The sequence below is a fragment of the Streptomyces shenzhenensis genome (assembly GCF_021462265.1).
In the GTDB taxonomy this organism is placed as follows: domain Bacteria; phylum Actinomycetota; class Actinomycetes; order Streptomycetales; family Streptomycetaceae; genus Streptomyces; species Streptomyces shenzhenensis.
This window is the reverse complement of the sequence record NZ_JAJONF010000037.1, coordinates 1-93,187: the sequence shown is the minus strand read 5'-3', so window position 1 is coordinate 93,187 and position 93,187 is coordinate 1. Positions and strand designations below refer to the sequence as shown.

74 protein-coding genes, 2 pseudogenes and 2 riboswitches are annotated in these 93,187 nt (G+C 72.3%); of the genes and pseudogenes, 39 read left to right on the top strand and 37 right to left on the bottom strand.

The annotated features are described in order from the left end of the window. From LQ326_RS34775 to LQ326_RS34740, 8 genes are all read right to left on the bottom strand, one after another. Nucleotides 1–1,229, bottom strand: a 1,229-nt coding sequence (locus tag LQ326_RS34775) for an ABC transporter ATP-binding protein (protein ID WP_234543060.1), incomplete at its 3' end; no start/stop codon positions are given. Continuing rightward, on the bottom strand, nucleotides 1,226–2,317 hold the full coding sequence (locus tag LQ326_RS34770; RefSeq protein WP_234543059.1) for an ABC transporter ATP-binding protein: 1,092 nt from the start codon (nucleotides 2,315–2,317) through the stop codon (nucleotides 1,226–1,228). The genes LQ326_RS34775 and LQ326_RS34770, both read right to left, overlap by 4 nt. Then, nucleotides 2,314–3,321 (bottom strand): ABC transporter permease, encoded by a 1,008-nt coding sequence (locus LQ326_RS34765; RefSeq protein WP_234543058.1) that lies wholly within the window; start codon nucleotides 3,319–3,321, stop codon nucleotides 2,314–2,316. The genes LQ326_RS34770 and LQ326_RS34765 overlap by 4 nt, the downstream gene beginning before the upstream one ends. A gap of 72 nt (nucleotides 3,322–3,393) precedes the next feature. Further along, the gene (locus LQ326_RS34760; protein ID WP_234543057.1) at nucleotides 3,394–5,145 is read right to left on the bottom strand and encodes an ABC transporter substrate-binding protein; all 1,752 of its coding nucleotides are present in this window, start codon (nucleotides 5,143–5,145) and stop codon (nucleotides 3,394–3,396) included. 58 nt (nucleotides 5,146–5,203) lie between these two features. Continuing rightward, the gene (locus LQ326_RS34755) at nucleotides 5,204–6,202 is read right to left on the bottom strand and encodes an ABC transporter permease (protein WP_234543056.1); all 999 of its coding nucleotides are present in this window, start codon (nucleotides 6,200–6,202) and stop codon (nucleotides 5,204–5,206) included. A gap of 355 nt (nucleotides 6,203–6,557) precedes the next feature. Further along, the gene (locus LQ326_RS34750) at nucleotides 6,558–7,355 is read right to left on the bottom strand and encodes an enhanced serine sensitivity protein SseB C-terminal domain-containing protein (protein ID WP_234543055.1); all 798 of its coding nucleotides are present in this window, start codon (nucleotides 7,353–7,355) and stop codon (nucleotides 6,558–6,560) included. 182 nt (nucleotides 7,356–7,537) lie between these two features. Continuing rightward, complete coding sequence (locus LQ326_RS34745; protein ID WP_234543054.1) at nucleotides 7,538–8,329, bottom strand: enhanced serine sensitivity protein SseB; 792 nt, start codon at nucleotides 8,327–8,329, stop codon at nucleotides 7,538–7,540. A 114-nt stretch (nucleotides 8,330–8,443) separates the two neighbouring features. Further along, a complete protein-coding gene (locus tag LQ326_RS34740) occupies nucleotides 8,444–9,148 on the bottom strand; it encodes an AAA family ATPase (protein ID WP_234543053.1) in 705 nt (234 codons plus the stop codon). Nucleotides 9,149–9,344: 196 nt separating this feature from the next. After that, nucleotides 9,345–9,443: riboswitch (glycine riboswitch) on the top strand. Beyond that, nucleotides 9,444–9,553: riboswitch (glycine riboswitch) on the top strand. A gap of 48 nt (nucleotides 9,554–9,601) precedes the next feature. Here LQ326_RS34740 and gcvT point away from each other — a divergent pair. From gcvT to LQ326_RS34715, 5 genes are all read left to right on the top strand, one after another. After that, entirely contained in the window at nucleotides 9,602–10,729 is a 1,128-nt protein-coding gene (gcvT, locus tag LQ326_RS34735) for a glycine cleavage system aminomethyltransferase GcvT (RefSeq protein WP_234543052.1), read from the top strand. 123 nt (nucleotides 10,730–10,852) lie between these two features. Then, the gene (gene gcvH / locus LQ326_RS34730) at nucleotides 10,853–11,230 is read left to right on the top strand and encodes a glycine cleavage system protein GcvH (protein ID WP_234543051.1); all 378 of its coding nucleotides are present in this window, start codon (nucleotides 10,853–10,855) and stop codon (nucleotides 11,228–11,230) included. 39 nt (nucleotides 11,231–11,269) lie between these two features. Then, entirely contained in the window at nucleotides 11,270–12,532 is a 1,263-nt protein-coding gene (glyA, locus tag LQ326_RS34725; protein WP_234543050.1) for a serine hydroxymethyltransferase, read from the top strand. Nucleotides 12,533–12,588: 56 nt separating this feature from the next. Next, nucleotides 12,589–13,956, top strand: a complete 1,368-nt coding sequence (locus LQ326_RS34720; protein ID WP_234543049.1) for an L-serine ammonia-lyase — start codon at nucleotides 12,589–12,591, stop codon at nucleotides 13,954–13,956. 466 nt (nucleotides 13,957–14,422) lie between these two features. Next, a complete protein-coding gene (locus tag LQ326_RS34715; protein WP_234543048.1) occupies nucleotides 14,423–14,977 on the top strand; it encodes a Uma2 family endonuclease in 555 nt (184 codons plus the stop codon). 117 nt (nucleotides 14,978–15,094) lie between these two features. Here the strand turns inward: LQ326_RS34715 and LQ326_RS34710 are convergent, their stop codons facing one another. The 5 genes from LQ326_RS34710 to LQ326_RS34690 all read right to left on the bottom strand — a co-directional run bounded on the left by LQ326_RS34710 (nucleotide 15,095) and on the right by LQ326_RS34690 (nucleotide 24,116). Next, nucleotides 15,095–16,372, bottom strand: coding sequence for a TIGR02679 family protein (locus tag LQ326_RS34710; protein ID WP_234543047.1), 1,278 nt, complete (start codon nucleotides 16,370–16,372; stop codon nucleotides 15,095–15,097). Further along, nucleotides 16,362–20,471, bottom strand: a complete 4,110-nt coding sequence (locus LQ326_RS34705; protein ID WP_234543046.1) for a TIGR02680 family protein — start codon at nucleotides 20,469–20,471, stop codon at nucleotides 16,362–16,364. Before LQ326_RS34705 ends, LQ326_RS34710 begins: the two co-directional genes overlap by 11 nt. Then, complete coding sequence (locus LQ326_RS34700; protein ID WP_234543045.1) at nucleotides 20,468–21,910, bottom strand: TIGR02678 family protein; 1,443 nt, start codon at nucleotides 21,908–21,910, stop codon at nucleotides 20,468–20,470. Before LQ326_RS34700 ends, LQ326_RS34705 begins: the two co-directional genes overlap by 4 nt. A 42-nt stretch (nucleotides 21,911–21,952) precedes the next feature. Then, nucleotides 21,953–23,500: a TIGR02677 family protein gene (locus tag LQ326_RS34695; protein WP_234543044.1), complete on the bottom strand. Its 1,548-nt coding sequence runs from the start codon at nucleotides 23,498–23,500 to the stop codon at nucleotides 21,953–21,955. Nucleotides 23,501–23,714: 214 nt separating this feature from the next. Then, complete coding sequence (locus tag LQ326_RS34690; RefSeq protein WP_234543064.1) at nucleotides 23,715–24,116, bottom strand: hypothetical protein; 402 nt, start codon at nucleotides 24,114–24,116, stop codon at nucleotides 23,715–23,717. A gap of 66 nt (nucleotides 24,117–24,182) precedes the next feature. Here LQ326_RS34690 and LQ326_RS34685 point away from each other — a divergent pair, with 66 nt between their 5' ends. Beyond that, entirely contained in the window at nucleotides 24,183–24,773 is a 591-nt protein-coding gene (locus LQ326_RS34685) for a nucleotidyl transferase AbiEii/AbiGii toxin family protein (protein ID WP_234543063.1), read from the top strand. Between the two features lie 251 nt (nucleotides 24,774–25,024). On the opposite strand, the gene LQ326_RS34680 is transcribed toward LQ326_RS34685, so the two are convergent. The 6 genes and pseudogenes from LQ326_RS34680 to LQ326_RS48865 form a co-directional block, all read right to left on the bottom strand. After that, nucleotides 25,025–26,191 carry an alpha/beta hydrolase family protein gene (locus LQ326_RS34680; RefSeq protein ID WP_234543043.1) on the bottom strand — a complete coding sequence of 389 codons (1,167 nt, stop codon included), beginning with the start codon at nucleotides 26,189–26,191 and terminating at the stop codon, nucleotides 25,025–25,027. 131 nt (nucleotides 26,192–26,322) lie between these two features. Then, nucleotides 26,323–27,006, bottom strand: coding sequence for a LuxR C-terminal-related transcriptional regulator (locus LQ326_RS34675; protein ID WP_234543042.1), 684 nt, complete (start codon nucleotides 27,004–27,006; stop codon nucleotides 26,323–26,325). Then, nucleotides 26,997–28,481, bottom strand: a complete 1,485-nt coding sequence (locus LQ326_RS34670) for a sensor histidine kinase (protein WP_234543041.1) — start codon at nucleotides 28,479–28,481, stop codon at nucleotides 26,997–26,999. Before LQ326_RS34670 ends, LQ326_RS34675 begins: the two co-directional genes overlap by 10 nt. Nucleotides 28,482–29,164: 683 nt before the next feature. Then, nucleotides 29,165–29,431: pseudogene (locus LQ326_RS34665) on the bottom strand (transposase); the annotation flags it as partial. Further along, the gene (locus LQ326_RS48050; protein WP_268207947.1) at nucleotides 29,403–29,675 is read right to left on the bottom strand and encodes a hypothetical protein; all 273 of its coding nucleotides are present in this window, start codon (nucleotides 29,673–29,675) and stop codon (nucleotides 29,403–29,405) included. The gene LQ326_RS48050 and the pseudogene LQ326_RS34665, both read right to left, overlap by 29 nt. A gap of 391 nt (nucleotides 29,676–30,066) precedes the next feature. Then, a pseudogene (locus LQ326_RS48865) lies at nucleotides 30,067–30,282 on the bottom strand (RHS repeat-associated core domain-containing protein); the annotation flags it as partial. Between the two features lie 286 nt (nucleotides 30,283–30,568). On the opposite strand from LQ326_RS48865, the gene LQ326_RS34650 reads away from it, so the two are divergent. Beyond that, nucleotides 30,569–31,015 carry a hypothetical protein gene (locus LQ326_RS34650; protein WP_234543039.1) on the top strand — a complete coding sequence of 149 codons (447 nt, stop codon included), beginning with the start codon at nucleotides 30,569–30,571 and terminating at the stop codon, nucleotides 31,013–31,015. Nucleotides 31,016–31,020: 5 nt separating this feature from the next. Then, the gene (locus tag LQ326_RS34645; protein WP_234543038.1) at nucleotides 31,021–33,546 is read left to right on the top strand and encodes an ATP-binding protein; all 2,526 of its coding nucleotides are present in this window, start codon (nucleotides 31,021–31,023) and stop codon (nucleotides 33,544–33,546) included. A 259-nt stretch (nucleotides 33,547–33,805) separates the two neighbouring features. Here the strand turns inward: LQ326_RS34645 and LQ326_RS34640 are convergent, their stop codons facing one another. After that, nucleotides 33,806–34,471 carry a TetR/AcrR family transcriptional regulator gene (locus tag LQ326_RS34640; RefSeq protein WP_234543037.1) on the bottom strand — a complete coding sequence of 222 codons (666 nt, stop codon included), beginning with the start codon at nucleotides 34,469–34,471 and terminating at the stop codon, nucleotides 33,806–33,808. A 109-nt stretch (nucleotides 34,472–34,580) separates the two neighbouring features. Between LQ326_RS34640 and LQ326_RS34635 the strand changes: the two genes are divergently transcribed. Further along, complete coding sequence (locus tag LQ326_RS34635; protein WP_234543036.1) at nucleotides 34,581–35,528, top strand: SDR family NAD(P)-dependent oxidoreductase; 948 nt, start codon at nucleotides 34,581–34,583, stop codon at nucleotides 35,526–35,528. 179 nt (nucleotides 35,529–35,707) lie between these two features. Here LQ326_RS34635 and LQ326_RS34630 read toward each other — a convergent pair whose 3' ends face one another. The 5 genes from LQ326_RS34630 to LQ326_RS34610 all read right to left on the bottom strand — a co-directional run bounded on the left by LQ326_RS34630 (nucleotide 35,708) and on the right by LQ326_RS34610 (nucleotide 42,101). Then, nucleotides 35,708–36,421, bottom strand: coding sequence for an ArsR/SmtB family transcription factor (locus tag LQ326_RS34630; RefSeq protein WP_234543035.1), 714 nt, complete (start codon nucleotides 36,419–36,421; stop codon nucleotides 35,708–35,710). Between the two features lie 489 nt (nucleotides 36,422–36,910). Then, nucleotides 36,911–38,341, bottom strand: coding sequence for an MFS transporter (locus LQ326_RS34625; protein WP_234543034.1), 1,431 nt, complete (start codon nucleotides 38,339–38,341; stop codon nucleotides 36,911–36,913). Between the two features lie 253 nt (nucleotides 38,342–38,594). Next, complete coding sequence (locus tag LQ326_RS34620) at nucleotides 38,595–39,542, bottom strand: aspartate carbamoyltransferase (protein ID WP_234543033.1); 948 nt, start codon at nucleotides 39,540–39,542, stop codon at nucleotides 38,595–38,597. Beyond that, nucleotides 39,536–40,417: a ThiF family adenylyltransferase gene (locus LQ326_RS34615; RefSeq protein WP_234543032.1), complete on the bottom strand. Its 882-nt coding sequence runs from the start codon at nucleotides 40,415–40,417 to the stop codon at nucleotides 39,536–39,538. The genes LQ326_RS34620 and LQ326_RS34615 overlap by 7 nt, the downstream gene beginning before the upstream one ends. 736 nt (nucleotides 40,418–41,153) lie before the next feature. Continuing rightward, nucleotides 41,154–42,101, bottom strand: a complete 948-nt coding sequence (locus LQ326_RS34610; RefSeq protein WP_234543031.1) for a ScbA/BarX family gamma-butyrolactone biosynthesis protein — start codon at nucleotides 42,099–42,101, stop codon at nucleotides 41,154–41,156. 120 nt (nucleotides 42,102–42,221) lie between these two features. Here LQ326_RS34610 and LQ326_RS34605 point away from each other — a divergent pair, with 120 nt between their 5' ends. The 3 genes from LQ326_RS34605 (at nucleotide 42,222) to LQ326_RS34595 (ending at nucleotide 44,805) form a co-directional block, all read left to right on the top strand. Further along, a complete protein-coding gene (locus LQ326_RS34605; RefSeq protein ID WP_234543030.1) occupies nucleotides 42,222–42,851 on the top strand; it encodes a ScbR family autoregulator-binding transcription factor in 630 nt (209 codons plus the stop codon). 187 nt (nucleotides 42,852–43,038) lie between these two features. Then, the gene (locus LQ326_RS34600) at nucleotides 43,039–43,824 is read left to right on the top strand and encodes an SDR family oxidoreductase (protein ID WP_234543029.1); all 786 of its coding nucleotides are present in this window, start codon (nucleotides 43,039–43,041) and stop codon (nucleotides 43,822–43,824) included. A 210-nt stretch (nucleotides 43,825–44,034) separates the two neighbouring features. Beyond that, complete coding sequence (locus tag LQ326_RS34595) at nucleotides 44,035–44,805, top strand: SDR family NAD(P)-dependent oxidoreductase (RefSeq protein WP_234543028.1); 771 nt, start codon at nucleotides 44,035–44,037, stop codon at nucleotides 44,803–44,805. Between the two features lie 149 nt (nucleotides 44,806–44,954). Here the strand turns inward: LQ326_RS34595 and LQ326_RS34590 are convergent, their stop codons facing one another. The 4 genes from LQ326_RS34590 to LQ326_RS34575 all read right to left on the bottom strand — a co-directional run bounded on the left by LQ326_RS34590 (nucleotide 44,955) and on the right by LQ326_RS34575 (nucleotide 49,467). Continuing rightward, nucleotides 44,955–46,166 carry an MFS transporter gene (locus LQ326_RS34590; protein WP_234543027.1) on the bottom strand — a complete coding sequence of 404 codons (1,212 nt, stop codon included), beginning with the start codon at nucleotides 46,164–46,166 and terminating at the stop codon, nucleotides 44,955–44,957. Nucleotides 46,167–46,267: 101 nt separating this feature from the next. Beyond that, nucleotides 46,268–46,870: a sigma-70 family RNA polymerase sigma factor gene (locus LQ326_RS34585; RefSeq protein WP_308402071.1), complete on the bottom strand. Its 603-nt coding sequence runs from the start codon at nucleotides 46,868–46,870 to the stop codon at nucleotides 46,268–46,270. A 200-nt stretch (nucleotides 46,871–47,070) separates the two neighbouring features. Beyond that, nucleotides 47,071–48,015 carry a response regulator transcription factor gene (locus tag LQ326_RS34580; protein ID WP_234543026.1) on the bottom strand — a complete coding sequence of 315 codons (945 nt, stop codon included), beginning with the start codon at nucleotides 48,013–48,015 and terminating at the stop codon, nucleotides 47,071–47,073. A 267-nt stretch (nucleotides 48,016–48,282) separates the two neighbouring features. After that, on the bottom strand, nucleotides 48,283–49,467 hold the full coding sequence (locus LQ326_RS34575; protein WP_234543025.1) for an IS701 family transposase: 1,185 nt from the start codon (nucleotides 49,465–49,467) through the stop codon (nucleotides 48,283–48,285). 526 nt (nucleotides 49,468–49,993) lie between these two features. On the opposite strand from LQ326_RS34575, the gene LQ326_RS34570 reads away from it, so the two are divergent. Continuing rightward, nucleotides 49,994–50,629, top strand: coding sequence for a TetR/AcrR family transcriptional regulator (locus tag LQ326_RS34570; protein WP_234543024.1), 636 nt, complete (start codon nucleotides 49,994–49,996; stop codon nucleotides 50,627–50,629). 245 nt (nucleotides 50,630–50,874) lie between these two features. On the opposite strand, the gene LQ326_RS34565 is transcribed toward LQ326_RS34570, so the two are convergent. Both LQ326_RS34565 and LQ326_RS34560 read right to left on the bottom strand, forming a co-directional pair. After that, on the bottom strand, nucleotides 50,875–51,351 hold the full coding sequence (locus tag LQ326_RS34565) for a nuclear transport factor 2 family protein (RefSeq protein ID WP_234543023.1): 477 nt from the start codon (nucleotides 51,349–51,351) through the stop codon (nucleotides 50,875–50,877). Next, on the bottom strand, nucleotides 51,348–52,124 hold the full coding sequence (locus tag LQ326_RS34560; protein WP_234543022.1) for a maleate cis-trans isomerase family protein: 777 nt from the start codon (nucleotides 52,122–52,124) through the stop codon (nucleotides 51,348–51,350). The genes LQ326_RS34565 and LQ326_RS34560 overlap by 4 nt, the downstream gene beginning before the upstream one ends. Before the next feature lie 307 nt (nucleotides 52,125–52,431). On the opposite strand from LQ326_RS34560, the gene LQ326_RS34555 reads away from it, so the two are divergent. The 17 genes from LQ326_RS34555 (at nucleotide 52,432) to LQ326_RS34475 (ending at nucleotide 69,408) form a co-directional block, all read left to right on the top strand. After that, the gene (locus LQ326_RS34555; protein WP_234543021.1) at nucleotides 52,432–53,586 is read left to right on the top strand and encodes a hydroxymethylglutaryl-CoA lyase-like TIM-barrel protein; all 1,155 of its coding nucleotides are present in this window, start codon (nucleotides 52,432–52,434) and stop codon (nucleotides 53,584–53,586) included. 68 nt (nucleotides 53,587–53,654) lie between these two features. Further along, nucleotides 53,655–53,837 carry a lysine biosynthesis protein LysW gene (locus LQ326_RS34550; RefSeq protein WP_234543020.1) on the top strand — a complete coding sequence of 61 codons (183 nt, stop codon included), beginning with the start codon at nucleotides 53,655–53,657 and terminating at the stop codon, nucleotides 53,835–53,837. 31 nt (nucleotides 53,838–53,868) lie between these two features. Next, nucleotides 53,869–54,717 (top strand): ATP-grasp domain-containing protein, encoded by an 849-nt coding sequence (locus tag LQ326_RS34545; protein WP_234543019.1) that lies wholly within the window; start codon nucleotides 53,869–53,871, stop codon nucleotides 54,715–54,717. After that, entirely contained in the window at nucleotides 54,714–55,781 is a 1,068-nt protein-coding gene (gene argC, locus LQ326_RS34540) for an N-acetyl-gamma-glutamyl-phosphate reductase (RefSeq protein WP_234543018.1), read from the top strand. Before LQ326_RS34545 ends, argC begins: the two co-directional genes overlap by 4 nt. Continuing rightward, the gene (locus LQ326_RS34535; RefSeq protein WP_234543017.1) at nucleotides 55,778–56,578 is read left to right on the top strand and encodes an amino acid kinase family protein; all 801 of its coding nucleotides are present in this window, start codon (nucleotides 55,778–55,780) and stop codon (nucleotides 56,576–56,578) included. The genes argC and LQ326_RS34535 overlap by 4 nt, the downstream gene beginning before the upstream one ends. A 33-nt stretch (nucleotides 56,579–56,611) precedes the next feature. Next, nucleotides 56,612–57,175 (top strand): glutamine amidotransferase-related protein, encoded by a 564-nt coding sequence (locus tag LQ326_RS34530; protein ID WP_234543016.1) that lies wholly within the window; start codon nucleotides 56,612–56,614, stop codon nucleotides 57,173–57,175. A gap of 77 nt (nucleotides 57,176–57,252) precedes the next feature. After that, nucleotides 57,253–58,395, top strand: a complete 1,143-nt coding sequence (locus LQ326_RS34525) for a Glu/Leu/Phe/Val dehydrogenase dimerization domain-containing protein (RefSeq protein WP_234543015.1) — start codon at nucleotides 57,253–57,255, stop codon at nucleotides 58,393–58,395. Then, the gene (locus tag LQ326_RS34520) at nucleotides 58,392–60,071 is read left to right on the top strand and encodes an AMP-binding protein (protein ID WP_234543014.1); all 1,680 of its coding nucleotides are present in this window, start codon (nucleotides 58,392–58,394) and stop codon (nucleotides 60,069–60,071) included. The genes LQ326_RS34525 and LQ326_RS34520 overlap by 4 nt, the downstream gene beginning before the upstream one ends. A 119-nt stretch (nucleotides 60,072–60,190) precedes the next feature. Further along, complete coding sequence (locus LQ326_RS34515; RefSeq protein WP_234543013.1) at nucleotides 60,191–61,531, top strand: pyridoxal phosphate-dependent aminotransferase; 1,341 nt, start codon at nucleotides 60,191–60,193, stop codon at nucleotides 61,529–61,531. A 75-nt stretch (nucleotides 61,532–61,606) separates the two neighbouring features. After that, nucleotides 61,607–62,497 (top strand): fumarylacetoacetate (FAA) hydrolase, encoded by an 891-nt coding sequence (locus LQ326_RS34510; protein ID WP_234543012.1) that lies wholly within the window; start codon nucleotides 61,607–61,609, stop codon nucleotides 62,495–62,497. Further along, nucleotides 62,494–63,462, top strand: coding sequence for a PDR/VanB family oxidoreductase (locus LQ326_RS34505; RefSeq protein WP_234543011.1), 969 nt, complete (start codon nucleotides 62,494–62,496; stop codon nucleotides 63,460–63,462). Before LQ326_RS34510 ends, LQ326_RS34505 begins: the two co-directional genes overlap by 4 nt. A gap of 45 nt (nucleotides 63,463–63,507) precedes the next feature. Continuing rightward, on the top strand, nucleotides 63,508–64,776 hold the full coding sequence (locus tag LQ326_RS34500) for an acyltransferase family protein (protein ID WP_234543010.1): 1,269 nt from the start codon (nucleotides 63,508–63,510) through the stop codon (nucleotides 64,774–64,776). Between the two features lie 104 nt (nucleotides 64,777–64,880). Next, nucleotides 64,881–66,344 carry an MFS transporter gene (locus LQ326_RS34495; RefSeq protein ID WP_234543009.1) on the top strand — a complete coding sequence of 488 codons (1,464 nt, stop codon included), beginning with the start codon at nucleotides 64,881–64,883 and terminating at the stop codon, nucleotides 66,342–66,344. A gap of 132 nt (nucleotides 66,345–66,476) precedes the next feature. After that, nucleotides 66,477–66,848: a MarR family winged helix-turn-helix transcriptional regulator gene (locus tag LQ326_RS34490; RefSeq protein WP_234543008.1), complete on the top strand. Its 372-nt coding sequence runs from the start codon at nucleotides 66,477–66,479 to the stop codon at nucleotides 66,846–66,848. Between the two features lie 142 nt (nucleotides 66,849–66,990). Then, nucleotides 66,991–67,701: a DsbA family oxidoreductase gene (locus LQ326_RS34485; protein ID WP_234543007.1), complete on the top strand. Its 711-nt coding sequence runs from the start codon at nucleotides 66,991–66,993 to the stop codon at nucleotides 67,699–67,701. A 173-nt stretch (nucleotides 67,702–67,874) separates the two neighbouring features. Further along, nucleotides 67,875–69,092 (top strand): cytochrome P450, encoded by a 1,218-nt coding sequence (locus tag LQ326_RS34480; RefSeq protein ID WP_234543006.1) that lies wholly within the window; start codon nucleotides 67,875–67,877, stop codon nucleotides 69,090–69,092. Nucleotides 69,093–69,198: 106 nt separating this feature from the next. Then, nucleotides 69,199–69,408 carry a DUF5988 family protein gene (locus LQ326_RS34475; protein WP_234543005.1) on the top strand — a complete coding sequence of 70 codons (210 nt, stop codon included), beginning with the start codon at nucleotides 69,199–69,201 and terminating at the stop codon, nucleotides 69,406–69,408. A gap of 115 nt (nucleotides 69,409–69,523) precedes the next feature. On the opposite strand, the gene LQ326_RS34470 is transcribed toward LQ326_RS34475, so the two are convergent. Continuing rightward, nucleotides 69,524–70,474, bottom strand: coding sequence for an ROK family protein (locus tag LQ326_RS34470; protein ID WP_234543004.1), 951 nt, complete (start codon nucleotides 70,472–70,474; stop codon nucleotides 69,524–69,526). A 29-nt stretch (nucleotides 70,475–70,503) separates the two neighbouring features. Beyond that, the gene (locus LQ326_RS34465; RefSeq protein WP_234543003.1) at nucleotides 70,504–72,036 is read right to left on the bottom strand and encodes an FAD-binding oxidoreductase; all 1,533 of its coding nucleotides are present in this window, start codon (nucleotides 72,034–72,036) and stop codon (nucleotides 70,504–70,506) included. Nucleotides 72,037–72,290: 254 nt separating this feature from the next. On the opposite strand from LQ326_RS34465, the gene LQ326_RS34460 reads away from it, so the two are divergent. Continuing rightward, entirely contained in the window at nucleotides 72,291–72,989 is a 699-nt protein-coding gene (locus LQ326_RS34460) for a thioesterase II family protein (RefSeq protein ID WP_308402068.1), read from the top strand. 164 nt (nucleotides 72,990–73,153) lie between these two features. On the opposite strand, the gene LQ326_RS34455 is transcribed toward LQ326_RS34460, so the two are convergent. Together LQ326_RS34455 and LQ326_RS34450 are read right to left on the bottom strand one after the other, a co-directional pair. Further along, nucleotides 73,154–74,563: an MFS transporter gene (locus LQ326_RS34455; RefSeq protein ID WP_234543001.1), complete on the bottom strand. Its 1,410-nt coding sequence runs from the start codon at nucleotides 74,561–74,563 to the stop codon at nucleotides 73,154–73,156. Nucleotides 74,564–74,739: 176 nt separating this feature from the next. Continuing rightward, nucleotides 74,740–75,948, bottom strand: coding sequence for a 3-deoxy-7-phosphoheptulonate synthase (locus LQ326_RS34450; RefSeq protein WP_234543062.1), 1,209 nt, complete (start codon nucleotides 75,946–75,948; stop codon nucleotides 74,740–74,742). Between the two features lie 222 nt (nucleotides 75,949–76,170). On the opposite strand from LQ326_RS34450, the gene LQ326_RS34445 reads away from it, so the two are divergent. Together LQ326_RS34445 and LQ326_RS34440 are read left to right on the top strand one after the other, a co-directional pair. Beyond that, the gene (locus tag LQ326_RS34445; protein ID WP_234543000.1) at nucleotides 76,171–76,953 is read left to right on the top strand and encodes a hypothetical protein; all 783 of its coding nucleotides are present in this window, start codon (nucleotides 76,171–76,173) and stop codon (nucleotides 76,951–76,953) included. Next, the gene (locus tag LQ326_RS34440; RefSeq protein WP_234542999.1) at nucleotides 76,950–78,023 is read left to right on the top strand and encodes a 3-dehydroquinate synthase family protein; all 1,074 of its coding nucleotides are present in this window, start codon (nucleotides 76,950–76,952) and stop codon (nucleotides 78,021–78,023) included. The genes LQ326_RS34445 and LQ326_RS34440 overlap by 4 nt, the downstream gene beginning before the upstream one ends. Before the next feature lie 284 nt (nucleotides 78,024–78,307). On the opposite strand, the gene LQ326_RS34435 is transcribed toward LQ326_RS34440, so the two are convergent. Beyond that, on the bottom strand, nucleotides 78,308–78,742 hold the full coding sequence (locus LQ326_RS34435; protein WP_234542998.1) for a type II 3-dehydroquinate dehydratase: 435 nt from the start codon (nucleotides 78,740–78,742) through the stop codon (nucleotides 78,308–78,310). Between the two features lie 201 nt (nucleotides 78,743–78,943). Here LQ326_RS34435 and LQ326_RS34430 point away from each other — a divergent pair, with 201 nt between their 5' ends. The 4 genes from LQ326_RS34430 (at nucleotide 78,944) to LQ326_RS48045 (ending at nucleotide 88,376) form a co-directional block, all read left to right on the top strand. Beyond that, nucleotides 78,944–80,107 carry a DegT/DnrJ/EryC1/StrS family aminotransferase gene (locus tag LQ326_RS34430; protein WP_234542997.1) on the top strand — a complete coding sequence of 388 codons (1,164 nt, stop codon included), beginning with the start codon at nucleotides 78,944–78,946 and terminating at the stop codon, nucleotides 80,105–80,107. Continuing rightward, nucleotides 80,104–81,870, top strand: coding sequence for an HAD-IA family hydrolase (locus LQ326_RS34425; RefSeq protein ID WP_234542996.1), 1,767 nt, complete (start codon nucleotides 80,104–80,106; stop codon nucleotides 81,868–81,870). Before LQ326_RS34430 ends, LQ326_RS34425 begins: the two co-directional genes overlap by 4 nt. Nucleotides 81,871–82,146: 276 nt before the next feature. After that, a complete protein-coding gene (locus LQ326_RS34420; protein ID WP_234542995.1) occupies nucleotides 82,147–85,251 on the top strand; it encodes an ATP-binding protein in 3,105 nt (1,034 codons plus the stop codon). A gap of 269 nt (nucleotides 85,252–85,520) precedes the next feature. Beyond that, entirely contained in the window at nucleotides 85,521–88,376 is a 2,856-nt protein-coding gene (locus LQ326_RS48045) for an ATP-binding protein (RefSeq protein ID WP_268207924.1), read from the top strand. Here LQ326_RS48045 and LQ326_RS34405 read toward each other — a convergent pair. Beyond that, nucleotides 88,343–88,753, bottom strand: a complete 411-nt coding sequence (locus tag LQ326_RS34405; protein ID WP_234542994.1) for a winged helix-turn-helix transcriptional regulator — start codon at nucleotides 88,751–88,753, stop codon at nucleotides 88,343–88,345. The two genes, LQ326_RS48045 and LQ326_RS34405, sit on opposite strands and share 34 nt — an antisense overlap. A gap of 134 nt (nucleotides 88,754–88,887) precedes the next feature. Between LQ326_RS34405 and LQ326_RS34400 the strand changes: the two genes are divergently transcribed. Together LQ326_RS34400 and LQ326_RS34395 are read left to right on the top strand one after the other, a co-directional pair. Continuing rightward, a complete protein-coding gene (locus LQ326_RS34400; RefSeq protein ID WP_234542993.1) occupies nucleotides 88,888–89,688 on the top strand; it encodes a shikimate dehydrogenase family protein in 801 nt (266 codons plus the stop codon). Nucleotides 89,689–89,824: 136 nt separating this feature from the next. Continuing rightward, nucleotides 89,825–93,187: AMP-binding protein (locus tag LQ326_RS34395; protein WP_234542992.1), on the top strand; the 3,363-nt coding region annotated here is incomplete at its 3' end.

Here is a 93,187-nt window from a genome sequence, read left to right as displayed (position 1 = left end):
GCCGCCGGTTCCTCAACCGCAGGTTCGGTCTCCGCGCTCTCGGCCGCCGGTTCCTCAACCGCGGACGCATCGGCCTCGGACGGCTCCGCCGACTCCTCCAGCACCGCCTCGCCCACCAGCTCCGAGGCCTCCTTCGCCGCGGTCAGCAGAACCGTGTCCTGCGGGGCCTGGTCGGCGAAGTTCTCCGGGTGGTGGCACGCGACCCGCTGGCCCGGACGGAGTTCGAGCAGCGGCGGCTCGGTCGTCCTGCAGATCTCCGTCGCCTTCCAGCACCGGGTGTGGAAACGGCAGCCGGACGGCGGGGCGATCGGGGACGGCACGTCACCGCGGAGCAGGATGCGCTCGCTCTTCTGGCCCCGGCGCTTCGGGTCCGGGACCGGAACCGCGGACATCAGCGCCTTGGTGTACGGGTGCATCGGCGACTCGTACAGCTTGCCGCTGTCGGCGAGTTCGACGATCTTGCCGAGGTACATCACCGCGACCCGGTCCGAGACGTGCCGGACGACGGAGAGGTCGTGGGCGATGATCACGTAGGTCAGGCCCAGTTCCTCCTGAAGGTCGTCCATGAGGTTGACGACCTGCGCCTGGATCGAGACGTCCAGGGCGGAGACGGGTTCGTCGGCCACCACCAGCTTCGGCTTCAGCGCCAGTGCCCGTGCGATGCCGATGCGCTGGCGCTGGCCGCCGGAGAACTCGTGCGGGTAGCGGTTGTAGTGCTCGGGGCTCAGACCCACCAGCTCCAGGAGGCGCTGGACCTCCTTCTTCACCCCGCCCTCCGGCTCGACGCCCTGCAGCCGGAACGGCGCGGAGACGATCGAGCCGATGGTGTGCCGGGGGTTCAGGGAGCCGTACGGGTCCTGGAAGATCATCTGGATGTCGCGACGCAGCGGGCGCATCTTCGCGGTGGACAGGTGCGTGATGTCCTGGCCCTCGAAGGTGACCTTGCCGCCGGTCGGGTCCTGGAGCCGGGTGATGACCCGGCCCATGGTCGACTTGCCGCAGCCCGACTCGCCGACCACGCCCAGGGTCTCGCCCTTGCGCACCTCGAAGTCGATGCCGTCGACGGCCTTCACCGCGCCGACCTGGCGCTGCAGGATGCCCTTCTTGATCGGGAAGTGCTTCTCCAGGCCCTCGACCTTCAGCAGCACCTCCCGGTCTCCGGAGGCCTTCTCGGGAGCCGACGCCTGCTGCGGGATGACGGCGTCATCGGTCTTCTTCGTGTCGCTCACAGCTTCGGCGCAATCTCTTCGGTCCAGATCCGCGTGCGGTCCTCTGCCGACAGGTGGCAGGCGGACCAGTGGCCGCCGTCGACCTGCTGCAGCTCGGGGCGGACCGTGCGGGTGACGTTCCCCTTGGGGAGGTCCGCGTACGGGCAGCGCGGGTGGAAGGCGCAGCCCGAGGGGACGTTGATGAGGCTCGGCGGCTGGCCCTTGACCGGGATGAGCCGGTCGGAGGTATCCCGGTCGATGCGCGGCATCGAGCCCAGCAGGCCCCAGGTGTAGGGGTGCTGCGGCTTCTCGAAGATCTCGTCGACGGGGCCGCGCTCCACGCACCGGCCGCCGTACATCACCAGGACGTCGTCGGCGATCTCGGCCACCACACCCAGGTCGTGGGTGATGAGGATGACCGCGGAACCGAACTCCTTCTGCAGGTCGCGGATCAGGTCGAGGATCTGCGCCTGGACGGTGACGTCGAGGGCGGTGGTCGGCTCGTCCGCGATGAGCAGCTCGGGGTTGTTGACCAGGGCCATGGCGATCATGGCGCGCTGGCGCATACCGCCGGAGAACTCGTGCGGGTAGCCGTCGACGCGCTTGGCGGGCTCGGGGATGCCGACCCGGTCGAGCATCTCGATGGCGCGGGCGCGGGCGACCTTCTTGCTGACGTCGTGGTGGACCCGGTACGCCTCGACGATCTGGTCGCCGATCTTGTAGTACGGGTGCATCGCGGACAGCGGGTCCTGGAAGATCATCGCCATCTCGCGGCCGCGCAGCCGGCGCACCTCGTCCGGGGACGCGTTCACCAGCTCGTTGCCGCCCAGCCAGATCTCGCCGGACATCTGGACGTTCTTGCCGCGGGGGCCGAGCCGGTGCAGGCCCATGATGGCGAGCGAGGTGACGGACTTACCGGAGCCGGACTCGCCCACGATGGAGAGGGTCTTGCCCTTCTCCAGGGAGAAGCTGAGGCCGTCGACGGACTTGACGATGCCGTCGTCCGTCGGGAAGTGCACCTTGAGGTCGCGGACTTCGAGGAAGGCGTCGGACGGGCCTGCCTGCGTGGGCTCGCCCACGGCGGCGCCGGTCTTGGAGAGTTCGGTCACGAGAGCCTCACCCGCGGGTCGGCGGCCGCGTAGAGCAGGTCCACCAGGAGATTTGCGATCACGACGAAGAAGGCGGCGAGCAGGGTCACGCCGAGGATCGGGGGCAGGTCGTTGTCGTCGATGGCCTGCACCGCGTACTGGCCGATGCCGTGCAGCGAGAACACGGTCTCGGTGATCACCGCGCCGCCGAGCAGCAGACCGAGGTCCATGCCGAAGACGGTGATGATCGGGGTGAGCGCGGCACGCAGTCCGTGCCGGACGACGACCTTGCGCTCGCGCAGGCCCTTGGCGCGGGCCGTGCGGATGTAGTCCTCGTTCATCGTCTCCAGCATGCCCGAGCGGGTGAGCCGCGCGTAGATGGCCGAATACAGGAGAGCGAGCGAGCACCAGGCGGGGATGAGGGTGTTGGCCCACTGCGCCGGGTTCTCGGTCAACGGGACGTAGGTGCGGCCGAAGATCGGCCACTGGTAGGTGAAGAGCAGGATCGCCAGGTTGCCCGTGAAGAACATGGGCAGCGAGACGCCGGCGAGGGCCACACCCATGAAGGTGCGGTCGAAGAACGAGCGGGGCTTCAGCGCGGAGACGACGCCGATCGCCACGCCGGAGACCAGCCACAGCACGGCCGCGCCGAAGGCCAGCGACAGGGTCACCGGCATCCGGGAGGTCAGCTGCGGCCAGACCGCCTGGTGGGTCTTGAAGGAGTAGCCGAAACACGGTGCGTTGCAGTGCACCGTGGTGGGGCCGAGGTCGTAGGTGGCGCCGGAGACGATCCCCTTGATGAAGTGCCAGTACTGGACGTAGACGGGCTGGTCCAGACCGAGGTTGTGCTTGACCGCGGCGATGTCCGCCTTCGACGGGCTCTTGCCGATGTACTGCTGCGCCAGCTGATCAGCGGTCTGCCCGGCGAGTCGCGGCAGCACGAAGAAGATGGCGAAGGTGACCGCGGAGACGACCAGCAGCAGGATCACCGCTGCGAGCGTCCGACGGAGGATGTACGAGATCACGGGGATCGGCGCTGGTGCCCGCGGGCCTCTCGGCCCGCGAGCACCAATGCCTTCACCTGCCTTCCGGGGCTGCTACTTCGACGCTACGCCGATGTTGAGGTAGTCGTACTGACCGCTGAAGGCCGCCGTGGAAACCAGGTTGGTGAAGGTGGTCGGGCGGGCCAGCAGAACCTTGAAGTAAGTCAGCGGCACGAGGGCGGCGTCGTCCATGGTCTGCTTGTCGATCTGCGTGTAGATGGTGTTGCGCGCGGTGTCGTCCTGCGTCCCGATCGCCTTGGCCAGCAGGTCGTTGACCGTCTTGTTGTCGTACTGCGACAGGTTGGTGTTACCGGACTGGCTGATCGCCTGGCCGTTCAGGATCTGCTGCAGGAAGCCGTAGCCGGACGGCCAGTCGGCGCCCCACTGCATCATCATCAGGCCGACGTTCTGCTTGTTGGCGAAGTTCGGGACACCCGCGTAGTCGGTGAAGTACTTGCCCGACGGGTACTGCTTGAGGGTGGCGTTGATGCCGACCTGCTTGAGCGAGTTGATGATCGCCGTGGCGGCGTCGATCTCCTGCGGGCGGTCCGAACGGGCCGTGATGTTGGTGCTGATCGACGTCTTGCCGCAGGTCTTCAGCTGCTCCTTGGCCTTGGCCACGTCACCCTTGTTGCCGGTGGTGGCGTAGACGTCCGCCTTGGAGTAGCCGGTGATGTCCGGCGGCAGCACCGTGGTGGCGATGTCACCGCGGATCGGGCCGCCCTCGGCGGTCTGCACCGAGACCTTGTCGATCGCGTACTCGACGGCCTTGCGGCAGGCGACGTTGTCGAACGGCTTCAGCTTGGTGTTGATCGCCATGTAGACCAGACGGCCACCGTAGGTGTTGTCCGTGTTGGCCTTCTTGCCGGCGTCGGTGAGCACCTGGGCCTGCGTGGCGGCCTGGACACCGGTGCCGCCGAGGTCGATCGCGTCGCCGGCCTGGACGTCCTTGTCGATCGTCTCGGCGTTGACCTTCAGGTTGACGACGATCTTGTCCGGCAGCTGCTTGCGCAGCGGGTCGGTCTTCGGGTCCCAGTTCTTGTTGCGGACCAGCACCGCCTGCTTGCCGTCCTGGTAGCTCTGGAACTGGTACGAGCCCGAGGACACGATGTTCTTGACGTAGTCGACGCCGTTGTCCTTGGCCTGCGGGACCGGGGCCGTCTGCGGGGCCGAGACCAGGTAGTCGAACTCCTGGAAGGCCGTCTTCAGGTGGAAGACGATCGTGGTGTCGTCCGGCGTCTCGATGGACGTGAGGCCCTTGGCGCTCTTGTCCTTGTAGGGGCCCTTGTACTTGTCGCCGCCGACCAGGAACTGCTGGAAGTAGTTCGGGCCGAGGGAGAGCACGTCACGCGCGAAGTTGGAACGCTCGACGGCGTACTTGACGTCCTTGGACGTGATCGCCGTGCCGTCCTGGTACTTCAGGCCCGTACGCAGCTTGTACGTCCAGGTCTTGCCGCCGTCGCTCGGGACGCCCTTGCTCGCGGCGAGGTCCGGGACCAGCTTGTTGCCCTGGGAACCGGGGCCGGGCTCGAACGTCATCAGCGGGCGGGCGTACAGCCGGCTGAAGTTGTACATGTACGCGTAGTACGTGTTACCGGGGTCGAACGAGTCCGGGACGTCGGACAGCTCGTAGGTGACCGTGCCGCCCTTCTTGTCGGACGCGTTGACGACACCCTTGGTAGCCGCGTTGGCCGCGGCGGAACTGCCGCCGTTGCCGTCCTTGTTGTCATCGGCCTTGCTGCACCCTGCAACCAGCAGGGTGGCGGAGCCGATGGCCGCGATCGCGGCCAGCGCTGACCTTCGCATGATGGGTGGGTTCCCCTCCATTGTCGGAAACTTGTCGGGCTCTCGGTGCCGGCAGGCCTCAGCGGCTGCGCGGGTCGAGAGCGTCGCGGAGACCGTCACCGAGCAGGTTGAACGCCAGCACGGTCACGAAGATGGCAAGGCCGGGCACGATCATGTACTCGGGATCGACCTGGTAGTACGTCACCGCTTCACGGAGCATGCCGCCCCAGGACGCCTGCGGGGGCTGGATGCCGACGCCGAGGAAGCTGAGGGACGCCTCGAAGAGGATGTTGGTCGGGATCAGCAGCGTCGAGTAGACGATGATCGGACCGACCAGGTTGGGCATCAGCTCACGGAACAGGATGTACGGGCCCTTGGCACCCATGCCGCGGGAGGCGTCGACGAACTCGCGCTCCCGCAGGGCGAGGGTCTGGCCGCGCACGATCCGGCCCAGATAGGGCCAGTTGAAGAAGCCGATGACGAAGATGAGCACGCTCAGGTGCAGCGGGAGTCCGTTCAGGCCGAACGCTCCGCCCTGCAGGGTGGCGGAGATCGCGATGGCGAACAGCAGGAGGGGGAAGGCGAGGAAGGTGTCCATCAGCCGGCTGATGACCGAGTCCACGCGGCCGCCGTAGTAGCCGGCGACGACGCCGAGGACCGCCCCGATCACGTTGGACAGGATGGTCGAGCCGAAGGCCACCACCAGCGACACCCAGGAGCCCTCCAGGATGCGGGTGGCGATGTCACGGCCGAACTTCGGGTCCACACCCAGCGGGTGGTCGAGGCTCATGCCACCCCAGCCGCCGGTCGGCAGCGAGGTGTTGGCGTCGATCAGCTCCTGGTGGAAGGCGTTGGGGTCGAGACCGAACATGGCCTGGATGGGCCGGGCGAGGATCGCGACGACGATCAGCAGGACGACAACGACGCCGCCCGCGACGGCGACCCTGTCCCTCTTGAACCGGGACCAGGCGATCTGGCCGAGGGAACGGCCCTCGATCTGCCGGCTGTCAACACCCTCCAGCACAGCTTCCGGCTGCGCCTCGGCTGCCGATCCGGTGGTCTCGATCGGTGCGGTCACGGTGAGCGACCCCTCTCGCCGGCGGTGACCGGCCTACGCCAGCCGCGGATTGCGGCTTTGTCGACTTGCTCGATCACGAGGTTTAAACCGACCTCGCGTCTGACTGGCGAGTCTTCAGCGTCGCCGCGATCACCCGCCAGAGCTGGCGAAGAAAGTATGCGCAACCGTGATGCAGTCCGAGGGATTCCGTTATCCGAACAGTGGGTAACGCCTCTCGGACGCGGGCCACTTGGGATTTAACGTCGAATTCGGGCGGAACGGAACGTTCCATCGTCATCTACGCGCGGAGAAATGTGTTGGTCACGCAAAGCTTGTGAACCCTCTCGACCGGCCCGAGGGAGGGCGCTCCGGCGCGTCAATAGCCGCCCTGGGCCGGCGGATACCCGTACCCCGAAGCCGGCGCCGGTGGCAGTGCGGCGTGGGCCTCGCGGTCGTAGAAGGGGCGTGCCGTCGCCCGCATCCACATCACGACCGGGTCGTACTCGTCGGTCATCGCCACCGTCGACACCGGCAGTCCGTCCGGCGCCGCGCCGATCGACTGCTGCATCATCGCCCGTACCGAGTCCACCGCCGGCGGCGACGTGTCGTACACGTCCAGGCCGATCGCGAGGTACGGCGCCCCGAGCGCCGGCTGGACCCAGGCGCGGCGCAGGGAGCGGACCGGGGGGGTACGGTGGGCGTTCTGCGTCAGCAGGGCGTAGAACTGCGGGATCTCGATGGCCGGTTCGGTGAGCCGCAGCGGGCCGGCCGGCTGGCGGTCCAGGCCGGTGGCGATGCGGCGCAGGTCCAGCCAGGGGATGCCGACGCCGCCGCCCGGGGCGTGCGGGTTGAGCCAGAGGCCGAAGTGGTCGGGGTAGAGCGTGCGGGCCACGTCGATGCCGTCGACCACCTCGTACGACCGGTTCCAGCCGCTCGCGGAGAGCTCCTGGGCCGAGGTCACGCAGGGGGCGTAACCGTGGCCGTCGACCTCCATGTTCCCGTACTGGGCGTCGGGAGAGCCGGCCTGGCCGTGCCAGAGCAGCATCCAGATCTGGCCGGAGGAGGGCGTGGCGAGGGCGCGGAGGAGTGCCTCGTAGGCGTCGTAGCGCCCGGGGGTTACCTGGCGCAGCATGTGCTCGACCTGACCGGTCGCCGCGGTGCCGCTGGCGCTCACGTGTTACCGCCCCTTCATCTGGTGGCCCGCGTATGGAGGCCGCCCCGCGTTTGGAGACAGCTTAAGCGCCAGGGGAGGTGGCGCCGATTGTCCGTCGGCGGGTGCGGGTTTCGTCGTGGCCGAGCCCGCCCGGGCGGCCGAACCGCAGCTCGGCACCGCCCCGCCTCCCCGGCGGGGCGCTTTCAGTGGCCGTACTGATAGAAGGGGCGGACGTTCTCCCGCATCCAGTGGCCCACCGGGTCGTCGGCCACGTCGAGCAGGACCAGGTTCACCGGCCACTTCACCGGCACCCGGCCCAGCGCCTTGCCCAGGGCCTCCAGGGGCAGGGCGCGCAGGTCGCCCTCCCACTGGGAGAGTTCCACGCCCACGAACATCACGGGGTCCGCCGTCTCGACCGCGGCCAGGCAGCGGCGGGCCGCGGCGACCACGCCGATCTGGGCGAACTCGGCCGACGCGGCGGCCAGGAAGTCCATCGGGTCGTCCTGCCAGTCCGGTTCGAAGAGGCGGACCCGGCCGCCCGAGGCGGGGCCGTCCAGCTCGCCGAGGCCGGCCCGGCAGAGTTGGGCGACCCCTTCCGGCGGCAGCGGGACACCGACCACCCCGCCGGGGTTCACCGCGATGCCGACCTGCGGGGGCAGGCCGCGGGCGAACTCGACGGCCGGGGCGACCGTGTACGACAGGTGGGAGCCGGCCACCAGGCGGAACTGCTCCTCGGAGCTGAAGACCGGCACGTACACCTGGCCCGCTATCTCCGTCGTGGGCAGGTCCAGCGGGCCGCTGTGCGGGCCGCCGCCCTCCGGCAGCGGGATCCACAGGAAGCTCCGGCCCAGTACCTCGATGAGGCGGCCCGCCGCGGCGGGTACGCCGAGGGAGGCCGACAGGACCTCCTCCAGTTCGTTGCCGGGCCACCCGCCGTGCGGGTGGGGGTGTGCCTGTGCCGGGAAGTCCGCGGGAACGTCCGCCGGGAAGTCCATCTGTCTACCGCCTGCTGGGAACCACTGCTGAGGCTGGAAAGGCTAGCGGGTGACACCGACAAAGCCACCCCACCAGCCGGTTCGGCCGGGGAAGGGGATGCCCGCGCGGGCGGATCAGTTCGCGAAGGCGATCCGGCGCAGTACGTCCGCCGCGTCCCGGTCCAGCAGGACCGCCGAGCCGACGCCCGCGGGCAGTTCGCCCTTCTCCACCGCGCGCAGCAGCCGGCCGGCCGCCCGGCGGTGGCGCAGGAAGGCGTACCGGGAGACGCCCCGGCCGCGCTCGCGCTGCCCGTCCAGTGCCGTGCCGGCGGTGACGTCCAGGAGGAGCAGGTGCAGGGTGCCGCCGCGACGGCGGGCCGCGCGGGCCAGCCAGTCGCGGACCCAGGCCTGCGTCCCGCAGTCGTGCACGACCACTCCTTCGCCGGCGCGAAGGGCCCGGCGCAGCCCGGCGTAGTGGGCGAGGCGGACCAGCGGGCGGTAGACGGCGTACGGCAGGAGGCGGGCCAGGCGGGCGTCCCAGCGGTCACGGGTGTCCTGCGAGTCGATCCGCATCCCCTGGACGGTGCGGTGCATCAGGGTGGACTTGCCGCTGCCGGGCAGCCCGGTGACCACCACCAGGTCGCGGGGGCCGAAGAGCAGGCCGTGCGGGCTGTGCCCGGCGCGGTCGCGCAGGTCGCGGACGACCGGCGCGCCGGGGGTCCCCGCGCGCGGGCGCGGCCGGGCCTGGGGGAACTCGCCGCGCCGCTCGCGGGCCGGGGCCGTCGGCTGCCGGGGCAGGGCGGCACCCGTCGTCGTGGCGTATGCCGTGGTCCTTGTCACCGTGACCGTCCTCCGTCCTCCCTGGGGGTTCAGGAAAGGTTCTCCCCACTTAATGTAAAGGAAAGGTAATCTACGGTGTCTCGCGATTCCGTGCCCGTCCTGCCACAGCCGCGTCACAGAGCCAGCAGCCGAGTCCGGCCTGCCGTGCGTCCGGGCGGCGTGCAATGATGTCCGCGCCAACTGCATACCGGCCGCTTGAATCCGCGCGGGAGAGTCCCCAGCCGTCTTCGCTGGGGCGCCGAAGGAGCAAGTCCCTCCCTTGAATCTCTCAGGCCCCCGTTACCGCGCGGGCGAGGCACATCTGAAAAGCGGGCCGCTGTGTCAGTGGCTCCACCCAAGGTGCAAGCCGTGATCACATTCGTGGTCAGGGCGAACCTCTCAGGTTCCGATGACAGATGGGGAGGACAGACCTCGCCTGTCATGCCCTTGGGACCTCCGGGAGACGACCGACCGATGAGCAGTACCGATTCCGCCGCACTCCGCCGCACCGCGCTCGATGCCCTGCATCGCTCGCTCGGCGCCACCATGACCGACTTCGCCGGCTGGGACATGCCCCTGCGCTACGGCTCCGAGCGCGACGAGCACGTCGCGGTACGGACCAGGGCCGGGCTCTTCGACCTCTCCCACATGGGCGAGATCACCGTGACCGGCCCCCAGGCGGCCGAGCTGCTGAACCACGCCCTGGTCGGCGACATCGCCTCCGTGGGCGTCGGCCGCGCCCGCTACACCATGATCTGCCGCGAGGACGGCGGCATCCTGGACGACCTGATCGTCTACCGGCTGGCCGGGACCGAGTACCTGGTCGTCGCCAACGCCTCCAACGCCCAGGTCGTCCTCGACGCGCTCGTGGAACGGTCGGCCGGCTTCGACGCCGAGGTGCGCGACGACCGGGACGCGTACGCCCTGATCGCCGTCCAGGGGCCCGAGTCGCCCGGGATCCTGAAGTCCCTGACCGACGCCGACCTGGACGGCCTGAAGTACTACGCGGGGCTGCCCGGCACCGTCGCCGGCGTCCCGGCGCTGATCGCGCGCACCGGCTACACCGGCGAGGACGGCTTCGAGCTGTTCGTGAAGCCGGAGCACGCGGTGGAGCTGTGGCAGGCGCTGACCGAGGCGGGTTCCCCGGTGGGCCTGGTGCCGTGCGGGCTGTCCTGCCGGGACACCCTGCGCCTGGAGGCGGGCATGCCGCTCTACGGGCACGAGCTGACCACGGAGCTGACCCCCTTCGACGCCGGGCTCGGCCGGGTGGTGAAGTTCGGCAAGGAGGGCGACTTCGTGGGGCGCGCGGCGCTCGCCGAGGCCGCCGTACGTGCGGAGCAGAACCCGCCGCGGGTGCTCGTCGGCCTGGTCGCCGAGGGCCGCCGGGTGCCGCGCGCCGGATATTCGGTGGTCGCCGGCGGCGAGGTCATCGGCGAGGTCACCTCCGGTGCCCCCTCCCCGACCCTGGGCAAGCCGATCGCCATGGCGTACGTCGACGCGGCGCACTCGGCGCCGGGCACGGCGGGCGTCGGCGTGGACATCCGGGGCAGTCACGAGCCGTACGAGGTCGTGTCGCTGCCGTTCTACAAGCGCCAGAAGTGATCGCCGCCACGAGCGCCGGCAGCGGCCACCGGGCGTGATCCGGCACACATCGCCGCTGATCACGCACGTTCCCAGCAGTCCCCCATTCACCAGCACTCCCCCGCGTACAGGAGAATTCAGGCCATGAGCAACCCCCAGCAGCTGCGTTACAGCAAGGAGCACGAGTGGCTGACGGCCGCCGAGGACGGCGTGGCGACGGTCGGCATCACGGAGCACGCGGCCAACGCGCTCGGTGACGTCGTCTTCGTCCAGCTCCCGGCGGTCGGCGACACGGTGACCGCGGGCGATTCCTGCGGCGAGCTGGAGTCGACCAAGTCGGTGTCCGACCTGTACGCGCCGGTCACCGGTGAGGTCACCGCGGTCAACGAGGACGTCGTCGAGGACCCGTCCCTGGTGAACTCGGCCCCCTTCGAGGGCGGCTGGCTGTTCAAGGTGCGCGTCACGGACGAGCCGGGCGACCTGCTCTCCGCCGACGAGTACACCGCCTTCACCGCCGGCTGAGAGCCGCGGCGGACCCCGGCCAAGGAGTCGTAGAAACAGATGTCCGTTCTGAACACGCCCCTGCACGAGCTCGACCCGGAGGTAGCCGCCGCGGTCGACGCCGAGCTGGAGCGCCAGCAGTCCACCCTGGAGATGATCGCCTCGGAGAACTTCGCTCCGCTCGCGGTCATGGAGGCGCAGGGTTCGGTCCTCACCAACAAGTACGCCGAGGGCTACCCGGGCCGCCGCTACTACGGCGGGTGCGAGCACGTCGACGTCACCGAGCAGATCGCCATCGACCGGGTGAAGGAGCTGTTCGGCGCCGAGTACGCCAACGTGCAGCCGCACTCCGGTGCCTCCGCCAACCAGGCGGCGCTGTTCGCGCTGGCCCAGCCCGGCGACACCATCCTGGGTCTGGACCTCGCCCACGGCGGCCACCTGACCCACGGCATGCGCCTGAACTTCTCCGGCAAGCAGTTCGACGTGGTCGCCTACCACGTCGACGACTCCGGTCTGGTCGACATGGCCGAGGTGGAGCGGCTCGCCAAGGAGCACCGGCCGAAGGTGATCATCGCGGGCTGGTCGGCGTACCCGCGCCGGCTGGACTTCGCGGAGTTCCGGCGGATCGCCGACGAGGTCGGGGCCTACCTGTGGGTCGACATGGCGCACTTCGCCGGCCTGGTGGCGGCGGGGCTGCACCCGAACCCGGTGCCGTACGCCGACGTGGTCACCTCCACCACCCACAAGACGCTGGGCGGCCCGCGCGGCGGCATCATCCTGGCGAAGAAGGACTTCGCGAAGAAGCTGAACTCGTCCGTCTTCCCGGGCTTCCAGGGCGGCCCCCTGGAGCACGTGATCGCGGCGAAGGCGGTCTCCTTCAAGGTCGCGGCTTCGGAGGACTTCAAGGAGCGCCAGCGCCGTACCGTGGACGGGGCGCGCATCCTGGCGGAGCGGCTCACCGCCGCCGACGCCCGCGAGGCCGGGGTGAACGTCCTGTCCGGCGGCACGGACGTGCACCTGATCCTCGTCGACCTGCGCGAGTCGGAGCTGGACGGAAAGCAGGCCGAGGACCGTCTCCACGAGGTCGGCATCACGGTCAACCGGAACGCCGTCCCGAACGACCCGCGGCCGCCGATGGTCACCTCGGGCCTGCGGATCGGCACCCCGGCGCTGGCCACCCGCGGCTTCACGGCCGAGGACTTCGCCGAGGTCGCGGACGTGATCGCCGAGACGCTGAAGCCGTCCTTCGACGCCCCGGCGCTCAGGGCCCGGGTGGTGGCCCTGACCGACAAGTACCCGCTGTACCCCGGTCTCGACAAGTAGTTCCCTGGTGGGGGCACCCGATGGCGTGTGCCCCCGCTCTTTCCCGAGGAGTTCCCGTGGCCATCTCGGTCTTCGACCTGTTCTCGATCGGCATCGGCCCGTCGAGCTCCCACACCGTCGGGCCGATGCGCGCGGCCCGCATGTTCGCCCGCCGCCTGCGCAACGAGGGGCTGCTGGCGCCCGTCACCTCGATACGCGCCGAGCTGTACGGCTCCCTCGGCGCGACCGGCCACGGCCACGGCACCCCGAAGGCGGTGCTGCTCGGCCTGGAGGGCGCCTCGCCGCGCACGGTGGACGTGGAGACGGCCGACGACCGCATCGAGACGGTCAAGAGCACGGGACGCCTGTCGCTGCTCGGCGAGCACGAGATCGCGTTCTCCTTCGACGACGACCTGAAACTGCACCGCCGCAAAGCGCTCCCGTACCACGCGAACGGCATGACCCTCTGGGCGTACGACGCGCAGGGCGCCGAAATCCTCTCCAAGACGTACTACTCGGTCGGCGGCGGGTTCGTCGTCGACGAGGACGCGGTCGGCGCGGATCGCATCGTGCTGGACGACACGGTCCTGAAGTACCCCTTCCGCACCGGCGACGAGCTGCTGCGCCTGACGAAGGACACGGGGCTGTCGATCTCCGCGCTGATGCTGGAGAACGAACGGGCCTGGCGCACCGAGGAGGAGATCCGTGCGGGCCTGCTGGAGATCTGGCGGGTGATGCGGGCCTGCGTCTCGCGCGGAATGTCCCGTGAGGGCATCCTGCCGGGCGGACTCCGGGTGAAGCGCCGGGCCGCCGTGACCGCCCGCCAGCTGCGGGCCGAGGGCGACCCGTTGGCGCACGCGATGGAGTGGATCACGCTCTACGCGATGGCCGTGAACGAGGAGAACGCGGCCGGCGGCCGGGTCGTCACCGCCCCCACCAACGGCGCGGCCGGCATCATCCCGGCCGTCCTGCACTACTACATCAACTTCGTTCCCGGCGCCGACGAGGACGGAGTCGTCCGCTTCCTCCTCGCCGCCGGCGCGATCGGCATGCTCTTCAAGGAGAACGCGTCCATCTCCGGCGCCGAGGTCGGCTGCCAGGGCGAGGTCGGCTCGGCCTGCTCGATGGCGGCGGGCGCCCTCGCCGAGGTCCTCGGCGGCTCCCCCGAACAGGTCGAGAACGCCGCCGAGATCGGCATGGAGCACAACCTCGGCCTCACCTGCGACCCGGTCGGCGGCCTGGTCCAGATCCCCTGCATCGAGCGCAACGGCATGGCCGCGGTCAAGGCGGTCACCGCGGCCCGCATGGCCATGCGCGGCGACGGCTCCCACAAGGTGTCCCTGGACAAGGTCATCAAGACCATGAAGGACACGGGCGCCGACATGAGCGTCAAGTACAAGGAGACGGCCCGGGGCGGGCTCGCGGTGAACATCATCGAATGCTGAGGGGACGGGCCCTGAGCAGCGCTTTCGTGTCTTTGAGCGGTGTCGGGGGCTTCCCTGCTTACGCGGCGGAACGTCCCCGGAAAGTCCCTGGGACAGACTTGAAAGTCCCCGAAAAGTCCCCATGATGTCCCCATGAAAAAAGGCTCTTGACCTGCGGGTTCGCGGCACGCGATAAGCGCCGGATACGCCGCCCGCACCATGGATGCAGGATGTGTCTGGCGGTGAGTGAGCAGCCGTGTGGTGGTCGCGCGCCGACGACGAAGTCCTGCTGTAGCGGGCGGTGTGCTGCCTTTCGTGTTCGAGTCGACCGTGATGTTCCCGGTACGCGTCGAAGGCGCCGTTGTCGATCACGGCGGGCGGGAGAGGTCCGTACCCCGCGGCGCCGGGTCCGCCCACCTGCTGTTCCGCCCAGTTGTGCGGCGCTCACCGCCGTATCATGACGGCACACGGGAAAGGAGCACCGTTCATGAGTGTCGACGCGATCGTGCACACCGAGTTCCCCAAGGGTTACACGGTCCTGTTCGGGGCCGACGGAAAGGTGATCATGACCCCGCAGAGCGAGGAGCACTCAAGCACCATCAGGTCGATGCAGATCGACTCGGCCGCCGCCCTCGGCCGTCATGCGAAGGTCACCTCCGACGTCTACATCGACTTCCCCGCCGACGAGAACTCCGCCCCCGACCTGGCCGTCCTGCGCGAGGACGCGCGCAAGGAAGGCAAGCGGTACAGCTTCGAGGACGTCCTGCTGATCTCGGAGGTCGTCTCCACGTCCTCCGCCCGCAAGGACTACGACGACTGCACCGCGAAGTACGGCCGGTACGGCATCCCCGTCTACCTCGTCGTGGATCCCTACGCCCGGGAAGTCGTCCTGCACACCGAGCCCACCGCGAGCGGCTACAGCACCGCACACACCCGCGCGTACGGCACGGGCAAGCTCCCCATCCCCCTGGCCGACGGCCGCACCTTCACCCTCGACCTCGACGAACTCCCCGTACCGGAACCGGAAGCCGGCGCTCACTGAGAAGACGCGCCGTTCCAGTCGGCCCCCGAGGGCTCGGGAACCGCCACCGGCTCGCCGGTGAATGCCGGACGACACAACGTGGTGCACAGATCGATCCGACCACCACCGGACGCCGGGTCAGGTGCCGGCGAGGTCGGACAGGAGCGCGGGCAGGAGGCGTTCCTCCATCACCGCGCTGCCCGACGCCTCCATCGCGAGGGCCAGTCCAGGATCCCAGGGGCTGGCCGCGGGCGGTCCCGCGAGCGGGGTGGACTCGCCCTCGCCGAGTGCCGCCGTGTAGTCGGCGGCGGTCATACGCCAGGGGCGGGCATCGTGGCGGGCCATGGCGGCCGCGGTGATGCGCAGGCCGGCCCAGTCGAAGTCGGCGCGCCAGTGCAGCCGGGCTCCCGCGCGCACCGCGTCGCCCAGCAGCTTGTGGCAGGCGGCGGACGGGACGCCCTCGGTGCACACGAGGGCCGCGGCGGTGTCCTGGAGTTCGCCGGCGGCGGCACGCAGCACGGCCGGGTTCTCGCAGACGAAGACGGTGCGGGCGGCGGGGACGACGGGGTCGGTGGCGAGCTGGTGAAGGGTGAGCCGGAAGGGGATGCCGAAGTCGGCGGCGTCGCGCAGCCAGTCGCAGACCACGGTGTCGCCCTCGGCCCCGATGTTGAGGACGAGTACCTGGCTGGCGAGGTCGTCGGCGATGGCCCCGGCGCTCTCCCACAAGGCGCGCCGCCCGGCCCGATCACGCGGTACGGCCGCATCGTCGCCGGTACGCCGCGCGAGGGCGCGCAGGACGAGCTGTTCGAGCGGGGTGCCCGGGACGAGGGCCTTGGTGTCACCGGTGGCCCACTCGGCGAGGACCGGCAGCGGCAGGGCGCCGACCGCAGGTCCGGGGATCCGTTCCCCGTCATCGGCCAGCCTTTCGAGGACACGTACCGCCGCGTCGAGGAGCGGCGCGTCCCCGCGCCGTACGAGACGGGTGAGGGTGCCGTCGGCGGCGATCCCCTCCAGCCAGGCGGCGAACCATCCCTCCCCGGCGAGCCTGCTGGAGTGGGCCGACGTCAGAGCCTGCTCCCGGCGGGCCTGCTCACCGGCCCGTTCGGCCGGCCGGTCCCGCAGCGGGCCGTGCAGTCGGCCGAGGGTCTGGAGGAGACCGGTGCCGTAGCGGTCGTACAGATACCCGTCCAGGTCGCGCAGGGGTACGGCGAGACGCTTGACGGTCTCGGGCCGGTAGCGGCCGGTGATGCCGATGACGGTACGGCGTTCGGCCTCGCTGGGCGTCGTGAGCCCGATGTCGCCGTCGAGCGCGCCGCCGGTGCGCTCCAGCCGACGGCGGGCGGCGGCGAGCAATCGCGTCCATCCCTCGCCCCGCAGCTCGTCGTATCCATGGCTTTCCCGCCGCTCAGCCGACAACCTCGGCCTCCTCGGGAGTCGGGACGCGCCGGGTGCCGGGCGAGCCGAGGGCGGCGGTCAGGTCACCGGTGTCGTCGGCCAGGAGCCGGTCACCGTCCCAGACGAGCAGCAGGGCGGAGACGGTGTGGTCGACGGCGGTGTGCGCGAGGTCGTAGTGGGCGGCGGCGGACACGGAGGCGTGGGCGGCCCACAGGTCGTAGCCGGTCATGAACAGGTCGAGGTCGAACTGGGCGGCCAGCGACATGAGTTCGCCGCGCCCGGTGTCGTCGACTCCGGCGAAGGCCTCGTCGAGGGCGAGCAGGCGCGGGGCGTGCGGGTCGGCGGAGTTGAGCATGGCGTGCGCGGCGGCGAACAGCGGCAGGTGCAGCGAAACCGACTGCTCGCCGCCCGACAGCCGGCTGTGCCGGGCGCGGGTGAGCCGCTCCTCGCTCTTGTCGGGACGTACGAGCTGGAAGGCGAAGTGCCGCCAGCGCCGGTAGTCGAGGACCTCGGCGAGCAGTTCGCGGTAGGGCTGGTCGCGGTGGCGGGCGCGGGCGGTCTTGATCTGCGCGGCGAAGTGCGTGCGCACCCGGGCGAGACCCTCGGGGCCGAGGCGGGCGGCGTCGGCGTCGAGGAGGGCGCAGACGGCACGCTGTTCGTCGTCTAGGTGGTCGGCGAGCAGCCAGCTCACCCCGACCGTCGTCCCCGAGGACATCGTCCGCCTGCGCATGTCGGTGTTCATGCGCCGGATCAGGTCACGGGCGTCGACCGTACGGTCGTGGATCTGCTGGGCGAGCCGGGTGAGCAGGGCGTCCTCCAGGATGCGCTGCTCGGACTCGGAGAGCAGTTCGGCCTGGTCACGGCGGTGGGAGGAGATCTTCTGGGCGAAAGCGGCGACGGGCAGCGGGCCCTCCTCGTCGGCCACGCGGACGAGGATGAGTCCGTCGGAGCCGTCCCATTCGGGCCGGTAGTCCTGTCCGGCGGCGGCGAGCTGCGCCTGGAGGTCCTCCAGGGCCTTGGTGAGCCGGGTGACGGACTGCTTGAGGCTGCTCTCGGTGGGGGTCAGGTCCCGCGTCGCGGTCAGGATCGCCTCGTGTACGGCGATCACGGCCGGCGGAAGAGCTTCCCCCGCCCAGTCGGCCTCCTGGGCGGGCCAGGCGAGGCCGGGCGGGCAGCGCAGGATGTCGAGGAGTTCCCGGGCCGCGTACGGGCGCAGGGAGCGAGCGGTGTCCTTCTCCTCCGCCGCGGCGACCGCCCCGGCCTCGGCGGCGGCCGTAGAACGGGCCTCGGCCGCGGCGGTGCCCGCGATGGCGGTGTGCTGGGCGGTGCGGGCCGCCTCGGTCTCCGTCACCAGGGCGTCGATCCCGTCCTCGGTCTCCTGCACCTGACGCATCACCTCCTGCGCCTCGGCCCCGACGGCCTCCTGAAGGGCCTCAAGGCCCGCCGCCTCCTCGGCGTGCCGGCGGCGCGCCGCGCGCTCGGTGCCCGCCGCCGCCTCCTCGTCCTCGGCGGCGGCGCCGAGCCGGTCGGCGGCGGCCTCGGCCGCCTCGCGCTGGCGGGCGTGTTCGCGGCGGCGGGCGACGAGTTCGCGGACCGCCGTCTCGAAGGCGCGGGTGGCGGTCTCGACGGCGTCGACGCGTTCGGTCTCGATGGCGTGCTCGGCCGCGGTGCGGCGCAGGACGCGCTCGGCGACCGAGCAGGCGGCCACCGACTCGTCGTACGAGCCCTGGGCGGCGTCGGCGGCGTCGCGGGTGGCGCGCAGCCTTGCCGCGGCCCGGTCGAGTTCGCGCAGCGCCTGCGTGATGCCGGTGGTGCGAGGCAGGGCGGCGCGGGCGGCGGCGTACGCGTCAAGGGCGGCGTCCGTACGGGCCTCGGCGCGTGCCGACTCGTCCAGTTGAGCGGAGAGTTCGGCCAGCAGCGCCTCGCAGGACGCGATCCGGGCGGCACGCCTGCGGGCGCGGGCGGTGGCGCCGACGTACTCGGCGTGCTCCTTGGTGTGGGCGCCGACCAGGACACCGGCCGCGTACCGGCCGTCGGGGCTGATCTGCGGTGTCCCGGTGTCGAGGTCACCGGTGACGGCGACGGAGCTCAGCACGGCGGTGATCCGGGCGGCCGGGATCGCCGCGCCGCCCTCCGGGTTCTCGGGGTCGTCGGGCCTCAGGAGATCGGCCAGACTCGGGCCGCTCACCGGGGTGCCGGCGCGGAGGTAACCCTCGCTGTGCCCGGCCGCGACGGGGTTGTCGTCGGCGGTGACGAGTGCGTCGAGGAGGCCCGACGCCTCCAGGGCGGCCTCCAGGTCAGCTTGTTGACGCTCAGTCAGTTCGTCATCGAAGTCGACGAGTTGCCACAGTGGAACGCCGTCACCGGACGACCGGTCGGCGGTGCGCCCCCGGGCCGGGGGCGGAGCGTCGTCGTGTTCGGCCGCGATCCGGTCGCGTTCGGCCTGCGTCTCGGCGCGGCGGCGCTCGACGTCGGTGCGCCGGGCGCGCAGGGAGGCGAGGGTGTCCCGCAGTTCCTGAACCGCGGGAGCGGCGGCCTCGGTGAAGGCGTCGGCGAGCGTGAACGCCTCCGCCTCACCGGTGAGTTCGAGGGCACGGGCCAGCAGGCCGCGCCCCTCCTCCGGTAGCAGCCCGCCGTGCGTCTCCACCCACTGGCCGAGCGCCGTGCGGGCCTGTTCGCGGGCGGATTCGAGATCCGACTCGGCGGCGGTCTCCGCGGTCTCGGCCGCGGTGACGGCCTCCTGCGCTCGGTCGAGGGAGATCCGGGCGAGGTCACGGGTCTGCTCGGCGGTGCGTGCCGCCTGCTGGGCGGCGCGCACCGCCCGGACGCCCTCGTGGCGGGCGGCGGCGAGCGCGGCGGAGCGGTCGGCGAGCCGGGCGGGCTCGGCGTCGGCCGGGGTCCAGGGGAGGCCGGCCGTGTGGGCGTGGTCGGCGACGGCGGCGGCGTCCCGGGAGACGGCGGCGTCGAGTTCGGCGGCGAGGCGGGCGGCGTGTTCGGCCTCGGCGCGGGCGCGGCCGGTGGCGGCCGTACGGCGCTCGCGTTCAGCTGCGGCCTGTCGGGCGGTCTGCTCGCAGGTGCGCACCAGGCGTTCCAGGTCGGCCAGTTGCTCGACGGCCTGGTAGGCGGCGGAGGAGCGCAGCTGTTCGAGACGGGCGCGCTGGGCGGCGAGCGAGGCGTCGGCCGACTCGGCGCGCGTCTCGGCGGAGGCCTGCTGCTCACGGGCCGACGTCAGGTCCGCGGTGGCGGTGCGCAGCGCGGCGGCGCGCTCGGCGGTCTCGGTACGGCGGGCGGTGAGCCGGTCCGCGGCGCTGCGGGCGTGGACGCGCAGATAGGTGGAGTAGCTCGCGAGGAAGGCGCGGGTGGCGTCGTCGGCGGCGGCCAGCCCCTCCAGAGTGCGCTGCACGGACTCCATGTCGTCGAAGGATCGCGCCGCCTCGGCGATCAGGTCGTCGTCGAGGGGGCGCAGACCGGCGGTGAGGGTGTCGGAGAGCTTGGCCGGGTCGAGGTTCTTGGCGAGCTGCGGGCGGCGCAACGTGAGAATCAGGGTAAGCAGTTGCTCGTACCGCTCGGGCCCGAGGCCGAACAGGCGCCGGTCGACGGCGGCGCGGTAGTCGGCCGTGGAGGTGATCAGCTCGCGTCCGAGTTCGGCGGCGAGCTGCTTCCTCGTCATCGGCCGGTCGTCGTGGGTGAGGAGCGAGAAGTCCTCGCCGACACGGCCGTCGGCGACGAAGTGCCAGCGGGCGGGCGTGTCGCGGTGCCGCTGGGCGTGCAGCCCGATGCCGCAGGTGACGGCCTCGCCGGTGTCCCGGTGGGTGAACTCGATCCACACGTAGCCGAGCGCGCTGTCCTGCCCGCGGAAGAGCAGGTTGGACTTCATCGTGCGGTCCTCGGCGGCGAACGGGTTGAGCCGCTTGGGGTCGATACGGCCGTCGAGGACGAAGGGAAAGAGGACTTCGAGGGCCTTGGTCTTGCCGGACCCGTTGGGCCCGCGCAGCACCAGCCAGCCGCCCGCGAAGGAGAACTCCTCGTCCCGGTAGTCCCACAGGTTGACGATCCCGGCGCGGGTGGGGACGAACCGGGCGGAGGGGGTGGGGGCTTGGGTGGGAGCGGGGGTGCTCACGGAGTCGGGTCCTCGGCGGTTTCGTTGGCGGTGTCGTCGGCGAACAGGGCGGTCTGGCTCGGCGGCCCGGCCGCCGTGCGGGTTCTCACGCGGGCCGTGACCCCCCGGTAGCGGGCGAGCATCGGAAGGGCGAGGGCCCCGCCGTCGACCCGGGCGATCAGCGACATGGCGGCCAGCAGGTCGAGGACCTGGCCGAGCAGCCGGTCCGGGTCGCCGCGCAGATCGGCGGCGAAGCCCGCGCCGTACTCGGCGGTGATCTCCTTGAGTCTGCCCCGGAGCCAGGAGTCCGTGACGAAGGGATACCGGGTCTCCCCTGGTATCCGCCCCTCGTCACCGGACGCCTCGTACGCCGGCTCCTCGTTCACCGGTTCCTGGTCCGGCTCCGCGAGTTCGGCGACCAGCCCGCGCGACGGCAGGGCCGCGTCGATACGCAGGGCGCGCGCCGCGAGGCGTTCGGCTGCGGTGGGCGCGGGCAGTAGTTCGAGGGCGTGCCGTCCCTGGCGCTGGGCGGCGGCGCTGATCCGCGCGGCCAGGAGCAGCGCGGCCTGCGCGACCGTCCCGCCACCGGGGAAGCGGATGTCGGACAGCTTCCCGGAGGTGTCGACGAGCGCCACGCCCTCGGCCCGCCGCTCCACAGTCAGCCCGGTCAGCCGCTCCAGGTCCTCGGCGAGGGCGGGGGCCCGTAGCTGGCCCAGGAGTTCGCTGTCCGCGTCGGCGTAATACGCGACCGGGTTCTCCAGCACCAGCCGACGGGCCCGGCGGGCCTGGTCGCGGCGCTGCGCGGCCCGCCCCGCGGACAGGCCCAGCGCGCTGCCGGAGTCGAGGAGCGCGGTGACCGAGGTCAGGTGCTGCAGGACGCGGGTCGGGTGGTGGACGGCGAGGATGATCTCCCGGTCGATGTCGTAAAGTGCCTCGGCCCGCTCGGGGTCGCCGGCCCAGGCGGTGGCGGAGCCGTCGGCGAGGGTGAGCGCGCCGCGTTCGGTGAGCCAGGTGACGGCGTCGACGAAGGCGTCCCGGTCGGGCTTGCGTGCGGTGTCGAGCCCGAGTCCGTCGATGCGTACGGCGTCGGCGGCGACCGCGTCGGCCAGCTCGCCGAGCGCCACCTGGGCACCGTGGCGGCCGACCGCGGCGAGGGTGAGGACGAGGTAGGCGTAGCGGCGGCGGTCGAAGGGGCGGCCCACGCGGGTGAGAGCCGGGCGGGTGGCGTCCAGGCCGTCCTGGGCGCGCTGGAGCCGGGCGGTGTCGGCGGTGGTGACAAGCCGGTGGCCGAGTGCCTCCATCAGGTCGGTGCGCAGCTGCCCGGCCCAGCGCCGCACGGTCGCCAGCGCCGTCTTGTCCGGGTACCCCGGCGTGATCAGCGGGTGCCGCAGGACGAGGCGTACCGCCTTCTGGTAGTCGGCGAGTTCGAGCGGGGAGACGCCTTCGGCGACGCGGCTCATACGGCGCCCCCGCCCATGACGCGGCTCATACGGCGACCTCGCTCATGCGGTGACCTCCAGGCGCAGCCCGTCGAGGTGGAGACGCCCGCGCACGGTGTCCACGGTCGTGGAACCCTCGGCGGGGGTGAGGGTGAGCCGCGCCCCGTGGGCGGAGCCGGAGGCAGCGGTGACCCGGCGGCTGGCGGGGACGCGGGCGGCGAGGGCCACGTCCAGCAGGGCCAGCAGGGCCCGTGTCTCGGGCTCGTCGAGGGTCCGGCCGTACACCCCGTCCGAGGCGAGGGAGTGCGCGGCACCCCGGCGCTCGGCCTGCTCCCTGAGCTGCTCGGCACGGAGCAGGGCCCGCCGGTCGTCGTCGCGTTCGATGCGGCCGGGGCCGTGCAGGGCGGGGGTGCGGCCGGACTGGACCAGGGTGCGGGCGAGTTCGACCGGTTCGGCCTCCCACCAGGACGCACGGGACGGGATCTGCTCGGGGTCGGCGTACGGGACGGCGATGTGGCGGGGTGCGCCGAGCCCGAAGACCGCCTGGAACAGGGCGTGCGCGTCCTCGTCGCTCTCGCAGGAGGTGAACCACTGGGCGAGATGACGCAGTTGGCTCTCCCGGCTCACCCCACCACGGCGCGCCTCGGTGACCCGGCGCAGCAGGGCGAGGACGGAGCGGATCGCGGTGACGGTGGCGTCCTGCAGCCGCTCGGTCTCGCTGTGCTCGCGCTCCGCGAACCAGTGGACGATACCCTCCCACCGGTGCCGCCAGTCCGCCAGCCGCTCGGCGGGGCTGCGGAAGAGCCGGTCGTCCGCCTCGGCCGCGTACTCGACCATCCGCTCCACACCGGTGGCCGCCGCCTTCTCGACCGCCTCGGCGAGCAGCGGTGCGTAGCGCCCGAGTTCGGCGGTGAACTCCCGCATGTGCGCGAGGAGGGTGTCCTTGTGGGCCAGGAAGACCTCGGGCCGGGTGTCGTTGGTGCGCGCCAGGTCGCCCAGCATGAGGTAGAAACGGGCGGCGCGCTGCGCCATCTCGTTCAGCACGGAGTCGAGACGGCCGAGCTTGCGGTACACCTCCTCGCCGTCGCCCGCGGCGTTGGCCTCGGCCAGGGCGCGCAGGTCGCCGAGGATGTCGGGGAAGACGAGGCGGGAGAGCTGGGCGTCCTCCAGACTCGCCCCGAGCACGTCCTCCACCGCCCGGTACGCCCGGTACCCGGCCTGCGTGAACTGGTACACGTAGTGCCGGTTGCGGTACTCGGCGAGATTCGCGGCGCGTGTCCCGTCGTAGGACCGGTCCAGGACCCGCCACTCCGCGAGTGCGTCGAGCAACGGCTGCACACCGGCCGCCCCGCCCACGGCGCCCGCGGCCGGATGGTCGGCGGCGAGCCGCTCCAGCAGCCCCACCGCGTCCGAAGCGTGCAGCAGCACCTGGTAGTTGGCGCGTCCGCGGTCGAAGGCCCGCAGCAGCCACAGATACTCGTGCCGCTTCTCGGCGGCGGCGAAGTGGAACAGCCGCAGCCGGTCGTCGACGGAGAACGCGTCGATACCGAACGCGCCCTCGTCGACAGGCTCCGGGGCTGAGGACCCTGGGGCGTCGAACTCGTCACTCACGGATCTGGCGGCTTCCTTGCTGCGGCTGGCACACGCGGCGTCAGCTGATACACGCTCTCGCCCCGGCCGGACAGCCAGGCTTCCGCACCAGTCTGCCGCACCCCGGCCGGCGCGTGTAACCCGCTCCCCGGCTCACGCGACCTGTGCTACCGTGCGCCGCTCTCACACCCCTTGCCGGGCGGTGACCGCCGTCGGAATCCATCTGACGGCCGGCTCAGGTGCGGATCGCCGCGTACACCCCGAGCCACCCCGTCCCCACCCGGTCCCCGCGTGTGAAGGCCACCGCCCCGCTGCGCCCCGCCGACGAGTCGGACGGATCGTCCGGCGGCAGGAGCAGGGCGGTCTCCTCGCCGTCGACGATGTGCAGCGTGGTGGTCGCACCGTTCCACAGCCGGATCACCGCCCCGGGCGAAGCCTTCACCCGGACCGCGTCACCCTGAAGATCGAGGCGAACTCCGGTGGCGCGCTCCGCGAGCAGCGCGCAGTAGCGCTCCGGGGTCAGGGCGCAGTCGCCCGGCGGGGTCGTGCCGCTCCAGTCGGGGGCGTCGACGCCGCGGGCGCGGGCCGCGCGCCACATGCGGGGAACGAGGTCGGATGCGAGCGGGGCGGTGGCCATCCGCTCGCACATCCACAGCAGCCGTCCGGCCCCTCGGCCGGGCCCCAGGGTGCGCCACCGGATGCGCTGCGCCAGATCACCTGCGACGACGGCCGCCCAGGCTTCAGCGACCCCGTCACGCCCGGCCCCCGGCTCATCGACTACCTACAGCAACTCACGGAGGAGGACTTCCAGATCTTCGGCTGCCCAATGGCCACCGTCATCGCCGAGAAACTCTCCACCGCCGTCTCACTTGGCGGCCTCAACACCCGCCACCGCGACTACGGCGACCTCTACCGTCTGCTCACCCTCAACGACCTCGACGGCCAGGAACTCACCACCGCGCTGACCGCCACCGCCTCACACCGCGGCATCACCCTGAAACCCCTCAGCACCACCATCACCGACCTCGGCGAACGTCGCCAGACCTCCTACGCCGCCTGGCGCCGCCGACAGGGTCCCGCCGCAACGGGCTCTACCCCGAACGCTTCGTTGACGTCGTCCGGCAGGTCACCGAGTTCGCAGACACGCTCCTCAACGACGATGCCACCACTCGTACATGGAACGCAGCAAACCTCACATGGTCATGAACCAGTCCTGACTGGCCGAGCAGAGCATCAGAGTTCGAACCCGAGACCTACGCATTACGAGAGCCTGCAAGATCGTGATGAGCGATGATCCATGATCACGATCGATCCGGTTTTACCTGGTCAGAGGATGTGCACTGTGATGCGGGGTGCGGCTCGTGACGGCTCGTGACGCACCATCCGCTCACGCATCGCTCACGCAGACCGTGGGTTTGACCAGTACACACATATCAGTCCCAAAGCAGGATCCGACCGCGCACGAATGCCGACGCGGAGTCCGTGACAGCAGGAGATGTTGGTTGCCATGGTGGCGAGCCGACCGGGAGTGACGCGGCCGTCGCCTCATTGGAGGAACTTCACCTCCGGGAAGGCCGCGCACGGGCCGTCGAGCAGGTGTCCCTGCCCCCGGTGCCGCAGGTACAGGTCGAAGAAGGCGAGCGGGTACGCCTGCTGGATCCGTACGGCCCGGGCCGGGTCGAGGGTGCCGATCCAGTCCTGGATCTGCTGGTCGGTCATCCCCAGGATCTTGCCCGCTTGCGGGATCAGCGTCGCGTTGTCGCCGTATGAGTTGTGGATGGCCCCGTCGGCCTGGATGTCGAGCCGCCAGCCGCGAAGATGCGTCCAGAACTCCTCGACGTCCGGCATGGCGGCCCGGGTGAACACGGCGGTCATCATCATGAACGGCCGGTCCAGGTCGGCGGTGATGGTCGGCTGCATCGGGCCGTCGATGCTGAGCCCGGCGCGGACGCGCTGGTCGGCGAGCATGGTGAGGGCGGTGGCGGTGCCGCCCTTTGACCAGCCGAATGCGCCGATGCACCGCGGGTCGAGGGCGCCGAGCAGGCCCTGGGGCAGTGGCTTGCCGTCGACGTCGGGGTTGTGCCCGGCGGCGAGCTCCTCCACGCAGTCGAGCAGGAACCGGAGGTCCGCGGCGAAGTCCCTCGGGTACATCGGGAAATCGTCCGGGGTGACCACCCGGCCGTCGGGGAACTCGGTGAACGTGTCGTGGGTGTGGTCGACGGTGACCACGGCGTAGCCGTGGCTGGCGAGTTCCTGGACCATGATGGTGTGGTCGCCGCGGTGGCTGCCCGAGCCGTGCGAGTACACGATGACGGGCAGGCGGTGGCCCGTACGGTGCACGGGCGCGCCCACGTGCCCGGCGGTGAGCGGGCCGAGGGCGGGGTCGAGGGGGAAGCCGGCGTCTGCTAGGAACGCCCGCAACGCGCCCTGGGTCATCCAGGGGGCGCGCGGCAGGTCCTCGGCCTTGCGTGCGGGGTACCAGACGCTGGCCATCAGCTCGCGGTGCTGCCCGGGGCCGGCCACTGGATCCGGACGGGAAGCGTCGACGAGATGCATGGGCACCGTGCCCACCGGGTACGGCCCGGTGGGCACGGGCAGGGTGAGCCGCACCGGGCCCGCGGCGGTCGAAGCCGCCCAAGCCGGGCGTGCGACTCCCATCGGCACGGCGGCCCCGACCGCCAGCGCGGCTCCGAGCAGGCGACGGCGCGTCATTCCTTGGTTCATGAACGGCGTGATTGTCACGGACCCTCCCTGGGGTTGCGGCAGCACCGGGTTTCTGGGCAGCACCGGGCTACGCCCGGCGCTTGGGCCGCCGGCCCGGCAACATCTCGGTATTGATCAGCTCAGTGGCTCGGTGGAGTGCGGCCGTCATGCGGCGCGGACATGAGGTAGGCCAGCACGGCCAGCACGCGACGGTTGTCGTCGTCGGAGGGGGCGAGCTCCAGCTTGGTGAAGATGCTGGTGCTGTGCTTGGACACCGCCTTCTCGCTGATGAAGAGCCGGTTCGCGATGGCGCTGTTGGAGCGTCCCTCGGCCATGAGCTCCAGCACCTGGCGTTCCCGCTCGGTGAGTCTGGCGAGGGGTTCGCGTTCGGCGTGGCCGCGGCGGCCGAGCAGCTTGGTGACCACTTCGGGGTCCATGACCGTGCCGCCCGCGGCGACCGTACGGATCACGTCGACGAACTGGTCGTCGCTGAACACCCGGTCCTTGAGCAGATAGCCGACTCCTCCGGCCTGGTCAGCGAGCAGTTCCTGGGCGTAGATCTGCTCGACGTACTGCGAGAGGAGCAGGATCGGCAGTCCGGGCATCCGTTCCCGGGCGGTCAGCGCCGCACGGAGCCCGTCGTCGGTGTGGGTGGGCGGCAGCCTGATGTCCACGATCGCGAGGTCCGGCCGGAACTCCAGCAGCGCACCGAGCAGGCCCGGCGCGCTGTCGGTGGCCGCCACGATCTCGAATCCACGTGCTTTGAGGAGCCTGACGAGCCCTTCGCGCAACAGGAAGAGATCCTCCGCGACGACTACGCGCACGGCACCTCCATGACCACGGTCGTCGGCCCCCCGGGCGGGCTGCTGACCGCCAGGATGCCGTCGAAGGCCGCCAGCCGCCGCTCCACCCCGGCCAGCCCGGTGCCCCGGGCGGGATCCGCGCCGCCCACCCCGTCGTCGACCACCTCGACGCGCAGCAGCCCGTCCGTCCGGGCCATGTGGATCTGGAGGCCGTGCGCCGAGGCGTGCCGGACGGCGTTGGTGACCACCTCGGCGACGGCGAAGTAGCAGGCCGACTCCAGCGGGGCGGCGAGCCGTTCGGGCAGGTCGATCTCAGTCTCACACGGCAGGGGCAGGTCCAGCGCGAGCGCCCGAACCGCCTCCCCCAGGCCCCGGTCGGCCAGCATCGGCGGGTGCATCCCCCTGATCAGGCCGCGCAGTTCCTCCAGTGCCGCCGCTGAGGCGACGCGGGCCTCCACGACGAGCGCGGCGGCCTCGTACGGATCACTGTGGATCAGCTCCTCGGCGACCCTGAGGTTCATCCCGATGGTGACCAGCCGCCCCTGTGCGCCGTCGTGCAGGTCCCGCTCGATCCTGCGCAGTTCCGCGGCCGCTGAGCCGACCGCCTCCGCCCGCGTCTCGGTCAGCTCCCGCACCCGCCGGGCCAGCGCCGGATCCGGCTCCCGCCCCCACAGCCGCCGGGCATCCGGCAACACGGTCAGCGGCAGCAACCAGAGCCCGAGGGCCAGCACCAGCGCCCCCTGAATCCCGCCGAGGACCGACGCATGGTGAGCCGTCTCAACGGGGAGCAACGGCGCCGGCCCGCGCGGCGAGCCGAACTTCTTCACCACCACCAGGGATTGCCCGAACCCGCTCTGGGCGACGTCGTACACCCCGATCCCCACTAGCCCCAGGGCCGCCAGGTTCGCCGCAGCCCTGGGCCACCGCACCAGCCCGACCACGGCGGCCGCCAACAGCGCCAGTCCCACCAGGTAACCCACCACTGCCGGCCCGATCCCGGTGCCCGGCGACGCGGACTGCCACAGATCGAGGCCGAGCAGGTCACCGGTCATCACCACGACGGCGGGCAACAGCAGGGCCCAGCGCGCGGACCCCGACGCGTCGGCTGCGGCCAGACGCGCGGGCATGCCGCTCGCCAGCCGGCTCAAAGCCGCACCGGCGAAGGCGGCGAGCACCGGGACGCTCACACAGCCCACCAGAACATTCAGCAGTGTCTGCCCATAGCCGGCAGAAGAATGCGTGAGCCAGTACGTCCATTCCAGCAGTTCCCCGGTCACCGCCCCGACCACGGACATTACCCACCGTCTGGGCACGCTCGCCGAGGCGAGCAGCGCGGTGGCCAGCAGGCCAGCCATCAGCAACGCCGCCGGCAGCAGCCCGTCGGGTTGCAGCTCCGGCACAGTGACGACGTAGCCGGCCCCTCCGGCGGAGTTGTGCAGGGCGAACAGCAGAGCAGGCACACTGCCGTACGCCGCCGTACCCACCAGCCCCGCCACGACCGGCCACCCGATCCGCCCAGCCGGTCGCGCGGCACGCCACGGCCGGTCCCGCGTCTGCTCCGCCCTGAATGCCAGCACAGCGCAGACCGCGGTCAACACCACGAGCACGCCCGCCGGCCAGGGCGCCGCCCCGTCCACCGGAAACGGCCACATATCCGCCCCCCGTCTCGTGATCCAGGCCACGCGTTGTGTCCTGGAGATCATGCTGCTGCGAGGGGGCCGGCAAGCACCATGGGCCGAAACCTACTTTTGAGGTAGGCAAACACCTACCCCGGCCGGACTGGGAAGCGCAGGGAGACCGAACGAAACAGCGCCCGAGCCGACCGAAGCCGCCCGGGCACTGTTGAGCAAGTCGAGGGCCATACCCCCGCCTACCTCCCGTAGGCCCTGTGGGACTCGAACTCACAGTCAATGGATAAAAAGGGCCTGCAAGATCATGACGAATGATGATCCGCGATCATGATCGATCCGGTTTTGCCTGGTCAGAGTATGTGCGCTGTGATGCGCGGTGCAGCTCGTGACGGCTCGTGCCGCACCATCCGCTCACGCAGAAGAGGACTGCTGACCAGTACGTTCGCACCCTCTGGGGTGGCTTTGCCGTGCGGGCGGCCCCCCGATTCGGTAGCGGGGGCGTGGGCACCCGGCGGGTTCTCCAGGGCCGTCCGCTCGCGCAGGAAGTCCTCGGCAAAGCGCCGATGGTCCGTCGCTCCCGACGGACCCGACGACGCGGACGACAACCGCTACCACGTGCAGCCCAACGTGGCCACGAACACGATCGCAGCCAGCACCTCCCGGTCACCGTGCCGACGCCGACCGCCGCCCCGAGGCCGGGACGGCACCTCCGGGACCACCCACTGGAACAGCTCCCACAACTCATCGGGCACCAGCCGCTCAACGATCGAGACCACGACCGACAACCTACCGAACCAAACGAGACGGCATCTCATTCGACCGCCTGACCGCGGGCGGGGACGAACTGTTCGAGTTCGTCGACGCGTTGCTGTGCGCGGACGGTCCGGTGACTTCGCCGCTGGACTTCACGCTGGTGGCCGAGCACCGGCACGACACGATGTACGAGGCGTTGCCGTAGACGTGGCAGAACAGACGGTCCGCGCTGGTCGGCGCGTCGGGGCGGAGCGAGTTGCTGACGCCGACCGCCAGGACCAGGCGGCCGTCGGCTGTCTGCGGCATCGGCAGACCGGCCAGCACTGGCGAGCGCGGGCCAAGCACTGCCTCTCCAGTACGGCGTCACCCAAAAGCGGCTCAGCGGAAATCACGCCCGCCAGCTCTCGGGGACCTCGATTCCCTCCGCCGTCATGCACTCGGTCATCAGAGTACGGAAGGCAGGACCCGCGTGGGCGTATGCGGTCGGGCCGAGGTCGCCGAGAAGAAAGTCCTCCGTGGCGACCTTTCCGTTACCCGTTGCCGTGGTGCCCTGATCGCGGATGTAGATGGCGGCCAGGATGTTGTGCAGGTCGGAGTTGACCACGACCGGTGGCTTGGCACGCGGCTTGTGCAGGCCCGGGTTGTCGTTCATAAGCCGCTTCTGCTCCCGCTCGTACGCCATGCGGTCCGGGTCGTAGAGACCGGTCGGGTCGCTGTGGGTCACGGGGTTGTCGTGACTGTAGGCGTAGCCGTTCACCTGGAGAGGGTCGCCCATGTCGATGACCGGGTCGGCGGAGATGAAACGGCCGGTGGATGGGTCATACTCGCGGGCACCCAGGTGAGTGAGGGCGGTGGCTGTGTCATCGATTCCGGCGCCGAGGTAGGTGTGGCCGTTGGGCCAGACGGAGGGCCGGCTGTCCACCGACGGGGGTGTCACCGGCCCGGCAGCGAGACCGGAGCTGGGCTTCCGAGGACGCGTTCGACCGATCCGGGAGTCGAACAGAAGCCGCTGGCTGGGATTCCGGTATTGGGGGCGCGGACTCAACGACAGGAAGGAAGTTGATGGAGACCGCGGACCAACGCGCAGCAGGCACCGCCGAAGACGTGGCCGGAACTTGAGGGTGCAGTGCCCGAACACCCTTTGTTGTGGACGTAGTTGGCCGTAGCGTGATAGCTGGTAGCAAATTCGGGGGTGCGCGGTGGATCCGGTATCGGTGGAGTTGCTGGCGGCGTTGGCGGGTGGCGCCGGTGGAGAGATCGGCAGGCAGGCATGGGCGGGGCTCAGTGCGCTCGTGCACCGGCCGTTGCGCCGCCGGGACAGGGAACAAGCCGGCGCGGTCAGTTCCGGTGAAGCGGAGTTGGTGGCGCTGATGCGGGCGCCCGGGGAAACGGCACGGGCCCAGGCACTGAGCCTCGCGCTCGCGGTGCGGGCAGCGCTGGAGCCGGAGTTCCGGACCGACCTGCAGGCATGGCACGAGGAGGCGAAGCTCGTGCGCACCGCAGACGGCGACGTGCACAACGAGATCAGCGGTGGCACGTTCCACGGCCCCGTCCAACAGGGCAGGGATTTCTCCGGTCACACCTTCACCTCGGCTCCGACGCCCCGACCCGCTGCCGAACCCCACGGGCCAGGGACTCGGAGCTGACCGGCGTGGACGATGCCTCCGGACATGGCGAGGCGGGCTCAGCGGTGCACAACGAGATCAGTGGCGGCGTCTTCTTCCACGAGGTGATCCAGGGGCAGGTCGTCAACGTCCGACTGCCTCGGGAGATCGTTCCCGCGCTGTCCGGCCTGCCCCCTGCCTCGCCCACCTTCACCGGCCGCGAGACGGAGGTCACCGAACTGCTCGGGGAACTGGCACCCGCTTCTCCGCAGCAGCGGGTACTTGTCACGGTGGTGGCCGGGCTGGCGGGAATCGGCAAGACGGAGCTCGTCGTGCAGACCGCCATACGAGCGTTGAAGGCCGATGGGTGGTTCCCCGGCGGAGTCCTGTTCGTCGACATGTTCGGATACGATCCCGAACGCCGGCTCCCGGCGGAGCGCGCCCTCGACGGGTTGTTACGGGCCTTGGGTGTCCCGAGCGAGCACATCCCCGTGGCCTTGCAGGACCAGTCCCGTCTCTTCCGTAGCGCACTGGCCGCCCTCGCCGAGGAGGGAAGCCGGGTGCTGGTGGTCATCGACAACGTGTCTGCGGCCGAGCAGGCCCGTCCGCTGCTGCCCACCGACGGCGCCACCGCGTGCTTGATCACTTCCCGTCATACCCTCGACCTCGACGCACGCCTCCACGACCTGGGAGTCCTGGACGAGCGCGCCTCGATCGAACTACTGGACCAGGCCCTGCGACATGCACGCGGTCGCGGTGAGAACCGGGTGCAGGACACGCCTGAGGACGCCGCCGCCATCGCCCGGTTGTGCGGCGGGCTGCCGCTGGCCCTGCGGATCGCTGTCGCCCTGCTCGCGGACAGTCCTGCCCGGCCCCTGTCCTCTCTCGGCCAGGCGCTGGAAGCAGCCCACACTCGCCTGCAGCGTTTGCGGTACGAGGACCGCGCGGTGCGCGCCGCTTTCGACCTGTCCTATCAGGCCCTCGACGACGACCACGCTCGTCTCCTCCGGCTGCTGCCCCTCAATACCGGGCCCGACATCTCCTCTGCGGCGGCCACCCATCTGGCAAGGGGCGATCACTTCGCGGTCGAGGAACTCCTGCAGGACCTCGCGCGCGCCCATTTGATCGAACCCGGCAGCGTGTGGGGCCGTTGGCGTCTGCACGACCTGGTCCGGCTCTACGCTCAGGAACTCGGGCTCGCCGAGGACGACGACCGGGGCGCGGCGCTGACCCGGCTCTGCACCTACTACCAGGTCACCGCGGGGGCCGCTGACTCTCATCTGGATCCTGACGGCCGCGGTGTGCCGCGGTTCGCCAACTCCGTCCAGGCACTCGCCTGGCTGGATGCCGAACACCTCAATCTCGTTGCGATGGCCACCAAGGCCGATATCGCCGTCGATCCTCACCTGCGCATCGATCTCGCCCTCAGCCTCGCCCGCTTCCTCGGCCAACGCCGGTACTTCGATGACTGGATCACCGTGACACGCTCCGCGCTCGAGCTCGTGACACGGATCCTGCAGTTCATTGACGGGCGAGCCGGCGGTGGTGGCCGCATGCCCCGGCACGAAGCCGACGCCATGAGTCCCGACGCTGTCGCCAGTGCGCTGTCGGCCGTGGAGCGCACGCGAGTCACGTTGCTCGGCAACCTTGGGGGAGCGCTGGCCGGGGCCCGCCGGTTCGAGGAAGCCATCGCGGCGTGCGAGCAGTGCCTGGCCCTGTCCAGAGCACTCGGTGACCGCCGACGCGAAGGCGGGTCGCTGCACGAAATCGGGGACGTGTTTGCGCAGATGGGCCGGTTCGAGGAAGCCATCGACGCCCACAGCCGAGCCCTCGCCCGCCTTCAGGAAGCGGGCGCACCGGTTGGCCGGGTACTCGCTTCCCTGGGAGCGGCACTCGCTCAGGTCGGCAGGATCGAGGAGGCGGTCGAGACTCTCCTGCGTGCCGGCACAGCACTCCAGGAGGCCGGTGATCGCCAGGGCGAAGCCATGGCCCTTGGCCACGCGGGAGCGGTGTTCTCCGATCTCGGGCTGTACGAGCAGGCAGCCGCGACCCACCGGGCAGACCTGAAGATCTGCCAGGAAATCGGTGACCGGTACGGCGAGTGCCAGGCCCTCGGCAATCTCGGCCGAGCCCTGACCCGGCTCGGCAGGCCCGAGGACGCAATCGCCGTCCATCGGCGGGAGTTGGCCCTTTCCCAGGACGTCGGCACCCCCCATGACGAGGGCCAGGCACTTTTCGACCTTGGAGTCGCACTCCTGGAGTCGGGTCGGTTCAGCGAGGCCGTCGACACCTACCGGACCTGCATTCCCCTGCTCAAAGAGCACGGGAGCCGCGCCCAAGCGGGCGAGGCGCTGAACAACCTCGGTGCAGCGTTCCAGGGGTTGAACAGCTTCGAACAGGCCGTCGCCGCCCACACGGAGGCGGCCGACATCCAGCGGGAGGTCGGCGATCACCCCGAGGAGGGCAGGGTGTTGTACAACCTTGCTCGCGCGCTGGCATGCGCAGGCAGGCACCAGGAAGCCGTCGACGCCTACAGCAGAGCTGTTTCCCTCTTGGGCAAGGATGACCTCTGACGTCGGGGGCTCTCCGCTCGTCCGCGACGCGGCCGAAGGTGACGGGCAGGTACCAGCCCCGGCAGTGCGCACCAGCGGTCGGTCCTGCGGCGATTGGCCTGGGCGAGTTGGAAGGCCGGCCGGAGGGTCTGGGCGGCGATGCCGCGGATGCGCCGGGTGCCGGGGTCGGAGCCGGTGGCCCGAGTTTGGGCACCCCGGCCTCTCCACCGGTCGGAGCGCGAGAGGTACAGAGGTTTCGGCCTGTTCGGTGCAGCGCCGGTCAGCGGCGGGGTAGCACGCCCAGGAGGGTTGCGGTCAGGGCCTGCTTCAAGGAGTCCTTCAGAGCCAGGTGGAAGCGGGCCAGGTCGGGCTCGGCCTCGTAGGCCGCCTGCAGGCTGGGTGGGGGCGTGCTGTACGCCGACAGCGCGCCGGCCATGACCATGGTCTGCAGGCTGAACAGGGTCGCGTTCTCCCCCAGCTCCGGCAGGTACTTCCGGATCAGGGCGGTCATGGTTGCCAGGCGGTCCAGGGAGGCGCGCTTGTAGCGTGCTACGACCTCGACGGAGACGTTGTGTTCCAGGACGCTGCCCTGTGCGCCGAAGAGCTCGCACAGCACCATTCGGCCGGAGAGCGAGCGGCTGAGGATGTCGGCCGCCGCTGCCGCTCGCTCGGCCATGGGGAGATTCTCGTCGATGCCGGCGGCCAACTCGCCAGCCAGTTCCGTCAGCCACTCCCGCAGGAAGCGGTCCAGCAGTTCCAGCAGCACCGCCTCGCGCGACTCGAAGTAGCGCAGCACGTTGGGCTTCGCCAGGCCTACCCGGCGGCTGAGCTCGTTCAGGGTGACCGCGGCCACGGGCATCTCGTCGAGCATCGCCGACGCCATGTCGAGGATCGCCCGTCGGCGGATCTCCCGCTGCTCTTCGGTTCGCGCCCGCTGGAAAGTCACGATCGCCAGTCTAGATTAAGTACCTTCGGTACGTTGACAACATACCGAAGGTACTTTAACGTCGACGACACAAGATACCTTCGGTACGTTAGACGGCTGGGAGCCTGACATGGGCGAGAAGTGGACGACAGCGAACATTCCGGACCAGCGCGGGCGGGTGGCCGTGGTGACCGGCGCCAACACCGGACTGGGGTACGAGACCGCCAAGGCGCTCGCCGAGCACGGAGCGTCCGTGGTGCTCGCCGTGCGCAACGTCGAGAAGGGCGTGCGGGCCGCGGCCCGCATGACCGGCGACGTGACCGTACAGGAGCTTGACCTGACCTCGCTCGACTCCGTCCGGACCGCCGCGGCGGCGCTGCGGTCCCGGCTCGGCCGGATCGACCTGCTGATCAACAACGCCGGCGTGATGTACACCCCGAAGCAGACCACCGCCGACGGCTTCGAGATGCAGTTCGGCACCAACCACCTCGGCCACTTCGCGCTCACCGGGCTGCTGCTGGACCTGATGCTGCCGGTGCCCGGCTCCCGCGTGGTGACGGTCAGCAGCACCGGCCACCGCATCCGGGCCGCGATCCACTTCGACGACCTGCAGTGGGAGCGGTCGTACAGCCGGGTCGCCGCCTACGGTCAGTCCAAGCTGGCGAACCTCATGTTCACGTACGAGCTGCAGCGCCGGCTCGCCGCGCACGGCAGCACCGTCGCGGTGGCCGCGCACCCCGGCATGTCCAACACCGAACTCGCCCGCAACACCCCCGCCGCGCTCCGCCTGCCCGTCACCTGGCTCGCGCCGCTGATCACCCAGACGCCGGCGATGGGCGCGCTGCCGACCCTGCGCGCCGCCACCGACCCCGCCGCGCTCGGCGGCCAGTACTACGGTCCCGGCGGGCGCAACGAGGTCAAGGGCCACCCCCGGCTGGTCACCTCCAGCCCTCAGTCGTACGAGGTAGCCGTCCAGCAGCGGCTGTGGGCCGTCTCCGAAGACCTCACCGGGGTGAGGTTCCCCGTCGGTCAGTCCCGGCAGAACTCGCTTCCCTCCGGATCGGCCATCACGATGTAGCCGGCAGGAGGCGCCGGCTCGGCCTGCGCTCCGCCGCCCGCCGCCCGGCGCGGTCGAGAGGAGCGGCTACCGGAACATCCGGGGGCTGCGTCCGCGTAGCGGTGGGACGGTGAGCATCCGAATCCGGAGTCGGCCGACGGGCGTGCGGCGGGACTCGCGCTGCCCGGGTGCCGGCGTGCTCATGAGCGGGCCAGCCTTTCCGGCGTCGTCCCGAGCCAGCGGGCGATGCCGCGTTTCCCCTCGTGTCCGACCGCCAGGATCCGGCTGTCGCGTTCCTGGGTCACCCAGTCCCTGGCCAGGAACGCGGACAGGATGTCCGCCCCGACGCGACCTGCGAGGTGGTATCTGTCGCTCGTCCAGTCGACGCAGTGGCGTACGACGGCCGGCGGTCCGCCGGTGTCGCGGACGTTGATGTCACCGAGCATGTCCCGGCCGGCCGAGGTGACCCGGTAGGCCGTGGGTCCCTTGCCCGTCCGGGTGATCGCCCCCCGGTCCAGCAGCCCCTGCATGACGGTGACGCCCAGGTCTCCCGCCACGTGGTCGTAGCATCTGCGGGCGGCCTTCAGCGAAGACGAACGGCGGTACGAGCGAAGCGAGTTCGGCTGGAAGGGTGGCGACAGCCGGGCCAGGCACTCCAGGGCACTGGCCACGTCGGCGGAGGCGAGGCTGTAGTAGCGATGCCGCCCTTCGCTGCGGACGGTGAGCAGCTCCCCGTCGACGAGCCGGGACAGGTGAGCACTCATCGTGGACTGGGCGACCCCTGCTTCCGCCGCCAGCTCCGACATCGCCAACGACTGCCGGTCCAGGAGGGACAGCAGGATTCGGGCTCTGGTCGGGTCGCCCATCAGGGCGGCCGGACCTACGAAGTTGGCGTCACCGGCTAAATCACGCACGGGCTCGGCTCCTCGGCTCCTCGTCTTCTCCCGTGGACGGAGGGCGGAAACCGCCCGGAAACCGTTCGCACATCCAGGCGTTACTCCGCCTGGACGCGCCTACCACGCTGGGCGGGGAACACACAATGAGTCGCCGGATTTTACGATTGTCAGCCCCGACTTGAGCAGGCCTGTGCTGCCGGTGCTCCTTCCGTCCGCACCGAGCCGTTCCTGCCCGGCGCCGCGCGACCGATCGGGGGGGCCGTTCAGCCGACGGCGGGGCCCGCCCGGCCGGCCGGAACGTCGGCCACCGGTTCGCGGCGCGGACGTGGCCGGACCCCGACGCCGCCCCGCCGGACGTGCCGCGTGCGGCGGGCCGTTCGGTGCGCATGAGGACCGGGGTCGAGGACCGAAGCCGGGGACCGACGCCGGGGACCGGCGCTCCCGGCGCTGCGAGGGCTCGAAAGCCGTGCGTCAGCGCGGTGTCGGGGGGGCGCGGGCGCCGCCGGGTCAGGATGCCGAGGTGTCCTCCGCTCCCTGCCGGGGGACGGACCAGACAGTCAGCAGCGCGGCCGCCGCCCACAGCAGGGCGCACAGCAGCCCCACCTGGTGGAGTCCGGCGCGGAAGCTCCCGTGCGCGGCCGGGTCGCCGACCAGTGAACCGAGCACCGCGATGCCGAGTGCCCCGGCGGCCTGCCGGGCGGTGTTGTTGACCCCGGAGGACAGGCCCGGCCGGTCGTCCGGACCGGCCCGCAGCGCCGCCGCCACGACCGCGGCGGTGAGCAGGCCCATACCGGCGCCCAGGCCGACAAGGACCGGAACCAGCAGCAGGTAGCCGCTGTCCGGGGCCACCGCGAGCAGGGAGAGCGAGCCCGCCACGCCCAGCAGCAGCCCGGCGAGCATCGGTGGTCGCGGCCCGAAGCGAGCGACCAGACGTCCGGTGAGGGGCGCGCCGGCCGCGAGCGGAACGAACAGCGGCAGCATCATGAGGCCGGCCTGGAAGGCACCGCGGTGCTGGACCCCTTGGATGTACAGCGTCACCACGAACACCGCGCCGATGCCGGTGAAGTTCATCGCGGCAGCCACCGCGTTGGCACCGGAGAACGCCCGGCGGCGGAACAGTTCCGGCGGCACCATCGGCGCCGGCGCGACCCGCTCCCGCCAGACGAAGCCGGCCAGCAGCACCGCCGAGAGCAACGCCTCCACGGCGACGGTCACGGTCGACGTGTCGCCTCCCGCCGCGACCGCGCAGTACACGATGGAGCCGAGGGCGGCCGCGGCGAGCGCGGCGCCCGGCAGGTCCATCCGGTGCTCCGGCGTGCCGTCACCGCCCGGCACGAGCCGCAGAGTGGCCAGCGCCGCCACCGCCACCAGCGGGACGTTCAGCCAGAAGACGGCGCGCCAGCCGGTGGCCGTCACCAGGAACCCACCGAGCAACGGCCCGGCCGGCAGCGCCAGGGCCGACACCCCGGCCCAGATGCCGAGGGCGCGGGCCTGCTCCGCGCGGCCGGGGAAGGTGCGTTGGACGACCGCGAGGGTGCCGGGCAGCAGCAGCGCCGCGCCGACACCCTGGAGCGCGCGAGCGCCGATGAGGACGCCGGCGGCGGGGGACGACGCGCACAGCAGGGACGCCAGCCCGAACAGCCCGAGCCCCGCGACGACCACCCGGCGGTGTCCCCACCGGTCCCCCAGGGCGCCGCCGGCCAGCAGGAACGCGGCGAGCGTCACGCTGTAGGCGTCGACCACCCATTGGAGTCCGGACAGACCGCCGCCCAACTCGCGGCCGATGCTCGGGAGGGCCACGTTGACCACGGTCACGTCGAGTTGCACGAGAAACATGCCGACGCACATCACGAGCAGCACGATGGTGCGCCGCCGACCGGCCGTCGTAGGGGCGAGACCCTGATATCCGCGGCCGGTTCCGGAGGGAGTCTTCTTCATGGTTTCCATCGTTACCCTGAGTATTTCGTCGCGGAGCGGAGCGCGCGCCGCGCGTCGAGGCGGGTGAGCACCCGGGTCCGTCAGTGCGGCAGCCGGTCCGGTGCCAGGTGCCGCGCCGGACAGCAGGTCCGCGTCCCCGGGCGCCGGTACCGTGGCAACCGGCGCCTTCGGCACCGGCGCGCACGCGGCGCGCGCATCAGCGGCTCGGGAGGCGGAGCGGGTCCGCGCCGTCCCGGGTCACGCGGTGCCGGCCTCAGGCCAGTTGGGACAGCAGGGCAGTGCGCAACGTCACGCCGCGGCGGACTCCGTCGAAGTAGTGCGTGTTCGGCAAATCGTCCGTTTCCGGGGGCAGTTCAGGCCCGCGTGGACCCGTATGGGTGACCGGTACGTCCGCCCCCACGGTGCGCAGTAATCGGGGACTGAGGACGAACCGCTCGTCGAGTGCCTCGCCGCGGCCGTGGTCGCGCACCGCACCCCGGTGGAAGTCGGAGAGCTCGAACGGGATCGCGCACACCGCGTCGGAGACCCGCAGCAGTTCCTCGCTGGTCTCCACGTGACGCCGGGACAGGCCGCTTTCGTCGATGAGGTCCGCCACGTCCTCCGGCAGCGTCGCGTCGTCGGGTGCGAGGAACACCAGCCCCTCGGCGCCGAAGGCGCGCAGCGCGTACACCAGGGAGCGGGCGACACGGCAGCCCGGATCACCGAGGTAACCGATGGCCGCGCCACGGAGCGTGCCCAGTTCCCGTCGTATGGTCCACAGATCCAGCATCACCTGGGTGGGGTGCTCCCGCTCGCCGGTGCCGGCACTGATCACCGGTACCGGACTGACCTGGAGCGCTTGTCGGGCCGCGTCGTCGTCGGTGTGCCGCAGGACCAGCACGTCGACGTAGCAGCCGAGCACCCGTACGGTGTCGTCGAGGGTCTCCCGGTAGAAATCCCCGGCCCGGGTGGTCGTGACATCGGCGAAGCCGATGGCGGAGCCGCCGATCCGATGCGCGGCGGCCTCGAAACTGAGCCGGGTGCGGGTGCTGTTCTGGTAGAACGCGGTGCCCACCAGCAGTCCGGGCGCCATCCGTGAGACGACGTCCCGGGGCTGTGCCTCCAGCCAGGCCGCGCGGTCGAACAAGGCCTCGTAGTCGGCCTCCGTCCACTCGGCCAGACTGGCCGCGTGGCGCGGGCGCGACGCCAGTGTCCTCACCACCACTCGCCCTCCACCGTCTTCATGGTCCACTTCTGGGTGTCGATCATGGAGTAGCCCGGGGTGACGGGCAGCGGTACCGCACCCGGCAACCGGTCCAGACCGGTGATCGCCTGGCCGAGCCGGGAGGCGAGCATGCCCTGGGCCAGCGGCGGGGTACCGGCGAAGATCGGGCATTCCCGACGGTGGACGAACCACTCGTCGAGCATCTCCCGGCTCGGATAGTCGGGCATCTCCGGTATGAAGCGGCTGATGAGCTGACGTGCGTTCTTCTCGTTCATCGGCTCGTGCTGCGGTACGCCGAAGTAGTCCTCGGCGGTCATCGAGTCCTTCGTCCACTTGAAGAAGAACGTGCGATGCCCGAAGACCGGCGTCAGCATCATGAACCGGCACTGTCCGGAACGCCGGAACGCCTGGTGGAGTGTGTACCGGGCGTCGATCTCGTACAGCTCGATCTTGTCGAGTACATAGTCGCAGCCCTCGAAGAACTCGTCGACGGTCGCCTCGCAGATGCCCTCGGGGAAGACGTCGATGTTCACGTCGCGCGTGGTGTCGTAGACGAGTTCGGCGACGGCCTCGGCCTTGTTGCGGCCGACGTTGCCGATCGTCGCGCCGAACTGCCGGTTGATGTTGGAGACTTCGAAAGTGTCCGGGTCCGCCACCTTCAGGTTCCGCACGCCCATGCGGACGAGCCGTTCGGCGGTGGCACCTCCGATGCCACCCACGCCGGCCACACCGATCGTCACGTCGCGCAGCCTGAGCTGCCGCGCGCGCTGCTCCTCCTCGGTGTCGCCGAGCCAGCCGAGGTTCCGCTTGACCCGCTCCCAGTAGTAGTTCTCGTCGGTCCGTTCGGCGACCAGGCGCTGACGGTCTGCCATGGCATCCCTCCGGTTCTCTCAGGACGTCGGGGGGTGGCGCCTCACGGTGGAGGTGGCGCGCTCCCCGGAACGTTCTCTCCACGCTAGGAGTCAGTGGCTTCGGCGCGGGTCGAAGTGTCACGGGAGAGACGCCGCCTTCAGTGGCGGACGGCTTTCGGCGGGGCGGAGGGCAGGACGGAGGGTCCGCTCCGCGTGGTGGCCGGTCGTGCTGAGAACGCGTCGGCTTCCGGTGGGTGTTTCTCATTCCATCCGTGGCAGCCGGTCGAGCCGGAGGTCCGGGTGTCTCGCGTGGTCCTGCAGGCCGGTGGCGGGCCTGCAGGACCACTGGTCAGCGGCGCGGCGGAACTGTGCGGGTCCGGTGCGGCGGCCTCTCCGAGGCCGGGGGCACGGTCCGGACACCGGCCCGGTTGCCGGGCTCGGCGCGGGCCGTGCCGGTGTGAAGAAGCGACGTCTTCTTTGCGTTGAACTTCTTTGCGTCGCCCTTCTTTGCGTCGCACGCGACGGATCTACGGCGGACGCCGGACCGGACGGCCGGCGGGTCGCACGAGCACCCCGGTACTCCCCCACCCCGGTGCTCCTCCGCCCCGGTGCTCCCGGCGTAGGCGGGCGCGCGTACGCCCGGTGGCGCCCTGCCCCCCATCCCGTCGCCGCACCCCCGGTGGACCCCCTCCGCGCCGGCCGCACCGGTGGACGCGCCGACGGGGTCGGTCCACCTCTTCGTACGGGACCGCGCTGCTCAGGCGGCGTGCGACAGCGCCGAGGTGTGGCAGGCCACCGAGCAGGTGAAGGCGGGTTCCCCCGCCTGCAGGGCGGTGATCGAGACACTCGGCCTCCCGGTCAGGTCCGGGCTGGTGGCCTCCGCCGCTATCCAGCAGGGGACGTCCAGCTCGACGAAACGGGAGAACTTCGCGTCGAAGCGCACCGGGGCCAGGCCCGGCGTCGTGGGCATCGCGTGCGCCGCCTGGCGGGCCGCCTCCAGCAGCAGCATGCCGGGGGCGTGGTCGACGGGGTGGTCGAAGAGGACCGGGTGGGAGGTGTCCCCGCGCAGCAGCCAGCGGCCGGCGAAGTCGCAGTCGGACAGCACGACGTCCGAATCCCGTGCCCGGTCCACGCGTCCGGCGTCGAGAGGCGCGGCGGGCGGCAGGGCCGCGGCGACGCACTGCTCCAGATCGGCGTGGGAACCGCGCAGCCGCCGGTAGACCGCGGGCGGGTTGCTGGTGAAGCGGGCGCGGGCGGTGCCCAGATGGACCCCGTCGCGCAGGGCGACGATGTCCATCGTCAGCGCGGCCAGGCGGGAGCCGCGCCGGGTCACCTGGGAGCAGGAGATACGCAGTTCGATGACGGCGGGGGCGTCGGTGACCTGCATGGCCGCCGGGCTGACCTCACAGGTCAGGTCCTGCCAGATGAGATGGTGGCCGAACGGGACCTCGTAGCCGACGTGCGAGATCAGCGGGACGTTCTGCCGGACGGTCTCGATGAACAGCAGCGGGTCGTAGAGGCCGTTCACGGTCTGGTAGAAGCAGTGGTCGGACGGCCATACGGCGACCACGGTGAAGGTGTCCGAACCGGTGCGCTCCCAGCAGACCAGGAGGACCTCGTCGGCGTCGCGCTTGTGGACGTCCTCCTTGGCGACCGAGTGCGCTAACGCGGGCAGGGCAGAGCTGAGCTGGGCGGTGTGAGTCATCAGGCTCCCCAGAAACGGTGACTTCAGCCACGTCGAGTGCCTCGGACGCTGGCCAATCAGGCCCGAGGCCAGTAACATAACGTGCGTTCTTTTTGTTTGTCGAGAGAGGCCGGATGTTCGATGCCGGAACCCAAGCAGGATCGCGCCATCAGGACACGAGACGAGATCATCCGCGCCGCCGCCGAGGTCTTCGACGAGCGTGGGTACAACGGGGCCAGCATGCGGGAGATCATGAAACGGGCCGGGGTCACCCTCGGCGCCGTCTACTTTCACTTCACGAACAAGGAAGCCATCGCCCGGGAGGTCATGAACGGCCAACCGGACACCATCGTCCCGTTCCTGGAGTCCACGGGACTGCAGCGGGCGGTGGACATCACGCTCGCCTGGTCGCGCCAGCTCCAGCGGGATCCGATGCTCCGCGCCGGCGTCCGGCTCGCCGTCGAGCAGTCCAACCTGGAGTTCCGCGACGCCTCGTCGTACTCGGCATGGGAGAAGATCTTCGAGGAGTGCCTGACCGTCGCGCAGGAGAAGGGCGAGCTGCGCGAGAACGTCTCCCCGCGTGACGTGGCCGAGTTCCTGGTCGGGGCGTGTACCGGCGTCCAGCTCTACTCCGACCTGCTGTACCGCCGGTCCGACCTGCCGCAGCGGACCGTCAAGATGTGGGAGTTGCTGATCCCCGGCGTCGCCGTCACGCGGACGGCGGAGCAGATCAAGGTGAGCGTCCGGCGTGCCACGGCGCTCGCCGCGTGAGCCGCGGGGCTCCTTCTCCCCGCGGCCGCCGCACACCGTCCGCCCATCTGCCGTGCCCACCACGGCGCTTGGGCCGACGGAGGGGCCGTACGCCCTGAACTGCCGCAAGCAGCAAGCCCGGTGACCTGCCGGGCATGGCCGAAATCGCTCGTCCCGGCATGTACGTCCCTGCGTCCCGGAGGTCGGTGTGACTACGAGGCCCGTCCCGTTCCGTACCCCTCTGCCCACGGCTCTTTGTGGGCAGAACGTCCTGGTCCTCGGCGGCAGTTCGGGCATCGGCCTGGCGGCCGCACGCCTGCTCGCCGGCAGCGGGGCGCGCCTGCACCTCGTCGCCCGGGACGCACCACGGCTGAAGGCGGCCGCCGCCGACCTGCCCGACGGGACCGTGGCGACGTCCTGGACGGCCGACGTGACCGACGAGACGCGCCTCATCGAGGTCTTCGACCGGGCCGGGCCGCTGGACCACGTCCTGGTGACGGCGGGCGCCGCGGCCCGCGCCCCGCTCGCGGACGCGGACCGGGAGCGGGCGCACGGGGCCTTCGACGTACGGTTCTGGGGCGGCTACGCCGCCGCCCGGGTCGCCGCCGAACGCCTGCCGGCCGGCGGGTCGATCACTCTCACGTCCGGTATCTACACCGTGCGCCCGGTGACCGGCGCCGCCGCCGCGATCGCCTCGGCCGCGGCCTGCGAGGGTCTTGTGCGGGCACTCGCCGTCGAACTGGCGGCCCGCCGCGTCCGGGTCAACGCGATCCGCGCCGGCGTGGTCGACACCCCACCGCTGCGCCGCCGGCTGAAGGTGGCCGAGGCGCACCCCGACGAGGCGGACGCCGCGGTCGCCGCCGCCGGCAGCCATCTGCCGCTCGGGCGCTACGGGACCGCCGAGGAGGCCGCGTCCGCCGCCGTGTTCGTGATGGCCAATGCCTATGTGACCGGGTCCGTGGTGACCGTGGACGGGGGACAGTCCCTGGCCTGACCCGGGGGCCGGGCCGCCGGGCCCGGCACGGAGCTCCGGGGCGCGAGACCTGAGGAATCCCCTCGCCGCCCCGGCAGGCCGGTGCGATGACGCACCGGTGCAGTACCGCAACACCCATGAGGATCCGCACAACATCCGAATTGCGCACATCATCGCGGCACACGACGCATCAGGGCGTCATGGGCGCGCGGTGCGGCCTAAGGACGGGGAATGAGCGTACGAGGAATGCTGGACGGAAAAGTCGTCATCGTCACCGGGGCGTCGAGCGGCATAGGGGCGGGCGCCGCCCGGCTGTTCGCCGCCGAGGGAGCCGCGGTGGTGCTGCTGGCACGCCGTGCCCACATGCTGGAGGTGCTCGTCAAGGAGATCGCCGCCGGGGGCGGCAGGGCCACCGCGGTGGCGGGGGACGTCGTCCGGCCCGACGACGTGCGGTGCGCGGTGGACACCGCGGTCGACACGTACGGGCAGCTGGACGGCGCGTTCAACAACGCGGGCTGGGCGACCGCGGGGACTCCCCTGCACGAGACCGAGGACTCCGTGTTCGACCAGATCATCGACGTCAATCTGCGGGGGGTGTGGAACTGCCTCAAGTACGAGGTGCCGGCCATGCTGGCGACGGGCGGGGGCGGTTCCATCGTCAACACCGCCAGCGTCGCCGGGGTGATCGCCACCGGGACCGCCTCCCCCTACATCGCCGCCAAACACGCGGTGGTGGGGCTGAGCCGGGCCGCGGCGGACGAGTACGGACAGCGCGGGGTACGGGTGAACTCGCTGATCGTCGGCAGCACCCGGACCGAACTGATGAACGACGTGCTCGAGGAGCAGCCCGAGTTGGAGGAGCCCTTCGTCGGCCGCTCCATGCAGCGGCGGATGGCGGCACCCAAGGAGGTGGCGGAGGCTGCCGTGTGGCTGTGCAGCGACCGGTCCTCGTTCGTCACCGGCACCGCGATGGCGGTGGACGGGGGCTGGACCGGGCGCTGACCGGACGGGTGTGACGCGCACCCGGAAGTGACCGCAGGACACCAGACGCCACGGGCCGCTGCCGGCCGTGGAGTCCGGTGTCCTCGCGGGCGAGGCTCTCCGGCGGCCCGGCCCGCTCTGCCGAGCCCGCCCGCTTCCGCCCGCCGCTCTCAGGCGCCGCCGCGGCGCGCCGCCGGGAAGCCGTGCGTGCGGGCTGCGACGACCGTCACGAGCACGGGGACCAGCAGCAGGAGCAGGCCGCGCGGCAGGGAGACGGCGCCGAGCGTGTCGAGCAGGATGCCGCCCGCCACCCCGCCGCCGGCCATGGCCACGTTCCACAGGGTCACGAGCATCGCCTGGGCGCCGTCCGCCTGGTCGCCGCCGGCGTTCCCCACGGCGGTCTGCAGCAGCGTGGGGACACCGCCCCAGCCCAGGCCCCACAGCGTGGCGGCGGTGTAGACGAGGGCCGGCTGCTCGGCCGGCACCGCGAACAGCGCGGCGCCCGCGGCGATGAGGAGCACGGACAGCACGGTCAGGCCCCGCAGCCGGCGGCTGATGTACGTGCCGACGACCCAGATGCTCAGCAGGCAGGCCGCGCCGAACACCAGCAGCACCAGATCGGTGGCGGCGCCCTGGCCGAGGTCGTCGAGGAGCGTCGCGATGTAGGCGTAGAGGAGGGTGTGGGCAAGGACGTAGACCAGCGTCACGAAGAGCACCGGGCTGACGCCGGGGACCGTGAGGGAGCGCAGCATCGGGACGCGGGCACCGCGCCGCTGCCCGGGGAAGTCGGGGACCGCGGCGGCGATCCAGCCGATCAGCAGGACGGTGAGCCCGGTCATGGTCAGGAACGCGGTACGCCAGCCGACCGCGGTACCGAGAAACGTTCCGGCGGGCACGCCCAGGGAGAGCGCGACGGGAATGCCGGCCATCGCGATGGCCAGGGCCCGGCCCTGCAGATGCGGCGGGGCCAGGCGCCGGGCGTATCCGGCGAGCAGCGCCCAGGCGAGGCCCGCCGCCACGCCCGCGACGAACCGGGCGGCCATGGTGAGCGGGTAGTCCGAGGACAGCGCCGTCACGGTGTTGGCCACGGCGAAGCCCGCGACGGCGCTCTGCAGCAGCCGCTTGCGCCGCCAGCCGGCGGTGGCGGCGGTCAGCGGGATCGCGGTGAGCGCCGTCCCGACCGCGTACACGGTCACGGTCTGTCCGGTGGCCGACTCGCTCACGTGCAGATCGGCGCTGATCGCCGGCAGCAGTCCGGCCGGCAGCGTCTCGGTGAGGCTGGTGATGAACACGGCCGTGGCCAGCGCGAGCAGCGCGGACAGCGGCAGCCTCCCGGCCGGTTCGGCGACCGGCGGGGCGCTGGTGGGTGTCTGGGTCGTCATGGGGGTGTCACTCACACCTTCGTACGTCTGGCCGCGCTGCGGCACCGGTCGGAATGGCGGTCGGTAGCGGAAGGACCCGCCCGAGGGGCGTCGGGCGGGTCCTAGGTCGTCTCCTCGGAGGCCAACGGTCCGGCGGTCAGGCCGTGGTGGCCCTCCAGGAGCGTGCGCAGGCGCCTGCGGCCGCGGTGCAGACGGGAGTTGACGGTGCCGGCCGGGATGCCGACCAGGGTCGCGATCTCCTCGTACGGCAGTCCCTCGACGTCGGCCAGGTAGACGACGACCCGGAAGCCGTCCGGGATGGCCATCAGCGCCCGGCTCACCTCGGGATCCGGGATCAGCTCCATGACCTGGGCCTCGGCCGACGGCAGCCCGCGGGAGGTGTGCGAGGCGACGCTCACGAGCTGCCAGTCCTCGAACTCGGAGGTGGGCGTGCAGCGCGGCTCCGTCTGCTTCCTGCGGTAGGACGTCAGGTAGGTGTTCTTCAGGATCCGGAACATCCAGGCCCGCAGGTTGGTGCCCGGATGGAAGCGGTGGAAGCCCCGGTAGGCCCGTGCGTACGTCTCCTGCACCAGGTCCTCCGCGTCCGCGGGGTTCCGGGTCAACCGCATGGCCTGGGCGTACAGCGGGGTCCGCAGGACGAGGGCGTCCCGCTCGAAGCGGGCCGAGCGCTGCTCGTCCGTCTCGGCCGCGGGTGCCGTGGTCATGTCCGTCATCACAGTCCTTGCGATCGGTACGTCCTGCGCCTCCGGGCGTGCCGCGGCCTGCGGCGACCGCACGCGTACGACGGGACCGGCGGGCGCTGGACGGCGCTCGGGAGGAGGGTGGGGCGGGACCGCTGCGGAGCGGGTGCCTCCGACGGCGGGGCGTGGGCCACCCCGGTGATCGGGCGATCTGGCCCCCGAGATTACATAGCAACTGTTCGGTTTGTAAGGGAGGTCTCGGTTCCGGGTGCGACCTCGGGAAGTTGCCGAAGTAGCTGCGGGAGGTGGGGCGGGGTGCCGTCCGGTGCGGGGGTCGCGGGTAGGGAACCGGTGACGGGAGCGGCGGGGTCCGGCAGGATGCCGGCGGGCGAGGAGTACGGGGGCGGCGGGCCGGTGGGTATCGGCTCCGGCGGCCGGTCCACGGACCGGGCGCGCGGCGGCGGGCCGGTGGGCGAGCCCGCGAGGTCGCCGGAGGCGCCCGGGTCCGGCCGGCCGCGGCCGATGCGGTAGCCGACGCCGCGCACCGTGACGATCCAGTCGCCGCCGAGCTTCGCCCGCAGGCTGCTGACGTGGGTGTCAAGGGTGCGGCTCGACGCCACTCGGTCGCTCTCCCAGATCTGGGTCATGATCTCGCGGCGGGAGACCACGGTGGCCGGACAGGAGGCCAGCAGATAGAGCAGGTCGAACTCCTTGGCGGTCACGTCGACCGTGCCGCCGTGCAGGCGCACCTCGCGCGAGCCTCCGTCTATGCGCAGACCGTCGACCGTCAGGGTCCTCGCGCCGGCCGAGCGCGGGCGGGCGCGGCGCATCACGGCCTGGATGCGGGCCATGACCTCGCGGGAGCCGCAGGACCTCGGCACGCAGTCGTCGGAACCGGCCTGGAGGGCGAGGACGCGGTCCAGTTCGGTGTCCCTGCCGGTGACCGAGATGATCGGGGTGTCACTGACCGATCTGATGGTCCGGCAGACCTCCAGGCCGTCTATGTCGGGCAGTTCGAGACCGAGCAGCACCAGGTCGGCGGCCAGGTGCAGTTTCAGGGCGGCTGTTCCGGTGCCGACGCTCTGGGCGTCGTAGCCCTGACGGCGCAGGTCGTGCACGGTGGATTCGGCCACGGCGGTGTGCTCGTCGACGACAAGGACGTTGACCATGGGGCTCACTGACTCCCTCGGACGGACCGGACGGTGGGTTGGGGGGGCGATCGGGCGCCGGCGGGGTCGGCGGTGCGGTGACGGGAGAGGGTGTTTCGCGGCCGGCGCGAGGAGGCCACGGTCGGAGCGGCGACCGGGCCGGGGCGGGGGCGCGGGGCCGGTGTTCCGGTCACCGAGCGGGGCCGCGGCCCCGGCGGGGGCGGGCTTCCTCCCTCGGCGCGGGACCCCCGGTGCCCCGCCCGTGCCGCCCGGGGTGGGTCAGGGCGGTCACGCGATCTCCCGTGCCGGGTCGCGGGACCGGGTCGTGGTGGCATAGGCGCAGGCCGCGGAGACCAGGGTCATGTGGTGGTGCCAGCCGGGGTAGGAGCGGCCCTCGAAGTCGAGCATGCCGAAGTCCTGTTCCAGGCGGTCGAGGGCGCGACGGGTGCCGCGGCTCAGCCGGGCCAGGCCGAGGAGGTGGTCCGCGGGGCGGTCCAGGAGGTTGGTGATCCAGACCTGCGGACGCTGGTCCTCGGCCGGGTGAACCTCGGTGAACAGGCGGAACACCTGACGCGTACCCGGTAACCGGGCCAGCGCGGACCGGGCCTGGGCGGTCCTGGGACGGGCGGGCCCGAGCGGCCGGACCGGTACCGGACCGCGGCCGCCCCGCCGGTGCAGCAACGCCAGCGCCGACGTGCCGCCCTGCGGGGGCACGTCGGTCCGGCGGACGGCCGACGGGGTGCCCGGGTCGGCGTCGGCCGGCAGCACGCGCAGGTTCGCCGGGACCGAGGTCACGAAGTCGTGCCCGCGCCGGCGCAGCACGATCGCCAGCGGACCGGCGTCCGGGCAGTCGCCGAGGTCGGCGACGACGGGAAAGCGCACCCCGTCGGCCGCCGCGGCCTCCACGAGGGACAGCGCGTGGGCCCACAGCGGCTGGTGGCGTACGGACTCCGGGATCCGGGTCCGCTCGCGCAGCCTGGCGTCCTCGTCCCACGGCGGCGGCAGCACCAGCCGCCAGTCCACGGGCAGGTCACCCACCTCCGAGGAGGCGAACAGGCCGAGTCCGAGCTGGCAGTTCACGGTACGGCCGAGGGTGGGCACGAACCGGCGGTGTACCCCGCAGCTGTGCTCCCCGCGCTTGGGCAGGATGGCCATGCCGATCGACAGGGCCCGGACGGCGGTCCGCCGCTCCGCCCAGCCGAGCAGTTCCCGGCGGGCCGGCGCCCAGTCCCAGGGGCTGGCGTTGACGAACTGGTGCAGCGACTGCGGCGCGGTGGGCGAACCGGAGACCGCCGCGGCCAGGTGCCGGATCGACTTACGGCCCGGTGCGGCCAGCAGGCCCTGCAGGTAGACGCGGGCCCAGCGGCGCTGGTCGGCGCGCGGGAGGTACCCGAACAGGGTCTCCGCGAACTCCGGCACCGGCTCGACGAACAGGGCCGGCCGAGGATCCGGAGTGGTGTGGCGCTCCGTCATGTTGCGTTCCCTCCTGGCAAGACGCACCCCCGTGGTCGCGTGACGGCGTCGGCTCGACCGGTGCGACGGCGACCCCAAAACCATAACGAACGTTCTCTTTGTTATTGTGGGAGTTGTCAGCACCTTTGCCAAGTCGGCCGGTGACCTCACAGGAGTCGCAGGGAGCCAGAAGCAGCCATCCCCGGATGGGGCGCGATCGCGCCATGAAGGCGAAGCCGCCTACGCCTACCCGGTGTTGATATTGTGCATAAGCTAATCGGCGCGAGGGAACGGATCACTTGGGCGTCCGAGCGAGTGAAGGACATACGTGCTCACGCACACGCGTGCGATCAACTTCCGCCACCCATGGGCGATCTCGCGACACCTGGCGAGAATTCGCTGTCGCAATGAACATGGTCCACCATGTGAACACATGCGTGGAACGGGAAGGAACGCCGGCTGTCGATGAGTTGGACGGGCGTGCGGTGTCCGGTCCCCATCGGACCGTGCGACGGCCCCACAGTGGGCGAATCTCTGGAGACGGACCATGGTGAAGCAGGAGCGAGCCGCACGCACGCGGGAAACCCTGATGCAGGCGGCGGCCGAGTTCTTCGATCGCGACGGATACGGCCTAACAACGTTGTCACGGGTCAGCAAGGCGGCCGGCATCTCCATGGGCGCGCTGACGTTCCACTTCCCCACGAAGGACGACCTGGCCGACGCGGTCCAGGTGCGCGGCGGCTCGATGACGCGCGCGGCGCTGGACAAGGTCACCGCCACCGCCGACGAGCCGCTGCAGATGCTGGTCGGCGTGACACTGGAGCTCGCCCGGCTGCTGGAGAAGGAACCGATAGTGCGCGCGGCGGCACGCCTCAGCCGTGAGCGGCGCGGCACCTCGGCCGACTGGCCGGCCACCTGGCTGCCCGCCGTCGAACGGCTCCTCGGCAGCGCCACGGAACGCGACCTGCGCCACGGCATCGACATCAAGGCCGTCCGCGCCCTCGTCGTCCACCTCATCACCGGCGCGGAGGCCGAGACACGCTGCATGTCGGCCCACGCCAAGGACCGCACCGACGGCGCCGAGGCCCAGCTCTCCGACATCTGGCAGGTGGTCCTCCGAGGAGTGGCGGACCAGCCCCGCACCGACCCCCAGGCCCATGGCGAGGAAGAACTGACGTCCTGAGACACCGCCCCCGTCTCCGGGACCCGGCCGACTCGCACCAGCCGGCCGTACGCATCCCCCATCGGCTTGCCGCCCACGTCCGGCGACAGTGAAACGGCACGGCCGCGACGTTCGCCCAGACGTCGCGGCCGTGCCTTGGGAAGCCGCCCCGGGAGGGGGGTGACGGGGCGGCAGGTCTCAGAAGAACGGAACTCCAGAAAGCAGGGGCAGCACGGGGACAGGGGCCCTCACACCCCCGTCACGCTTCAAGCCGGCGTCTGCGGCCTCGCCGACAGCCCCGTCACCGAACACGTCCGGATCCGCACCGCACCCTCCTCCCGCACCACGGTCCAGATCTGCTGGACGTCATGGGCCGGCGCCCGGCGTCGTGCCAGGCCTGCCCGCCGCCTCCCGCGCCGGCCGACGCCCAGCCGGATCTCCGCGCTGGGGCCGTCGTTGAGGCGTACGTCGGCGGAGGCGAGGGTGTGGACGCCGCCGGCCGGCCCGCGGCTCGCGGCGGCGTACCACCTGCGGAAGCCCTCGCGCTCGCGGAAGACGCCTTCGGGCAGGTGCAGGACGAGGCCACGCCGGACGAGCAGGGGCAGCAGGTCGGCCACCGGTGCGCGCCGGTCGAGGGCGGCGAACCAGTCCTCGGCGAGCCTGACCACCGCGCTCTCGGTGAGCCGGGCGGGCACGCCCTGGGAGTGCCGGGCCGGCGCGGGACGGGACGCGGCCCAGGTCATGCCGCGCTCACCGCCGGGCCGGGCCGCCGGGCCAGCCGTCGCAGCAGGTGGTGGCCCGCCTCCTGCGGGCCGGCCGTGCCCAGGGTGCGCGAGGCCCACCAGGCGCAGGCCAGGTTGGAGGTCAGCAGCACCCGGCCGGTCTCGCGGGCGAGTTCGTCCAGCGCGGCCAGGGTGTACATGCCCGTGCCGGTGAACAGCAGCGCGGAGTCGTCGTCCCCGAACGCCTGGGTGCGGACGCGCTCCAGGAGGGACTCGGTGGTCACCTCGTAGGGGTTGAAGCGCTCCTCGGCCGTTCCCGGGGCGCCCGCCGGGACGAGCACGGTGCGGACGACCGTCAGGCCGGCCTCCTCCCAGTAACCGCGGGACGTCTCGGTCAGCCAGGGCTCGTAGGGCGAGACCAGGGTGAGCCGGGTGAGCCCCAGTGCCGCGCACGCCGCCAGAATCGCCCGCGTCGAGGACAGCACCGGATGGCCGGCCCGCTCGCTGAGTTCGGCGCAGAACCGGCGGTCGCCCTCGGGCGAGAGCAGATAGTGCGAGGCGCTGCAGGCGACGACCGCGGCGTCGAGGCGCATGCCGCCGAAGTCACCGAGCGTCTTCGGCAGGACGGCGTTGTAGGTGTCGAGCATCTCGCGGAGCCCCATGCCCGGGGTCACCGGGAAGCGGGCGGCGAAGACGTTCATCCGGTCGCCGACAAGGCGGTTGAACTCGGGCTCGGCCGTCGGGTTCTCCGGAGGGACGACGACACCGAGCCGGGGTATCCCGGGAAGACTCATGACGGATCACCAATCTGCCGTAGATCTGCCGTATCTGCCGCTGGGGATCGAAACTAATCCGGTCCGGGCGGCCGCGTCAGTAATTCCGCGACGAATTAGCCGGATTCTGACCTGCTTTCCGAGCCGCTTTCCTGCCCTCACGTCCGCTTGACGATATCTCACATACCCCTGACACGCGGATCCTTGACGCAGGATACCCACTTTCGGAAGGCTGTTCGCACAGCCACCGCAGCACTCGCATTTCGGCGTCTGCTGCGTCCACTTACCGGATTTCCGCTTCTCTGCGAATTCCAAAGGAGTGAATGCGATGGCGGTATCAACGCAGGACGGAGGCCTCCCTCAGGGGCTTCCCCACATTTCCGACGCGACCCTCCGGGATTCCGCGCACATGGCCGGCGTGGAGTTCGGCCCGAAGGACGCCGCGGTCATCTCCGACCTGCTGGTGAAGACGGGCGTGGACCTGGTCGAGGTCGGGATGATCTCCGGGCCCGCGTCGAAGGACGCGGACCTGATCCTCGCCGTCCACGAGTCCGTCGGACCCGAGCGCAGCATGTCCCTGGTCGTGGTCCGGGACCGGCACCAGGTCGTCAAGGCGCTCGACGAGGCGCTGCGGCTCGGGGTGACCCATGTGATGTTCTCGATCCCGACGTCCGAGCAGCACGCCCGGCTCAAACTGGGCACGCCGAGCGCCAAGTTGCTGACCGCGGTGGCCAAGGCGGCCATCCAGGCCGCCAAGGACCGCGGCTTCCACGTCACCTTCAGCGGTGAGGACGGCGCCCGTACGCCCCGGGAGCGGCTGGTGCCGTATGTCACCGCCGGTTTCGAGGCCGGGGCCGACCGGTTCCGGCTCGCGGAGACGGTCGCGTATCTCACCCCCTGGCAGATGGAGGAGAAGATCGCCGATCTCACCGCCGTCGACGGCTCCGAGATCGAGATCCACTCGCACAACATGCTGGGCATGGCGGTCGCCAACTCGCTGGCCGCCCTGCGGGCCGGCGCCCGGTGGATCTCCGCCACCGTCGGCGGGATCGGCGAGCGCGGCGGCAACGCGCCGCTCGCCGAACTGCTCACCTCGCTGCGGGTCGTGCACCGTGACACCCGCTTCGACCTCAGCCACCTCACCGAGCTGTCCCGGGTCGCACTGGCCGGCGCGGGGCTGGGCGAGGCCTTCCAGTCCGGCCCGACCACCCCGCACGCCTTCGCGTACGAGCTGCCCGGCCAGCTCAGCCACCCGGAGGCCTACGAGACCCTGCCCGCCGAGCTGGTCGGCAACGCGCGCGAGCTGCGCGTGCGCTCCCGGCTCACCCCGGCGCTGGTCAAGTGGGCGCTGGCCGGCGAGGCCGACGACCTCGACCTCGACGCCTTCACGACGTGGCTGACGTCCCGTCAGGAAGAGCGTGGCAACCCCCTGCTCAACGCGGACGACGTCCGCAAGTCCGCCGTCGAGTTCCGGGCCCTGTGAGTCCGCTCGGCGCACCGCGAACCGCATCCGGGCCGCACGGGCCCGGCCAACCGTTCTGGAGACCACACATGTCCACCACCCTCACCGGTGCCTGCCCCGAGTGCGAGACGGATCTGACCACCCCTCCGATGATCAAGGGCGAGACCCTCGCCTGTCCCGAGTGCATGCTCACGCTCCGGGTCGAGGACATCGACGACGGCGCGCTCTCCCTCCAGATGGTCGAGGTCCAGCTCCGCGACTGGGGCCAGTGAGCGCCCCGGGCGCACGGAGGAGTGACCTGTCATGGGCGGCAAGGTAGCCATCGTCGCGGATCGCGTCGGCTGGGAGGAACGCCAGCTGATGCAGGCCGCGAGCGCATTCGACCTGGACATCGAGTGGGTCAACGACGAGTCCCTGTGCCTCGGGGACCCGGACGCCGACTCGATCAGCGACTACGACGCGGTGCTCGTCCGCAGCCGCAGCTACACCCGCGGCGGACTGCTGGCGAGCCTCGCGGAGGCGTCCCGGATCCCCACGCTGAACTCGGCGTCGGCGATCCACGCGTGCGAGAACAAGCTGGCGCTGCGCACGCTGCTGCGCTCGGCGGGGGTGCCGGTGCCCGACTTCCGGCTGGTGCTCTCCCGCCGCGACTTCGAGAAGGCGCTGGAGCAGTTCTCGCTGCCACTGGTGCTGAAGCCCGTCTTCGGCGGCATGGGCAAGCGGGTGACGCTGCTGCGGCACTCGGACACCGCGCAGTCCGTGTACGACTACGTCGAGGACCTCGGCCACGCCTTCGAGCAGGCCTGTCTGCTCGAACCGTTCGTCGAGGGCGGTTCGGTCCGCTGCCTGGTCGTGGGCCGCGAGCTGGTGGCCGCCGCGCGGTTCGTCAGCGGCGGCGCCGACTGGCGCAACAACGCGGCCCTCGGCAACCGCACGCAGTCGGTCGACCAGCAGCCCGAGCTGCTGAAGATCGTGGACAGCGTCGTGGACGTCCTCGGCAGCGGAATCTACGGCGTCGACCTGTTCGAGACGACGTCCGGCTATGTCGTCAACGAGGTCAACCACGCGCCGGCCTTCCGGGGCGTGGCCACCGCGACCGGCGTGGACGTCACGTCGGCGGTCGGCCGTCATGTGCGGGAGGTCCTCGGATGATCCGCGTCGGTGTCGTCGGCGCCTCCGGGCTGGCCGGCGGCGAGCTGATCCGGCTGATCGTCCAGCACCCGGAGCTGGAACTGACCTTCCTGGGCGGCTCGTCCAGTGCGGGCAAGCGGCCCTCGCAGCTGCACCCGGGGCTGCGCCTCGACTTCGGCGGGCTGACGGTCGAGCCGGTCGGGGAGGACCCCGCCGAACTCGCCGAGCGGTGCGACGCGGTGTTCCTCGCGACGCCCGCGCCGGTCTCGGCCGAGCTGGCCGGGCGGCTCGCGGACCGGGTGCCCTGTGTGCTCGACCTGAGCGGCGCCTTCCGCATCCGCACCCCGGAGCTGCACGACCGCTGGTACCCGAAGGTGCGGCGCCGGACCGACCTGGCGGATCGATTCGTCTACGGCGTCCCCGAGCTGGTCGGCGAGGAGCTGGCCGGTGCCTCGCTGATCTCGCTGCCGGGCTGCTACGCCACCGCGATCACCCTGGGGCTCGCCCCGCTGGTCCTGGAACTGGGTCTGGACCTGAAGACGGTGGTCGTGGACGGCAAGAGCGGGTCGAGCGGCGGCGGCCTCCAGCTGCGTACCGCCGATCTGCACCCGCTGCGCAACGGTGCCATCGCGCCGTACGCACCGGTGGGGCACCGGCACGCGGCCGAGGTCGGCGACTTCTTCGAGCGCGGCAAACCGGGCCACGTGCAGTCGCTGACCATGTCGGCGTACGGCGTCTCGCATGTGCGCGGACTGCTCGCCAGCGCCTATGTGTTCACCGACGACGAGGTGGACGCGCGCACGCTGCAACGGACGTATCTCCGTTTCTACAAGGGTCACCGCTTCGTGCGGGTGCGGCGCAACACCGAGACGCTGATCCCGGTGCCGGACCCGCAGGCGGTGCTCGGCTCCAACTACTGCGACGTGACCGTGCTGCACGACCCGGACGGCGGGCGCATCGTCGTGCTGGCCGCGCTGGACAACATGGTCAAGGGCGCGGCAGGGCAGGCCGTGCAGGCCCTCAACAAGCGGTTCGCGCTGCCGGAGGAGACGGGGCTGACCATGCAGCCCGTGATGCCGGCATGAGCATCGCGAACCGGGTCACGCCCTTGGTGGTCAAGCTCGGCGGCAGCTGCCTGGACACCCTCGCCGAGGACTGGTGGGACGACCTGGCCGGGTACGGCCGGGTCCGCCCGCTGGTCCTGGTGCACGGCTGGTCGAAGCCGCTCAAGCGGCTCAGCGCCCGGTACACCGACCCCTCGGCGGTCCTGCGGGACCGCTACGGCAACCAGAGCCGGTGGACCACGCCCGAGGTCATCGAGGACATCAGGACCGTCAGCGCGGAGCTCGGCAAGGAGGTCGTCACCCGGCTGGAGTCCCGGGGCCTGACGGCCGAGCGGCTGATCGGCAGCGACGGGCTGGTCGGCGCGGGCGAGGGCGAGCGCTGGTGGTGGCGCGGCAAGGAGCTGGTGGAGCTGGAGAACCTCGTCGGCCCGATCACCAAGGTCGACGCGAGCCTGCTCGGCGAGCTGCGGCCCGGCCACAGCCACCTGGTCACCCCGCTGGCCCGCAACGGCGCCGGACAGGAGGTCAACACCGACGCCGACCGGGCGGCCGCGGCCGTCGCGGCGGCGGCCGGAGCCGGCGACCTGGTGCTCGTCACCGACGTCACGCACCTGCTGATCGACGGCGAACCCGTGTCCTCGATCACCGCCGAGGCGGCGGCCGGCTTCCGCGACCGCGGGGCGACCGGCGGCATGCGCAAGAAGCTGCGGGCGGCCGGGGAGGCACTGGACGGCGGTGTCGAACGGGTCGTCATCGGCAGCGCGCCGGTCACCGAACTGCTGGCCGGCCGCACCGGCACGGTCATCACCCGGGCCTGAGCGCCCGGGACGAGACGAGAGGAGCGACGACTCGTGGCCATATCGCGGGTTCTCGTGGTGAACAACGGAACCCTGTCGCTGAAGCAACTGCGCAGGCGCTTCGAGGAGCTGGGATCAGAGACCGACGCCGTCGACGCCGCCTCGGTGCCGCACACGATCGCCGGGCGCTATCAGGCGATCGTGCTGAGCGGCACCAAGGTCCGCGCCTACGACAGCGACCACTACCGGCCGCTGATCGACCTGGTCATGACCGCCGACGTCCCGGTGTTCGGGATCTGCGGCGGCATGCAGATCATCGCCGTGGCGAACGGTGCGGAACTGGTCGAGGGGCCGCAGCGGGTCGGCGGGTTCGACGTCCAGGTCGACACGGAGGAGCCCCTCTTCTCCTACGTCAAGCCGACCGTCACGGTCTTCGAGCGGCACACCCTGTACCTGCGGGCCGCCCCGGACGGGTTCCGCGCGATCGGGCGGTCCGAGCTCGCCCCGGTCGAGTTCCTGCGGTCCGGGGACGGGCGCATCCACGGGGCGCAGGCCCATCTCGAGTTCCGCCAGGACGGCAAGGACATCCTGCGCGGATTCGCCGATCTCTACCGCTGAAGGCCCGACGGCCGCTGCGAGGAGCCGTGGCCGGGCCGACTTCCTTTTCCCACCGGATCGATCGTGAGGTTCACGTAATGAGCGTTCTGGACGACGGGGCGGCGCGCGAGGGCGGCGGCGAGCCCGCCTTCACGGTCTCCCTCAACGGCGGCCGCGGCCCGCTGAAGGGCTGGGTCGTGGTCGACTCCCTGGTCGACTCGCTGGCCATGGGCGGCACCCGGATGACCCCCGACGTCACCGAGGCGGAGGTACGCGCGCTGGCCCGCGGCATGACGCACAAGCTCACCCTGGTCGGCCTGCCGATCGGCGGCGCCAAGGCCGGCATCGTCGCCCGCGGCGGCGACCGTGAGGAGACCCTGCGCGCCTTCGGCCGTACGGTCGCGCCGCTGCTGCACGGCGGCATCCACCTGGGCTGCGACATGGGCGTCACGCCGGCCGACCGCAAGGTCTTCTTCGCGGAGGCGGGCTACGACCCGCGCCGCAAGAACCGCGCCGTCGACATGCCGTACGACTGGCGCACGTACTACGAGCCGCTGGTGGACTGCACCGGCCACGGTGTCGGTGTCGCCGCGGTCACCGCGCTGGAGCAGGTGCACGGCTCGGGCGGCGCGCGCCGGGTGGTGATCCAGGGCTTCGGCAGTGTCGGGCGGGCGGTGGCACGGTTCCTGGAGCACCGCGGGCACCGGATCGTCGGCGTCGCCGACATCCAGGGCACCATCAGCGCGGACCGGCTGCCGGTCGACGACCTGCTGGAACTCACCGACGGCTTCGGCCGGATCGACCGCTCGCGGCTGCCGCAGGGCGTCACTGTCTCCGAGGAGCCGGAGGCGTGGCTGGACCTCGACGCCGACGTGCTGGTGCTGGCCGCCAACCACGACGCCGTCAACTCCGGCAACGTGCACCGGCTGCGGGCCGGGCTCGTGGTCGAGGGCGGCAACATCACCGTCAGCCCCGAGGCGCGGCTGAAGCTCGCCGTCGCCGGCGCCACGCTCGTCCCGGACGTGGTCGCCAACGTCGGCGGGGCCGCGGCGGCGGGCCTGGCACTGGCCCGCGTGGTGCCCTTCGAGCTGCCCGGCGACCAGCGCAAGAACTGGGTCTTCGACTGGGTCGGCACCCGGGTGCGGCGCAACACCCTGGACCTGCTGGAGATCGCCGCCGCGGCCCCGCACGAGGACCCCTTGCCGGCCCTGATATCCGCGCGTCGGAAGGAGCACCGATGACCAGCGCCCCGCCCTTGGAGACCGTCGCGATCACCACACCGCTGCCGCACGACCGGACCAGCCGTGAGGCGCTGTACCGGCAGCGCGGCTGGTGGCGGGACGAGACGTTCCTCGACGACCTGCGCCGTCAGGTCCGGCTGCGCCCGCACAAGATGGCACTGGCCGGCCGCCGGATCACCCAGGCCCGCACCGACACGCTGGACTACTCGGAACTGGCCCGGATCACCGACCGGTTCGCCGGCGCCCTCGTCGAACTGGGCGTGCGACGCGGCGATTTCGTGGCGGTCCAGCTGCCCAACCTGTGGGAGATGGTGCCGCTGATCTACGCCTGCATCCGGGTCGGCGCGGTGGTCTGCCCGATCTCCCCGATCTGCCCCGAGGAGGAACTGCGCCACCGGCTGGGGCTCACCGAGGCGCGGGTGTGCGTGACGGTCCCGGAGTGGGACGGCACCCCGCTGGGCAAGATCGTCACCGGGTTGCGGCACGAACTGCCCACCCTGGAGCACGTCGTCGTGGTCGACGGGCACGCGCCCGAGGGAGCGATCGACTTCCACGACCACTTCGTCGCCGCCCCCTGGGAGGACGTGCACGGCGACGAAGAACTGGCCGGCCTCGAACTACGGCCCGACGAACCGTTCGTCGTGCTGTTCACCTCGGGCACGACCGGCGAGTCCAAGGGCGTGCTGCACAGCCAGAACACCGTGCACGCGGCGATCCGCGGCTACGCCGACACCTTCCTGCTCGACCACAGCCTGGTCGCCGTGGTGACCACCCCGCTCGTGCACTACTCGGGGTTCGCGCAGGGCATCCTCGCCGGCGTGATGCTGGGCGGCACCATCGTCTTCCAGGACAAGCGCAGCAACGGCGTCCTGCTGGACCTGGTGGAACGCTATGGCGGCACGCTGGTCTACGGCCCGCCGGCGACCCTGACCGACATCGCCGAGTCGCAGCGCCGCGACCCCCGTGACGTGAGCACCCTGCGGCACGTGGTGACCGGCTCGGCGCCGGTGCTCCAGCCGCTGGTGGACGAGCTCCGGGAGACCCTCGGTGCCCGCACCTACTCGCTGTGGGGGATGTCGGAGAACGGTCCGGTGACCATCACCCGCCTCGACTACAACCAGGACTGGGCGGCGCACAGCAACGGGCGGCCGATCGACGCCATGGAGATCCGGATCGACAAGTGCCTGAACCCCACCGAGCGGGCCCCGGTCGGCCGGCTGCGGGTGCGGGGCGCGTCGCAGGCGCTGACGTACTACCGGCGCGACGCGGTGTTCCGGGAGCAGATGATCGACGACGGCTGGTTCGACACCGGCGACGTGGCGCGGGACGACGGGCGCGGCGGCATCCGCGTGCTGTGCCGGGCCAGGGACGCCATCATGCGGGACGGCATGGTCGTCCCCATGGCGGAGCTGGAGTCGATCATCGCCCGGCATCCGCACGTGGCCGAGGCCGCGCTGGTCGGGCCGGCCGGCCGGGTCTCCGACCCGATCCTCGCGGTGATCGTGCCGAAGGGCACCCAGGTGCCGTCCCTGGCGGAGGTCCGCGCCCACCTGCGGGCCGCCGACATCGACGAGCGCTTCCTGCCCGACCGGCTGGAGTCGCTCGACGCGCTGCCCAAGACCCTGACGGGCAAGGTCCGCAAGGCGAGCCTGCGGCAGCAGTTCGGCGACGCGTGAGACGGCGGGGTGCGGAAGCGGACGGCGCTCCCGCACCCCCGCTCCGGCCGGTTCCCCCCTCCCCTCCCTCTCGCGCTCCCGCGTCCCCCTCTCACCCTCCGATGTCCTGGGAGTCAGTCATGCCACAGCCCGGTTCGGTGACCATGTCGGCCACGCTGGCCGCCGACGAGGCGCTCGCGCGCCGACGGGCGGCCGGGGAGCGGGTGATCCCGATGACGAGCGGGGAGATCGGGCTGCCGGTCCTGCCGGAGCTGCGGGAACGGCTCGCCGCCGCGGCGCGCCTCAACTCCTACGGCCCGGTGGCCGGCAGTCCCCGGCTGCGCGCGGCGGTCGCCGGGTACTGGGGCCGGCGCGGGCTCGACACCGACCCCGGGCAGATCGTGTGCGGTCCGGGCAGCAAGCCCCTGCTGTTCGCGCTGCTGCTGGCCATCGGCGGCGACGTGGTCGTGCCCAGCCCGAGCTGGGTGAGCTACGCCGCGCAGGCCCGGCTGGCCGGCGCACACCCCCTGCCGGTTCCGGTGCCGCCCGGCCAGGGCGGCCTCCCGGACCCGGACCGGCTGCGCACGGCGGTCGCCGCCGCCCGGGCCGAGGGCCGCGACCCGCGCTCGGTCGTGGTCACCCTGCCGGACAACCCGACCGGCGCGGTGGCCGAGCCGGAGACGGTGCGCCGGCTCGCGCGGGCGGCACGCGACCTGGACCTCGTGATCGTCTCGGACGAGATCTACCGCGACCTGGTCCTCGACCCGGACGTCCGTGCCGAGTCGCCCGCGCTGCACGCCCCCGAGCGCACGGTCGTCACCACCGGCCCGACGAAGAACCTGGCGCTCGGCGGCTGGCGGCTCGGCGCGGCCCGGCTGCCCGCCGGCGAGACGGGCCGCTCGCTGGCCGACCGGCTCACCGTCGTCGCCAGCCAGATCTGGTCCAGCGCCGCCGCGCCGGTGCAGGAGGCCGTGGCGTACGCCTTCGAGGAACCGCCGGAGGTGGTCGCGCACCTCGCCGCCTGCCGCCGGCTGCACGGGGCCGTGGTGCGGGCCGTCGCCGGGCGGTTCGCCGCGGCCGGCGCCCTCGTGCCGCCCGTCCGCGCGACCTGCTACGTGTACCCGGACTTCGAGCCCCTCCGCGCCCACCTGGCGCGGGCGCACGGGGTGCGCTCCGGGGCCCGGATCGCCGAACTCCTGGTGTCCCGGCACGGGGTGGGGCTGCTGCCCGCGAGCGCCTTCGGTGAGCCCGAGCGCTCCCTGCGGCTGCGGGCCGCCACCAGCCGGCTCTACGGCGACAGCGACGACGAGCGCGAGACGGCCCTGTCGGCCGCCGACCCGCTCCGACTGCCGTGGATCAGGGCGTCGTTGGACCGCGTCACCGAGGCCCTGGCCGACCTGACCGGCGGCCGGGGCGCGTCGGCCGCGGGGCAGGACCCGGCCGCGCAGGGCGGCGCCGGAGACCTTCAGAACCACAACTGACACACCATCAACCGCCGTATGCCGCGCGGGTTCCGCGCGGTTGCGGCCCGAGTCTCCCCTGGGAGGGCCGTCAGCATGACCATCCTGTTCGAGAGCGAGTACCGCGGCGAGCGCCACGTCGGCATCGGCAAGCCGGCGCCGGGCGAGCCCCTGACCCTGTACAAGGTCCAGGAGGACCGGCTGAGCGCGGAGTTCGTCACGGCCGACCGCCCGGCGGACGTCGCCGCGGCGGTCACCGAGGGCGCCGCGTCCGTGTCGGTCGCCGCCGACGACCCGCAGCTGCGGCTGCTGCCCCCGTTGTTGCCCACGACCACCGGCAACGCGCTGGTCAGCGGCTTCATGCGGACCCACCGGTCGAAGTTCGACACCGCGCCGAGCGAGGACGAGGAGTTCGTCCCGCCGAACTGGTTCTTCAAGGGCCTCGGCGCCTGGCTGCGGCTGCCGGGCGAGCCGCTCGTGGTGCCGCGCAAGCCGGTCGCGCTGATCGAGGAGCCGGAGGTCGCGCTCGTCTACGTCAACGACGCCGACGGCGAACCGCACTACGCCGGCTACACCTTCGGCAACGACCTGTGCGACATCGGGCTGCACCGGGAGAACCCGGGCTGGAACCCGTACTGCAAGCTGTGCGACACCGCGATCACGCCCTGGCTGTTCCTGGACGAACCGCCGGCGTCGGTGACCGGCCGGGTCACCATCGAGCGGGACGGGGTGACCGCGTGGGACGGCCGCTTCGACTGCGGTGAGGACGCCCTGTACTTCCGGGTGCGGGACATGGTCGACCACCTGTTCTCCTTCCCGGCTGTCCGGCGGCCCGGCCTGGTGAACTACGTCTTGCTGGGCGCCGACGAGGCGAGCTACCACGACGGCTTCCGGATCGCCGACGGCGACCGGATCACGATCGACGTGAAGAGCCACGACGTGACGTTCGCCAACGACGTCCGGTTCGGCGGCGCGGTCACGTCATGAGCGGGACCGCCGAGCAGTCCGCCCTGCTGGTGCACCGGATGACCTGGGAGGCGGCGGACGTGCTCTCCGTCGACCTGGTGCACCCGCAGGGCAAGCCGCTGCCGGCCTGGACACCCGGCGCGCACATCGACCTGCACCTGGACGGTCTGGTACGGCAGTACAGCCTGTGCGGCGACCCGGCCGACTCCGGCCGCTACCGGGTCGCGGTGCTCAAGGACCCGGTGTCGCGCGGCGGTTCGGCGTTCGTGCACGGCGCGCTGCGGCCCGGCGCGCTGGTCACCGTGGGCGGCCCGCGCAACCATTTCGAGCTCGCGGACGCGACGTCGTACGTCTTCGTCGCGGGCGGCATCGGAGTGACCCCGCTGCTCACGCATGCCCGGGAGGCCGGGGAGCGCGGCCTGCCCTGGCAGTTCTGGTACGGCGGCCGCTCCAGGGCGTCGATGGCGTTCACGGAGGAGCTCGGCGAGCTGGCCGCCTCCGACCGCACGGTGGTCCTGCGGCCGAAGGACGAGGACGGCCGCCTCGACCTGGACCGGGTGCTCGCCGGGGTCCCGGAGGGCGCCCTGGTCTACTGCTGCGGCCCGGAGCGGCTCACCGCGGCCGTCCGCGCCGGCTGCGAGGCGCTCGGCATCCTCGGCCGGCTGCGCGTCGAGCACTTCGCCGCGGCCACCGCACCGGACCCGGGCGCGGACGGCGGCACGGCGTTCGAGGTGGAGTGCGTGAAGTCCCGGGTCACCGTGACGGTCGGCCCCGACGAGTCGATCGTCGACGCCCTGGAGAACGTGGGCGTCGTCGTGGACGCCTCCTGCCGCGACGGCGTCTGCGGCACCTGCGAGGTCCCGGTCATCGAGGGCGAGCTCGACCACCGGGACATGGTCCTCACCGACGCGGAGCAGGCCGCCGGACACCTGATGCTCATCTGCGTCTCACGCTGCACCTCGCGGCGTCTCGTGCTCGATCTCTGACGCGGCCGGGCCGAGTCCCGGCGACCTGACTAGGAGTGACAGACCATGACCACCGAACAGTTCACCGGCCGGATCGAGTCCGGCCCGCCGGTCGCCGTGACGCCCGCGGCGGCCGGCGCGGGCCTCACCTCCCGGACACCCGGCGGGGCGGCCGCCGGCTCCCCCGCCGCGGCCTCCCGGCTGCCCTCACTGACGGGGCTGCGGGCCCCGATCGCGCTGGCGGTGTTCCTCTTCCACGCGGCGCTGCCCTTCCCGAGCATCCGGCTGTTCGCCGACGACTCGCTGGCGCACGGCTTCTACCGGGCCGTGGCGCAGGTCGGCGGCCTGACCATGCCGTTCTGGTTCGCGCTCAGCGGCTTCATCCTGGTGTGGTCGTACCGCGGGAACGAGAAGACGACGGCCTGGTGGCGGCGGCGCTACGTCAAGATCGTGCCGCCGTACATCGCCGGCTGGATCCTCGCCCGGGTGCTGGTCGAGGGCGTCGACGGCTCGCACACCACGCTCGCCCAGGGCTTCCTGAGCTTCTTCATGCTTCAGTCGTGGGTGCCGGACGTGCCCACCAACTTCGCCGTGAACAACGTCGGTTGGTCGCTGTCCACGGAGGCGTTCTTCTACCTCGTGTTCCCGGTGGTGTACCCGCTGGTGCGCCGGATCCCCGCGCAGCGCCTCAAGTACTGGATCGGCGGTGTGGTGCTGGCGGTCTGCGCGGTGCCGCTGATCACCTATGCCGTCATACCGGTGGGGACGGCCGTGGTGCCCAACGAGCCCGCGCACTCGGCCAACTACTTCTGGTTCGCCTACATCTTCCCGCCGGCCCGGCTGCTGGACTTCGTGCTGGGCATGCTGGTGGCCCGCGCGGTGCTGACGGGCCGCTGGCGCAACATCGGCATGGTCGGGTCGGGGGCGCTGCTCGCGGTCTCGTACGTCGTCGCGCTGAACATCCCGATGCTGTGGGGCCTCCGGGTGGCGTGCCTGGTGCCGGCTGTGATGGTCATCGCGGCGGGGGCGATGGCGGACAGCGAGGGACGCCGCAGCATCTTCCAGAGCCGGTTCGCCGTGTGGCTCGGCGACATCTCCTTCGCCTTCTACTGCGTGCACTTCACGGTGCTGGAGCTCACCCGCAAGCTGCTGGGCGACCGGCTGTTCTCCACTCCCGCGACGATCGGCCTGCTGGTCGGCCAGCTGACCGTGTCGGTGCTGCTGGCCTGGGCTCTGTTCGCCTTCGTCGAGCGTCCGGTGACCCGCAGGTTCTCCCGCTCGCGGCGCGCGCGTGCGCGCAGCGCGGCGCGGATGCCCGAACCCGCCCGAATGTGACCCAGGCCACACGGGCGGAGGGAAGGACGGGCCTCTCGATCCCAGTTGGAGCTCGACGCACAACCTTGAAAGCTGACTAACCGTCAGGCCTATAGGAGGGTCTCGTGACGACAGCAACACCGGCCAAAAAGGCGGGACTTGTAATGTTCCTGCTGGCCTTTTCCCAGGTCATCATCTCCGTCGACCTCAACATCGTCTACGTCGCGCTGCCCGACATCGGGGAGGCCCTCGGCTTCTCCGAGCAGTCCCTGCAGTGGGTGGTGTCGGCGTACGCCGTCTCCTTCGGCGGCATGCTGCTCTTCGGCGGGCGCGCGGTCGACCGGCTCGGGGCCCGACGGCTTTTCATGACCGGCCTGACCTTCTACGCGGTCTCGTCCCTGGTCGGCGGTCTGGCGAACAGCCAGGCGCTGCTGATCGGAGCGCGCCTGGTGCAGGGCATGGGCGGCGCGCTGCTCTTCCCCGCCGTCCTCGCCCTGATCGCCACCTCCTTCGAGGGGCAGCAGCGCACCAAGGCGTTCGCCGTCTGGGGTGCGGCCGGCTCGCTCGGCCTCGCCGCGGGCGCGCTGCTCGGCGGAGTGCTGACCGACCTGGCGTCATGGCGCTGGGTGTTCCTGGTCAACATCCCGCTGGCCCTGGTCATCCTGATCCCGGCGCCGCGCGCGGTGCGCCCCGACGGCCCGGTCAACACCTCCGGCGGCTTCGACGTGCCGGCGGCGCTGCTGGCCACCGTCGGTGTCTCCGCGGTCGTGACCGGCCTGGTCACCGGCCCGGACCACGGCTGGACGGCGGGCCTGCCGGCCACGTCCCTGGTCCTCGGTGTCCTGCTGCTCACGGCCTTCTTCGTCACCGAGGCGAAGACCCGCAACCCGCTCATGCCGCTGCGGCTGCTGAAGAACCGGCCGCTGGTGGTCGCCATGGCCGTCCTGCTGGTGTTCCAGACGGCGCTGGCAGGCGCGTACTACGTCTTCACCACGTACGTGCAGCCGGTGCTCGGCTACTCGCCCGTCCAGGCGGGTCTGGCCTTCCTGCCGCTCACGCTGTTCTCGATCATCGGCTCCGGCCGGCTGGCGCCGAAGATGATGGAGCGCTTCGGGCCGCGCATCACCCTGTTCACCGGCATGATCGTCAACGGCATCGGCATCGGCCTCACCGCCGTCGTCATGACCACCGGCGGGTCCTTCTGGGCCCTGCTGCCGGGCTCGTTCGTCTGGGGTGTCGGCGGCGGTCTGGTCTTCGTCTCGGTGTTCGCCACGGCGGGCTCCGGCGTCGACGCGGAGGAGCAGGGCGTGGCCAGCGCCATGGCCTCCACCGCCCAGCAGGTCGGCGGCGCCGTGGGCCTCGCGGTCCTGGTCGCCGTCGCCAACTCCACCTTCACCGGCAGCTACACCGACGCCGACCCCGCGGACGTGGTGGAGGGCCTGCGGCTCGCGGGTCTGATCGGGGCCGGTCTCCTCGTCCTGGGCGGCTTCCTCGCCCTGGCCATCAAGAGGCAGCCCGCGGTGCAGGCGGCCTCCGCCCCGGAGGCCGCGGTGCACGCCGAGCCGGAGAGCGAGCACGCGCTGGGCTGACCGGACCCCGGCCGGCGAGCCCGTACCCCCCGCCGACGGCGGGCGGCTTCGCCGGCCGGGCAGCCGGGGCACCGCACCCGCCGCACGGCTGCCCGGTCCTGTCGGAACGCCACAGGCGAGGAGTCCGAGTTCATGACGCCGATCGAGTCGGCACGCTGGCGCGAGCGGATCGCGGCGCACCTACGGATCACGCAGGAACTCGACCGGGCCCTGGTGCGCGCGCACGGGATCAGCCTGTCGGAGTTCCTGGCCCTGTGCGCGCTCGACCGGGCGGGCACCCGGCTGCGGGCCAAGGACCTCGCCGACGCCGTCGGCCTGTCCCCCTCCGCCGTCAGCCGGTTGCTCGTCCGCCTTGAGCAGCACGGCCTGCTCGTGAGGGGGCGCGGCACCGGCGACCGCCGCGCGCGCTGCCTGACCGTCACCGAGTCCGGCAGCCGCACGGCCCGCGCCGCCACGTCGACCTTCGACGCGTACCTGGGCCTCGTACCGGCCGCCCAGGGCTGACGCGCGGCGGCTTCCCCCGTTCGTCACCTCCGCATTCCCCCTCTTCCCTTCTCCCCCCTTCCTTGAATTCCCCGGATTCCTGGGGTTTTCGGGATTCCTGGGATTCTTCGGATTCCCCTGCCTCGAAAGGAGAACCCCCCACATGCGCGTGGAGATCTGGACCGACATCAGCTGCCCCTGGTGCTATGTCGGTCAGGCCCGCTTCGAAAAGGCGCTGGCCGCGTTCCCGCACCGCGCGGACGTCGAAGTGGTCCACCGTTCCTTCCAGCTGGACCCGCGCCGCACCAAGGGCGACGCCGAGCCCATCATCGGTGTCCTGATGCGGGGCAAGGGCTGGACCCGCGAGCAGGCGCAGGCCAACGAGGACACCCTCAGCCGGCAGTCGGCGGCGCTCGGACTGAAGTACGTCATGGGCCGCGACCACGGCTACACCTTCGACATGCACCGCCTCCTGCACTTCGCGAAGGAACAGGGCCGCCAGCACGAACTGCTCACCCTGCTCTACCGGGCGAACTTCGCCGAGGAGCGTTCGGTCTACGACGACGACGAGCGCCTCGTCGACCTCGCGGCCGAGGCGGGGCTGGACGCCGACGCGGCACGGAAGGTCCTGGCCGACCCGTCGGCCCACGCCGAGGACGTCCACGCCGACCTGCGGGAGGCCGCGGCCGTCGGCGCCACCGGTGTGCCGTTCTTCGTCCTGGACCGCAGGTTCGCGGTGTCCGGCGCCCAGCGCCCCGAGGTGTTCACCCAGGCGCTGACGGAGGCCTGGGAGAGCCGCCCGTCCCTCCCGGTGGTGGCCGGCGCGGTGCACGGCGACGCCTGCGGCCCGGACGGCTGCCCGGTCCCGCACTGACCGGCGCCGCCGGGCCCGGGCGGGAGGAAACAGCACGACCCTCCCGCCCTTTTCCGGCGTGACGTGAATACCGACTTGGCGAGGTAGAACGCAATACCCGGCCTTTTCTTGGCCCGTTCAATTCATCGCTCATAAAGTCCATTGAAAACCATGGCGCGACGAGAGGATGAGACATGACAGCCCCCACGGATGCCGCAACGGTCTCCCCGGAGATCCCGTTTCTCGACGTCCTCGATCCCGCATTCCGATTCGACACCCCGGACGTGGCCGCCGCCCGCGCCGCCAACTGGTACGCCCGCACCCCGGTCGGGCTGCTGGTCCTGCGCTACGCCGAGGCGAGCGAACTCGTGCGCGACGGCCGGCTGACCCACAACGGCAAGGGCTTCATGGAGCAGAACGGCATCGTGGACGGGCCGATATACGACTGGTTCGTGCCGGCCCTGGTCAACCACGACGGCGCCGATCACCGCCGGATGCGCGGCCTGGTCAACAAGGCCTTCACGCCCCGCATGGTGGAGGGCCTGCGCCCGCTCATCCGGGCCACCTCGCGGCGGCTCGCCGAGGAGCTCGCGGGCCGCGAGGAGGTCGACTTCTTCGAGGAGTTCGCCGACGCCCTGCCGCTCGTCGTGATGACCGAGCTGCTCGGGGTGCCCGCCGAGGACTTCCCGACCTTCCGCACCTGGAGCTCGGACATCGGTCTGGTCTTCAGCCTGGCCCTCGGCGGCGACATCCCCGCGCGCGTGGAGGCCGCCGTGTCGGGCCTGTACGCCTACGTGGACGGCCTGATGGCCGCCAAGGCCGCGAACCCCGGCGAGGACCTCATCTCCGCCCTGGTCGCCGTGCAGCGCGCCGAGGGCACGGTCACCGTGGACGAGCTGCGCAATCTCATCGTCACCATGGTCTTCGCCGCCCACGACACCACCCGCCTGCAACTGTCCAACGCGATGGTGACGTTCTCCGAGCACCCCGGCCAGTGGGAACTGCTCGGCCGTGACCCCGGCCTCACCGCACAGGCCGTGGAGGAGGTCATGCGCTGGTCCCCCTCGTCGAACGCCGTCTACCGCTACGCGGGCGACAGCTTCGGCTTCCGGGACGAGACGTTCGAACCGGGCACCATGTTCGCGATCGGCGTGCAGGCCGTGCACCGCGACCCGCTGGCCTTCCCCGGCGGCGACGTCTTCGACATCACGGTCGCCCGGCCGAACCAGGTCCTGCAGTTCGGCGGCGGACCCCACTACTGCCTGGGCGCCCCGCTGGCCCGTATGGAGCTCAGCGAGGCGCTGCCGGCGCTCGCCGAGCGCCTCGGCCCACCGTCCGTCGCCGGGCCGGTCACCTGGCGTCCGGCCATCGGCATCACCGGTCCGAACGAACTGCCGCTGCGCTTCGGCTGACCGCCTCGATCCGGTCAGAAATGACGGGATAAATAGGGGTTGTTCGAAGTTCGTCCGCCGGGCGACCATCGGGGAGTCCCGCAGTCTCGTACACCGGAGGTATCCCGTGCCGAACTTCAAGGCCCTGCTGGTCGGCGGTCCGTCCGCGCTTCCGGCCACGGATCGCGTCCAGCTCGTCCCCACCCTCGCGGAGAAGGTCAAGCACCGCTTCGAGGCGGGGTACGAACACTTCGCGCACGAGGGCGAGTTCCGGACCGTCGACGGCGAGGAGCTGGCCGTCTTCCACTGGACCATGCGGACGGCCATCGCCGAGTGACCCGTACGCCGTCGGGTACGGCGCACACCGGGCACCGGACGAAGGTCCCGCGCCCCGGACTTCCGGGGCGCGGGACCTTCGCGTGGTCGTCGAGGAGCTGTCGCCGTCCGCCGGTTCACAGCGGTGCCGGAACCCGCCGCCCGAAGGTCTGGCTCGCCAGCAGCAACGCCCCGTCCAGCGAGGACAGTCCGCCCAGCGCGGCCGGCGCCACCGGCACGGGCGCCACTCCGGGACGGGTCAGCTCCCGTACGTGTGCGGCGACCCGGGCCGCATAGCCCGGTACACCGGTGCCGAACCCGCCGCCCACGACGGCCAGTCCAGGACGGGCCAGCTCGGCGACGCCGACGACGGCGAGGGCGAGGGCGGTGGCGCTCGCCTCGACCGCGTCCACGGCCCACCGCTCCCCCGCCCGCAGCCCGGTGGTCAGACCCGTGAAGTCGACGGGCGCGCCGCGCAGTCCGGCGGCCCGCCGCAGCGTGGCCGGTCCGGAGGCGAGGCCCTGGACGCAGCCGGTGCGTCCGCAGTCGCAGCGCGGTCCCGACCGGTCGACGACGAGATGGCCGATCTCGCAGGAGCCGCGCCCGGGGCCCGGCCACAGCTGCCCCTCGTGCACCACTCCCCCGCCCACGCCCGTGCCCACGCCGAGGTACACCACGTCGGCGCGGCCCGCCGCGCGCGCCTCGGCGAGCGCGGCGAGGTCGCCGTCGTCGGCGTGCACCAGCGGGACGCCGGGGAGCATCCGGTGCAGCGCCGGGACCAGGCCCAGGCCCGCCCAGCCGGGCCGTCCCGGCCAGGTGAGCACCGTGCCGTCGGCGTCGCAGCTCGCCGGGAGCGCCACGCCCACGCCCCGCAGGCCGGCGGCCCCGCCCGGCAGGCGGCTCAGCAGCGACCGCAGGCGGTCCGCGAGCAGGGCGAGGTCGGCGGCGGGGCCGCCGTCGGGCGGCCAGCGGAAGGCCTCCTCGGCGGAGGCGGCCGGGCCCTGCCCCGAGTCCCCGACGACACGCAGCGCGACCTTCGTGCCACCGATGTCGATGCCCAGATATCTGGAGTACGAAGAGATGTCCATATGACTGTTCGCCTCTCCCCCGTGCGCGGTCAGCTGCCGACGCTCTGGGCGTGGTGGAAGACGTCGGCCGGGTCGTAGCGGCGCTTGACCTCGAGGAGGCGGGTGTAGTTGTCGCCGAAGTAGGCGCGCCGCCAGTCGGTCAGCCGCGGGTCCGGGAAGTTGACGTACGCCTCCCCGGTGGAGGCGGGCGCGAGGAGCGCGGAGCCCCGGTCCACCCAGTCCGTCATGGCGGCCTCCACGGCCGCGGGCGGTGCCGCGTCGGCCGTCATGGCGGCGAAGCCGGTCATGAACTGGGCCGATCGGTGCCAGTACGCGGTGTCGGCGCGGCCCGGCTCGTTGGCCCGGCCGCCGGTCGCGGTGAAGGACAGGAAACGGGTCTGCCCGGCCTGCCGGCCGCCGTCGTACGCGGCGAGCGAGTCGGACAGGACGGAGCCGGTGACGGCGCGGTCGAAGATCCTGGTGCGCTCGCGCAGCACACCGTTGCGGGGCAGTTCGGCGTCGGGGTTCTGGCCGGTGAGATGGCACTCGTCCACGGTCAGCTGCCCGCAACCGTACACCCGGCGCATCACGTCGCCGTACGCCAGCTCGCTGCTCTCCCGGCGGACCGGGCGGGCACCCGACTGCGCGGCCAGCTCGTCCAGGCCGCTCTCCAGGTCGCGGGGGTCGCCCCAGAAGGTGCCGGACAGCAGCACGGTGGGCGTGGCGCCCGGGGCGGCGTCGGGCAGCGCCACGAGCAGCGCGGAGCCGAGGTCGTGGGGGCCCGCGACGCTCCAGTGCTGCCAGGTCTCGATGACCTCCTGCGCCTTGTCCCAGGGCCATTCGGTGTCGAAGAACACCCCGCCCGGCTGGTCGACGGGGACCACCTCGAAGTCGAGGACGACACCGAAGGTGCCGCCGCCCCCGCCGCGCAGCGCCCAGAACAGATCGGGCTCACTCGTCTCGGAGACGTGCGCCAGCCGGCCGTCGGCCAGCATGACCCGCGCCGAGACCAGCCGGTCGGAGGCGGTGCCGAACTTGCGTGTCTGGTGGCCGATGCCGCCGCCGGAGACGAAGCCGCCGGGGCAGACGGTCGGGCAGGTGCCGGTGACGATCTGGACGCCGTGCGGCTCCAGCGCGGTGAGCGCCTCGATCGACATGGCACCCGGGCCGAGATGGACCGTCCGGCCGTCGGTACGCACCTGCCTGAAGGCCGACACGTCGACGACGAGTCCCTCGCCGGTCGACCAGCCGGCCAGGTTGTGGCCACCGCTGCGGGTGCGCAGCTCGATGCCCTGCTCCCGCGCGAACCGCAGACAGGCCCGGACGTCCGCGACCGTACGGCAGCGGGCCACGGCCTGCGGCCGAAGCGCGCTGTACTCGCCGAGGTAGACGCTCCTCGCCCGGGGGTAGCCGGCGTCGGAGGGGCGGACCAGGTCTCCGGCGAGCGACTGGGCCAGTCGGTCCCAGGCGTCGTCCCCCACGGTGGTGGACAGCGCGGACGCGACCGGCCCTGCGGACGTCGCACCCACGGCGGCCAGTGCGAGACCGCCGGCCGAGGTGAGGAATGCTCTGCGCGTAGCCATTTTCTCCCGCTCTCTCGTCGGTTTACGGCCAACGTAGGGAGCGGAGTTCGGCACTGATAACCCCTAATTCCCCCTTGTCCTTACCGGAGTTGCCCGGCCCGGGATATTCAGGGGTTGCCGGTCCCTCTTTCCCGGGCCATCTTGGCGGTGAATACGCCCGGTCCGCGGAGGGACGACGCATGCCTGTTTCAACACCCGCTTCACAGCAGTGGATTCGCCGGTATCACCCGGCGCCCGCCGCACGGGTCGGCCTCGTGTGCTTTCCGCACGCGGGCGGCTCGGCACCGTACTACGCACCGCTGGCCGCCGCGCTCGCGCCGTCCGTCGACGTACTGGCGGTGCAGTACCCGGGACGCCAGGAGCGCCGGCAGGTGCCACCCGTCGACGACGTCCGTACCCTCGCCCGGCAGTCCTACGACGCCCTCGCCGAGGCCGGGTTCGACGGCACGGGCCGGCCGCTCGCGCTGTTCGGGCACAGTATGGGCGCACTCGTCGCCTTCGAGGTCGCCCGGCTGATGGAACAGCGGGGCGACGGCGGCCCCGCGGTGCTGTTCGCGTCCGGCCGGCGCGCGCCGAGCCGGGTGCGCGCCGGGACGGACACCCCGCGCGACGACGCGAGCATCGTCGCCGACATCCGGGCACTGGGCGGCACGGACGCCCGCTTCCTGGAGGACCCCGAGCTGCTCGGCATGGTGCTGCCCGCGCTGCGCAGCGACTACCGGGCGGTCGCGGGCTACCGCTCGGCCGCGGACGCCGCGATCGCCGCGCCGGTCGTCGTGCTGGTCGGGGACACCGACCCGCACACCACCCCGGAGGAGGCCCGCGCCTGGCAGCGCCATACGTCCGGCCCCTTCGAGGTGCGCACGTTCCCCGGCGGTCACTTCTACCTGGAGGACCAGCAGCGGGCCGTCACGGCGGCACTCTCGGAGGTGCTGCGCGACATCGGTGCCTGAGGGCCGCCGTGACGGGAGCTCCTGGCGTGCGGGATCCACCCGCCTGCCAGGAGCTCCCGTCGTTCCCGGGTGCGCCGTGCGGGACGCGCGAGAGCGGCGGAGCCCGCGCTTTCGCCGGGCTCCGCCGCTCTCATCCGCGGATCACAGGACGGGGACGCCGGGGATCACGGGACGGGGACGTCCGTGCTGTCCGTCACCGCGTTCTGCTCGGGCTGTCCGGCCCCGGCGGGCCGCGGGCCGGTCCGCAGCATCGCCGCGCCGATGACCAGGGCCAGCAGGACGAACCCGGCGGCCAGCAGGAACGCGACGTGGTAGCCGCCGAGCAGCGCGTGCGCCTCGTTCTCGCCGGCGGCCGTGAGGGAGTTCGTGCGGGAGGAGACGAAGGCGCTGAGCACGGTGAGGCCGATCGCGCCGCCGATCTGCTGCGTGGTGTTGAACAGACCGGACGCGATGCCGGACTCCTCGGGCGTGACGGCCGACATGCCGAGCCCCATCATCGCCGGGGCGGCCAGCCCGAAGCCGAGGCCCATGACCAGGCTGGCGGGCAGGAAGTCCACCACGTACGTGCCGTCGACACGGGCGAAGGAGAGCATGAGGAACGCCACGACGATCAGCGCCATTCCGGAGTACAGCATGGGCCGCTGGCCGAACCGGGTGATGAGCCGGGCCGAGAGTCCGAGGGAGACTCCGGCGATGACCACGGCGATGGGCACGAAGCCGAGGCCCGCCTGAAGCGGGCTGTAGCCGAGCACCCGCTGGACGTAGAGCGTGCCGAAGAACAGCAGGCCGAACATGCCCGCGATCATCATGAACTGCACGATGTTCGCGGCGGTCAGGCCGCGCGAGCGGAACAGCCGCAGCGGCAGCAGCGGGTTGGCGACCGTGGCCTGGCGGACCACGAACCCGACGAGCAGCAGCAGGGACAGGGGGAGCAGCAGGAGGGTCCGGGCGGAGGCCCAGCCGACCTTCTCGGCGTCGACGATGGTGTAGACGAGGAGCATCATGCCGGCCGTGACCAGCGCGGCACCCAGGAAGTCCGTGCCCTTGCCGAGGCCCTGGCCCTTGTCCTTCGGGATCGAGCGCAGGCCGGCCAGGACGAGCACCGCGCCGATCGGAGCGTTGATGAAGAAGATCCAGTTCCAGCTGAGGAACTGGGTGAGCACACCGCCGAGCAGCGGGCCCACGGCGCCGCCGCCCGCGGAGGCGAAGCTGTAGGCGCCGAGGGCCTGGGCCTGCTGGCGCGGCTCGGCGAACATGGTCGCGACCATGCCGAGGATGCAGGCGGACGCGATCGCGCCGCCGACGCCCTGGACGAAGCGGAACGCGATGAGCGAGCTCTCGTTGGCCGCGAAGCCGCACAGCAGGGAGGAGGCGCCGAACAGCGCGACCCCGGTGAGGAAGACGGTCTTGCGGCCGATCAGGTCACCGAGCCGCCCGGCCAGCAGCAGGAGGCCGCCGAACGGGATGACGTAGGCGTTCACGACCCAGACCAGGTTCGCCTCGGAGAACCCGAGGCCCTTCTGGACGGCCGGCAACGCCACATTGACGATGTTCTGGTCGATGACGATCATCATCTGACCGATGCACAGTAAGGCAATGGTCAGCCAGGGACTGTTCGTACGGGGGGCGGGCTGGCCCATTTCCGTTCGCCTCCAATAGGGCATTGTTTGTTACAGAAGCCATGATGCGTGACCCGGTGCGGGCACGGAAGAAGGCACTTTCTTGTGACACGGGCACACCGGTGTTCCTTTTACGGGAACACCGTTGTTCCCGTGTCCCGGGAACTGCTCTGTCTCCCGGACAACCGCGCGATACGGTCGGCCAGGGCCAGCGCCTGTTCGGCGTTGAGCCGGGGGTCGCAGGTGGATTCGTACCGGCCGCTGAGTCCCGGTTCGGTGACCGCGCGCGGTCCGCCCAGGCATTCGGTCACCCGGTCGCCGGTGAATTCCAGGTGCACCCCGCCGGGATGGCTGCCGAGCGCCCGGTGCACCTGGAAGAAGCCCTCCAGCTCGTCCATGACGTCGTCGAAGTGCCGGGTCTTGTATCCCATCGCCGAGACACGGGTGTTGCCGTGCATCGGGTCGCACATCCACACCACCTGCCGGCCCGTGGCGGCGACGGCGTCGACGAGGGCGGGCAGGGCGTCCCGGACGCGGCCGCTGCCCATGCGGCTGATCAGGGTGAGCCGGCCCGCCTCGGCGCGCGGGTCGAGCCGCTCGGCGTACTCGGCGGCGAGCGCCGGGGTGGTGCCCGGACCGAGCTTGATACCGACGGGGTTGGCGAGCAGTTCGGCCAACGCGACGTGCGCGCCGTCGAGTTGACGGGTGCGCTCGCCGATCCACAGGAAGTGCGCGGAGGTGCCGTACAGCTTCCCGTCGGTGGGGTCCACCGCCAGCTGGGGGTGTTCGTAGTCGAGCAGCAGCGCCTCGTGGCTGGTGTGGATGCCGGCGAAGCGGCCGCGGAGCTGGTCGAGGGTGGCGCGCGCGGTGCGGTGGGCCTCGATCATCCGCATCGGGTCCGGGACGCGCTCCCGGGGGTCGGGGACGGCGGCGTTGACGATGTCGCCACGGTAGACGGGCAGCCCGAGGCCGTCGACGGAGTCGGAGCGCGGCTTGGCGTACTGGCCGGCGAGCCGTCCGACGGGGACGACGGGCAGCCCGCTGCCCCCGGTCACGACGGCAGCCATCCTGAGCAGGGTGGTGGCGTTGCCCGTGATGTGCTCGCGGGTCGCGTCGAAGGTCTCCGCGCAGTCGCCGCCCTGGAGGACGAGGGCCTCTCCGCGGGCGGCCCGGGCGGTCTGCCGGCGCAGTGCCCGGATCTCCTCGGGGGTGACGAGCGGGGGCAGGGTGGCCAGGAAGGCGGACACGGAGCGTACCTGTCCGGAATCCGGCCACGGCGGTTGCTGGGCCGCCGGCCGGCTCAGGGCCGCCGCGACCTTCTCGGACCATTCCCGCGGCAGGCCGGCGGCCTGCGGGGCGGCTGGCAAGGAAAGTGTCGAATGCACACGGCCATTAGAACTCCGGGGGGATCCCCTACCCGTACCCCTAACAACTCCCTCAGTTTCCGCGGGTGCGCCGATCTCTGCGGTCCTCAATTGCGCGCCCGTCCCGGGAATTATTACTGTCGGCGGCGGATCCGAACCGCACGATGACCCGACATGATGGTCGAGGTGAATTCCGCTATGGCTCGGCAATGGTTGTCCGTCTCCCTCTACGGCGGCGTCGACGCCCCCGGTGACCTGCCCCCGGTGGTCTCCCGCGTGGCCCGGCACGTCCGGGTGAGCGACCCTGACGCGTGCTTCTTCTTCTCCCGTGACGACCACCCGGCGGGCCGCTCCGTCGATCTGTGGGTCGACGCCGGGGCCGGCACCCGGCGCGAGGTGACGGACCTGCTGCGCGCCGCTGCGCCGGGTTCCGGCTGGCAGGTGTCCGCCGAGCGGCTGGTGGACCGCCCGGTGCGCCATCCGCACGAGAGCGAACGGGATGTGACGGACGAACTGGCCGCGGTGGCGAGCGAGTTCGCGCTCTCGGTACGGCCGGACGGGGCGCCCGGACCGCGGGAGGCCTACGACCTCGCGGTCGCCCATCTGCGGGCGCTGGCCGAGCTGGTCGAGCCGTCCGGCCGGGCCGGATTCCTGTTCCAGTGCTGGGAGCGCTGGTCGGCCGGCCTGTCCGCGTGGCGGCGGGTGGAGCTGGCAGCCGGCGCGGACCCGGCCGAACCGGAGCCGCCGGCCCCGCGGTTGACGGCCGCGCTGGAGAGGTATGCGCACCGCACCCGGCAGACGATCCGGCGGCAGCGGCCCGGATGCGGCCTCCCGGAGCGCTATCTCGTGTTCGCCCAGTCCGCCGCCGCACACGACCGGCTCGGCATCCCCGTCTCGCAGAGCGCCGCCGCGGCGCTCACGGTCCGCACGCGGCTCGCCGCGGACCAGGTGCCGGCCACGACCGCCGGGGAGCGCGCATGAGCACGGGAACGGTGAACGGCACGCGGCCGGAGGCCGAGGGCGCCGGCGCCGCGGTGGTCCGCGTCGAGTTGGGGCCGCGCTCCTACGACGTGACCATCGGAGCGGGGGTCCGGGAGCGGCTGCCGGAGGTGGTCGCGCGGTCCGGGGCGCGACGGGCGGTGATCGTCTCGGCGCGGCCCGCGGATCTGGTGCCGGACCCGGGCGTGCCGTACCGGCTGGTCGAGGCGCGGGACGGTGAGGAGAACAAGACGCTCGCGACGGTCGAGGCGCTGTGCCGGCAGTTCGCCGACGCGGGGCTCACCCGCGACGACGTGGTGGTCTCCTGCGGCGGGGGCACCACCACGGACACCGTCGGTCTGGCGGCCGCCCTCTACCACCGGGGCGTGTCCGTCATCCACCTGCCGACCTCGCTGCTCGCCCAGGTGGACGCGAGCACCGGCGGCAAGACGGCCGTCAACCTGCCCGAGGGCAAGAACCTGGTCGGCGCGTACTGGCAGCCGCTGGCCGTGCTGTGCGACACCGACCATCTGCGCACCCTGCCGGAGCGTGAGTGGCGCAACGGCTACGGCGAGATCGCCCGCTGCCACTTCATCGGCGCCGGCGACCTGCGCGGCCTGGGCACGGTCGAGCAGATCACGGCGAGCGTGCGCCGCAAGGCCGAGATCGTCTCGTCGGACGAGCGCGACACGGGCCGGCGGCATCTGCTCAACTACGGCCACACCCTGGGCCACGCCCTGGAGACGGAGACCGGGTTCGGCCTGCGGCACGGGGAGGCCGTGGCCGTCGGCACGGTGTTCGCGGGCCGGCTCGCGGGCGTCCTCGGCCGCATCGGCGCGGCCCGGGTCGACGAACACCTCGACGTCGTACGGCACTACGGGCTGCCGTGGCGGCTGCCCGCGGCCGCCGACGCGGACCGGCTGATCGCGCTGATGCGCCGGGACAAGAAGGCCGCGGCCGGTGCGCCGGGCCGGCTGGCGTTCGTGCTGGACGGGCCCGCCGGCGCGGAGCTCGTGGGCGATGTGCCGGAAGGGGCCGTGAGGGACTGCCTGGCGGCCATGCCGCGTGACTGAGCGGGCGAGAGCACCACGGCGGCCGGGGTCCTGACACCGCGTCAGGACCCCGGCCGCCGGCTGTGCCGGGGCCTGTTGCGAACGTGGCGTCGTCGCCCGAAGGGCGGCCGCGCGGCGTCCGGTGCGTGCTCTTGGGGTCCCCCCGGCCGAAGGCTGGGGGGAGTGCCGCCCGGAAGTCCGCGTACTGGGCGTACCCGGGCTTTCGGGCGGTGCGGCGGGTGGGGCACCCCCTCCGCCGGAGCGTGCCGGGCGTCGCGCGGCGGACGGCACTTTCGCGGCAGGCCCTATTCCTCGGCCAGTTCCAGGAGGGCCCGCGCCGCGAGCCGGTAGCCGTAGGTGCCGAGGCCGACGATCACCCCGCGGGCCAGGGGGGCGAGGACGGAGTCGTGCCGGAAGCTCTCCCGGGCGTAGATGTTGGAGATGTGCACCTCGATCCAGGGCCGGGGATAGGCGGCGAGACTGTCCCGCAGGCTCCAGCCGGCCATCATCAGGGCCCCGGGGTTGACGATCGCGCCGACGGTGTCGGGGTGGTCGTTGACCGCCCGGACGAGCGCGCCCTCGGAGTCGTCCTGGACGCTGGTGAGCGTCCAGCCCTTGACGGCGATCTCCTCGGCGACCGCCTTCTCGACGTCCGCCAGGGTGTCGGTCCCGTAGATCTCCGGCTCCCGGCGTCCGAGAATGCCGAGATTCGGGCCGTTGACCAGCAGCAGTCGGCTCATGACCTCACCCTTTTCGATCGACACGTCGACGGAATTCACATGTTCCGGTGAATTCATTATCGTCGGCGGCAGCCACCGGCACGCCGGAATCGGGGACAAGTCGCGGTAATTCAGGGGGGTGGTAGGGGTGGGGACGTACTGAATTCCCGCGTTAGCTTTTCTGCACCGAACGCGTCTGAAGCGAGCAGAAGGACTGGGACTGTGAACGTTTCCCGAGAGCTTCCGAAATTCCCGGAGTGGCCACAGTTCGACGACGCCGAGCGCGTCGCCCTGGGCCGGGCCCTGGAGCAGGGGCAGTGGTGGCGCATGGGCGGCGGGGAAGTCACGGCGTTCGAGCGCGAGTTCGCGGAGTACCACGGCGCCGAGCACGCGCTGGCGGTGACCAACGGCACGCACGCCCTGGAGCTCGCCCTCCAGATCCTCGGCGTCGGCCCCGGCACGGAGGTGATCGTGCCGGCCTTCACCTTCATCTCCTCCTCCCAGGCCGCGCAGCGCCTCGGCGCGGTCGCGGTGCCCGTCGACATCGACCCCGGCACGCTGTGCATCGACCCGGCCGCCGCCGAGCGGGCCGTCACCTCGAAGACCGCCGCGATCATGCCCGTGCACATGGCGGGGCACGTCGCGGACATGGACGCGCTGGACAAGCTGTCCGCGGACAGCGGGGTGCCGATCGTCCAGGACGCCGCGCACGCGCACGGCGCCCGCTGGCGGGGCCGCCGGGTCGGCGAGTTCGGCTCGGTCGCCGCGTTCAGCTTCCAGAACGGCAAGCTGATGACGGCCGGTGAGGGCGGCGCCGTGACCTTCCCCGATCAGGGCCGTTACGAGGAGGCCTTCCTGCGGCACAGCTGCGGCCGTCCGCCGACGGACCGCGGCTACTTCCACCAGACCTCCGGCTCCAACTTCCGGATGAACGAGTTCTCCGCCGCCGTGTTGCGTGCCCAGCTGGCCCGGCTCGACAGCCAGATAGAGACCCGTGAGCAGCGGGCGCCGCTGCTGACCGGGCTGCTGAACGAGATCGACGGCGTGGTGGCGCAGAGCCGCGACGAACGCTGCGACCGCGACCCGCACTACATGATGATGTTCCGCGTCCCCGGCATCACCGAGGAGCGCCGCAACCTGCTGGTCGACGAGCTGATCGAGCGGGGCCTGCCGGCCTTCGCCGCGTTCCGCGCGATCTACCGCTGCCCCGGCTTCTGGGAGACCGGCGCCCCGCGGGCCTCGGTCGACGAACTCGCCGCCCGGTGCCCCGTCACGGAGGCCGTCTACGCGGACACCGTCTGGCTGCACCACCGCACCCTGCTCGGTACCGAGGACCAGATGCACCGGATCGCCGAGATCGTCGCCGACACGGTGGGCTCGCTGTGACCGGGCGGACCACGCCCCCGATCCGGGTGGCGGTGATCGGCTCGGGCTGGGCGGCGCGCTCCATCTGGCTGCCCCGGCTCACCGCGCACCCGGCGTTCACCGTCGCGGGGGTCGTCGACCCCGACCCGCGGGCGCGGGCCGCGGCCGGCGGGGGCACCCTGCCGGCGTTCGCCTCGGTCGCGGACCTGCCGGCCGACGCGGTCGACCTGGCCGTCGTGGCCGTACCGAACCATCTGCACGCGCCGGTCGCGGAGACGGTCCTGCGGGCCGGGGTCCCGGCCTTCGTGGAGAAGCCCGTCTGTCTGACCTCGGCCGAGGTGGACCGGCTGGCCGCGGCGGAGGCGGTGGGCGGCGCACCGCTGCTGGCCGGCAGCGCCGCACGGTTCCGCGCCGACGTGCGGGCCCTGCTGGACCTGGCGGGCACCGTGGGCGACCTGCGGCACCTGTCCGTCGGCTGGGTGCGGGCACGCGGCATCCCGGACGGCGCCGGCTGGTTCACCCGGCGCAGCCTGTCCGGCGGCGGTGCGCTGGTCGACCTCGGCTGGCACCTGCTGGACGTGGTGGCGCCGCTGCTGCCGCCCGGCCCGTTCCGGCACGTCGTCGGGTCGGTCTCGGACGACTTCATCAGCGACCCCCGGCTGCGCGCGGGCTGGCGCCGGGACGCCCCCCTGGGCGGCCGGGGCGACGTCGAGGACACCGCCCGCGGCTTCCTGGTGACCGACCCGGGCCTGTCGGTGTCCCTCACCGCGAGCTGGGCCTCGCACCAGCCGAGCGACGTCACCACCGTCGTCGTGGAGGGCAGCGCCGGCACGGTGAGCCTCACCTGCACCTTCGGCTTCAGCCCCGACCGCAAGGGCGGCCCGGTCCTGACCCTGACCCGCGACGGCGAGGTCGAGACGGTGCCGGTCGGCGAGGAGCCGGTGGGCGCCGAGTACGGCCGGCTGCTCGACGACCTGGCGACGCGCTGGGCGGACCCGGGGGCACGCGGCGCGGCGATCCGCGAGGCGCGCCGGACCGTGGACGCCATCGAGCGGCTCTACGCCTCGGCGGCCCCCCGGCCGCTGCCCGCCCCGGACCCGTCCGACCACCAGCTGCCGGAGCGGCCGTTGCCCGTGCCGCCGCGAGCGGTCGTCTTCGACCTCGACGGGGTCCTGGTCGACAGCTTCGGGGTGATGCGGCAGGCGTTCACCCACGCCTACCGCGAAGTCGTCGGGTCCGGTGAGCCGCCGTTCGCCGAGTACAACCGCCATCTGGGCCGCTACTTCCCGGACATCATGCGGATCATGGGCCTGCCGCCGGAGATGGAGGAGCCCTTCGTCCGGGAGAGCACCCGCCTCGCCGACCAGGTCACGCTGTTCCCCGGGGTGGAGGAGCTGCTGCGGCAGCTGCGCGAGCGCGGCATCGGGACCGCGGTGGCCACCGGCAAGGCGGGCTGGCGGGCCCGGACGCTGCTGGCGCGGCTCGGTGTGCTGGACCTGTTCGACCACGTCATCGGCTCCGACGAGGTCCCGCGCGCCAAGCCGGCGCCGGACATCGTGCTGCGCGCCCTGCGTCTGCTGGGCGTCGGACCCGGCGAGGCCGTCATGGTCGGCGACGCGGTGACGGACCTCGCGGCGGCCCGCGGCGCGGGCGTCACGGCGGTGGCCGCGCTGTGGGGCGAGACGGACGAGGCGGCACTGCTGGCGGCGGAGCCGGACCTCACGGTGCGCAAGCCCGCGGAACTGTCCGAGAGCGTGCTGCCCTCGGACGCGGTCCTGCGCTGAGGACGCTCTCCCGCGCTCGGGGCATGGCCCGGCGCCCGTGGACCCGGTCCGGCGCCCGGCATGCGGCGCCGGCATTCCTCCGGGAGCCCCGACAGCCGTCGGCAATCTCAGAGGAATGTCAGCGCTTTACAAATTCTGAAGCAAATGACCGGCGAATTTCCCGAGGTCGGATCCCGCTATTGTCCGGCCGTTGAGGAACCAACTCGTGCCAGCTACAGTCACCGTGATCCGGATAACCGGGGAATAACCGTGAACGCGAGGAAAGTTCGGTCTCCGATGAGGTTTCGCCTGCTCGGCCCCCTGCACGTGCTGCGGAACGACACCCCGATCCCGCTCGGGGGGATCAGCCGGCGCGCCACCCTCGGCTATCTCCTGCTGCACACCAACGACGTGATCTCCACGGGCCGGCTGCTGCACGCCCTGTGGGGAGTGGAGGCGCCGCCCACCGCGCGCAAGATCCTGCAGAACGCGGTGTCGGGGCTGCGCCGGGCGCTGGCCGAGGGACTGGGCGCCGAGGGCTCGCAGCTGCTGGTCACGCACGCGCCCGGCTACGTGCTGCGGGCCGATCCGGCCGTGGTCGACCTGTGCGAGTTCCGGGAGCTGGCCCGGCGCGGCCAGACGGCGCTGGCGCTCGGCCGTTGGGACGAGGCCGACCACCAGCTGCGCCGGGCCCTCGCCCTGTGGAACGGGCCGGCGCTGGCGGACCTGGCCGAGGGCGGCTACGACTGGCCGGAGCTGACCGCCCTGCAGAACGACCGCTTCACCGTGCTGGAGGACCGCATGGAGGCGGCGCTCGCCGCCGGTCACCATCTCGGTGTGCTCAGCGAGCTGGAGGCGGTGGTCAGCGCCGAGCCGCTGCGCGAACGCCTGTGCGGGCAGCTGATGACGGCGCTGTACCGGTCGGGCCGTCAGGCCGAGGCGCTCGGCGCGTACCGCCGCACCCGGGCCGCGTTGGTGGAGGAGCTGGGGCTGGACCCGGGGCCCGAACTCCAGGAGCTGGAGCGGGCCATCCTCGACCACGACCCGGCGCTGCTGCCCACCGGCGGTGCCGCGGTCCGCCTCACCGGGTTCCCGGCGCCCCCGCACGCCCCCGGCCCGCGCACGCCATCCCCGCCGAAGGCCGCGGCCCCCTCCCCCGCGCTGGTCCGCCGCACTGCCGCGGGCCGCCGCGAGACGGAGCCGTCCCGGCGCCGCACCACCACCACCGCCGCCGCGGCCTTCGCACCGCCCGCCGCCCCCGTCGGCGGCGAGGAGCAGAAGCAGGTGACGGCCGTCTTCGTGCGCGCCGAGATCCCGGCCGGCACCACCACCCCCGAGGTGGTCGAGCAGCTGCTCGCGCAGGCCCGTACCGTCGTCCGCAACCGCGCCGTCCGGGCCGGCGGGTGCGGCCAGGGCGAGCTGGGGCCGCTGACGGTGTGCGTGTTCGGGGCGGACCGGGTCCGTGAGGACGACGCGCTGCGCGCGGTCCGCACCGCCGTGGAGCTGGCCGGGCACACCGGCGCCGGCTTCCGGCTGCGGGTCGCGGTCGCCTCCGGCGAGGCACTGGTGACCGGCGCCACGGGTGACCCGGTGACGTCCGCGGCAGCAGGCCAGACACTGGTGTCCGGCGCCTCGGGCCAGGCACGGGTGACCGGGGCCTCCGCCGAGGCACGGGTGACCGGGGCCCCTGCCGAGGCACGGGTGGCCGGGTCCTCCGGCCGGACGCCGATGTCCGGGGCCGGGACGGCCGGTTCGCCGTTCGGCGTCACCGGGCAGCTGTTCCAGACCGGGCTCGACATGCTCTTCGAGGCGCCGCCGGGCGCGGTCCGGGTGTGCGAGACCACGCGCCGGCTGTGCGGGGACCGCTTCGGTTTCGAGGTCTCCCGTACGACCGCCGGCGGCCATGACGTCACGATGTCCGCGCCCGCCGCACCGGCCACCCGCGGCGAGCCGCCGTTCGTCGGCCGCGACCGGGAGCTGGAGCAGCTCGCCTGGTGGGCGGAGGAGGTCCGGCGCAGCGGACGGCCGCACCTGGTGACCGTGCTCGGCGAGCCGGGCATCGGCAAGAGCCGGCTGATGGCCGAGTTCCGGCGCCGGCTGGCGGCCGGCGGCGGGCCGCGCTGCCTGGTGGGCACCAACCGGGCGCTGCGCCCCGAGGAGCCGTACGTCTCGCTGGCCGAACCGGTCCGCGCCTACGCCGGTGTCGCCGACGCCGATCCGGAGCTGAGCCGGGACCGACGGCTGCGGGACGCGGTGACCGAACTCGTCGGACCGGGCCCTGTCGCCGCCCAGCTGTCCGACGGGCTGCGGCGGTTGATCAGCCGTCCCGGCGGCTCGGCGTGCCGGCCGCTGCCCTCGGCCGAGGACGACTCGATGCTGGTGGCCTGGCGCCGGTTCGTGGCGGAACTGGCCGCCCGGGAGCCGCTCGTGGTCGTCCTGGAGGACTTCGAACGGGTCGACGACGCGCTGCTCGCCTTCGCCGTGGAGCTGGCCGAGGCCGTGGCCGACGTACCGCTGCTGGTCGTGGTGACCGGGCGGCTCGAACTGGCCGACCGCCCCGCCTACCGGTCCGGCGGCCTGCGCAACGCCACCACCGTCACCCTCGAACCGCTGCCGCGCCCCGCCGTCGACGCCCTGCTGGAGGAGGTGCTGCCGGCCCCACGGGACAGCCGGACGACCGAACTGCACGCGACGCTCGCGGAGCGCTCCGGCGGAAATCCGCTGTTCGCCCTGGAGTTCGCGCGCGCCGTCACGGGCGACGGCGAGGTGCCGGGGGCCGCGCGGGCCGGCACCTTCGGCGGCCGGGTCCCGGTGCCGCCCGGGGTGCACGCGATCGTCTCGGCACGCCTCGACACCCTGGGCGAGGCGGAGAAGGCCCTGCTGTACGACGCCTCGCTGTTCGAGGGCAGTTTCCTGGACCGGGAGCTGGCCGCGCTGGGCGACACGGACGAACGCGGGGTCCGGGACGGCCTGGACGCGCTGGAGCGCCGGGGGTTCGTGCGGCGCTGCCGGCGCTGCCCCGAACTCGGCGCCGTGGAGTACCAGTTCGTGCACGACCTGATAGCCGAGACCGCGTACGCCCGGCTGCCGCACGCCGTGCGCGCCGACAAGCATCTGCGGGCCGCGGGCTGGCTGGCCCGGGAGCCGGACCGGTCGCCGGCGCTGGTGCTGCACCACTGCCGGCGGGCGGTGCACCACGCCACGGTGGCCCGGCGTCCCGACGGCGACGTCTCCGGCCGCGTGGGCGCCCTGCTCCTCGACGCGGGGCAGCGGGCCCGCGAGCGGGGCGCCACCGGTGCCGCGGAGTACTACTACCGCGTGGCCCAGGAGTTCGCGCCCTCGGGCCGGCCGCAGTGGCTGCTGCCGTTGCGTCGGCCGCACGAGGCGAAGTCACCGGCCTGACAGGCGCCGGGGCGGCCCCTTCCCGGATCCGTTCCTCGTGAAGTCCGCCGTGTTCCTGGGGTCCGTCTGCGGCCGGTGTCCGCTGCCGCCCACTGTCCGACGACGCCGGGCGCCCCTGCCCACCGGCCGGTAACCGCCGGTCCACTCCTCGCTCAGAGCCCTTTGAAACAGCACCTCGCCGCTCCCTAGCTTGACAGGCGTCGAACCTCCGGGGTGGCCGGTAGGCGCGGTCCCCGCGGCCCCGTACCTGGATTGCTGTGGAGATACTCATGCGTTTGTTCGAGCGAGACGACCACGAGGCACTGATCCGGTCCCTGGTCGGTGAATCCCTGGCCGGGCGTGGCCAGGTGCTGCTCCTGGAGGGAGTGGCGGCCGGCGGGCGGACCGCGCTGCTGGGTGAGGCGGTGGCGCACGCCGAGCGGGCCGGGATGGTCACGCTGCGGGCGGCCTGCGCGCCTTCGGAGAGCGAGGTGCCGGGCGGCATGCTGAGCCAGCTGGCGCACAGCCTGCCGGTGCCGGGCGCGCCGGGCGAGGACCAGGTGCCCGACGTCCACGTGTTCTGCCGGTGGATCCTGCGGACGGCGGCGCGGAGCCCGCTGATGATCGCGGTCGACGATCTGCACCACGCCGATCCGGCCTCCGTGCAGGCACTGTCGTATCTGGCCCGCCGGCTGGGTGCCTCGCCGGTCCTGCTGGTGGCGACCGCCCGCCGGGACGACAGCCGCTCCCCTTCGCCGTTCGCGGCGGAGCTGGTGGCCGATCCGCGGGTGCGCCGGCTGGATGTGGGGCCGCTGTCGGCCGCGGGCACGCTCCGCTTCGTCGAGGAACGGCTCGCGGCCGGTGCGCGGACCCCGCGGATCGCCGCCGGGTTCCACCGGCTCAGCGGCGGGATCCCGCTGCTGCTGGAGGCGCTCGCGGAGGACTGGCGGCGGGGCGGGGCGGCGGACCTCGCCGGGGTGCCGGGCCCGGCGGACGGGCCGGATCCCGCCTCGGCCCCCGCCCCAGTCACCGCCCCCGTCACCGCCCCCGTCACCGAACAGGGCTACGGCGCCGCCGTGGCCGACCTGCTGCGGCGCTGGGACCCCGAGGTGGTGCGGATCGCCCGTGCGCTCGCGGTGCTCGGCCAGCACGGCAGCCCGGACCGGGTGGCCCAGCTCGCCGGGCTCGACCGGGAGCCGGGCACCCGCCAGGTGGAGCGGGCCCTGGCCCGGCTGACCGCGGCCGGGGTGCTGCGCGACGGCCGGTTCCCGCACCCGGTCGCCGCCGCGGTCGTGGCGGGCACGGCCGGCGGCGCCGAACGCGCGGCCCTGCACCTCCGGGCGGCCGGACTGCTGCACGCCCTGGGCGAGCCGGCCTCGGCCGTGGCCCGGCACCTCGCCGGGTCCCGGCAGCAGGTGGCGCAGTGGGCGGTCCCGGTGCTGGCGGAGGCCGCCGAACACGAACTGCTGGCGGGCCGCTACGAACAGGCCGCCCGGTACGGCGAACTGGCCCACGAGGCCGGTCCGGCCGACCCGGCCGACCGTGCCGCCGTACTGGACCGGCTCACCGAGGCGGAGTGGCGGCTCAACCCGTCCCTCGCCCAGCGACGGCTGCCCGCGCTGCTCACCGCGATGCGCGCCGGGCAGCTGCCCGGCGACCGGCTGCCCGGTCTGATACGACGGCTGCTCTGGCACGGCCGGCAGGCCGACGCCGAGGCGGCGCTCGCCCGGCTGCGGGAGGCGGCCGCGGCCGATCCGGCGCTGCGGGCGGAGAGCCGGGACCTGGACTCCTGGCTGGCGTTCACGCACCCCCGGCTGGCCCGGCGCGGCCCGGCGTCAGCGCCCGTGTGGGCGGGCGGTCCGTCGGCGGCGGAGCGCGGCCCGGTGGCGCTGTCCGGCGGCGACCCGTGGCTGGCCACCGCGGGCGCGCTGGCCGAGCTGTTCGTGAGCGGCCGGGTCGGCGACCGGACGGACTGGGTGGAGCAGACCCTGCGCAATCTGCGCCCGCACGGCGGCGGCCCCTGGGCCGAGGAGTCCGCGGGCCTGGCGCTGCTCGCGCTGCTCGACGCCGGCCTGCCGGACGCCGTACTGGAGCACTGCGCGGTGCTCGCCGACGGCGATCCGGCATCGGCTCCGGTGTGGCACGCCCTGCTGGGGGCGCTGCGCGCGGAGGCGCTGCTGCACCGCGGCGATCTGGCCGGGGCGCTGCGCGGCGCCCGGGAGGCGCTGACGCTGCTGCCGGCGCCCGCCTGGGGCGTGGCGGTCGGGCTGCCGCTCGGCACGCTGATCACGGCGGCGGTACGGTCCGGCGCCTTCGAGGAGGGCCGGCGGCAGCTGGCGTTCGCGCCGCCGGAGGCGATGTTCGCCAGCCGCTACGGCCTGTACTACCTGCACGCCCGCGGCCTGCACCATCTGGCGGCGGAACGGGCGTACGCCGGACTGTCGGACTTCCTGGCCTGCGGGGAGCTCGTGCAGTCCCTGGGGCTGGAGATCGCCGCGCCGGTGCCCTGGCGGACCAGCGCCGCGGAGGCCTGGCTGCGGCTCGGCAACGAGGACCGGGCCCGCCGGCTGGTACGCGACCAGCTGTCCCGCTCCGACACGGCCGACGGCAGCGGCCGGGGCCGCAGCCTGCGGATGCTGGCCGCGGTGAGCGCTCCCGAGCGGCGGCCCCAACTCCTGCTGGAGGCGGTGGAATTGTTCGAGGAGACAGGCGACCAGTACGCGCAGGCACGGACGTTGGCCGATCTGGGCAGGGCGTACTCGGCGCTCGGGGACAGCTCCCGGGCCAGGACGACCCTGCGCCGGGCCCGCTATCTGGCCGTCTCCTGCGGGGCCGTGCCGCTCGGCGAGGAACTGCTCGCCGTACCGGACCCCGCGCCTCCCGCCGCGTCCCGGGCGACGGACGAGCCGCGGCTGACCGAGTCGGAGCGGCGCGTCGCGCACCTCGCGGTGCTCGGTTACACCAACCGGGAGATCGCCGCGAAGCTCTACGTCACCTCCAGCACCGTGGAGCAGCACCTGACCCGGGTCTACCGGAAGCTCGACGTCAAGCGCCGCAGGGACCTCCCGGCCGACCTCGGGTCCATGACGCTGCACCGGCGCCGGCGGCGGGCTCAGCCCTCCTCGGTGAGGCGCTCCGCGTCGTAGGCGACCCGCGCGGCGGAGATGGTCGCGCGATGGCGTTCCGCCCAGTCCGTCAGCGAGAGGAGCGACTGATGCAGTTCCCGTGCGATGTCCGTGAGTTCGTACTCCACCCGCGGCGGCACCGTCGCGAACACGGTGCGGCTGAGCAGGCCGTCCCGTTCGAGGTTGCGCAGGGTGAGGGTGAGCATCCGGCGGCTGATGCCGTCGATCGAGCGCTCCAGCTCGGTGAAGCGCACCGGGCCGCGCGCGGCGGCCACGATGATGAGGATGCTCCACTTGCCCGCCACCCGGTCCAGCACCTCACGGACGGGGCAGGCCTCCACCACGATCTCGTCGACGGTGTCGACGCCACCCAGGTCCCGTGTCTTCGTCTGCGGCATGGTCCGCCTCCTTCTCGGCGCCTCCATGGTGCCAGCGTCGTTCCCTCTGTTACAAGTAGTTACCCATGGAGGGTGGGGACGGCGGTCCCTCCGGGCCCGGGCGCCCCGCTCGGGGCGGCGTGCGGGGGTGTCTCATGACCGGCCCGGACATCTCGGGGACGACGCGGCTGTACGCGGTCCTCGGCGACCCGGTGGCCCAGGTGCGGGCGCCGGGCCTGCTCAACCCCCTGTTCGCCCGGCTCGGCACGCACGCCGTGCTGGTCCCGGTGCAGGTGCGGCCCGACGGGCTCGCCGAGGTGGTGCGCGGGCTGATGCGGGCCGGGAACGTGGACGGTCTGCTGGTCACCGTGCCGCACAAGGCGGCCGTCTGCGCCCTGGTCGACGAACTGGGGCCGACCGCCGCGGTCACCGGCACCGCGAACGCGGTACGGCGCCGGGTGGACGGCCGGCTGTACGCCGAGAACTTCGACGGGCTCGGTTTCGTCCGCGGCCTGCTGGCCGCCGGCCGGCCGGTGCGGGACGCGCACGTCTTCGTGGCCGGTGCGGGCGGCGCGGGCGGCGCCGTCGCGGCGGCCCTGCTGGCGGCCGGGGCGGCCCGCGTCGCCCTGCGCGATCCGGACACGGCCCGGCTGTCCGGGCTGCTCGCCCGGCTGGCGGACCGCTGGCCCGGCAGGGCGCACACCGCGGGACCCGAGGACCTCGCGGGCGCCGACGTCGTCGTCAACGCCACCCCGCTCGGCATGCGCCCGGCGGATCCGCTGCCGCTCGATCCGGCGGACGTACGGGCCGACGCCGTGGTCGCGGACGTCGTCATGAAGCCGCACGAGACCGCGCTGCTGCGCACCGCCGCCGCGCTCGGCCGGCCCGTCCACCACGGAATCCACATGCTCGAACAACAGGTGCCCGGTTATCGCGAATTCTTCGGCTGGCACTGACCCGCACCGGGCCGAGCGACCCGTAACTCAGGGATGGCATAGGGGATTTGTTAGGGGATCCCGGCTCCGGCACGCACGCAAGAATTTTTGAGGCGCTTTCATATGCGGCTCGTCTTTTCCCGAGGAGTGATATCGGATGCTGCGCACGGAACTCATCAGGCCGTTGCCGGAGATTCTCGTCGGACACGCGGAACGCTTCGGCCGCAAGACCGCCTTCGCCGATGCCCAGCGTCAGGTCACCTACGCGGAACTGGAACTGCGGACCCGGCGGCTCGCGGGGCATCTGGCGGGGCTGAGCGTGCATCCGGGCGACCGGGTCGCGATCCATCTCGGGAACCGGGTCGAGACCGTGGAGAGTTATCTCGCCATCACCCGGGCCGACGCGATCGGAGTGCCGCTCAACCCGCACTCCTCCGACGAGGAACTCGCGTTCTTCCTCGCCGACAGCGGCGCGCGGGTCGTCATCACGGACCCGGCGCACGCCGAGCAGGTGACCCGGGTACTCGGCGGCGCCGCCCACCCGCGGCTGGTCGTCACCGGCACCGGGAGTCCGCCGGCCGGGGCCGTGTCCTTCGAGACCCTGGCCGGCACCGAGCCGGTCACGGCGGCCCGGGACAGCCTGGACCTGGACGACGTCGCCTGGATGCTCTACACCTCCGGGACCACCGGGAAGCCCAAGGGCGTGCTGTCCACGCAGCGCAACTGCCTGTGGTCGGTGGCCGCCTGCTACGCGCCGGTCACCGAGCTCACCCCCGAGGACCGCGTGCTGTGGCCGCTGCCGCTGTTCCACAGTCTGTCGCACATCGCGTGCGTGCTGACGGTGACCGCGGTCGGCGCCTCGGCGCGGATCATCGACGGCTACTCCGCGGAGGAGGTCCTCGCCGCGCTGCGGGAGGAGTCCCCGACGGTCCTGGCGGGCGTGCCCACGCTGTACCACCAGCTGGTGCAGGCCGCGCGGCAGCGCGGGGTGCGGACGCCGGACCTGCGGATCGGCCTGGTCGGCGGCGCGGTGACATCGGCGGCGCTGCACCGCTCGGTCGAGGAGACCTTCGGCGTGCCGCTGCTGGACGCCTACGGGTCCACCGAGACCTGCGGCTCCATCACCGTCAACTGGCCCGGCGGGGTCCGCGTCGAGGGCTCGTGCGGGCTGCCGGTGCCCGGTCTGAACGTGCGGCTGGTCGACCCGGAGACCGGCCAGGACATGCCCGCCGGCGCGGAGGGCGAGGTCTGGGTCAGCGGCCCCAACGTGATGGCCGGCTACCACAACCGCCCCGAGGAGACGGAGCGGGCGCTGCGCGACGGCTGGTACCGCACCGGTGACCTCGCCCGCCGTGACGAGGCCGGCTACTTCACCATCTCCGGGCGGATCAAGGACCTCATCATCCGCGGCGGCGAGAACATCCACCCCGGCGAGATCGAGGAGGTGCTGCGCTCGGTGGCGGGGGTGGCCGACGTCGCCGTCGCGGGCCGCCCGCACGACGTCCTCGGCGAGGTCCCGGTCGCCTTCCTGGTGCCGGGCCCGGAGGGCTTCGACACCGACGCGCTGTTCGCCGCCTGCCGGGAGCGCCTGGCCTACTTCAAGGTCCCCGAGGAGCTCTACGAGGTGACCCGCATCCCCCGCACCCGCTCCGGCAAGGTCACCCGCCACGTCCTCCTCGACGGGCCGGCCCGGCTGCGCGCGGCGGGCAGCGGCTCCCACGAGAGCCTGTTCCGCACGGAGTGGACGCCGGTGCCGTCGGTGGGGAGCCGGGGCGCCGCCCCGGCTCCCGCCGACGTGACGGTGCTGCCCGTGGCATCCGCTTCCCCGGCCGCCGAGCCGGCGGACCCGGCCGCGCTGGTGGCCGAGGTGGCCGCACGCGTGCGGGACTGGGCCGCCGTCGAACGCCCGTCGGCCGCACGGCTGGTGGTGGTCACGCGGGGCGGTGCGGCCGTACGGTCCGGCGAGCGCCCCGATCCGGCGCAGGCCGCGGTGGCCGGACTGGTCCTGGGGCTGCGCGCGGAGACCGGCGACCGGCTGGTGCACCTCGACACGGACGACCCGGCGGACACCGCCGGCCGGCTGCTGGGCGCGGCGGTGGCCGCGGGCGCCCCGCAGCTCGCCGTCCGGTCGGGCAGCCTCCTGACGCCGGCCCTGGAACGGCTCACGATCGCCGACCGCGCCGATGCCGCGCTGCCCGCCTCGGGCACCGTGGTCGTCGTCGGCGCCGACACCGCGGCCGGAGCCGCTGTCGCCCGGCACCTCGTCGCCGGACACCGTGCCCGGCACCTGCTGCTCGTCGGCCGGCGCGGCGAGGACGACCCGTCCGTCGCCGAACTCGCCTCGGAGGCACGGGAGTCGGGCGCGTCCGTCACCGTGGCGGCGATCACCGCCGGCGACCGCCCCGCACTCGGCGCGGCAGTCACCGCCGTACGACGTCCCGTCTCCGCGGTCGTGCACGCCGCCTCCGGGTCCTTCGCATCCGCCGCGGCGAGCGCCCTCGCCGTGGAGGACCTCCTCGACGACGGGACCGTCGCCACCCCGGCGGCCTACGTCCTGCTCACCACGGCGTCGGGCACCCTCGGCACCGCGGGCGACCCGGAGGAGGCGGCGTTCGCCGCGTTCTGCGACGCCCTGGCGCTGCGGCGCCGGGAGCGCGGACTGCCCGCCGTCGCGCTGTCGGTCGGGCCGTGGGCCGAGGACGACACCCCGACCCCGTCCGTACGGCCGCTGCCCGCGGGTGTGGGCACGCTGTCCCGCCGGGACCTGCTCGCCACCACCGACGCCGCCCTGATGACGGACGAGCCGACGGCCACCGCGCTGCGGCTGGACACCATCACCCTGTACGGCGACACCGTGCCCGCCGTGCTCCGCGGCCTCATCGACACCTCGGAGGTCGCCGCGGACGCGGGCCGGGCCGACGAACTGCGCGCGGAGATCGGCGCGCTGGCGGACGGCGACCGGCTGCCCCGGCTGCTGGACGCGGTCGGCGCGGCGGCCGCGGACGTCACGGGCGCGGCGCCGAGCGGTGTCGTACCGGAGCGGGCCTTCAAGGAGATGGGCTTCACGTCCGTCCAGGCCGTCCAGCTGCGCAACCGTCTGATGGAGACCACCGGACTCCGGCTCCCGGCCACCCTCGCCTTCGACCACCCGACCCCGCGGGCCGTGGCCGGTTACCTGCTGGGCGAACTGACCGGCGGCCAGGACCGGTCCGGCCCCGCGCCGGTGGCGACGGCACCCGTGGACGACGACCCGGTCGCGATCGTCGGCATGGCCGTCCGGCTGCCCGGCGGCGTCGCCTCCCCGGAGGACCTGTGGGCCCTCGTGGACCAGGGCCTGGACGCGATCACCCCGTTCCCCGCCGACCGCGGCTGGGACATCGACGGCATCTACGACCCCGACCCCGAGCGGAGCGGCACCACCTACGTCCGCGACGGTGGCTTCCTCCAGGACGCCGGCGGGTTCGACGCGGGCTTCTTCGGCATCTCGCCGCGCGAGGCACTGAGCATGGACCCGCAGCAG

Excerpts from the sequence above, each read along its gene's own strand:
- LQ326_RS34760 (WP_234543057.1), bottom strand. The coding sequence starts at position 5,145 with ATGCGAAGGTCAGCGCTGGCCGCGATCGCGGCCATCGGCTCCGCCACC.
- LQ326_RS34745 (WP_234543054.1), bottom strand. The coding sequence starts at position 8,329 with ATGGACTTCCCGGCGGACGTTCCCGCGGACTTCCCGGCACAGGCACAC.
- gcvT (WP_234543052.1), top strand. The coding sequence starts at position 9,602 with ATGAGCAGTACCGATTCCGCCGCACTCCGCCGCACCGCGCTCGATGCC.
- gcvH (WP_234543051.1), top strand. The coding sequence starts at position 10,853 with ATGAGCAACCCCCAGCAGCTGCGTTACAGCAAGGAGCACGAGTGGCTG.
- glyA (WP_234543050.1), top strand. The coding sequence starts at position 11,270 with ATGTCCGTTCTGAACACGCCCCTGCACGAGCTCGACCCGGAGGTAGCC.
- LQ326_RS34715 (WP_234543048.1), top strand. The coding sequence starts at position 14,423 with ATGAGTGTCGACGCGATCGTGCACACCGAGTTCCCCAAGGGTTACACG.
- LQ326_RS34700 (WP_234543045.1), bottom strand. The coding sequence starts at position 21,910 with ATGAGCCGCGTCGCCGAAGGCGTCTCCCCGCTCGAACTCGCCGACTAC.
- LQ326_RS34690 (WP_234543064.1), bottom strand. The coding sequence starts at position 24,116 with ATGGCCACCGCCCCGCTCGCATCCGACCTCGTTCCCCGCATGTGGCGC.
- LQ326_RS34680 (WP_234543043.1), bottom strand. The coding sequence starts at position 26,191 with ATGACGCGCCGTCGCCTGCTCGGAGCCGCGCTGGCGGTCGGGGCCGCC.
- LQ326_RS48050 (WP_268207947.1), bottom strand. The coding sequence starts at position 29,675 with ATGCCGCAGACAGCCGACGGCCGCCTGGTCCTGGCGGTCGGCGTCAGC.
- LQ326_RS34635 (WP_234543036.1), top strand. The coding sequence starts at position 34,581 with ATGGGCGAGAAGTGGACGACAGCGAACATTCCGGACCAGCGCGGGCGG.
- LQ326_RS34625 (WP_234543034.1), bottom strand. The coding sequence starts at position 38,341 with ATGAAGAAGACTCCCTCCGGAACCGGCCGCGGATATCAGGGTCTCGCC.
- LQ326_RS34615 (WP_234543032.1), bottom strand. The coding sequence starts at position 40,417 with ATGGCAGACCGTCAGCGCCTGGTCGCCGAACGGACCGACGAGAACTAC.
- LQ326_RS34610 (WP_234543031.1), bottom strand. The coding sequence starts at position 42,101 with ATGACTCACACCGCCCAGCTCAGCTCTGCCCTGCCCGCGTTAGCGCAC.
- LQ326_RS34605 (WP_234543030.1), top strand. The coding sequence starts at position 42,222 with ATGCCGGAACCCAAGCAGGATCGCGCCATCAGGACACGAGACGAGATC.
- LQ326_RS34595 (WP_234543028.1), top strand. The coding sequence starts at position 44,035 with ATGAGCGTACGAGGAATGCTGGACGGAAAAGTCGTCATCGTCACCGGG.
- LQ326_RS34590 (WP_234543027.1), bottom strand. The coding sequence starts at position 46,166 with ATGACGACCCAGACACCCACCAGCGCCCCGCCGGTCGCCGAACCGGCC.
- LQ326_RS34585 (WP_308402071.1), bottom strand. The coding sequence starts at position 46,870 with ATGACCACGGCACCCGCGGCCGAGACGGACGAGCAGCGCTCGGCCCGC.
- LQ326_RS34580 (WP_234543026.1), bottom strand. The coding sequence starts at position 48,015 with ATGGTCAACGTCCTTGTCGTCGACGAGCACACCGCCGTGGCCGAATCC.
- LQ326_RS34575 (WP_234543025.1), bottom strand. The coding sequence starts at position 49,467 with ATGACGGAGCGCCACACCACTCCGGATCCTCGGCCGGCCCTGTTCGTC.
- LQ326_RS34570 (WP_234543024.1), top strand. The coding sequence starts at position 49,994 with ATGGTGAAGCAGGAGCGAGCCGCACGCACGCGGGAAACCCTGATGCAG.
- LQ326_RS34565 (WP_234543023.1), bottom strand. The coding sequence starts at position 51,351 with ATGACCTGGGCCGCGTCCCGTCCCGCGCCGGCCCGGCACTCCCAGGGC.
- LQ326_RS34560 (WP_234543022.1), bottom strand. The coding sequence starts at position 52,124 with ATGAGTCTTCCCGGGATACCCCGGCTCGGTGTCGTCGTCCCTCCGGAG.
- LQ326_RS34555 (WP_234543021.1), top strand. The coding sequence starts at position 52,432 with ATGGCGGTATCAACGCAGGACGGAGGCCTCCCTCAGGGGCTTCCCCAC.
- LQ326_RS34550 (WP_234543020.1), top strand. The coding sequence starts at position 53,655 with ATGTCCACCACCCTCACCGGTGCCTGCCCCGAGTGCGAGACGGATCTG.
- LQ326_RS34545 (WP_234543019.1), top strand. The coding sequence starts at position 53,869 with ATGGGCGGCAAGGTAGCCATCGTCGCGGATCGCGTCGGCTGGGAGGAA.
- argC (WP_234543018.1), top strand. The coding sequence starts at position 54,714 with ATGATCCGCGTCGGTGTCGTCGGCGCCTCCGGGCTGGCCGGCGGCGAG.
- LQ326_RS34535 (WP_234543017.1), top strand. The coding sequence starts at position 55,778 with ATGAGCATCGCGAACCGGGTCACGCCCTTGGTGGTCAAGCTCGGCGGC.
- LQ326_RS34525 (WP_234543015.1), top strand. The coding sequence starts at position 57,253 with ATGAGCGTTCTGGACGACGGGGCGGCGCGCGAGGGCGGCGGCGAGCCC.
- LQ326_RS34520 (WP_234543014.1), top strand. The coding sequence starts at position 58,392 with ATGACCAGCGCCCCGCCCTTGGAGACCGTCGCGATCACCACACCGCTG.
- LQ326_RS34515 (WP_234543013.1), top strand. The coding sequence starts at position 60,191 with ATGCCACAGCCCGGTTCGGTGACCATGTCGGCCACGCTGGCCGCCGAC.
- LQ326_RS34510 (WP_234543012.1), top strand. The coding sequence starts at position 61,607 with ATGACCATCCTGTTCGAGAGCGAGTACCGCGGCGAGCGCCACGTCGGC.
- LQ326_RS34505 (WP_234543011.1), top strand. The coding sequence starts at position 62,494 with ATGAGCGGGACCGCCGAGCAGTCCGCCCTGCTGGTGCACCGGATGACC.
- LQ326_RS34500 (WP_234543010.1), top strand. The coding sequence starts at position 63,508 with ATGACCACCGAACAGTTCACCGGCCGGATCGAGTCCGGCCCGCCGGTC.
- LQ326_RS34490 (WP_234543008.1), top strand. The coding sequence starts at position 66,477 with ATGACGCCGATCGAGTCGGCACGCTGGCGCGAGCGGATCGCGGCGCAC.
- LQ326_RS34485 (WP_234543007.1), top strand. The coding sequence starts at position 66,991 with ATGCGCGTGGAGATCTGGACCGACATCAGCTGCCCCTGGTGCTATGTC.
- LQ326_RS34480 (WP_234543006.1), top strand. The coding sequence starts at position 67,875 with ATGACAGCCCCCACGGATGCCGCAACGGTCTCCCCGGAGATCCCGTTT.
- LQ326_RS34470 (WP_234543004.1), bottom strand. The coding sequence starts at position 70,474 with ATGGACATCTCTTCGTACTCCAGATATCTGGGCATCGACATCGGTGGC.
- LQ326_RS34465 (WP_234543003.1), bottom strand. The coding sequence starts at position 72,036 with ATGGCTACGCGCAGAGCATTCCTCACCTCGGCCGGCGGTCTCGCACTG.
- LQ326_RS34455 (WP_234543001.1), bottom strand. The coding sequence starts at position 74,563 with ATGATGATCGTCATCGACCAGAACATCGTCAATGTGGCGTTGCCGGCC.
- LQ326_RS34445 (WP_234543000.1), top strand. The coding sequence starts at position 76,171 with ATGGCTCGGCAATGGTTGTCCGTCTCCCTCTACGGCGGCGTCGACGCC.
- LQ326_RS34440 (WP_234542999.1), top strand. The coding sequence starts at position 76,950 with ATGAGCACGGGAACGGTGAACGGCACGCGGCCGGAGGCCGAGGGCGCC.
- LQ326_RS34435 (WP_234542998.1), bottom strand. The coding sequence starts at position 78,742 with ATGAGCCGACTGCTGCTGGTCAACGGCCCGAATCTCGGCATTCTCGGA.
- LQ326_RS34420 (WP_234542995.1), top strand. The coding sequence starts at position 82,147 with ATGAGGTTTCGCCTGCTCGGCCCCCTGCACGTGCTGCGGAACGACACC.
- LQ326_RS48045 (WP_268207924.1), top strand. The coding sequence starts at position 85,521 with ATGCGTTTGTTCGAGCGAGACGACCACGAGGCACTGATCCGGTCCCTG.
- LQ326_RS34405 (WP_234542994.1), bottom strand. The coding sequence starts at position 88,753 with ATGCCGCAGACGAAGACACGGGACCTGGGTGGCGTCGACACCGTCGAC.
- LQ326_RS34400 (WP_234542993.1), top strand. The coding sequence starts at position 88,888 with ATGACCGGCCCGGACATCTCGGGGACGACGCGGCTGTACGCGGTCCTC.